The organism is Periweissella beninensis (assembly GCF_016908275.1).
In the GTDB taxonomy this organism is placed as follows: domain Bacteria; phylum Bacillota; class Bacilli; order Lactobacillales; family Lactobacillaceae; genus Periweissella; species Periweissella beninensis.
Window position 1 is genome coordinate 1 of record NZ_JAFBDN010000002.1, and the last position, 115,343, is coordinate 115,343.

The following is a 115,343-nucleotide window of genomic DNA, read 5'->3' on the forward strand; positions in this document are numbered from 1 at the left end:
AAGTATTATCGATTTTTAAATTTGGGTCTTTTAATGCGAGTGATATTTTGAGATAATTATCCATGGAGATTTCCTTTCTGCTTGGTGGTGGTGGGGTATCTCTTTTTTTACACTTTTTTTTAAAAAATGCAAGAAAAAAAGATACCGATTAACATGACGACGTCATGTCTATCAGTACCAAAAAGTGTAGAGCTAACAAAATCTTGTGCCAGCTACGCTAACAAAATTGGAACAGCTTAAAATAAAAAATTCCAGATGGAAATGAGATTCATTTTCATCTGGAATTTTTATTTAAGAGGTAGTTATGGCATAAACCTTTCTTATGAATCAGGTAAAGGCCTCATCTTTAGAGTAATTATTGCCTAAACAAGTTACACTGAGAATGTTTATCTCAAAATGCTATGCAATAATCTGTCTAAAAGTAAGTTTCCCGATTAATCACGCTAATTTTTCTTTATATTTAGAAGAATTTGGCAATCTGGACATAAGCCATAAATTTCCATTAAACTATGACTAATTTTATAACCAGTCTTTTGATGAGCATCATCCTCAACTGTGGTAAAAGAGTAATCAAAGACATCCTCAATTTTACCGCAGTTTGTACAAATAACATGATAATGTGGGTGAGCAAAGTAATCAAAGTGCTGTTTTTCATCTGGTGCTGCGATTTCAATCACTAAGTTATTTTTAACTAATAATTCTAATGTATTGTAAACAGTAGCTAAGCTAATTGTACTATCTTGTTGCTTAATATCGTTAAAAATAATTTCTGCAGTCGGATGGTTTCGTTTTAAAATTAAGTATTGGAGGATAAGTTTACGTTGTGGTGTAATACGAAGCCCAATTGTTCTCAAATAATCTAGGGCATCCTCAATTGTCGAATTTGTTACCGTCATTAAAACCTCCTAAAAGATAAATTGTTCCTTGCAGTTTGTTAAAAAAATGATACACTAAAAATAGGCTATTTAGAATAATTCTAAATAAGAGATTAAGGGTACTGTTGCTATTATAACTCAGGGAGGAAGAAAGGTGAAAGAAACAGTAGAAATAACTAAAAAAATGACGTTAGCTCAAAAAATAAATATTCTACGAGCTAGTGTAATGGGTGCAAATGATGGGATATTATCAGTTGCGGCAATTGTTATTGGTGTTGCTGGAGCAACTACGAATAATTTTGCGATATTTATTGCAGGAATTGCTGGTATGATAGCTGGTACGGTATCAATGGCAATGGGGGAATATGTTTCAGTTAATGCGCAAAAGGATGCACAAGAAGCAGCTATTGCTAATGAACAAAATGCATTAGAAAAAGATTACCAACAAGAATTTGATTATATTATTAAGCAGTTTAGTGAACAGGGTATTTCAGCAAACTTAGCTAATAAAGCGGCGAGTGAAATGTTAGCGGATAATCCATTAAAAGTACTAGTTAGAGAACGTTATGGATTTGAATTAGGTGAGTATACTAGCCCGTATGCCGCTGCAGTGTCATCGATGATTTCGTTTCCACTAGGATCAATTTTACCGTTATTAGCAATTACTTTGGTACCAGAGAATTTTAAGATTCGCGCGACGATAATAGCAGTAACAATTGCCTTGATTATTACTGGATACAGTGCTGCTAAATTAGGGGATGCTAGTATTAAAAAAGGTATTCTAAGAAATGTTATTTCAGGTTTATTAACAATGATAGTAACTTATTTTATTGGTACATTATTTGCAAGATAAGGAGCTGATTGAACGATGCAAGTTAAAAAGAAGAAAAATATGGAACAGGAACTAAATGCGATTCGAGCTGGGGTCCTCGGTTCAAATGATGGAATTTTAACCGTAGTTGGGGTGCTTTTTAGTGTTGCCGCAGCTACTAATAATCAATTTACAATTTTGATAGCTGGTTTAGCAGATTTATTTGCATGTGCTTTTTCAATGGCATCTGGAGAGTACGCGTCAGTGAGCTCACAAAGTGATACTGAGAAAGCTGCTGTTGAAAATGCACGACGTGATTTAAAAAATAACTATCAACAACAATTAGTATTAGTTCAAAACTATTATGTAGATAAAGGAGTTACACAACAGACAGCATTAGCAATAGCGCAAGAATTAATGGTAAAGAATCCGCTAAAAATTTTAGTAAATGTGAAATATGATATTGAGTTAGATGAATATATGAATCCTTGGGAGGCAGCTTTTGCTTCATTATTTTCAGCTGGTTTGGGTGGTATTTTTCCGTTATTAGCAATGACATTTTTACCTACTAATTTAAAGTTTGTGGGAACGATTATTGTGACCGCATTTGCAGTAGGGTTAACTGGTTATTTAAGTGCTAAATTAGGAAAAGGATTGGTCAAAAAAGCAATTATTAGAAATATTATTATTGGTTTGATTACAATTGCAATTCACTATGGTATTGGCCAATTATTTTAATATCAACCAACTGCTAAAACGTGAAGGTTGGCTTTATGCTTAATTCTCTGTATAATGAATATGTTCTAATTGTGATTAGAGAATATTTTTTAAGATTAATTTTGTAATCAAATTTATAAAAATTAGCTAAAGGTTAAGATTATTAGTCTTTTACCAGGGAGAAAATAATGGCAGAAGAAGTAAAAAAACAGCATAACAGGGCAAATATTGAAGGAGCTAGTTTGGAAGAGGTAAACGGGACTGTTGAAGTACCACAAAATGCTGGCTTTTGGCGTACCTTGTGGGCTTTTAGCGGACCAGGAGCCCTAGTGGCTGTTGGGTATATGGATCCGGGTAATTGGATTACCTCAATTGTTGGAGGTGCCCAGTATCGTTACCTACTACTTTCAGTTGTGGTGATTTCAGGTATTATTGCAATGATTATGCAATATATGGCCGCCAAACTAGGAATTGTTACGCGTATGGATTTGGCGCAGGCGATTAGAGATCATACCAATAAACCGATTGGTTTCGTTTTATGGATTATGACAGAATTAGCAATTATGGCAACAGATATTGCTGAAGTAATTGGTGGTGCTATTGCGTTGCAATTATTATTTGGCATTCCATTAACTGTAGGTGTGATGTTAACTATCCTTGATGTATTTTTGTTGTTATTACTTACAAAACTAGGTTTTAGAAAAATTGAAGCAATCGTTATTACATTAATTTTATCTATCTTAGGTATTTTTATGTATTTAGTAATTCTTTCAAAGCCAAGTTTTTCAGGAATTGTCAGTGGTTTAGTACCGCATGCTTCAATATTAAAGCATGATCAGTTAACATTGGCTTTAGGTATTATTGGTGCAACCGTTATGCCACATAATTTATATTTACATTCCTCAATTTCACAAACACGTGACATTAATCATGATGATCCTGTTGAAATAAAGAATGCATTAAAATTTACAACATGGGATTCTAATATCCAGTTGATTGGAGCAACATTTATTAATGCTTTATTGTTAATTTTAGGAGCTGCTCTCTTTTTTGGGTATGGCGATCAGCTACAAGCATTTGGTGATTTATATCGTGCACTTAGTGATAATAATATCGCTAAAGGTATTGCATCGCCAGTTTTATCAACATTATTTGCTGTTGCTTTATTGGCTTCAGGCCAAAATTCGACGATTACAGGCACATTAACTGGGCAAATTATTATGGAAGGATTTATTCATTTAAAGATTCCAATGTGGGCACGTCGATTGATTACACGGTTAATCGCAGTTGTGCCAGTAATGATTGCGGCGTTGGTTTGGGGGAGTACTGAGGGTGCTTTGGATCAATTATTAGTGTATTCACAAGTATTTTTATCGATTGCATTACCATTTACGATGATTCCATTAATTTGGTTTACGGATTCTGAAAAATTAATGGGGGAACACAAAAATCCTAAATGGATTAGTATTATTGCGTGGCTATCAGCTATATTTTTAACAGTATTAAATGTTCAGTTAGTTGTTAATATTGTAAAACAATTTATTGCACTATTTTAATAATTAAAAGAGGTAAAAATTAATGACATTTGCATACAAGTTACCAAAACATAAAAATATATTGGTGGGTGTTGATGATTCAGCTGATGCCCAATTAGCATTTTTAAATGCGGTTAGCCATGCATTAGAGGATGACTCTTTATTGCATATAGTGACAGTGTTAGAATCAGACTCATTAAATGTTTTTCAAGCACTTGATAAAACGATGTTGCAAGAAAAACGAGCTACGTTAGAAAAAAGACTACAAGATTATCAAAAACAAGCACAAGATGCTGGTGTGAAGGAAGTGCATATTGTATTAGCTCAAGGAGAACCCGGTGAAACAATTGTCAAAGATGTGATTCCAAAAGTTCAACCAGATATGGTTGTTGTCGGTGCGGCAGCTAAGACTGGCCTTGGTAAATTAATGGGTAGTCAAGCTGGGTATGTGGCAAAATATTCCCCAGTTACAGTATTAGTAGTACGATAGTTTTTAAATAAGTAACACTAAAAAAGCGGAAAAATTAGTAGTGATTGTCTAATTTTTCCGCTTTTTTAGTGTTAGCAAAATGAAGTTTAGCATAATTTGTTAGGTCAATGTTTTGCTGGAGTAAACGAGCAGCCACTTGATCTACGTTAGAACCAGCACCAATTGGTAACTTAATATTTACTTCTAAACTCAAGTCATGGAGTGTTTTCAACTCGATGTAGCGCGCAATTAGTGAAGCGGTTGCAACTGCAATATGAGCTTGTTCACCACGAACTATAAAGTGTACATTTTCGTTGATAATTAATTTCTGTTGCCTTAAGTAACGCCAATAAGTTTGTGGTCGCGTAAATTGATCGATTAAAATCAACTCAGGTTGAATTGGTTTGATTTTATCTAAAAGCTTAATTAGTGCAAAATTATGGCCTAAGGCTTTAATCGCATTAGCATTATAATTTTTGTTAAGTTCATTATATTTTTTTGGTAAAATATTAACCACATGGTATGGAATTTTTTCAATTATTTTGGGAACTAAGGTCATTATCTGATGATCAGTGAGCTTTTTTGAATCCATCACACCCATTTGGGTTAACCATTGAATATTTTGGGTCTCAACATACGCGGAAGCAACTGTTAAGGGACCAAAATAGGCCCCAGTACCTACTTCATCAGAACCAATAATAGACATTTGGGATAGGTTATTAGGTAAACGATTAGCTACAATTGCTTTTTTATTAGAAGAAGTGGTATTTAAATGATGTGAATCTTGAATTGTCATATCCCAACGCGTGGCCTCTATCAGTTCATTTTTTCCCTGAAACATAACCTTACCTGATTTTTTGTAAACAGTTACAATTACATCAAAAGATTTGCTACGTAATATGGCCCCAGCTGGGAGCGTCATATTGTTAGGATAAGTTGCTAATATTTGTTTTAATGTATCCATTGAGGGTGTTATAACAATTGCCATATATATCTACTTTCCTGAAAAATTTATTAAGGTAATTATGTAGTTCTTATTTTAACAAATAAATAGTATGGGTTACTAGTAAATGTTAGTTATAATGTAATATAGACAGAGCCAATAAATAGCTCTACGAGATTAAGAAGGGTGTCAATAGAATGACAGAAGAAAAAAGACGATATCGTGCTAAATTAGGTGATCGAGAATTTACCATTGTTGGTAAAAGTAGTGTTGCACATATGGAAGCAGTGGTAAAAATTTTAAATGAACAGTTAAATCAAATTGAAAAATTAGCACCTAAACTTTCAAAACAAGATCAAGCTTTATTATTGGCATTTAATGCAATTTCAGATCAATTAAAAAAGCAAGTTGAGTTAGATACGATGCTTGATGAAATGACTCGACCTAAGGATAATGAATAATAAGGAGTTTAAATGATATTAGAAACAATTTTGATATTAATATTAGTATGGGCTTTTATTAATGGTTATCGGCAAGGCTTATTAAATACGTTAGCACGTTTAATAGGATATGCTTTTTTAGCAGTGATTGCGATGTTATTAGCACATCCATTAGGCACAATTATTACGAATTTTATTACATCTACTAGTACGACATATCGGCCCAATGTACCTAGTGTACTATTGAATCGTGGTAGTCAATTTTTGGGTTCTGGCTTAGCATTTATCATAATTTATGCCATTGGTGGTTATGTTATTCACACGCTACTAGGTGGTTTAAAATTTATTAAGAAAATTCCTGTTGTAAGCACGTTTAATGCGATTTTGGGTGGGATGATAAACTTAGCATTTACGTATATAATTTTGTTTTTCATTTTACAGTTTCTTTCGGTATTAAATATTGAGTGGCTACATCAACAGTTTTTACAAGCACCGATAATTGAAACACTTTTAGATAAAACACCAATAATTTCAAATAAAATTTATCAATGGTGGTTAAAGCAAAGTTTTTAGTGGAACACTAAGGAGAAAAAATGAATAATAAGGTTTTAGAAACGCTTGAATACAGTAAAGTAAAACACATGTTGCAACCTTTTTTGACTTCAATTGCTGGTCAAAAGGAAATGGAGCGGTTACAACCAACTAGTGATAGGCATTTAATGGCCAAACAGTTAGCAGATACTAATGATGCGGTAGAAATTTATCGTGTGAAAGGTGGCATTATTCTACCACAATTGGTAGATATCACACCACATATGAAAAGATTGGAAATGCAAGCAGCATTGAGTGGCACTGAGTTAGCACAAGTTAGTAAGATTTTACAGGCAGCTGCAAGTATAGTTAATTTTTTTGAAGAATTAGCTGATAGTAAAGAATTACAGTTAGAACGATTACCAGAGCTGGTTGCTAAAATTGTAACAATGCCAAAATTAACGCAAAAAATAGCAATCGCTATCGAAACCGATGGACGTATTACGGATGAAGCATCATCGGAGCTAAAACAAATTAGGCAAAAGATTAGGCTAACTGAGCAAACAATTCGTGAGAAAATGCAAGCATATACACGGGGAAAGACAGCAGATTTTTTAACAGAAACACTTATTACAATGCGAAATGAACGTTACGTTATTCCCGTTAAGGCTGAATATCGGAATAAATTTGGTGGTGTAGTTCATGACCAATCACAAACAGGGCAGACGTTGTATATCGAGCCACAGGCTGTTGTTGATATGAATAACCGATTACGTCAAGCACAGGTAGCACAATTGCATGAAGAGCAACGTATTTTATTAGAGCTATCTAATTTATTACGGCCAGAAGCAGCAGCAATTTTAAACAATGCCAATATTTTAGGAAGATTAGATTTTATTAATGCAAAAGCAAGGCTAGCATATCAACTAAAAGCTAGCCGACCAGAGATTAGTGATAAAAATTATGTTAATTTGCGGCAAGCACGACATCCTTTGATTGATGCTAAAAAGGTGGTAGCAAATGATATCGTGATTGGTGAAGATTATCAAGCAATTATTATTACTGGACCTAACACAGGTGGTAAAACAATTACGATTAAAACATTAGCTTTAATTCAAATTATGGCACAATCTGGATTGTTTATTCCAGCTGATGAATATTCGGTTGTGGGGGTTTTTGATGAAATATATGCAGACATTGGTGATGAACAATCAATAGAACAGTCATTGTCAACATTTAGCTCACATATGGTTAATATTATTGATATTATTAAAAAAACGGATGAAAGCTCATTGGTAATCGTTGATGAATTGGGAGCAGGAACTGATCCACAAGAAGGAGCAGCACTAGCAGTTGCAATTTTAGATGCCATTGGTGCTAAGGGGAGTTATGTGGTAGCAACCACACACTATCCTGAATTAAAAGCATATGGCTTTAATCGTGCTAAAACAATTAATGCATCAATGGAGTTTGATGTTGATTCATTACAACCAACCTATCGTTTTATGATGGGAATCCCTGGCCAATCAAATGCGTTTGAAATTTCAAAAAGATTGGGAATGAGTACCGCCATTATTAATGAAGCTCAAGCTTTAACTAAGCAAGATTCACAAGACCTAAATGAAATGATTAAAGATTTGGTTTATCAACGAAAAATGGCAACTGATTACGCAGTAGATTTGAAGCAAAGATTGGCTAAGGTTACTCAAGAACAATCGCAACTAGAAGATAAGCTGGTTAAATTTGAAAAAACTAAAGAGCATACATTAGGTGAAGCTAAAAAAGAAGCTAATCATATTGTGGCGGAGACCCGAAAAAAAGCTGATAAAATTATTACTGATTTACGAAAAAAGCAAATAAATGCTGAACATCAAATAATTAAGGAGCATGAGTTAATAGATGCTAAGGGGGCAATTAATAGTTTAGAGCAAGATACTAGGATTAAAAAAAATCGAGTTTTAGCGCGAGAAAAACGTAAACATGAGTTTAAAGAAAATGATGATGTTTTGGTAAAGTCGTATGGACAACAAGGTGTTTTACTACGTAAACATGGGGATGATGCTTGGGAGGTTCAAATGGGGCTTTTGAAGATGGTTGTTGAAGTTAGTGATTTAGAGAAGCAAAATTTACCTAAAACTACTAAAAATAAAATAACATCAAGGCAACGAACGACAGTTAAAGCAAATTCACGACAAAGAATTAGTGCATCTCTTGATTTACGTGGAAAACGGTATGAAACAGCAATGGCAGAAGTTGATCGGTATATTGATAGTGCGGTACTTAGTAACTTGGGCACAATTGAAATAATTCACGGAAAAGGGACCGGTGCATTGCGGAAAGGGGTTCAAGAATTATTACGCTCACACCCGCGTGTAAAAACGTATAATTATGCTAATGCGAATGCTGGTGGTGATGGGGCAACCATTGTAACCTTAAAATAAGCCGATTAATCCTCGAATAAAGTAATACACCATTTACGATATTTGGTTAATGGTTGTCCTTTTAAAGAGGCTTGCGTAGTAATAATGTTTAAGCTAAACTGAGATTATCAATTAAACTAAGAGGTGAATAAAATGACTACTCTGACACAACTTACTGAAGATATGAAAACAGCTATGAAGGCTCGGGATAAAGCTACGCTCACAACAGTGCGGATGCTTAAATCAGCTATTCAAAATGAACAAATTAAAGTGGGCCATGATTTGGATGAAGCGGAAGAATTAACAGTTATTTCACGAGAAATGAAGCAAAGAAAAGATTCATTGGCTGAATTTAAAGCAGCAAATCGTGATGATTTAGTGCAACAACTTAGCGGTGAAATTGAAGTAGTAAGTAAATACATGCCTAAACAAATGAGTAATGAAGAAATCAAAGCAGTTGTGGCAACGACAATTAATGAAGTTGGGGCAACTGATAAAAGTGATTTTGGTAAAGTGATGGGAGCTTTGATGCCAAAGGTTAAAGGTAAAGCTGACGGTAAAGTAGTAAATGAAACTGTGAAGGCGCTCTTAGACTAAAAAAGTTAAGGAAGTATGCTTAGTTTGAAGTGGCCCCCAAAATATTGGCTGAAATTTTCACTAGTGTTCTGGGTTGTAAAAAATCGGTATTCAATCATTTATAGCCCAACTTTGTTTTAATTTTTGAAAAGTTATAATCATCAATCCAAACCGATATTTGTGAAACTAGCGTTTCATAATTATCGGTTTCTTTTTGATAGAAAGCTTCAGTTTTCATAAGAAGCCTTATTCGTTTTCATACAACTTAAAAATATTCATTTTAAATGAGTCATCAAATGTTTTATTAGTCGATATATATAGACAAAGGCTTTATAACGTTGAAATCATGAGCTAACTATTAATTTTAAACGCTTGATAATATAGTTTTTGTTAATTAATAATTTAAGGTATTTCATTAGCAGCTAGCAGACTTTTGTGGCTATCTATTAAAATATCAGTTAGAATATAGGCAACTAGATAATTATAGTAAGGAGAATAGTATTTGAAAACAGGACAAATTCGACAACTTTTAGCCGGCTTTTATGATGTTGTTACCGATGACGGAAAAATATATCGGACTCGTGCTAGAGGAAATTTCAGAAAAAAGGGAATATCACCGCTAGTTGGTGATATTGTTGATTTTCAAGATGATAATCAAGATGAAGGATATATTTTGGCAGTTCATAAACGGACTAATAGTTTAGTACGGCCACCAGTAGCTAATATTGATTTGGCGATTATGGTAACCGCGGCAGTTGAACCTGATTTTTCGGATAATTTATTGGATCGTCAGCTAGTTGCAGTGGAAGAAATGCGAATAAAACCGATTATATATTTTACTAAAACTGATTTACTTTCGGCCGAGCAGTTTTTAAAGTTAGAAGCAATTGCGAGTGGCTATCGAGCTATTGGTTATCCCACTTTTATCCCAAAAGAAGCTTTTTCGGTTGAGAGTTTGACTGCATTAAGTTCTGAGTTTACTGGTAATTTATCAGTTTTTATGGGACAAACTGGTGCGGGTAAAAGTACACTATTAAATCATATTCTACCAGAATTAGCGTTAGCGACTGGTGAAATTTCACAGGCACTTAATCGTGGTAAACATACAACACGAATGGTTGGACTACATGAGATTAATGGTGGGCTTGTAGCTGACACACCAGGTTTTTCATCATATGAGGTTTTTAATATGCCGGCGCAAGAGTTAACACAGTTTTTTCCAGAATTTTGGCAAGCCAGTGAGGCATGTCGTTTTAGAGGATGTGTGCATATTAATGAACCAGGTTGTGTGGTTAAAGCCAAAGTTGATAGCGGCGAATTTATGAAAACGCGGTATAATAATTATTGTGATTTCTATAATTTGATTATTAATCAGAAACCAGATTATCGGAAAATCAAAAAAGTAAAAAAATAAGGAGATTTACTAATGGCTATTAAAGTTGCCCCATCTGTCTTAGCGGCAGATTATATGAATTTACAAAAAGATGTGGAAATTGTATCTAATGCTGGTGCGGAATATTTACATATTGATGTTATGGATGGTCAATTTGTCCCAGATATTGCTTATGGTGCTGGTTGGGTAAAAGGTTTTAAAAAGATCACTGATATGGTTTTAGATGTTCATTTGATGGTTCAAAATCCAGAACGTTTTATTGAAGAATTTGCAAATGCAGGTTCTGATATTATAGGGGTACACTATGAGGCCACCCCACATATTCATCGTGCGTTACAAATGATTAAAAATGCCGGTGTGAAAGCCGAAGTGGTTATTAACCCAGGGACTGCCGTCGAATTAATTAAACCAGTCTTACATATGGTTGATCAAGTATTGGTTATGACAGTTAATCCTGGTTTTGGTGGTCAAAAATTTTTACCCGAAACAGTTGAGAAAATTAAGGAATTAGCTGAACTAAAATCAGAACTAGGTTTAGAGTTTGATATTGAAATTGATGGTGGGGTTAATAATGAAACAGTTAAAGCAGCTTATGAAGCTGGTGCTACTGTTGCTGTTGCAGGCTCATATTTATTTGATAAAGTTGATCCAGTTGCAAAGGTCAATGCATTAAAGGAAGCAACAAAATAGGATAAGATAAAATAGAAAGGAAAGAGGTACTTATTAAAAACAAAAATGATGTGATAATATGCCTCTTTTTGACTAATATATGAAATCTTTAAATATTTTACTAGGCGGTCCAATCGAATTATTACCAGATAAAATCTTTGAAAAACTACATGATAATCTTTGGTTAGGTGTTGACCGAGGTGCTTTAAGATTATTAAAACACGGAATTTATCCCCAAATTGCAGTGGGGGATTTTGACTCCGTTTCAACTATGGAGCACGCTGAAATTTTGACACAACTACGAGATATTCGGCAAGTTAAACCTGAAAAAGATGAAACTGATTTTGAATTAGCTTTAAAAATTGCACTAGCTAAATTTTCATTTGAGGAATTACATGTGTATGGGGCAACAGGTGGTCGTTTAGATCATTTTTTATCTAACATTTGGGTGTTAACACAAACTAAATTTACTTCTTTAATCGGTAAAATAAAATTTTATGACCGAGGAAATACATTAAGTTTTTATTTACCTGGGGAACACAGTATCCAAAAGGAAACTGATAAAAGATATCTAGGATTTATGAATTTGACACCGGTTAGTGGCTTAACATTAATTGATGAAAAGTATCACCTAAAAAATTGGCATTCTAATGTACCATTTTCATGGTCATCAAATGAGTTTGTGGGGACAACTAATCACTTTAAGTTTGAGACAGGAATTATTTTAGTGATTCAATCAAAAGATACTCAAAAAATATAGTAATGTAACTTAAATTACGATAGTAAAAGTTGATATTACTGATAGTTTTTATTAAATTACCTGTAAAGTTATTTTACTTTACACTTTTGTATTGCAATGTTGGCGTGGTTTTGGTAATATGTTTGAGTAATGAAATTTTAATTTCGAAAATCGATAGATAGACAGGAGGGTTATTCAAAATGGCAAAAGATGCAATTACTGGCAAGCACACTAGCTTTGGTAACCAACGTTCACACGCCCTTAACTCAAGTCGTCGTAGCTGGAAGCCAAACTTACAAAAGGTTAATGTCCGTATAAACGGAGCAGCACCTAAGAAGGTTTATCTTTCTGCACGTACACTAAAGGCGGGCTTGAAAAACGGTTCAATTGAACGTGTTTAAGCAAGTTACAATTTAGTCACCGATATGGTGGCTTTTTTGTTTTACAAATATCGATATATAGTATAGTGAGCTTATTAGTGGAAAATCGTAATTTATGGTAAAATTAAAAAGTCCACTAGAATTATATAAAAAATAAGTAAATATTAAGCAGCATAGTAATTAACTAAACGTGGAGGATTTCTAATGGCTGTAAAGATTAAATCGCAACATGGAACAATTGATATAACTAATGCCGTGATTGCAACTGTTGTTGGAGGATCAGCAACTGAACAATATGGTGTTGTGGGAATGGCTTCGAAAAAAGGTTTTCGAGATGGGTTGAACCAAATTTTAAAGCGTGAGGATTACACACGTGGTGTCGTAGTACGTCAAGAAGAAAATGGAATTTCTGTTGATGTCTATATTGTTGTTGGATACGGTACAAAAATTTCTGAAGTCTCAAAAAGTGTGCAATCTAAAGTTAAGTATAACTTGAATGCAATGTTAGGGATTGACGCAAATGAAGTGAATGTTATTGTACAAGGAGTGCGAGTATTAGCTGACTAATATTCGTTTACCCTCTAGGAGGATAAGAGTTTGGAAGTTGTAACGAAGATTACGAATGTTGAATTCGGGTCAATGGTTAATGCAGCCGCACATAAATTAACCGAAAATGCCGAAAAAATAAATAAATTAAATGTTTTTCCAGTACCAGATGGTGACACAGGAACAAACATGTCATTATCAATGAACAGTGGTGCTCAATATGAACGTGATTCGTTGGATACATCCATTGGTTCGTTAGCACAAGCAACAGCTAAGGGATTATTAATGGGAGCTCGTGGAAATTCAGGGGTCATTTTATCACAAATTTTTAGAGGCTTTGCGAAAAGTGTTGAGAATAAAGATACTTTATCAGCACGTGATTTAGCAGATGCCTTGATGGGTGGAGCTGAAACTGCTTATAAGGCGGTTATGAAGCCTACTGAAGGAACTATTTTAACAGTTATTAGAGAAGCCGCTAGTGCAGCTAATAAAAGTGCTAATAAGACCTATGATGTAATTGCAGTAATGGATAAAACGGTCATAGCTGCGCAAAAAGCGTTAGCATCGACGCCTGATTTATTGCCAGTTTTAAAAGAGGTCGGGGTGGTTGATTCAGGTGGACAAGGATTAGTTTTTGTCTTACAAGCTTTTTATGAAGCATTATCTGGAAAAATAGCTGAAAGTGATATGCATATTCCTGATAATGCTGAGCTTGAAGAAATGGTTCAAAACTTACATGCAGGAGCACAAGCACAACTAGATCCAACAGATATTCAATATGGCTATTGTACGGAAGTGATGGTTCAAATTGGTAAGGGTACTACGTTTTCAAAACAATTTAACTATGATGAATTTTATGATTATTTAGCAAAATTAGGTGATTCATTATTAGTAATTAATGATGATGAGATTGTTAAGGTACACGTTCATACTGAAAATCCTGGGGCAGTAATTAGTTGGGGCACTGAATATGGTTCATTAGTTAAAGTTAAAGTTGATAATATGCGTGATCAACAACAAGCTGTAATAGATGCTCAAAGAAGTGAAGATGCGCAAACCAATGATACAAAAGAAGTACCAGAAACTGCGGTTTTAGCAGTAACGGCAGGGGCTGGAATTGCTAAACTATATTTAGCATCAGGAGCAACGGCCATTATTGATGGTGGTCAAACAAATAATCCGTCAACGGCAGATATTGTTGCGGCAATAGAAAAAAGTGGTGCTAAAGAAGCAATAATATTACCAAACAACGGAAATATTTTTATGGCAGCTACTCAAGCTGCTGAAATTGCGCAAATTCCAGTTGCAGTTGTTCATACAAAGACAATTCAACAAGGAATTACTGCTCTGTTTGCCTTTAATCCAGATAATGATTTAACTACTAATGTAACAGCGATGGAAGAAAACAAATCATTGGTGGTTTCTGGCCAAGTAACCACAGCTGTTAGGGATACAACTATTGATGGTTTAGAAATTCACCAAGGGGATTACATTGGTATTATCGATGGTAAGCTAAAAATTGCAGCTGCTGACCTACAAGCTGCTAGTATTCAAGTATTGGAAAAAATGTTAAATGAAGATTCTGAAATTGTAACGATTTTATATGGAGAAACAGCTAATGAACTTGATGCACAAACATTAGCAGATGCTATTTCCGAAATTGATGCTGATTTAGAAATTGAAATTCATCAAGGTGGTCAGCCCGTATATCCATTTTTAATTTCAGTTGAGTAGGCTGTTTTATAGTTACTACATTGTAATGGACAAACTTGAATGAAGTTTAATATGAAAAGGGATTGTGATGTAATTTAACTTATATCATAATCCCTTTTGTCTAGCTAAGTCGTTATAAATTGGAAAGGAGCTACTATGGAAAATAGCGGATTAACAACTAATATTAATGAATTAGATGGTGTTGGGCCTAAACGGTTAAGCGCATTAAATAATTTAGGAATTTTTAATGTTGGTGATTTGTTAGAATACTTTCCCTTTAGATATGATGATATGCAAACTCGAATACCATCAACAACTAAAGATGGTGAGAAAGTGACATTTAGCGGCATTGTCTCATCTGAACCAGTGCTAACACGTTTTGGGTATAAGAAAACGCGCTTAAACTTTAATGTCTTAATTGGTCATGAAAATATTAAAGTAACTTTTTTTAATCAGCCATGGTTACAAAAAGAAATTAAACGTGAGGATCCAATTGCAGTATATGGTGTATATGATGCTAATCGTGCAAGTTTAGCTGGTATCAAAGTATTAACGACTCAAGTAGATGGTTTAAATGGTATCTATCCAACGTCTAAAGCGATTAAGGCAAAAACTATTCAGGACTTGATTGAGCAAGCCTTTGCGAAATATAGCGATCAAATTACAAATCTAATTCCAGCAATAATTCAAACAAAATATCGACTAGTCGATCGGCGAACAATGATTCATGATATGCATTTTCCACAATCGAGCATGGCAGTTAGTAAAGCCAAAAGAACAGCTGCGTTTGAAGAATTTTTTATTTTTCAAGTTAATTTACAATTAATTAAGTTAACAAAAACTAAAAAAAATGGACGTATAATTAACTATGATAATTTAGCAGTAAAAGATTTTATTGCTAAGCTACCATTTGAATTAACAACAGCACAAAAGAAAGTTGTTAATGAAATTGCGTATGATTTAAAGCGACCAATTCATATGAACCGGCTTTTACAAGGTGACGTTGGCTCTGGGAAAACAGTTGTAGCGGTAATTGAAGCATATGCTACAATCACCGCAAATATGCAAGTTGCAATTATGGCGCCAACAGAAATTTTAGCACAACAACACGCGAAAAGTTTTGGTAATTTTTTTGCTAAAAGTAATGATATTCGCGTTGAATTATTAACGAGTGCAACTAAAACAAAAGAACGACGTCAAATATTAGCAGATTTATTAACTGGTGAAATTGATGTCATTATAGGGACACATGCTTTAATTCAAAATGATATCGAATTCCATAATCTTGGTTTAGCTATTATTGATGAGCAACATCGTTTTGGGGTAAAGCAACGAGCAATATTACGGGAAAAGGGAATGAATCCTGATATCTTAGCAATGACAGCGACGCCAATTCCTAGAACATTAGCAATAACGGCATATGGGGAAATGGATGTATCATTAATTGATGAATTACCTGCTGGCCGGCAACCTATTAAAACTAAATGGTTAAAAAATGAAGATTTTGAGCAAGCCATTGAATTTATGCGGACGCAAATAAATAAGGGCGCACAAGCTTATATTGTGGCACCACTTATTGAAGAATCAGAAAACTTAGATGTACAAAACGCAACGGCAATTTATGAAAATTTAAACGCATACTTAGCGCCTAAAATTAAAGTTGGTTTATTACATGGGCGCATGAAAAATAGTGAAAAAGAGCATGTAATGGCAGAATTTAAGGCAAATATGTTTCAGGTCTTAGTAGCAACAACGGTAATTGAGGTGGGTGTTGATGTCCCAAATGCAACCGTTATGTTGATTTTAGATGCTGATCGTTTTGGGTTAGCACAATTGCATCAATTACGGGGAAGAGTTGGACGTGGTGCCAAGCAGTCTTACACTTTGTTATTAGCTGATCCCAAAAGCCAATATGGAAAGCAACGGATGGCTATCATGACAGAAACAACCAATGGGTTTGTGTTGGCTCAAAAGGATTTAGAATTGCGTGGGCAAGGCGATATTTTGGGTAATAAGCAATCGGGCATACCTGATTTTAGAATTGGTGATCCAATTGCAGATTTAAAAATGATGGAAATTGCCCAGCAAGAAGCTATTCAACTAATCGATACGCCTAATTGGGATAGTGTTAAAAGTAATCAAGCTTTGGTACAATATTTATCAGAACGAATGGCACGTTATCGAAATTTAGATTAATGATTGTGAGGAAAAATATGAAAATCGCAGTAGATGCTATGGGTGGTGATTATGCCCCACTTGAAATCGTTAAGGGTGTTGAACAAGCTCGTGATAAATTTAAAGATCTTGAATTTATTTTGTATGGGGTACAAGAAAAAATTAATGACATATTAAATAATTCAGAGCGAATTACCGTTATTCATACTGACGTGATGATTGAAATGGGTGAAGAACCCGTACGAGCAATTCGTCGCAAAAAGGATGCATCAATGGTGCTCGCCGCGACGGCAGTAAAAAATGGACAAGCAGATGCTTTTTTTTCAGCAGGCAATACTGGTGCAATTTTAGCAGCTGGGATTTTTATTATTGGTCGTATTAAAGGAATTGAAAGGCCAGGATTAGCTACGGTATTACCAACCGTTGAAGGCGAACATAGTAACTTTGTTATGATGGATATGGGAGCAAATGCTGAATCAAAAGCATCACACTTGTATCAATATGGTTTTTTAGGTGATTTTTACGCAGAAAAAGTTATGGGATATAAAACGCCTCGTGTTGGGTTGTTGAACTTAGGAACAGAGGAAGATAAAGGTGATGCTGTTCATAAAGAAGCTTGGCAGCTATTAAATGCAAGCAACAAACTTAATTTTATAGGAAATGTTGAGGCTCGAGAATTACTTAATGGTGCAGCTGATGTTGTAATTACAGATGGTTCAAATGGCAATACAGCATTAAAAGCGATTGAAGGAACTGCTTTAACCATGTTAAAATTAATTAAGACAAGTATCTTATCTGCTGGGATTAAAGGAAAACTAGGAGCACTATTATTAAAAGATTCGTTACGCGGAATGCGTGATCGATTGGATTATACTAAAGCTGGTGGGGCCGTTTTATTAGGTGTAAAAGCCCCTGTTGTTAAAACTCATGGCTCAGCGAAAGCCCAAGAAGTAGCAAATACATTTATGCAAATAAGAACGATGTTAGTGGCTGAGCTCATACCAGCAATTCAAGAATATATTGAGCAAAATAGTGATGAATTAAGAACATCAAATGATAATGAATAGGGGTTAGGAACCAAATGACAAAAGAAGATATTTATAATACAATTGCTAGTTCAATTACTGAACAGTTTAACCTAAAAGCAAGCGATATTAAACCAGAACTAAATTTTTTGAAAGACATTGATGCTGACTCAATCGATTTTGTAGAGTTGGTTCTAGATTTAGAAGATCACTTTGAAATTGAAATTCCAGATGAAGATGCTGAAAAGCTAGTCACGCTTCAAAATACAGTTGATTATATTGCTGAAAAAAAACAAGTTGACTAAAAATATCATTAAAAAAAGTATTGCTAAAAGTCGTGATTGATTCATTTGAATTGACCACGGCTTTTAGGTGTAGGCATCATTATTCAATAAAATAGGCAGAAGCCATATTTTTTAGGCCGTTATCATTTTTTAAATGGTATAATTTATATTATCTATGGAAACTATTGTCTAATTGAGAGTGGGCTAAAGTTAGTAAGATGATAAAAAAGGACGTTAGTAAGTAAGAGGTAAAATATTTGTTAAAAAAATTACAAAGAGAATTAAAGGAAAGATTTAAAATTGAATTTAGCCAACCAAAGCTGTTACTAGAAGCATTTACGCAAGGTAATTATTTAAATGAACATCCTACCTTTAAAGGACGTGATTATCAACGACTTGAGTTCTTAGGTGATTCGGTTATGCAACTAGCAACTGCTGATTATTTATATCGTCACTATCCAAATTGGGATGAAGGGCAGTTAACTGAACTGAGAATTACAATGGTACAAACTCGTTCGTTTGCTGCTTTAGCACGTGAACTAAAATTTAATGAATATATTTTGCTGGGTCATGGTGAAGAAATAAGTGGTGCACGTAATCGTGATTCATTACTTGAAGATGTATGGGAAGCATTCATAGGAGCATTGTATCTTGACCAAGGCCAAGCAAAAGTAGAGATCTTTTTAAGCCAACAAATGTTTGCCAAAATAGAGACTGGCTTTTATGATCAATTTGTAGATTATAAAACTAAGCTACAGGAATTATTGCAAAAAAAAGGTAGTGTAATAATTAAATATCAAAAGTTAAGTGAAACAATTAAGCAATCCGATAATAAACAAGTATTTAAAATAGCAGTTGAATATAACGAAAATGTTTTAGGAATTGGCGAGGGGACATCTATTAAAAATGCTGAAAAAGCAGCAGCACGAGTTGCATATCAAAAATTAACACAAAAGTAGGATAACTAATGAAGCTCAAATCTTTGGAAATCAGTGGATTTAAATCATTTGCTGATAAAACAAAAATTGAATTTAAGCCAGGAATGACAGGTATTGTCGGACCAAATGGTGTTGGTAAGTCTAATATTATTGAAGCGCTTCGTTGGGCGATGGGAGAACAGTCAGCAAAGGGGCTTCGTGGCGAAAAGATGCAAGATGTTATCTTTGGGGGAACAGATAAGCGAAATCCTCTCAATCGAGCTGAAGTTTCAGTCGTTTTTGATAATACTGATCATTACTTAAAAGCTAATTGGTCAGAAATTAAAATAACTCGTAAATTGTATCGTACGGGTGAATCACTTTATCAATTAAATGGTCAAGATGCTCGCTTACGCGATATTATTGATTTGTTTATGGATACAGGGTTGGGTAAAGAAAGTTTTTCAATTATTTCACAAGGTCGCGTAGAAGAAATTTTTAATTCTAAACCAAGTGACCGGCGTGCCATTGTTGAAGAAGTAGCTGGTGTTTACAAGTATAAACAAAATAAAGAACGTGCTGAAAAAGAACTCAAGCAAACTCAAGCAAATTTAGAACGTATTCAAGACATCTTCATGGAAGTTAGTCAACGAATTGAACCACTCGAACAACAAGCAACTATTGCTAAAGATTATTTGCAACAAAAAGAACAGTTTGAACAATTAGATAAGATTTACGTAGCAACTGATATTTTAAATGCCAAGCAAGAATTAAAAGACGTACAACAAACATTACAGCGGATAAATAGTGAAAGCACTGCTAAGCAAATTGAAATTGAAAAAGTAAAATTTGATTTAAAAAATCAAAAAGAAATTTTAGTACAAACTCAGAGAACTAAAGAGCAACAACAACAACAGTATTTTGAATATAGCCAGCAAATTGAAAGATTACATGGATTACAGAACGTTAATGCACAACGGGATGAAAACCAACATGAAACTCAACAGCAGTTACAAGAACAACTTAAAGAAGCAAAGGACCAATTGAAAAATAAGCGCATTATAATTGACGATAATCAAAATAAAATTAATGATTTAACAGATAGTATTGCTAATTTGACTAATGAAATTGCAACGTTAACAAGCCAAACACCGGCGACACGTATCACAATGTTAAACGAAAATTTATCCCAACGGCAAAGTGAATATGTTGAATTAATAAAACAACAGGCAACTTTATTGGCTAAAAAAGAAGAATTAAGTAAGGTAGCCAATTTTTCACAAACAGATACAAAAGATGCTTTCGATCAATTAGCAATCCTAGGACCCAAAATAATACTAAATAAAAAGCAGCTGGGAGAGCTATCATTAAAGATACAGGATGTTATCAATGAAAATACACAAATCGAAGCACAATTAGCTGTGTTAAAAAACAATATTAAGAATAATACCCAACAAGAATATGAGTTGAGAAATAGTTGGTATGATGGACTAGCTATAATGAAACAAGCACAAGTACGTTTAGAGGCACTAAAACAATTAGACGATGATTATAGTGACTTTTTTCAAGGTGTTAAAAATTTATTAAACAAGCGAGATAAATTTGCAAATTTAATTGGACCAGTTGCAGAGGTTATTAAAGTTGATTCAAAGTATAGTAAAGCAATTGAAACTAGTCTAGGGCCTACACTACAACATATCTTAGTAGAAGATGATGTTAGTGCAACCAAAATTGTTAAATATTTAACCCATAATCGTTTAGGAAGAGTAACCTTATTACCTTTAAATGTTATTCAAGGGCGGAGTTTGAGTGATAGTCAATTACAAAAATTGCAAACAACACCAGGATTTATTGCGGTTGCTAATCAACTTGTCGTGACCCAACAAGAATATCAAAAAGTTATTGATAATTTGTTAGGAACAACGCTAATTGCTACTGATATTGAAACAGCTTTAATAATTGCTCAGGTGATAAATTATCGGTCAAAAGTAGTTACATTGGACGGTCAAGTAATTAATTCGGGTGGAGCAATTACTGGTGGTAGACAACGGAATGAACAAACAGGGTTATTGGCCCAAAAAGCAGAAGTAGTAAGACTAGCAGATGCTTTAAAAACAATGAAATTTGAATCAGCTAAGCGTGAAGAAAAATTAAGTAGGTTAACAAGCCAAAATAAGGAACAGCAAATTGAGTTAGCAAAATTACAGAGCAATTTTGTTAAGCGACAAGCATATCAAAGCCAATTAGGTGCTAAAATTTCAACAAAAAAAGGGCTTCTTGAACAATTAAAATTGCAAGAGAGTGCATTAACTGAAAAAAGTGCAAGTCAAAGTGAAAATATTAAAGATTTAAAACTAATGCAATTCCAAATAAACGAAAAATTGACTAGTGTTAAAGAAAATATTATTAAAAATCAAGAAGCAGTAAATAACTTACAAACGCAATTACAGCAGTTACATGCAAATCGAGGCGCTCTTGAAGAACAGTTACAGAATAAGCGTGAAGCATTAGCAAGTGCGATGATGCAAAAAAAAGAGTTAACCAAGCAAACTGCTAATCTAAATGAGGAACAACAATTAGTAATAAATCAAATTAATAATTGGCAAGAAAAGCTAGTACTGTTAGCCAAAACAGTTGATGAGATTGCATTAACCAAAGTACAGGCTACTAAAAAGTTAGCATTAATTGTTGAAAAACAGGCAAGCACTAAAAGTGAAATTGTAAGATTAGATGCTATACTTAAGGAAGTTCGACATAGTATTGTCCAGCTTGAAAATAATTTAAGGCAGTTTGAAGCTACGTATCAAGATAAACGGGCTGCATTAATTGCTTTAAAAGGTAAGGATAAAACTTTAATTAATTTAATTAAAGAAAGAACAATGCGGTTAAGTGATGAATATCAACTGCAAGCATCTGATATTTACCTCAAGGATAATACATTAACACAATTAGAGTTACAGCAGAAGTTAAAACTTTTAAAGCTAGGCATTGATGAATTAGGTGAAGTCAATGTAAATGCAATTGGAGAGTATATACAAATCAAAGAGCGTTATGAATTTTTAAAACAACAGCAAGATGATTTATTAGTTGCTCGTAATAATTTGTTTACAACGATGCAAGAGATGGATAGTACCGTAAAAGAACGTTTTAAAATTACTTTCAAACAGATTGCTAATTCATTTGAACGAATTTTTGAACAAATGTTTGGTGGGGGTAAGGCGCAACTAAGGCTAACAGATGAACACGATTTATTAACTACAGGAATTGATATAATGGCACAGCCACCAGGTAAAAAATTTCAACAAATGTCACTTTTATCTGGTGGTGAACGCGCGTTAACAGCAATTACATTACTATTTGCAATCTTAGACGTACGACCAGTACCATTTGCCATTTTAGATGAAACTGAAGCTGCCCTTGATGATGCAAATGTTGCCCGTTTTGCACAATATTTGCATAACTTTCAAGCTAAGACTCAGTTTATTGTTATAACACATCGTAAAGGGACAATGATTAATGCGGATGTATTATATGGAATAACGATGCAGGAGTCGGGTATTTCAAAAATGGTATCAGTTGAATTAACTAATATAGAGTAGATATAAGTAGAGGTAATAAATAATGGGCTTATTTGATATTTTTCGGAAAAAGAAAGATACTAAGACAGAAGTAAATGTTGAAATTTTATACCCACAGGGTGAAACTGCACCTATTACAGACAATGAAACAGCTGAAATAGTAAAAAAAGCACCAAATAACATACAACAAACGAATGAATTAAAGGATCAGGTTGATTTAGTACCAAAAAATTCAGATGTAGAGGGACAAACAAAGAATGAATTAAAACCCGAAACAAAAGAAATATCAGTTACTGATGTTTCTGAGGACATAACAGAGACAGATCACTATGAAAAAGGTCTTGAAAAATCGCGACAATCGTTTGGCGAAAAATTAAATGCTTTTTTTGCTAAATTTAGAACAGTTGATGAAGATTTTTTTGAAGAATTGGAAGACACTTTAATTCAAGCTGATGTTGGCTACCAAGTTGCAATGCGAATTTCCGATGAATTAAGAAATGAAGCTAAGTTACAAAAGGCTAAAAATAAAAATGATTTAAAACGAGTAATTGTTGATAAATTAATTGAGATTTATCAAAGTAGTGGTAATGGTGAAGATAACACAATGCATTTTGCGCCAGAAGGGCCAACAATTATCTTATTTGTAGGGGTTAACGGTGTTGGTAAAACAACAACGATTGGTAAATTAGCTAATCTATATCATCAACAAGACAAAAAAGTTTTATTGGCTGCTGCTGATACATTCAGAGCTGGAGCAACAGAGCAACTTATAGAATGGGCTAATCGTGATCATGTTGATATTGTTACAGGAGCAGCCCGTGTTGACCCAGCTTCCGTTGTTTTTGATGCTGTTAAAAAAGCTAAAAATGAAAATTATGATATTTTGTTTGTCGATACAGCTGGTCGACTACAAAACAACGTGAACTTAATGCAAGAACTTGCTAAAATGAAGCGTATTATTACCAGAGAATTACCACAAGCACCACATGAAGTCCTGATTGTTCTTGATGCAACGACTGGCCAAAATGCTATTCAACAAGCTAAGTTATTTAAAGAATCAACGGATGTTACAGGAATCGTATTAACTAAATTAGATGGAACTGCTAAGGGTGGGATCGTCTTAGCAATTCGAGATGAGATGCATTTACCAGTAAAATGGGTTGGGCTTGGTGAGAAAGCGAGTGATTTACGTCCATTTATGCCAGAAGAATTTGTTAAGGGGCTGTATAAAGGCTTAATTGACTAATATTTGGAGTTAAAGCATGGAAATTGAAAAAAATAATCGAATTAATTCATTGTTTGAATTTTATCAACCATTATTAACTAAAAAACAATATGAATATATGGAATTATATTATGGTGACGATTATTCTTTAGGTGAAATTGCTGAAGAGTTTGCGGTTAGTCGGCAAGCTGTCTATGATAATCTAAAGCGTACTGAAAAATTATTAGAAATGTACGAGCAAAAAATTCATTTATTTAATGATTTTGAGAAGCGACAAAAATTAAATGAAAATTTATTAGCCTACATTAAGATAACGTATCCAGAAGATAAATACTTATTAGAGTTAGCTACGGTCATTAATAATGATGAGGAATAAAGTGAGGTAGAAGTTATGGCTTTTGAAGGTCTTACAGAACGATTACAAAATGCAATTGCCGGTTTACGGCGTAAAGGTAAGGTTACTGATGCTGATTTAAGAGAAACTATGCGTGAAATTCGGCTAGCCTTATTAGAAGCTGATGTTAATTTTGATGTTGTTAAAACATTTATTAAAACTGTGCGAGAACGCGCAACAGGTGCTAAAGTTTTAGAAGGACTAAATCCCGCACAACAAATCGTTAAAATTGTTGATGAAGAATTAACTAAAATGATGGGTGAAGAAGCAACGCCCTTAAATAAAAGTGCTAAAATTCCAACAGTTATTATGATGTCTGGTTTACAAGGGGCTGGTAAAACAACAACTGTTGGTAAATTAGCTTTAAAGTTAAAGAATGAAGAAAATGCTCGACCACTGTTAATCGCTGCTGATATCTATCGGCCTGCTGCTATTGATCAATTAGAAAAATTGGGCGATGATATGAAGATTCCCGTTTTCAGTTTAGGGACAGATGTCAACCCCCGTGAAATTGTTAAACAAGGGCTCGCTTTAGCACACGAACAGCATAATGATTATGTCTTTATTGATACAGCCGGTCGGCTACAGATTGATCAAGACTTAATGAATGAATTAGCTGATATTAAAGATATTGCGCAACCAGATGAAATATTGTTAGTTATTGATGCTATGACAGGACAAAATGCTGTGCAAACTGCTGAAGGATTTGATGAACGGCTAAATGTTACAGGGGTCGTCTTGACTAAGTTAGATGGGGATACCCGTGGTGGTGCGGCTTTATCAATTCGAGCAGTTACTGGTAAACCAATTAAGTTTGTTGGTCAAGGTGAAAAAATGAATGATTTGGATGTTTTTTATCCAGATCGTATGAGTTCACGAATTTTGGGCATGGGAGATATGTTGACCTTAATTGAAAAAGCCCAAAAGGATTTTGATGAGAAACAAGCTGAAGAACAAATCAAGAAAATGCGAGAAAATACATTTGATTTCAATGATTTTCTTGAACAATTACAACAAGTTCAAAATATGGGTCCCATTGAAGATATGTTAAAGATGATTCCAGGAATGGCTAATAATCCAGCTTTAAAGAATATTAATGTTAATCCAAAAGATATGGAACATATTAAAGCAATTGTTTATTCAATGACCCCCGCTGAACGACAAAACCCAGATTTATTAAATCCAAGTCGTCGTAGAAGATTAGCAAGTGGTGCAGGCCGCCCAATCGTAGAAGTTAATCGAATGATTAAGCAATTTAATGAAATGAAAAAAATGATGAACGGCTTAATGAATGGTAAAGTTTCACCACAAATGCAAGGAATGATGGATATGATGTCTGGTGGTAATATGCCTGGAATGCCAAATATGGGTAGCGGTTTAGGTGGTAAAATTAGTAGTGGATTAGGCAATTTAGCTATGAAACAAATGGCACGAAGATTAAAAAAAGCGAAAAAAAAGCGTAAATAATGCTAAATTTTTAAATTTAGGTCATTATTATTAACGGAATTACAAATAAATTAAATTTGCTATGTTAAGCAAGTAACTCATGATTTGAGCGACTTGCTTTTTTGCAATAGTATGCTAATTATGTTGAGACAGTTTTTGTTTTTTTCAAAATCAGGAAAAAAATAAAACTAAATTATAAAGAATATCGGCTATTATAGTGATTGTAATAAGTTGATGATAATCAACAATGTGGTAGTCTAGGATTAATTTATATAATGGCATTTAAATTTTTTAGTATTGTTGGGGGACACGCTAAGAGATTCAAATGAGGGGGAAATTATCTGGTTTAATTAATGTCTGAGAACATTAATTAAACCAGATAGTTTTTTCTAGTGATAAAAAATCTATAATAGCGTATGCTTTTATATGAATGGAACTTTTGGGGGATAATAACATGGATTTTTTAAATATTTTACCAGAACAGGATGGTTTAAAACTACAATTAATTGAGTATCTGTTAACGTTAGTTGGATCAGAAGTCCCTGTACAAACTGTGAAAGATAATTTGCAAATATCTGATTACAAATTTGAAGATACGTTATTTGGCTTAAATACTGATATTGAATTTTTAACTATGATGAATGGCTTTGAGATTCGTGATAATTGGCTCATTTTCGGACATGTTGTTAGTCGCGATTTATTACAGCAATTGAGAAATTACTATTTTGAAATGGCACCATTAGCTGCGCTGATTAGTGAAATTTTAGCGATAAATAAATTTCCTAAGCCAATTAAAATGGAACAAAATTATGGTTGGAGTCGTAGTTATTTTTTTAAGCAAAAAAATATTAAAAACAATCATTGATAAATATATTCAAGAGGTTGATGAAGTAACTATGCGCTATTTTTTATTTGATATATATAACTATTTTTGTTCTGAAATAGCATTTAATAATAATGTTGACCAACAATTACAACAAAAAGTGATTGCCTATTTTGACGATGAGCTTAAAACACCGAGTCAAAAGCAACAAATGGCATTATTAGCGGCTATCTTAGTTAAAAGAATCCAAATGGCTGAATTAAATTTCACTAATGGATTATTGTGGATGTCACCAAAAGAAACATTAACCGTCTATTTAATGGAGACTTTTAAAATTAGCAGAGAACGTGCTATTTTAGAAAGCCAATTTTTAAATCAATTTTTGTATACAAATGGGATTATTGTTAATAGACTGACAAAAAATGAGATTACTAATACTTGGAAATCAATTTATGAACAAATCATGATAATCACACAAAAAACGGTATTACCATATTTTAAACAAGAAATAATTAAATTAGATGCATTTGTGATTCAGGTCACACCAATCATTTTGGCCGAATTAATCTTGAAAAATAAAATTAAAAATTTAAGTTTTGAAAGAACCAAATATTTTAAAGAAATTTATCCGACTTTGTATCATGCGGCTAAAAAATTAATTGATGAATTAGGGGTAAAGTTACAAATAACTGATCCAGCACAAGCACAAAGATTATTATTTAAAATTATTAGTCAAGCACTATCGTTTGGATTTGACATGAAAAAACTAGATCGAATTGAGATTTGTATTGATTTTTCTGGTGGTTCCTATGTTAATCAATTTATGCAAACAACGATGAACAGTTATATTAATGTGAATGTTGAAGTATCAAATATTTTAACAAAGACTACTGATATTTATTTGGGTGATAAGTATATACCAAATTTAGGAGTTGAAGAAATAATATGGGTTAAGCCACCAGCTCCAGTAGATTGGGCAACTTTAGGAAAATTAATTGCGAAAATAAAACAGCAAAAATTTGAACTAGGAGGATTGATTGATGAGTAAAGAAATTCCTACTATGAAAAAAATGATTACATTAGTTATTTTGGCTAGTGCATTTGGAACGACAAATACAACTACTGTAAAATCTTTATAAATAATTCCTAAAATTCAAGCTAATGTTGTTAATAGTTATGATGAAACTACTATTAGCAGTGATGAATTTGAAAATAATTTTACCGCAAAAGGCAACGCAACTTTCCAAAGTAGTAATGAAGCTATTTTAACAAATGATATAGCTAGTCAAGTTGGTTATATAGTCTTTAATGATAAAATAAACATGAACTATGACTTTAAGTTTGCTGGACAAATATATTTGGGGAAAAGAGATGGTGCTGATGGTGTTAGTTTTATTTTACATCCGAATGATCAAAATATAATTAGTAAAGATGGTGATCAAATTGGAATTAGTGGTATCCCAAATGCAGTTGGATTTAAATTAGATATCTATTTTAATGGTGATGTTGATCCCGTAATATTTAAAAATAAATCATTCGGTGCATTTTTAACAACTGATGCCACTGGAGAGACTAGTAGCTCAATTAATGCACAACAAATTGATGATCCAGATGAAACATTTAAAGAAATTACAATTAAGTATAATGCTCAAAGTCAGCAGTTAACGATTAATTATGAGAATAAGACTTTTATTGAAAAAATAAGCATGTAATCGGCACGTACTCCAATGACTTTGGTATTAGCAGGTTCAACTGGTAGTCTGTCTAATTTACAAAAATTTAAATTAGAAGAATTTAGCTATAAATCCGCTAGTTCGGCTAGCTCGGAGAGTTCAAGTTCAGCTAGTTCAGATAACTTAAGTGTAAATGCTACTAACATCCGTAAAAAATCTTCAAAGCAGCAACGTCAAATAAACAATAGTTCTGTTACAGAGCCATCTAATAGCAGTACTATAAAAAAAGATAATAAAACAATTAAAATTGAAATTATTGATACTATAACCAATCAAGTAATTAGACAGCAACTTATATATGGGAATGTTGGCCAAAAGGTTGAGTATAATACTAATCAGTTGATGAAAGTTTTAAATAGGATGGGGTATGAAGAAGTTAGCTCAAATTGGGCTGGACAAACTAAAATAAGACACAATCAAAAATATCAAATAAGGGTAAAAAGAAGAGTAGTTAATAAATCATTAAAAGAAGAAACAAATAATAGGGAGAAAATAGTGGATCCATTTAAAATAACAGATAGCTCGGATAAAGTAATAACTGATCAAGTAAGTAATCAGTTTATTAAAAACACACGCCTTGTGAGCAATACACCCATGGTAGTGTTAGCACAAAAATTAAATACTGCAGGAGCTGGTGGCAATAATATTAGCGATTTAGAAAAAAATTTTTTCACTTTAGCTGAAACAACAAGTTTCGGGATTCGTTAAAGTAAAAATGATAAAACTATTTACATAGTGTAGAATTGCAAGCGTGTTTAAAGTATCATTAATTATATATTATATGGAGGATAGGATAGTACATGAGTTTTGTAATAAAACACCATACTTATCAGCCAGATATTATTCTTAGTAATGGTACTCTATTTTGGTTAATTATTAGTTTAGCAGCAATTACGTTAAGCTATCAACAAAAAAAATATGCTAATATAACTCGATTAATAATGTGGAGTTGTTTTTACTTTTATTTGTATTGGCTATTAAAATTGACTATTTTTCCAATCGCAATTTTCAAACAGAGTTTTGCTACTTTTGCAACAATTGGTTATGGACATATTATGTTTTATGAGCAGCAACCATTAAAGATGATGCAATACATGTTTGTAAATGAGAATGCAATGTATAATATTTTAGGAAATACTGTTATGCTCGCACCGTTAACATCCTTATTAGCATTACTTTATCAAAAATTTAGTCACTGGTTAACTATGTTGCTCGTTAGTATATTAGTTTCAGGAGTAATTGAGATGACGCAATTACTTTTGACATATTTTTATATGAATGCACGCACCTTTGATATTATGGATATCATTACTAATAGTACTGGTGGATTAGTAATTGGCTATGGGACATATCATTTATTAAAATGGATATTTCCTAAAATGGTAGATTATGGTCAAATTTGAAGAAAAATAGAAGTGTAAAGTAAAAAAGCTTTACACCAGTTTGATTTCTTGGTATATTATTAATTGTAGATAAATATTTGGAGGAAATTAATACTATGGCAGTTAAAATTCGCCTTAAACGTATGGGTTCAAAAAAACGCCCATTCTATCGTGTCGTTGTTGCAGATTCACGCTCACCACGTGATGGTCGTTTCATCGAAATAGTGGGTACTTATAACCCACTTGTAGAACCCGCAGAAGTTAAGTTGGAAGAAGAAAATATCTTGAATTGGTTAAGTAATGGTGCGCAACCATCTGATACAGTTAAGAATATTCTTTCAAAAGCTGGTATCATGGAAAAATTCCATAATGCTAAGTATAGCAAATAATTATTTTGCCATATTTCTAAAGTGAACTAGTTACTTAGTAATAAGTAGTGTCACAAAAAAAACAGGTTAACTCGGTTAACCTGTTTTTTTGTATTTTTGTACAGCGATAATAAGTACTATTAGTACATTTAAATGATCAAAACAATAGTGGTCAATTTATGGAGGCTAGTTCATAAGTGTAATTAATCCTTTTTATGTTTGTGATTTTTAAGTAATACTAGGTTAATATAGTTATAGTTGCTAAGAATTCAAAGCCGAGACCGACATCAGTTAGTAAAAATAATAAAATGAGAAATAGTCTGGTTTAAACAACTTAAGCTAAGTAGTTTAAACCAGACTATTTCTAGAATTGAAGATACTGCTATTTATTATTTTAAATTTTATTTAGTTAGTTTAAAAAAGTTCTTTGTAAGGATTGTAACTGCGCGTTGTAAGAAATGACGCTTTTTTTTGCATGATGGTTGCAATCTGGCTAGCCAATAAAGAACGATTAATGGGTTGATAATCTTTAGTAAGTTGATTGATCCAAGGAATATGACGAGTTAAGTGAATCAAATTAGCTAACCAAATACTGTAGCTACGTGATTTATCATAAATAATAGTTGGGTAAATAATAGTTGTTTTGGAAACTAATAACTTATCACGAATGTCCCTTTCAATAGTAAGTTTACTTTTAGCATAACCATACATAAACCAAGGTATTTTTTTAGCAGAAACAAAAATAAACTGCGGTTGCTGCATTTTTAAACTCGCTAAGTAATTAACTATAATTTGAGCAGGTCTAGTACTAGCAGTATAATAATTTTGCTTCTTAAGGGGATTGGGTAATAAGATTCCGATACAATCAATTACCCAATCTGCCTCACTAATGGCATCATGCCATTTAAAATCATTACTAATATCAGAAATAAACCACCTGATATTAGTATTCGATATATTATGTGTGTGTGCATAGCGTGAAATAATTATTATTTCGTTATTTTTGTCTTGAGCAAGATGTTGCGTTAGGCCTTGACCTACAAAACCAGATCCACCAAAAATCACAATTTTCATAAGTTTCTCCTTAATTTATCGATAAAAAAACATTATTTATAAATTAATAATCGATACATGTTAAAATATATAAACAATGGAGGTATTAAAATGAATACAAATAATAAAATAATAATCGCGTTAGGGTATTTTGCAGTATTTATTGCTCCGGTTATTTTACCACTAATTATCTGGTTAGTGACACATGATCAGTTAATAAAAAAGCATGCCTTGCGAGCAACAGTATGGCAAGCCTTTCCGTTTTTAGCAGGTATTTTATTTGTAATTGCACTTGGCATGTTTGGATTGATTAACAAAAATGGTTATCAGTTAAATATGGTAGCTATTATATTAGTAGGTGTCATTTGTTTAGCGTCGTTGATATTTTTCATGATGAATTTGGTTGCCGGTGTTAAAGCACTCCTTGATTAAATATAAAGTGGGGATGTTTAATGATTATAAGACCGTTAGAAAAGAGAGATTTAAAATTTATTTATAAGCAACAAAATGCACGTAATGTAATGGCTCTGTGGTTTCAAGAACCTTATACATCAATTGATGAACTTGAAATTTTATATGATAAGCATGTTTTAGATCAAACCGAAAGGCGCTTTGTAATAGATGTAGATAAGCAATTTGCTGGTGTTGTTGAATTAATGTATATTGATTATTTACATCGTAACACAGAAATACAAATTATTGTTGATTCAAAGTATCAGGGCCAAGGATTAGCTCAAATGGCCATGAATAAGGGATTAGAGTATGCCTTCAAGGTTTTAAATATGCACAAGGTTCATCTTTATGTGGATGTTGAAAATAAGGCTGCTATTCATATTTACAACAAGTTAGGTTTTATTAAAGAAGGATGCCTACGCCAACATTTCTTTGCGGAAGGTAAGTATCATGATAGCTATATAATGGGGCTATTACAAAGTGACTTTAGTGAATAAAAAAATTATTAATATTGTAGTCGTAAAATATGTAATTTGTAATTGTTATGTAAAGTTAAACTGTTATCCTAAAACTTAATCGGAACTAAGTTTTAGGAGAAAAACATGATAAATAAAAAAGAAATACTATTTTTAGGTGTTATTAGCACTACTTTAGGCACTGGAACATTTTTAACTAATATTAGTGCGGATAGTAATTACTATAATCAGGTACCAATATCTAATATTGTTGGTGCTAAAAAAATAATTAATGTCCATTCATCACCCAAATTTTCATCTGGTACGACTGTAAAAACGTATCAGATTGGTGAAAGTATTAAAATTGAAGGAATTAAAGGAAACCGCTTTATAGTTAATGGTGGGTACATAACTGCTAACAAAGACTATGTTGTAGCAGCAACAAGTAATATTAGTAATTATTTAACTGAAGTACCAAAATCAGGAAGCATAGGTCTCAAAAAAGTTTCTAATACATATATAAACACAGCATTCACCGAAAGAAAAACTAAGCTTAAAGTAGGTAGTATGCAAAAAATTTCTGGTGTACGTTGGTCAGATAATGGTACACCACGTTTATTAACAAGTGATAATACTTATATTACTGCGAATAAAGATTATGTTGTGGGAACCAACACAAAACTTGCTAACTATTATTATACTTTACCAAGTTCCAAGACTAAGTTTGTGGTGTTATCAAAAGTATATGACTATGTTGATACGGCTTTAGCATATAAAGTTTCTGCATATAACGTTAATAGCACACTTACCATCAAAGGAATTAGGTGGTCAGATGGTGGAACACCAAGACTTTTAACAACTGATAATTTATATGTAACTGCTAATAAGGCAAAAGTTAAAACTAAAAGTACGGTGACAGTGAGTTATAATTTAGCAGCAAATCCAATTAATAAATATATCAAAAATAATTATCTGTATAGGTATAGCGTAATTACCTCCGCCATTGACAGTAGCTTACCAAAGAATAGTTATCGTAACAAGCAACCAGAAGGTGTTGTTGTTCATGAAACTGCTAATCCAAGCTCGACAATCTATAATGAAATAACTTATATGGAAAATAATTATAAAGATGCATTTGTCCATACTTTTGTTGATGATGCACATATTATTAATATTGCGAATACTAATTATTTGAGTTGGGGCTCGGGGTATGCGGGTAATCAACGATTTGTTCAATTTGAACAAGTACGTGTTCATTCAAAAAAAGCTTTTGCTAAAGAGTTAAATAATGCCGCTTACTATACAGCATATATTTTAAAGAAATATGGACTAACCCCTAGTTTAGCAAGTAGTGATGGCAAGGGGACAGTTTGGTCACATCATAATGTGTCTTCTTATTTGGGTGGGTCTGATCATACGGATCCAGATACTTATTGGACTACAAATGCCAAAACATATTTTAATACTAATTATACGATGACAAGTTTTATCCAATTAGTGAATTACTATTATAGTAAATAATAGATATTTTTAACAACTTGAAAATAACCGGTAATTGACTGTAAATAATCTTCAATTACCGGTTATTTTTGGTATAACCAAGAACCAAATATATAATATTTAATATATTTATTCACAAAATTATGATGATTAATATTCTTAGTTTTTTTATTAAAATGTTAACATTTTACAGTATTATGTAATCTATAGACCAAAAATATTTGGATTTTAAAAATAATTAGAAATAAAATTAAAAAAATAATTATAAAATGTAAGCGTTTAAGTACGAATATTGTGAAAAATTTGGTATAATATAAGACGTAATAGGTTAAATATACTTTATTGCAAATAGAAAAGAGGTTATACCATGAGTGGTGCACAAATTTATAAGATTTTAAAAGCGATTTGTATTTATTTGATAGTATTATTTATTTCATACATCATGTCATTTACGTTAGCAAAAATATTTCCAACATTTCCAATACCAACGCCATTAATTGGCTTAGTATTATTGTATGTAGCGTTAGAAGTCAAGTTAGTTAAAGTAGAAGATATTGATGGATTATCATCATTACTAATTGGCTTAATTGGTTTATTATTTGTTCCTTCAGGAATTTCAATTATTACATCGTTAGATATTTTGAAGTCAGAAGGGGTTAAATTAATTTTAGTTATTATTTTGTCAACAATAATTATGTTGGTAAGTGTGGCATGGACAACGAAATATGTCTTTAAATACTTAACTAAAAAAGGTGATCAACTTAGTGTTGATAACGATATAGCAGTAAAGGAGTAGGATAATGGCATTATTATTACAAACGCCTTTTTGGGGCATTTTTCTATCGATTACGACATTTATGATTGGACAAATTTTATTTAAAAAATCAAATGGTTTCTTTTTATTTCAACCGCTATTTGTAGCAATGGTTTTAGGGGTAATTGTCTTAATTATTATAAGTAAGATTGCCAATATTACAATTGCGGAATCTTATGCAGATTATAAATTAGGTGGCGATATTATTTTTTGGTTCTTAAATATGGCAACTGTTGCTTTTGCGGTTCCCTTATATAAGCGACGTGATTTATTGCACAAATATTGGATTCAAATTTTCTTATCATTAATTATTGGGATGATAATTTCCCTTATTCTCATATTTATAATTAGTAAGCTTATTGGATTAACACATACATCGCTGGGTGCTATGTTGCCACAAGCCGCTACAACGGCGATTGCAATGCCAATTTCTGCCAATATTGTCGGTAGAACTAACGGTCTAACCGCATCGGCAATTACGGCAATGACGGTTATTCTAAATGCGGTTATCATTATGGCCCTAGGTGATAAATTAGTTAAGTTATTTAAATTAGAAAAAAACCCAATCGGTTTAGGATTAGGGTTCGGAACGGCAGGTCATACAATTGGTTCTGCTAAAGCGTTAGAGTATGGATCTGTTGAAGGAGCGATGGCAGCTATTTCAGTGGTTGTTGTTGGACTAGTTGTAGATATTGTTGTTCCAATTTTTGCAAAAATTATTGGTTTTTAAATATTAATTAAAGGTTAAAAGTAGGGATGACTATCGTTAAAAGCCCATCTAGTGAAATTACAAAATTCACTAGATGGGCTTTTTAATTTATAGGGTGATTGGCACAACCCTTTTTTATAGTGGCTTGTGCTTAAAGATAAGGCTCTTAAACACAGGCATTGTAGTTTTGTTAGCTACAAATATTTTAACTTTAAGGATTGTAGCATATATTATTATTAATAGATAAACTATCTTCAAAAAAACGTTACCGATGACGAACATACTGTAAATTTAATAGGCCTGTTAGTGAAATAATGAGGCCAACTTTAAATGCACTATCTGATTGTAAGCCATTTGTTATAAGATCAGAAATTGGAGAAATTAATAAAAATAATGCGCCAAAATCAATAATTACTAGGAGTATAATAATCCATCTATGTTGCATTTTTTAGCTCCTTTACAATATGGATAAATAGCTTTATTAATCCATAATATTAATACAGTTTATCATATTTTAGTCATAATGTTAAATATTTCCTTAAGATTAAAAATGATAACATGATTTGCTAATAAGTACGTTGATGCCTATAATAAAATAACAGGAGGAGAGATTATGTTAAATATTGTTATATTAACAGCTTTAATTGGGGGAACTATTTCAGGATTTGTTAAATTGGGTTGGGAAATATTATTGCCACCAAGATCGCCACAACGTAATGAAACCAATCCCCCACAAAAATTATTACAGCAAATTGGAATTTCAGAACAGGTAACACAGGCAACTATTAATTATTTAGGTAATAAAATTCCATATGTATCATTAATCATTCACTTTGGTTTTTCAATTGTATGGGCAGGTATTTATGCTTTATTGAGTTTAAACTTTCCAGAAGTTGCTTGGGGACAAGGCACCGTATTTGGTATTTTTGTTTGGATCTTATTCCATATTATTATTATGCCGGCTATGAAGACTATTCCTTCAATGATGCAACAACCGTGGCAAGAACATATATCTGAGTTTTTAGGACATATTGTATGGGCATTTACAATAAACATTGTCTATGTATATTTAACAGTTTTATAGGTTAAATTGAAGAGTAAGTGACCAAAATCGACGAATTTTGGTTACTTACTCTATTTTTTATCTGTTGTAATCAACAACAAAAATATGTTTCACAAATGATTTAATGAAAGATTGTAATTATTCAGAAATATTCGAAAAACTATGAAACATAAGTATCCTCATAATTGTTGCCGAGCCATAAGTGCTATATGAAACTCGCACATCTCTTTTTAATATTTACTAAATATGTTAGAATTAAAAGGCATGTTTTAGACAGGAATAATAAAGAAATAGTAAAAATTTTAAAGGGGCATTTATGATATGAATTTCTACAAAATAGGAACAATTGTCAACACTCATGGAATTAAAGGAGAAGTACGAGTAATTGCAACAACAGACTTTATTGATGAAAGATTTAAAAAAAATCAAAAAGTTTATCTTGATAATCAAGCTAAAACACCATTAGTTATAGCAACAGTTCGAAAACATAAACAATTTATATTAGTATCGTTTTTGGATATGGCAAATATAAACTTTGTTGAAAGATTTAAAGGATTGGACTTATTAGTTGATGAAGTTGCCTTAGCACCATTGGATGAAGGTGAATATTACTATAAAGATATTATTGGTGCAATTGTCATTGATCAAGCTGGTCAAACAATTGGAAGTGTAAAAGAAATATTTGAAACTGGAGCTAACGATGTTTGGGTAGTTCAGCGAGTTGGTAAGGACGATTTGTTATTACCAATGATTGATGACGTTATCAAATCGGTGGATATTAATAATAACAAAATAATAGTTGATATTTTAGAAGGGCTAGATGATTAATGAAAATTGATGTTTTAAGTATTTTTCCAGACATGTTTAAACCAATGACAGAGTCAATAATTGGTAAAGCAGTCCAAAAAGGATTAGTTGATTTTTCAGTTACTGATTTTCGTGATTTTACTAATAATAAACATAATAATGTTGATGATACACCTTTTGGTGGCGGAGCAGGAATGCTTTTGACACCACAACCAATTTTTGATGCCATGGCGGCTGTTGAGAAAAAAGCTGGTAATCGGGGACGGGTGATCTTACTAGATCCAGCTGGTCGAACTTTTAATCAAAAAGTTGCTGAGGAATTAAGCAAGGAAGAACACTTAACATTCATTGCTGGTCACTATGAAGGGTATGATGAACGGATACGTGAATTAGTAACTGATGAAATTTCATTGGGTGACTATGTCCTGACTGGTGGTGAATTAGGGGCAATGGTAATCATTGATGCAACCGTACGATTAATTCCAGATGTACTAGGAAATCACGAATCTGCATCAGGAGATTCATTTTCAACAGGTTTATTAGAATATCCCCAATATACACGCCCAGCTGATTTTAGGGGCCGTGAAGTACCACCGGTTTTAGTAAGTGGCAACCATGCTAAAATTGCGGAATGGCGGATAAAAGAATCTTTGCGGCGTACTTATTTGCGTCGACCAGATTTACTAAAAGATATAAAGTTAAATGAACAACAAGCCAAGTTACTAGCAGAAGTAAAAATTGAGGAAACTAATAACGATTTAATTTAATATAGCGAGTTACTTTATTTTTTGAAACTAAAGCTGTTAAAAAAGAAGTTGTGCCAGCACCTTATACAACAAAAAGACCACCCGGTGAATTTTCCAATTTCACTGGGTGGTCTTTGGTGATAATCAAAAGAAAAAAGTTTCGGTAGTCTGTCATAATTTTAATAAGGTTTGAAAGGTCCGAAAGCATGATTTATTAAGAGCTACTATAAAGTACTTTGCACATGGAAGTTTACACCTTACGATAAATTAGTAGTTCATTAATCAAAATAAGCATCATAAATAACTTGTACGGCTCGATTAGCATTTTCTTGTGTAACACCAAGCATGACAGAGATACGAGACGCTCCTTGATTAATCATTTGAATGCCAATATTTGCAGCAGCTAAGGGTGCCAGAATATGAGCTAAAACACCTGATTTATTTCGCATACCCTCGCCCACTATCATGATAATGGTATAATTATCTAAGAAATTTAAAATATCAGGTTTGATTGTTGTTTGAATATCATGTAGAAGTTGCTTGATTTGTTTAGGGGTTGTTTGACTTTTGTCAAAAATGATTGTTAAATCGTCGATTCCAGATGGCATATGTTCATAACTAATATTATATTTTAGAAGAATTTTTAAAATTTTTAAAGTAAAACCTACTTCTTTATTTAAAAGATAGCGATGCAAGTAAATAGCAGCAAATCTTTTTGAGCTAGCAACACCAGTAATTTCATTAGTCACTTTAAGCTGTGTAGGAGGGACGATTAAAGTGCCAGGATCAGTTGGTTGATTTGTATTTTTAACATTGATAGGAATATTTCCTTCAATAACGGGTATGATAGCTTCATCATTAAATACTTGAAAACCAGCATATGCTAATTCACGCATTTCTTTATAGCTCATTTGATTAATTGGCTGAGGATTCTTAATGATTTGTGGATTAGCAGCATAAATAGCACTAACATCAGTAAAATTTTCATACAGCTCAGCCTTTAAGCCACGAGCTAAGATTGATCCCGTAATGTCAGACCCACCTCTCGCAAATGTAGCAATATTGTGACTAGTAGTATAACCATAAAAACCAGGGACGATTAAATAATGACCTTGGAATGGGAAACGGGAAATATTTTGATAGGTGCTTGGATGAATTGATGCAGCACCTGGGGTGCCAGTTACGGTAATACCTAACGCCAATGGATCACCATAGATGGCTGGCAGATGTAAATGATTAAAAATAAGCGCAATTAGCATAGCATTAAGCTTTTCACCATGTGCTTTAAAGGCAGCCAAACGATATTCGTCATTAGGGTATTTTTTATATTTTAAATTGGCTATTTCATCAGCAATATGACTGAATTTATTAGCCGGTAAAGTGAAATAATTAGCTATTTCCCGGTATCGATTGATGATTTGATTTTCTAATTTAGTATTATCGATATTATTGGCGTATTTTATTAGTAAATCAGTGACTTTGATATCATCATTTGAGCGTTTACCTGGTGCAGACACAACTAGTACTTGGCGTGTTGGGTCTGCTTGCATAATATCAATTACTTTACTTAGTTGCTCACCATTGGCAAGTGAACTACCACCAAATTTAACAATTTTCATTATATTTCCTCCACCATTAATTGTTTCAATTGACTGAAATTTTAACCATAATGCATGAGAAAATACAAGATAAAATTAAAAAAAAGTTTTTTTATTAAAAAATAGTGATTAAGTGGTTGCTTTTTTTAATAAAATACTCTATTCTAATAACAACTTAATATTAAAAGAGGTTGCAACTAACAAGATTAAACTAATGGAGTTTTCACAAACAGTGATATTAGTTGAAAGGGGCGGTTGCCGAAAGAAAGTATAAAGAGTGAGTTATATTTTCTTGGGATACTAGTTAATAACTAGTAGACTGTCGTAGCAAAAATTGTCGGCTACGGGGCGCTTTCGACGATATGTTTTTGACTGTAGATAATTTTCTAACAGCAAACAAAATGTGGGCAAGTGCAACCATTTTGTTTGCTGTTTTTTGATTATTAGCAATATTTGGCATATTTATGAAATGACGCAGTGTGTTTAAAGAGAGGAATTGTGTCAATGGTAGTAGCAAATTTAAGAACGAGTAGAATTGAAATCTCTAAGCAAGCGCTTGCAAATAACATTGCAGTAACGATGCAAACAAGTCATGCTAAACATATGTTTTTGGCAGTTAAAGCGAATGGCTATGGGCATGGCCTACTGACAATGGCTCAAGCAGCAGTGGAATTGGGCGTTTATGGATTAGCAGTGGCTGTTGTTGATGAAGGATTAGCCTTAAGACAAGCTGGAATAACTATTCCCATTATGATTTTAGGTTATACCGAACCTCAGTATGCGGAAATTTTGGTGCAAAATAATTTAATCGTAAATGTTGTGTCACTTGATTGGTTAAACCAAGCACAGGGATTCTTAACTGGGGTTGCCCCATTGCAAGCATCTTTAGCAGTTGATAGTGGTATGAATCGATTAGGTATGCGTAATGAAACAGAAGTCTTGGAATCAATTGATTTTATGTCCAATCATCGCAATCTTTTTAATTGGGTTGGAATTATGACCCATTTTGCTACAGCTGATTCGAGCGATGTTGCGTACTTCAATAAGCAATTACATCGTTTCAATGTAATAATAAAGCAATTACCATACTTGCCGGAAATGATTCATGTCGCTAATTCTGGAGCAGCCATGTATCATGCAGATGAAGTACCAACTGATTATATTCGGGTAGGGACGGTTGTGTATGGTTGGGAACCTTCGGGAATGGAATTAGCTGATGGTAAAAATTTAAAACCAGCAATGAATATTAAATCAGCACTATCATATGTTAAACAACTTCCTAGTGGTGAAGGTATTAGTTATTCTCATATCTATGAAACAACTGAAAACGAATGGATTGGGACTGTTCCACTAGGATATGGTGATGGAATTGATCGTGAGTTAACAGGCTATAAAATACTCGTTGGTCATGAATGGTGCCCAATTATAGGTAAAATTGCGATGGATCAACTAATGGTTAAATTACCATATCAAATGCCAGTTGGCACTGAAGTAACTATATTAGGGAGTAATGGCAGTGAAAATATAGATATTTGGGACGTAGCTCATTATTGTCATTTGGAACCATGGGAATTTACAAATCGCTTGACGGAGCGTTTACCTAGGATATTAGTTGATTAGATTAAGGAGAAAAGCATGAATCGAGTGAGTGTAGACAGTGAAGATAATTTATTAATTGGTGGTTGTAAAGCAATAGATTTAGTTGAAAAATACCAAACACCCTTAATTACATATGATGTTGGTATGATAAGAAAAACAATTCGCAGTTTGAAACAAGTTTTTGATGAGGCCAGTCTCCCATATGCTATTAGTTATGCTTCAAAGGCTTTTGCAACAATTGCGATGTATCAGGTTATAAAAGAAGAACGTATTCACATTGATGTGGTTTCAGGTGGTGAGCTCTATACAGCTATGGAAGCTAATTTTCCAATGGAAGATGTTAGCTTTCATGGCAATAATAAATCATTAGAAGAATTAAAAATGGCATTAGATTTAAATGTTGGTGAAATTGTGGTTGATAATTTCAATGAGTTAGCAACGCTTACACAGTTAGCTAAAGAACGGCAGCAAAAAGTCAGTATTATCTTGAGATTAACCCCAGGAGTTAGTGCTCATACACATGCCTATATTCAAACAGGACAAAGCGATAGTAAATTTGGCTTTGATATTGATAGTGGTCAAGCGCTTGATGCTTTAAAAATTGCGTTAGCAAGTGAATTTTTAATTGTTGATGGGGTACATATCCATATAGGTTCCCAAATTTTTGAAGAAGCCGGTTTTGAATTAGCTATTAAAAAATTATTAAAAACATTAGCAAATTGGCGCACATTGCTTAATTTTACAGCAAAAATTATTAATTTAGGTGGTGGTTTTGGGATTAAATACACAGATAAAGATGATCCTAAAGATCCCGCTGAATTATTAAAAAGTTTATTAGACATTGTAAAAGTAACCTTAAATCAATACGATTTACCTAATGCTAGTATTTGGATTGAACCTGGACGTTCGATTGTCGGACCGGCGGGGTACACATTATATACGGTGGGAACACAAAAAAGAGTTGCTGGATTGAAACCTTATGTGACAGTTGATGGAGGTATGGGTGATAATATTCGACCGGCGTTATATCAAGCTGAATATACCGCTGTTAAAGCTAACAATGTCAATGCAGCAGTAGCTGAAGAAGTACGATTAGCAGGCAAATATTGTGAATCTGGTGATATATTAATTGAAAATCAACCAATGCCATTACTAAGGCAAGGCGATGTCGTTGCAGTCCTTGCGACTGGTGCTTATGGTTATTCAATGGCATCAAATTATAATCGTAATCCCCGTCCTGCGGTGGTTTTTGTTGAAAATCAAAGAGCTAAATTGGTAGTAAAACGGGAAACCTACGCGGATTTAATTAAGTTAGATTTACCATATAAAAATTAAAAATGAGGTAAAAATATGAATACAGAAATGAATGCTCAAGAGATTATTGATTTTATTAGTAATGCAAAAAAACAAACACCGGTTAAGGTTTATTTAAAAGGGCAACTAAGTACCTTAAAGTCAGTAGCTGGAATTCGTCTGTTTACTGAAAAAAATATGGGGGTTGCTTTTGGTGATTGGTCAATTATTAAGCAATTTCTAATAGATAATGCATCATCCATTACGGACTATGAACTAGAAAATATGACGCGTAATTCGGCTGTACCACTGTTAGATTTAAAACAAGTTGATGCGCGGATTGAACCCGGGGCAATTATTCGTGACAAAGTAGAAATTGGCGCCAATGCTGTTATTATGATGGGGGCAATAATTAATATTGGTGCAAAAATTGGTACAGGAACGATGATTGACATGGGAGCTGTGCTAGGTGGACGAGCAATTGTTGGTAATAATGCTCATATTGGTGCCAATGCAGTATTAGCCGGGGTTGTTGAACCACCTTCGGCAATGCCAGTTATTATAGAAGATGATGTTTTAATTGGTGCCAATGCCGTTGTAATTGAAGGTGTTAAGGTTGGAAAGGGAGCAATTGTGGCTGCGGGGGCGATTGTTATTGAGGATGTTGCACCATATACTGTCGTTGGTGGCATCCCCGCTCGTAAATTAAAAGATGTTGATGCAAAAACTGGTAGTAAGACACAAATAATGGCCAGTTTAAGGAAGTTATAGTTATGAAAGATATTACAGAAACTACTTTACTTAAAATTCGACAGGATCTTCACCAGATTCCAGAATTAGCTTTAAATGAGTTTCAAACAATTAAATATATTCGCCAGTTTGTGGCTCAATTGCCACAGGAATATCTTGTAACAAAAGATATTCCCAATTTACCAACTGGTTGGTTAGTAAAAGTAATCGGTAAAAATCCGACACAAACGTTAGGATATCGAACGGATCTTGATGGTTTAGCAGTTACGGAAAAAACTAATTTAGCTTTTAAATCAAAAAATATAGGTATTATGCATGCCTGTGGACATGATATGCATATGACGGTAGCGCTGGGAATCCTTGATCATTTTGCTAAACATCAACCTAATGATAACTTAATTTTTATTTTTCAACCAGCGGAAGAAAATTTTGCCGGTGGGATGCAATTATATGATAGTAATGTGTTAGTTGGTGATTGGAAAATTGATGCCATCTATGGCCTACATATTAATCCGAGCTTACCTGCCGGTACAATTGGTTGCCGGCAAGGAACATTATTTGCTGGGACAACAGAGATTCATTTAAAATTAGTTGGAAAAAGTGGTCACGCAGCATTTCCACAAGATGCCAATGATATGATAGTTGCACTTAGTCAGTGGGTTAATTTGCTACAAACAATTGTTGCTAGAAATGTCGATCCAATTATTGGTGGTGTTGTTACAATTGGAGCAATTGAAGCTGGTAGTGCAAATAATGTAATTGCAGGTGAAGCAAGCGCCCACGGAACAATCCGTGCCTTAAAACAAAGTACGATTTTAGCGATTCAAGATCGAGTTAAAACGATAACTGATGGTATTGCACAAGCATTTGATTGTCAAGCACAGTTAATTTTACAACAGGATGGTTATTTACCTGTTGAAAATAATGATAAGTTAACGACAGAATTTATAAAATACATGAAAGGACAAGCAAAAATTGATTTTGTTGAAACCAACCCGGCAATGACGGGCGAAGACTTTGGATATCTGTTATCAAAAATTCCTGGGGTTATGTTTTGGCTAGGAGTGGATAGTCCATACTCATTACACTCAGAGTATTTAGCACCTTCATCAAATGCGTTAAATACCGGAGTTAATGCAATAACTAAATTTTTAGAATATAAAATGGCATAATCATAGGAGAATATAAATGACAAATTTAAAAAATGCATCAATTATTACGGCAATTGTAACGCCATTTGATGACGAAGGATTAATTAACTATCAAGCGTTGGACAAGTTAATTAATCATCTCCTATTACATGGTAGTCAAGGATTTGTGGTAGGAGGCACAACCGGTGAAGCACCGACCTTAAGCGAAAGTGAAAAACTAGAGTTATATCGTAGATTTGCAGAAATTGTGGCAGGCCGAGTACCAGTGATTGCAGGGATTGGTAGTAATAATACTGCGACTACGATTGACTTTGGGGAAAAAGTTAGTTCAATTCCAGGTATTGATGGGGCCCTAGTTGTAGTTCCTTACTATAATAAGCCTAATCAAAAGGGGATGATTGCGCACTTTACGGCAGTTGCTGAACAAATTGAGTTACCAGTAATTATTTATAATATTCCAGGGCGAACAGGGACTACTATGACTAATCAAACAGTTTTAACATTAGCAACGCACCCAAATATAATGGGAGTCAAACAATGTACTACAATTGATGATTTAGCGTATTTAGTTGAGCATGCACCAAGTAATTTTGCGGTTTATACGGGTGAAGATGCTCAGGCCTTGGTAGCCAAAACGATCGGTGCTCGTGGGGTTATATCAGTTGCAAGCCACATTTATGGCGATGAAATCTATCAAATGTACCAAGCATTGGCAACTGGTAATATTACTAAAGCAGGGACATTGCAAAGATTTTTAACACCACGGATGAATGCTTTATTTATGTATCCATCCCCTGCACCAGTTAAGGCATTGTTAAATGAACAAGGGTTCGAAACAGGAAGTGTTCGTTTACCAATCTTACCGTTGAATACGGTTGAATTAGCTCAACTTCATCAAGTATTAGCAGGAGATAATTAGTATGATAAAAGTAATTGTGGCCGGGTTTGAAGGTAAAATGGGTAGGCAAGTTTTAGATTTAATTAATAAAAGTGACGATTTTGAATTAGTCGCAGGGTATGCACCACATGCACAAACAAATGCTTTATCGGTAAAGGTTTATAATGAACTAGCAGCAATTCCCAAAAAAGTTGCTGATGTTTGGATTGATTTTAGTTTACCAACAAGTGTTTATCAAAATAGTTTAACTGCTTTAGAAAAGGGTATTCGTCCAGTTATTGGAACGACTGGCTTACAACCTGAACAAATTAGTAGTTTACAAAAAATAGCTAATCAACAGAAACTTGGCGCATTACTTGTGCCAAACTTTAGTTTATCAGCTGTTCTCATGATCAAATTAGCAAAACAAGCTGTTCAATATTTTCCAGAAGTTGAAATAATTGAACTACATAATGCTCGGAAGGTCGATGCACCATCTGGAACAGCTAAGTACACGGCAACACAGTTAGCAGGAGATAAGGAAATTCCAATTCATTCAGTACGATTGCCAGGCTATATCGCTCATCAGGAAATTTTATTTGGTGGCATAGGTGAGGCACTGACAATAAGGCAAGATTCGTTTGATCGAAGTTCGTTTATGCCAGGTGTCGCACTAGCAATTCGCAAAATAATGCATATTAATCAATTTGTAACTGGGTTAGAAAATATTTTAGAATAAATATTTAGAGGAAAGATAATGCCAAAATTAAAAGCCAGTCTCTCAAAAAAGACTAATGAAAAACTCTTGGCGATTAGACCATCAGCCATAAGAGCTTTTGACGAACAAGTATCAAATATACCAGATATTTTAAAGTTAACGTTAGGAGAACCTGATTTTGATGTTCCGGAAATAATAAAAAATGCTGCTATCACGTCAATCAAGGAGAATGACTCACATTATGCAGCTTCGCGCGGAACCACTGCGCTAAGAAACGCAATTAAGGCTTTTTTACAACGTAAGTATCACTTAACATATGATGCATTAAACGAAATAATCGTAACGATTGGAGCGACAGAGGCATTGGCCGCAACAATTGCTACAACAATTAATCCTGGTGATGAAGTTTTGATACCAACACCGACGTTTCCCTTGTATGAAGCAATTGTTAAAACCTATGGAGGAATTCCAGTTTTAGTAAATACAGCAACTGATAATTTTATACTGACAGCTAATAGATTGGCACAGGAATTAGCTAAACATCCACAAATTAAATTGGTGGTGCTTAATTTTCCTAGTAATCCAACAGGGGTAACATACACTGAACCACAATTATCGGAGATTAGTAGTGTTCTTAAGGAAAAGGATGTTTTTGTTTTAACAGATGAAATTTATAGTGAATTAACATATGATCATAAACATACTTCAATTGCTAAATATCTACCAAATCAGACAATTTTAATTAATGGTGCTTCAAAAGCATTCGCAATGACTGGCTATCGCATTGGCTTAATAGCTGGCCCAGCTGAGTTAATTACAGAAATTACAAAGATGCATCAGTTTACTATCACGACACCAGTTAATAGTTCAATGGCTGCAGCTACGACTGCATTTTTAGCAGGCGATATTGATAGTGAAAAAATGAAACAATCTTACTTACAAAGACGTAATTATCTTATGGAAGCGCTAGATAATTTAGGGCTAAGTTATTTGCTACCCAAGGGTGCTTTTTACTTGTTTATTAAGATTCCTGCTAATTATCAAACAGACGATTTTAAATTTGCTCTGGATTTAGCTAAAAAAGGGCATGTTGCTTTAGTACCAGGCTCTGTTTTTGGTCCTGGTGGTGAGGGATTTGTTAGATTATCATATGCGGCGAGTCAAAAAAAATTAGAAGAAGCCATCAAACGTATTGAAAAATTTATATTAAATAATTAAAGGAGATTAGCAAATGCGAGAATACAATGTAGCAATTTTAGGTGCCACAGGTGCAGTCGGAACTAGAATGATTGAACAATTAGCTCAATCAAATATACCGGTTAAGAAGCTAAAACTATTAGCATCTAAAAAATCCGTTGGTCAAAAGCGATACTTTAATGGGACTGCTATTGTGATTGAAGAAGCCACACCGGCTAGTTTTGATAATATTGATTTAGTCTTTTCATCAGCTGGTGGGAGCGTTTCCAAAAAATTATTGCCAGAAGCTGTTAAACGAGGAGCAGTCTGTGTTGATAATACTAGTGCTTTTAGAATGGAGCCACGAGTACCACTAGTTGTACCAGAAGTTAATCCTGATGATTTGGCTTGGCATCATGGTATTATTGCTAATCCTAATTGTTCAACTATTCAAATGGTTGTCGCTTTAAACCCAATTAGACGAAAATTTGGCTTAAATAGAATTATTGTTTCAACATATCAAGCAGCAAGTGGAGCCGGGCAAAGTGCATTGAATGAATTAAACATGCAAGCAAAACAAATGTTAGCTAAGCAGACAGTTACGACAGAAATGTTGCCTGTTAAAGGAGAGAAGCGGCATTTTCCATTAGCATTTAATTTATTACCGCAAATTGATGTTTTTGAAGATGATGGGTATACGCATGAAGAGTGGAAAATGATTCATGAAACTAAGAAGATTATGGTTGGTGATATGAATGATACGACATTAAAGGTAACTGCTACATGTGTCCGGGTCCCAGTTGAAATTGGGCATGGCGAAACGGTGTATTTTGAAACTGGTAATGAAGAAATTAATGTTGAAGATATTCAAAAAGTAATTGCGAATGGGGATGGGTTAGAATTAATTGATGATCCGACAACACAAACCTATCCAACACCTTTATCAGCAGTAGGACATAGAGAAACATTTGTTGGGCGTGTCCGTGCTGACCAAGAAGAAAAAGGTGCATTTCATATGTGGGTTGTTGCAGATAATTTACTTAAAGGTGCCGCATGGAATGCAATTCAAATTGGCGAATGTTTAGTTGCCCGGGATCTAGTACGAGTTGTTAAGTGAAAAAATGATTAGTATTAAGTGTAAATAAATTAGTTGCGTCTAAGGATAATATGTTGTATTATTAATTCTGGCTGTTAGCCGATATATTAACGATATTGCGCTGCCTAGAGTAGGTAACAATTTCGAAAACAGGAGAAATATATTATGAAGCAAAACCAATTGCTAGAATTAGTTACAAAAGATCAATTACGTGCCGACCTTCCAGAATTTCGCGCTGGTGATAGTGTCCGTGTACATGCTCGTATCGTTGAAGGTACTCGTGAACGTGTGCAAATCTTTGAAGGTGTTGTTATCAAACGTAAGGGTACTGGAATTCAAGCAACTTACACTGTTCGTAAAATCTCAAACGGTGTGGGCGTTGAACGTACTTTCCCATTACATTCACCACGAGTTGATAAAATTGAAGTAATTCGTCACGGTCGTGTACGTCGTGCTAAGTTATACTACTTACGCGCATTACACGGTAAAGCTGCTCGTATTAAAGAAGCACGCCGTTAATAAAAAAAGCATCCTTTGGGATGCTTTTTTTATACTTAAAATTGGTTAGATGATAAGCAAGTTATTAGAAAAGATCGCTTAAGTTAGATACAATTAAGGTATCAATTAATTGGAGGCAGTTTATATGGCTAAAATAGCATCAATCGTGACAAATTACGTAGAAGACATTGAATTAAGTTCACCGAAAGTAGCTTTAGAACAAGCCGGACACACTGTTGATATTATCGAAAATACAGCTAATAAGATAATTAAAGGGAAAAATGGTACGGAATTTAAAGTTGATCAAGGAATTGATGATACTAAAATCGCGGACTATGATGCATTGTTAATTCCGGGTGGTTTTTCACCAGATCAGTTACGGGCCGACAAGCGGTATGTTGATTTAGTCAAAGATTTTATCAAAAGTGACAAACCGATATTTGCAATTTGTCACGGACCACAATTATTTATTCAAACTGGTTTAACTAGTGACTTAAAATTAACGGCTTATACGACAGTGCGACCTGATTTAGCATATGCAGGAGCCAAGGTTAGTGATGAACCGGTGGTTGTTGATGAAAAGTATAAAATTATTACTAGTCGAACACCGGATGATTTACCGGCTTTTAATACAACAATTATTGCAGAATTACAAACCAAATAGTAGTGGTACCGACACAGTAATATATTTTGGCTTTTTTTAATTAAAATTCTAGGTGCATTTTGAATAGAGTAATTAAAGATGTTAGCAAAATTGTTTATGGCTAGAAGTACTTCGTAATATATTATTAAGAGTAATATGTTAATTAATCAGTTATCCTAGCCAAAGGTTTGTTTATTATTTAACAAGTTATTCACTAAAATGTTAATAAAGGAAGTCCAAAATGGTAGATATTAAATATGAAATTACGAAACACATTGCTACATTATCAACAACAGAGCATGGTTGGACGGTTGAGCTAAACTTAGTATCATGGAATGAACATCTACCCAAATTAGATATTCGTTCATGGTCCCCAAGTCATGAACGAATGGGAAAAGGAGTTACATTAAGCGATGAGGAAGGGGATAAATTAGTAACAAGTTTACAAGCATATTTACAGAATTAAGTAAAAAAATGTTCATTCAGTTGGGTATAATTACGCTAATAGATAAGTACGCAAAAAGGGTCGAATTTGTAAAAATTCGACCCTTTTTGCGTACTAGCAACAAACTACTAAATTAGTTTGTTTATTGTTTTTGCTATGATGGTGCACATAAGGAGGATGAAAGATTTGAACTTCCGCATCAACTTAACTTGACCTACTTATAAATAATTATAAGCCCCTTAACCAAACTTGGGTAATCCTCCAAAAGCTAATTGATTAACTGAATAGATTAACTATACCGAAGGATGATTAAATGAAAATTAAACGATTTAGATATTTAATTAATTTGTGTTATTACTATTATCTAGATTGTTATCCTTAGTTTGATGCCAATTTTTATCAAAATGATGAATTTCCATGAGATCCATTAAGAACGCCACAATTGGGACACCAACTATTAATCCCCAAGTACCTAAAATATGTTCCATAATAATTAAAGTAGTAAATGTGACAAAAATGGGTAAATCGGCACGAGAAGACATTAATTTAGGATGTAATACATAGGCTTCAAAGGCATGAATAACGATAATTAAAATAATTAGTTCAAGCATTGTTTTAAGCCCCCCCATTGAAAGTGCGATTAAGGCTAATGGAATACTTGAAATAAGGACACCAGCGACGGGAATTAAACCAAAAATAAAAACCATTAATCCCAGAACAAACGCACTTGGCATTCCTAACACTGTTAGGCCAATCATCATTAGGATAGTATTGATAAAATCAATGACTAATTGTACTTCGATAATTTGACCAAGAATATAAATAAATTTGGTGCCTAACTCATAGATAATTTTAAAAAATTTAGGAAAATCAGATTGCTCAAATTGATGGCCAAAATTTTTTAATTTAGGTAAGGTTAATGTGAAAATTAAACTGAGAAAAAATGACAGTGCAACTTTCATAACTATATCACTAACAGTAGTAATAGCTGTTAACCCATTGAGTACAATTTTTTGCCAGTTAGTTGAAATTTTATCCCACATATTAAGTTTATCAACGTAGTGACCAAGATATTGATCAACTTGGGGGTATTCCTTTAGGCCAGTGACAATTGCATCGTAGAGATGTTGCCCCTCATTAGTAAATACCGGGATAACGAAACGAAAAATCATTACTACTCCAAATATAACAAGAATATAAAAAAATATTACCGAGAGTAAGTATGGTATTTTTGTAAAACGTTTAATTACCCGCGAACCGTGCACTCCAAAATAAGAAAAAATTGTAATTAAGAGAATCGTTGTTAAAAAGCTACGGACTAAGTATAAAATCACCATTAAAAAGATTAGGGTAAGATACACTTGAGTTTGGGACTTACTAAAAAAGCGTTTAAGGCTATTAAACATTACAAATCTCCTCATTAACATTGAATTTATAATTTTCATTCTAAGCGACCATGATAATAGTGTCAATTGAGCTTTTAGTAAATGATGATTTAATAATAATAAATTAGCGGTTAATCGTGATTAATTAATAATTAAATTTATGGGTTAAGTGGACATGGGTTGGTATCTTTACTTATTTAATGTACAATAATTTAAGAAATAAACTAGGAGATAGCTAATGTATCAAATTGATGAACGACAAAAGTATAATAATGTTAAGTTTTCCCAAAAAAAGCGTGACGAAGACAGTCGCGAAATGGCCAAAAGGACAATGAAAAAATTCATTAGAGATTATGCAAATAAAGAAGAAATGCTTGCATTAATTGAAATGTTTAATAACCGTAACGATGTTGAGGAGATTAAAATAAAATAAGCGCATGAAAAATTCTAAGAAAAAGTTACTTAAAAATTTCAAAGATCAACAAAAACCACAAGTAGAAGATGCAGTGACCAAATTATTTAAGGGCTCTAGCGACTATGTTCAAAAATATGCAACACGGGAACAAATGGTAGCCTTTGTTGAATTATTTAATACCGTTCAAGAAGATAAAATAGACCTTGTTAAGGACTAAATTAATAATTTTAGGAGAGAATTAGTGGGGAAAGAAAAATTAACACCAAAGGAAATTTTTGATGAAATTGCACCAAACTATGATCAAATGAACAATGTCATTAGCTTAAGAACGCATTGGCAATGGCGCAAAAAAGTTGCTCAACATGAAGCCATTAAATTAAATAGTTATGTTTTAGACTTATGTTGTGGCACTGCTGATTGGACGATTATGCATGGCAAGGCAGTAGGGAGTAAAGGCCATGTAATAGGGCTTGATTTTAGTCAAAATATGTTAGATGTTGCTCAAAAAAAAGTGACTGCAAGTGGGTTAGATAATATTACGTTAGTTCAAGGGGATGCCTTACATACCCCATATGAAGATAATACTTTTGATTATGTAACAATTGGTTTTGGGTTACGTAATTTACCAGATAAACTAGGTGGTTTACGTGAAATGTATCGTATTTTAAAACCAGGCGGAAAAGTAATTATTTTAGAAACATCCCAACCAGATAATAAGTTAGTAGTCCCATTTTGGCGGTTTTATTTTGGTAAAATTATGCCTTTATTTGGTAAAGTATTAACAAAGCAAAAATCAGAGTATAATTATTTACAAGAAACAACAAAAAAGTTTATGAGTTATCAAGAATTAGCAGATAGTATGGAAGCAGTTGGCTTTAAGAATGTTAATTGGCAAAGATTTAATTTAGGCGCAGCTGCTGCGCACTATGGTCAAAAATAGATGACTAAGCGTAGTTTAAACACAATTTTTGAAGGGTTCGGGATAAATAAAAGTCCTGACCTTTTTTTAATATCAGATATGTAATGATACTAACTGTAATGAATTAATTGAACCGATAAATTGACTTTTTTTATATTATTCAGCGAGATATTAATTACTTTTTTTAATGCTTTTTAGGAATATCGTTTAAACTTGTTAAAAAAATTTACTTATTGGAATTGAGTTTAAACTGCGGCCGTATAAGTTTTAGTGGTTTTTACTTAAAGTAAGCAACAAAAAAATATAGTTAATACCGTTGACAATTAATAACGTGTATTATATCCTTTGGGTATCGAATAATTTGATATTCGAAATAAATTTGGAGGTCGAGCTTTTGCCAGTTTTAAATGCGCAAGAAATTATGGAACTTATTCCAAATCGTTATCCAATCTTATATATGGACTACGTTGATGAAATGGTTCCTGGTAAATCAATTGTGGCAACAAAGAATGTCACAATTAATGAGCAGTTTTTTCAAGGTCATTTTCCCGGGAACCCGGTTATGCCAGGCGTGTTAATTATCGAATCGTTAGCACAAGCAGCATCGATTTTAATTTTATCGTCGCCTGATTTTCAAGGTAAAACGGCTTATCTAGGTGGTATTACAAATGCTAAATTTAGAAAAATGGTTCGACCTGGTGATGTCTTAAAATTACACGTTGAATTTATAAAACAGCGTGCTAATATGGGCGTGGTTGCCACAAAGGCGATTGTTGATGGAAAAGTGGCAACAAGTGCAGAGTTGATGTTTATTGTGGCACCACAAACTAACTAGACAAGGTGTATTTCACAAAAAAGGTAAATTAATGGACAATCAAATTAAGACACTTAATACAAAATTAGTACAGATTTTTAATGATGTCAGATCAATTGAAGAAAAGGAATTGAAATTTGAATTATCTAGTAATTTGAATTTACGTGATATACATGCGATTGACGCAATTTCGTTGGGCCGTAATAAGACGGTTTCACAGGTTGCACAATTAATGCAATTGACTCCTAGTTCAATGACAAGTGTTATTGACAAATTAGTAAAAAATGAATATGTAATAAGGTTACAAAGTACAAGTGACCGTCGTTTAGTTAAATTAGCGTTAACTGTTAAAGGTGCAGAAATTTACACGGCTCATAAAAACTTTCACTTAAAAATGTGTGAATTTTTACTAAGGGGTCTTTCAGATATTGAAGTTGAAATTATTTTACAAGCAGTCGACAATTTGAATGATTTTTTAGAAAAATTACATATGAGTAATAAGGTTGAATGATAAATGATTAGAATGGTAATAAAAGAAACTGCGCATTATATTCCTAAAAGAGTTGTTAATAATGACGATTTAACAATGTATATGGATACGAGTGATGAGTGGATAAAAACACGAACAGGTATTGAGAATAGACATATTGTTACTAGTGAAAATACAAGTGATTTAGCAATTAAAGTAGCACAGACTTTATTAATCAAAAGTAACGTGTCTGCTGAACAAATTAGTTTTATCATTGTAGCAACAATGTCACCTGATTACACAACACCTAGTGTGGCAGCACAGGTCCAAGGTGCATTGCAGGCTAGTAATGCGTTTGCTTTTGACGTTAATGCTGCTTGCTCGGGCTTTACTTATGCGCTGAGTATCGCTAATCGAATGTTAAGTAAACCCAGTCAATATGGCATCGTAGTGGGCGCAGAAGTATTATCAAAATTAGTAGATTGGCAAGATCGAACGACAGCAGTTTTATTTGGTGATGGAGCTGGTGGTGTTTTAATTCAAGGCCAGGCTGAAGGAAACCAACAGGTATTGGCTGAAGATTTAGTTACACTTGGCGAAAAAAGTAATTCTTTAAAAGCTGGGTATCGCTTGAATGAAAACATATTTAGTGATAAAAATGATACCCAAACAGGTTACTTTGAGATGGTAGGGCGCGATATTTATGCGTTTGCAACAAGAGAAGTACCAAAATCAATTAAACGCGCTTTAGCAAGAGCAAATTTAACAGTAAATGATATTGATAAATTTGTTATTCATCAAGCTAATGGCCGCATTATTGAGAAATTAGCTAAAGAGTTAGGATTAGCAAAGACGTTATTCCCAACAAATGTGGCAAAGTATGGTAATACTTCAGCAGCGTCAATACCAATTTTATTAGATGAGTTAGTTCAAGCCAACGAAATTACTATTGGTGATACGATTGTAATGGTTGGATTTGGTGGCGGCTTAACAGTTGGCACAATGATTATAAAATATTAAATACAAAACAGAAAAAAAGAGGAATTTATATTATGACTGAAGCACAAATTTTTGAAAAAGTACAAGCAATTTTGGCAGACCAATTTGATTTAGAAGTAACTGAAATTAAATTAACAACTGATTTACGTAATGATATTGAATCTGATTCTTTAGATATCTTTGAATTAATGAACCAAGTTGAAGATGAATTTGATATCAAATTAGAGGTTGAAGATGGCATTAATACTGTTCAAGAATTAGTTAATATCATTAACCAAAGATTGGCAGCTAAATAAAAAGCTAGTTTTAGAGGAAACGAGGGTAAAAAGTTAATGGAGTTACATCCGTTTTATCAAGAACTAGGGTTGATGTATCCAATATTTCAAGGTGGTATGGCTTGGGCGGCTGATGGGAAATTAGCTGCGGCGGTTTCTAAAGCTGGTGGTCTTGGTATTATTGGTTCAGGTCATTTTACTGGTGAGCAAACACGGGAACAAATAAAAATTGCTAAAAAAATAACGAACAAACCATTTGGTGTGAATGTAATGTTACTTAATCGCCATGTTGAGGATGTTTTGGATGTGATTATTGAAGAAGGTGTTGCGGTAGTTACTACTGGTGCCGGTAATCCTGCACAGTATGTTGAACGCTTACATAAAGCGCATATTAAGGTAATTCCAGTAGTTCCTTCAGTTGGATTAGCTAAAATGATGGAACGGATAGGTGTTGATGCGGTAATTGCAGAGGGACTCGAATCCGGTGGACATATAGGTAAGTTGACGACATTAGCACTAGTACCACAAGTAGTTGATGCCTTAAAGATTCCAGTAATTGCAGCTGGTGGAATTGCTGATGGTCGCGGCGTGGCGGCAGCGTTAATGTTAGGGGCAATTGGTGTGCAAATGGGAACTCGTTTTTTAACAGTTAAAGAGTCAGGTATTCATCAAAATTATAAAAATGCGGTATTAAAAGCGAAAGATGTTGATACTCTAGTTACCGGTGCCTATCTTGGTCATGCCGCACGAGTCTTGAAAAATCGAATGGCTAAAAACTTCATTAAACTTGAAAAAGCTGAGTCAGTTAAAGCGCAACCAGATATGGAAACATTAGAAAAGATTGGTAACGGTGCGCTACGCCGAGCAGTACTAGAGGGTGATCCTGAACACGGTTCATTTATGGCTGGAGAAATTGCGGGTTTAGTTAATGACGAATTAACTGCTAGTGAAGTGTTGGAACAAATCTGGACACAGACAACATCGTTGATTGTGCAATAATTATAGGAGTTTTAAATGCAAACAGGAGTCTTATTTGGTGGCCAAGGTGGCCAAAATATAAATATGGTGCAGCATTTGTATCAAACATTATCTGAGTATCGACAAGTTATTGACCAAGCAAGTCAAATCTTGGGTTATGATATGCAACTTAAAATGATCGATGAGCAAGCACTACAGACTACTAAATATACGCAGCCAATTGTTGTTGCTCATAGTTATGGTTTATATAAATCGGCACAAAAATTTATACCAACCCCCATGATGGGATTAGGGCTAAGTTTGGGTGAATATACCGCGCTAATTGCTGCTGAAAGTATTGATTTTGAAACCGGCTTAAAAATAGTTGCCAAGCGTGGAAAATTAATGCAAGAAGCCGTTGCAACTACTAAAGGAGCAATGGCTGCGCTTATTGCTGATGACTTGCGACCTATTAATCATAAATTACGGGAACTACAAGCACAGGGTTTAAGCATTTATCCAGCTAACTATAATAGTTCACAACAATTAGTAATTGGTGGGGTCCCTAGTGATTTAGAACAAGCTATTTTAATTTTAGAAGAACTTAAGCTTTGTCGGGTCGTTAAATTAAATGTTGCAGGTGCTTTCCATACACCATTATTAGTAAGTGCACAAACTGAGTTTAATAACTATCTTAAGAAAGTAGTATTTAAAGAACCAAAGTTTACAGTGTATAGTAATACGACACAACAACCTTTTAAAGCCAATACACTTACTGACACTCTGGTTAAACAGTTAATTAGTCCCACCTTTTTTGCTCAAGCATTAGAAGATAGTGTTAATACGCAAGATATTAATCAATTAATTGAATTTGGACCAGATAGTACTTTAACGAAATTTGCGAGAAAAACAGTAGCTAAAGATATTAAACGTTACAGTATTTTTAATCAAAGTTCATTTGCTAAAGTTCAAGGAGAATTTACTAATGGAAATTAAAGATAAAGTTGTGCTAGTAACAGGATCTACTCGGGGAATAGGTCTGGAAATTGCGAAACAGTTTAGTCAGTTGGATGCGCAAGTTATTTTACATGGACGGAATACCCCAAGTAGCGAAGTTATGCAGATCTTCAATAATTTTAAATATCAGCCAATATTTTTCTCTGGTGATATAACAAGTGAAGTAAGTGTTGCTGAACTATTAAAGGCTATTAATGATCAAGTTGGTGATATTGATATTTTAGTAAATAACGCAGGAATAACGGCAGATAGTTTAGTGATGGGAATGAAGCCTGCTAAATTTGCTGAATTAATTGCAACAAACTTAAATGGAACATTTAATATTACTCAACCTATTTTTAAGCGGATGCTGAAGCGACGTCAAGGCCTAATTATTAATCTTAGTAGTGTGGTTGGTATTACTGGAAATATTGGTCAAGCTAATTACGCAGCAAGTAAAGCGGGTATTATTGGTTTAACTAAATCATTAGCTAAAGAAGGTGCTATGCGTGGAGTACGTGTTAATGCCATTGCTCCAGGAATGATTGATACAGCTATGACGGCAGTTTTGAGTGAGAAAGTTCGCGCAGATATTTTAGAACGGATTCCACTGAAACGATTAGGGCAACCAAGTGAGGTAGCTCAAACAGCTATCTTTTTGGCACAAAATGACTACATAACAAATCAAACAATTGTTGTTGATGGTGGAATGATTGAATAGAGGTAAGAAAATGAAACGAGTAGTAATTACAGGACTTGGAGCTGTTACACCTTTAGGAAACAGTGCTAAAGAATTTGCTGATGGAATTTTTGCTAGTAAATTAGGATTTGGTCCGATTACAAAATTTAACGATAATACAACTGATGTTAACTTTGTTGGTGAAGTTAAAAATTTTGATCCTAGTCAGTATGTTGGTAAAAAAGAAGCTAAGCGCATGGATTTATTTTCACAATATGCAGTGCATGCAGCAACTGAAGCCTATAATCAAAGTGGGTTGAACGAAAATAATATTGATAGTACCCGCTTAGGCGTAATTCTTGGTTCAGGAATTGGTGGTCTGACAACTATTCAAGAACAAGTTACTAAAATGAATGATAAAGGGATGCAAAGAGTATCACCAATGTTTGTACCACAGTCAATTGTTAATATGGCTGCCGGAAATGTTGCATTACGTTTTAAAGCACAAAATATTTCAACGGTTGTGGTAACTGCTTGTGCGAGCGCAACTAATGCCTTAGGTGATGCATTTAATCGAATCCGACTAGGACATGCTGATGCGATGATTACTGGTGGGGCGGAAGCTTCAATTAATAATATTGGTATTGCTGGTTTTGATGCGTTAAGTACTTTATCACGTGCTGATAAGGTTGAGGAAGCATCTATTCCATTTGATGCTGAGCGTCATGGTTTTGTAATGGGTGAGGGAGCTGGTATTCTAGTTTTAGAGGAACTTGAACATGCTAAAAAGCGTGGTGCTAAAATTTTAGGTGAAATGATTGGTTTTGGCGCTACAACTGATGCTTATCATATGACATCACCTGAACCAAATGGTCAAGGAGCTAAAAGAGCAATTTTAGAAGCTTTACGTGATGCCGCAATTGAACCAAAACAAGTTGATTACATTAATGCACATGGAACGGCAACTGGTGCTAATGACAGTGCTGAAGCCAAAGCTATTGAGACAATTTTTGGTACAGAGCATGTATTAACTAGTTCAACCAAGTCAATGACTGGACATTTATTGGGCGCAGCTGGAGGTATTGAAGCGGTAATTACGACAATGACGTTAATGGGTCATCAATTACCAGTTAATGTTGGATTAAAAAATATAGATCCTGAAGTAAAAATTCCGCTTGTTACAGAAGAAAATAAGCAACGCACAGCACAAATTGCAATGTCTAATTCGTTTGGTTTTGGGGGACATAACGCAGTTGTAATATTTAAACGGTGGAATAATTAATGGAATTACAAGATTTAAAAGATTTAATTAAAAATTTTGAAGATGGTAGTATTCGTGATTTAATAATCGACGATGGTGACTTTCATTTAAAATTAAGTAAAAATGAAAGTGCTGAATTAAGTAATGAGCATGTAGCTAAGGAAATTTCTTTTACTAATACTAATGTAGCAAGTATGGAGCAGCCCCCATTAGAAGCAAGTACGGATGATGAGCAAGCAACGTTGATTAAAGCCCCATTGGTTGGTAGTGTTTACTTACAAGCAAATGAAGGAGCTCGCCCATATGTTGAGGTAGGAGATAACGTCAAAAAAGGGCAAACGGTGGCTATCATTGAAGCAATGAAAATGTTAACTGAAATAAAAAGCCCCGTGGCCGGCAAATTAACAGAAATTTTAGTTAGTAATGAAGAAATTGTTGAATTTGATACACCACTCTTCAAGATTATAACAGCTTAAATTATGGATGGGTTGATCGGAAACGGACAACCTATTTTTATTAAACCGGAGGAAATTTAAAATGGCAGAAGTTTTATTAGATACAGTAGCAATTCAAAAGATATTACCACACCGTTATCCAATGCTAATGATTGATCAAGTGATTGGCTTAGAACCTGGTAAAAGTGCAACCGCACTTAAAAATGTTTCAATTAATGAAGAAATTTTTAAAGGTCACTTTCCTGGTGATCCCGTTTTACCTGGTGCGCTAGTAATTGAAGCATTAGCACAAACAGGTGCCGTTGCTTTATTAAGTTTACCTGAATTTGAAGGTAAAACAGTCTATTTTGGTGGTATTAAATCAGCTAAATTTCGTAAAATGACACAGCCAGGAACACAACTACGATTAGAAGTCACAATGGAAAAAATTCGTGGTAATATTGGTTCAGGAAAAGGAATTGCATACATCGGTGATAAAAAAGCAGTTGATGCACAATTAACCTTTATGATTGGATAACTGAAAGGTATTTATAATATGTTTAAAAAAGTTTTAATTGCAAATCGTGGGGATATTGCAACCCGCATGGTTCGTGTGCTAAGAGAAATGCATATTGCATCAGTAGCGGTATATTCAACGGTAGATCATGATAGTTTACATGTACAACTAGCTGATGAAGCAATCTGCATCGGTGGTCCACGACCAGCCGATTCGTATTTAAACATGCAAAATATTTTGAGTGCGGCAGTAATTACGGGGGCGGAGGCCATTTATCCGGGGTACGGTTTTTTATCAGAAAATGCATTATTTGCGCAAATGGTTGCAGATTTAAATTTAACATTTATTGGCCCTAAACCTAAAACTATCAATTTGATGGGGAATAAAGCTAATGCTCGAGAATATATGCGAAAAAATGGAATTCCTGTTATTCCAGGATCGATTGGATTTTTACATGATGCTAATGAAGCATTAAGCGTAGCTAATGAAGTTGGCTATCCTGTACTATTAAAAGCAGCAGCTGGTGGTGGTGGCAAGGGAATGCGTCTGATTAATGCTGCTTCTGATTTGAATGAAAAATTTTTAGAGGCACAAACTGAAGCACAAAAATCTTTTGGCAATAAAGCCATGTATCTTGAAAAAGTTTTAACTGATGTTGAGCATATTGAAGTCCAAATTTTACGGGATAATTTTGGTAATGCGGTGTATTTACCAGAAAGAAATTGTTCTTTGCAACGAAGTAATCAAAAGGTATTAGAAGAAAGTCCAGCAGTCGGAATTTCAGTAAAACAGCGCACTTATTTAGGCGAGCTAGCAGTGAAAGCAGCCGATGCACTTGATTATTGTGGAACAGGGACTATTGAATTTTTAATGGATCACGATCAAAATTTCTATTTCATGGAAATGAATACTCGAATTCAAGTAGAGCATCCGGTAACAGAAATGGTCACTAACTTGGACTTATTAGCATTACAAATTAAAATAGCAGCAAATGAACAATTAATGCTAACGCAGAATGATATTAAAATAAACGGTCATGCCATTGAAGTTCGATTGAATGCAGAAGAACCTGAATACAATTTCAAACCAAGTGCTGGTAAAATTGATTATTTATATCTGCCAGTTGGGGGGAATGGTGTCAGAATTGATACAGATTTGTATCAGGGAGCTAAAGTACAACCCTTTTATGACTCAATGATTGGAAAAGTCATTGCGCATGGTCGTAATCGACAAGAAGCGTTAGAACGATTGCAAAGATTAAGTGATGAACTAATTATTCAAGGTATCAAAACTAACATTAAGTTTCACCAAGCATTATTAGCAGATCAGCACGTACAAAATGGCATTTTTAATACGAAATATTTAGAACAACATTTCATGCCAACTTGGAAACGGGAGGTTAATGATGAAAATCTTTAATAAAGAGCATACGTTACCGCAACGTGATAGTAAAAGTATTAATGAACAAATTCCTGATGGTATGTGGATCGCTTGTCCAATTTGTCATCAATCAATTTATCGTAACGAATTAGGTACATTAAAGGTTTGTCCTGAATGTAAATATGGTTTTCGGTTAAAAGCGCGTAATCGCTTAGCATTATTAACAACTAATTTTACAGAAATTAATAAAGATATAATGGTTGAAAAAACTGATTTTCCGGGCTATGCAGATAAATTACAACGCGCCAAAACAACCACTCAGCTTAATGAATCAGTTTTGACAGGTATTGCCATAATTGATGAACAAAAAGTGGCATTAGGAATCATGGATTCATATTTTATCATGGGTTCATTAGGTGCTAAAACTGGTGCTAAAATTGCTAAATTATTTGATATAGCTACTGAGCAACATTTACCAGTAATTTTATTTACGGCTTCAGGTGGTGCCCGCATGCAAGAGGGAATTAATTCTTTAATGCAGATGGCTAAAGTATCAGCCGCTATTGCACGTCACAGTGAAGCAGGGCTGTTGTATATTAGTGTATTGACGGATCCAACAACTGGTGGTGTCATGGCTAGTTTTGCGATGCAAGCGGATATTATTGTGGCAGAACCGCATGCTTTAATTGGATTTGCTGGTCGGCGGGTAATAGAACAAACTTTACATGAAAAATTACCAGCAGATTTTCAACGTGCTGAATTATTGCAAACATCTGGATTTTTAGATGCAATTATCCAAAGACCAGAATTACCAACAAAATTAGCACTGTTAGTAAGACTAAATGAGGTAAAATGACGTGAAGATTTTTAAAAAAGAATTATCACCTGAACAAATTGTTAAACTAGCACGTGTTGATCGATTCACCGCGCAACAATTAATTGATGGAATTGTTGATGATTTTTTTGAATTACATGGTGATCGACAAAATAATGATGACTGTGCCATTATTGGTGGGTTAGGATACCTAGCTGGCAGACCAGTTACAGTTATTGCAATTGATAAAGGAATTACATTTCAAGAAAAAGTGCAAAAACATAATGGGTCACCATTACCTAGCGGTTATCGAAAAGCCCAACGCTTAATGCAACAAGCAGCAAAATTTAACCGACCAATTATTACGCTGATTAATACACCCGGTGCTTATCCAGGGAAAGAAGCTGAAGAATTAGGGCAAGGACAAGCGATTGCTGAAAGTATTTTACAAAGTATGAGTTTAACAGTACCAATAATTGCAATTATTTATGGTGAAGGTGGATCAGGTGGCGCATTGGCACTTGCAACTGCTGACCAGGTTTGGATGTTTGAACACTCAACATATTCGGTATTGTCACCAGAAGGATTTGCAGCAATTTTATGGAAAGATGCTAGCCGTAGTGATGAAGCAGCCCAATTGCTGGGATTAACACCAGCTGAGTTATTAAATAAGGGAATTATTGAGAAAATCGTCCCCGAGCATAAAAAAGTAGAACGGTTATTTGAATGGTTAAAACAAGCCCTTGTAACGGAATTAGCACAATTAATGGAACAATCATCGCAAGAGTTAGTTGAGAACCGACGCGAACGTTTCTGTAAATTTTAGAAAAATTAAATTTTTTTCATTTAAGTCTTCTTTTTTAATAGAAAATCTACTATGATTGAGAGATAAAGAATTGAGGAGGATTATCAGATATGCCACAAGTAGAAGTTGAAAGTTTTCAATTAGATCATACTGCTGTTAAAGCACCTTATGTACGTAAAATAACGATTGAAGAAGGACCATTAGGTGATAAGATCACTAATTTTGATTTACGTTTAGTACAACCGAACGAAGAAGCAATTGGAATGGCTGGATTACATACAATTGAGCATTTATTAGCAGGTCTTTTACGCACCAGATTAACAGGAGTAATTGATTGTTCACCATTTGGTTGTCAAACTGGTTTTCATTTAATTACTTGGGGTGAACAGGATAATACCGAGATTGCAAAAGCATTGAAGGGAGCATTGACTGAAATAGCTCAAGCCGTTACTTGGGAGGATGTTCCTGGGACAACAATTGAAAGTTGTGGTAATTATAAAAACCATAGTTTGTTTAGTGCTAAAGAATGGGCTAAGTTGATTTTGTCACGTGGTATTTCAACTGATCCTTTTGAACGTAAAGTGATTTAAGTAAGAAAATTCCACACATAAAAAGGCAGGACTAATTCAAATAAATTGGTCATGCCTTTTTATGTAATAATTAAAAATACTAATTAAGCAAGATTACTAATGGCTAGGTCGGTTTTTGCTTCAACTTGAACATTAATGGTGATAATGTGTTTACGCTTATTAATCACAAAATTTGCTTCAGCAACTTTTTCTAACATTTGTTCTAGTTGTTGGGCTAAAAAGCCTGCTTCAAGATTAAAATCAGGTGTCTTACTTGCCAAAAATCGGTTATCAACAAAAGAACCAGCTAAATTCCATGATAATTGATGATTAGTTTGTTTAGTTAGAGTTAATTCACCAAAACCGGCATTTAAAAAGAAAATAATAATATCATCCATATTAGATAGAGAATATTGACGAGCTAAATTTTTACCGGCCCAATATAAAATACTTGCGGTATCCTCTTGTAAAATATCAGGTATTAAACTATCGCGTAAAACAGATAATGCAAAGGGACTAGGTTGACTTGGACTAGCCACTAGTTGTTTATAAATATCATTATTCATGTACTATATCTCCAATGTCTAATATAATTATTCTATCAAATTTTTAAGAAACTTTGTTATAAATAATTAATCATTTAACTATTTAAATAAATATTTAAAGGTAGTTGGAGAAAATTTCAGAGGGTAGTTAAATAATTGTAACTTATTTTCAAGTTTTAAGACAAAATTTGATAACATTTCATGCTTTACGTATAATATAAATAATAAGAAAGTAAGTTAGGCAGGGATATAAAATGGTAAATCAAGCGATAGGATTTATTGATTCAGGAATTGGAGGCATAACAGTAGTACGTGAAGCATTGCGCCAATTACCGAATGAAACTGTATATTATGTTGGTGATACTGCTCGAATGCCATATGGTCCACGTCCAGTTGATGAAGTTATTGAATATACATGGCAGATGGTCAAGTTTTTATTAACTAAAAATATCAAAATGTTAGTAATTGCTTGCAATACAGCAACCGCAGCGGCACTCCCTAGTTTACAGAAAAAATTGGCTATTCCGGTGATTGGCGTAATCGCACCAGGTGTTAGAGGGGCATTAAAAGCAACAGTGAATAAACATATTGGGATAATTGCTACTGAGGGAACGGTTAAGTCAAATGCTTATGTGAATCGCTTAAAGGCTAAAAATCCAAATATTGTAACTAGTCAACTTGCTTGTCCCGAATTTGTGAAAATTGTGGAAGCAAATCAATATGCAACAGTAACTACACAAGAAGTAGTGACTAAAAAACTGGCATTTTTCAATGATAAAAATATCGATACCTTAGTATTAGGATGTACACATTTCCCATTATTAGCGGATGTAATTAAGAATGCTATGGGTTCACAGGTTAGTCTGGTTAATTCTGGAGCCGTTGCAGTTGAAAATGTTTCTGCAATGTTGGATGAATTACAGTTAAATAATAGTGGTAAAAAAAGCTTACCAGACGAGTATTTTACTACTGGGGATGCTAATTCATTTAAACAAATGGCAGGGCATTGGTTAAATAATCAAAACTTAGACGTGTCGCATTTGGAAATAACAAAAAAAGGACTTGTTTTGTAAATAAAAAAGGGAGGTATATTATGCAAGCAGCTAAAATTATTATTGCGACTAATAATGTTGGTAAATTAAATGAGTTTAAGGCAATTTTAGAACCTAAAGGGATTGCAGTTATTGGCTTAACCGATTTAACTACCAAAATTGAGATAGTAGAAAATGGTAACTCATTCGCTGAAAATGCATTAATTAAAGCTCAAACAATCGCTAAGACGACATTAGATGTACCAGTTATTGCTGATGATTCTGGGTTAATGGTAGCCGCACTACACAATGAACCAGGAATTTATTCGGCAAGGTATGCTAGTGATCATAATGATCAAGCAAATATTGATAAAGTTTTAGCTAAATTAGGTGATTTACCAATTAGTGATCGTAAAGCCAAATTTCATACAACTATTGCAGCTGTTAAACCAAATGGTAAGCAATTAGTTGTTTCTGGTGAGGTACAAGGTTATATTACGAAGCAACAACTAGGTAAAAATGGCTTTGGGTATGATCCCATCTTTTATTCACCAGAACTTGAAAAAACTTTTGCACAAGCAACAGCTAATGAGAAAAATAGAATTAGTCATCGTAGTCGAGCTATTGAAAAATTAATGCTTGCCTTTGATCAATGGTGGAATGAGGATTAATTAATGCAATATTTATTTATTAGTGATGCCCATGGAGATATAAAAATTTTAAAAAAAATTTTTAAGGCGTTTAATGTTCGAAGTACGCAAATATTTTATAACGGTGATTCGGAATTGGCCGCAAATGATCCGGTATTTTTAAATGTTTTAACTGTTAAAGGGAATATGGATTTTGATTCACAGTATGCAAAGAAAAATATTTATGTAGGGACTGAGGTTACCATTTTTCAAACACATGGACATTTATATGATGTAAACTGGACGCTAGCTGAATTAATTAAAACTGCTAAAAAAAATAATGCCCAAATTGTAACATTTGGACATACGCATCAATTAGGGGTGGAAAAAATTGAAGATCTATTGATCATTAATCCTGGATCAATAAGTCAACCGCGAGGAACTTATGCTAAATATGGTGGGACATTTGCGTTATTAACGGTAACTCCAGAAAGTTATATAGTTGAATATTTTGATCGAGATTTAACGTTGCTTAATGAGTTAACAACTAAATTTTCACGCTAAAAAACTCAAGTCATGCTAAGCGGTTAAGAACATGACTTGAGTTTTTATATGGGTTAAAAATAAATGAGGTAACTAATTTATGACATTAACATTTTATACAGGGGTAGCAAGTAGTGACCATCAAGCTGCTTTATTAAAAAACATAAAAGAGCTAGCTACTGACATACCAGAAACGAATTTTTTTTATATTGTGCCAAATCATATTAAGTTTGAAACAGAAATAAATGTTTTAGCAGCCTATCATGATTTAACATCTACAAAGCAGAAAATAATTGCTGAAAATAAATTACAAGTATTTTCGTTATCACGGTTAGTATGGTACTTCATGGCAAATACTAAAATATATAAACGGCAACGCTTAGGAACAGCCGGATTTTATATGTTAGTAAAAAAAGTTCTAAGAGAGAAAAAAAATGAATTAACTATTTTTCAACGATTAGTGCAAAAACCAGGGTTTATTGAACAATTGGCACAACAAATTAGCGAATTACGGTTATCAGAAATTACAGCAATTAATTTAAATGAAATATTACCATCAATTAAACATAAAAATGAATTAAAAGCAAAATTACATGATTTATTATTGCTAGTTGATGGCTTGCAAAGTGCTTTGGCTGATAAGTTACTTACTAATACAGATATTTTAAATGCATTTAAATATTGGCTAAAAGATGCGGAAATTAGTAATTATAAATTTTATTTTGCTAATTTTACATCATTTACGATTCAGGAACGACAAATTATTGAAGAACTAATTAGTAAAGATATTGATATCACGATAGGATTAACAACCGATGAATTGCCGATGATTGCTAATGATATTTTTTTAAGACCCAAAAAGTTAAAAAAAGAATTAACTGACTTTGCTAAAATAAATGGTGTTAAAGTTATAACCAAAAGTGTCACTAAAGAACGTAATATCAAACAAGGTTTAGTATTTTTAGAAAAATATTGGATAAAAAACCAACGAACAACACAGAAGCAACAGCCGACCGATAGTGAAAAAAAAGTAGCACAAGCAAGTATAACAATGTATCAAGCCGTTAATAAACAAACTGAATTAGAACAGGTTGCACGAATTATACGTCAAAAGGTGGCCGCAAGTAAGGGTAAATTACGTTATCGCGATTTTTTAGTCTTAACTCGAGATTTAACTCAGTATCAAACAATGCTGCAACCAATTTTTAATAAGTATAAAGTGCCTATTTTTACTGATTTAGATTATCAAATGCTGCATCATCCATTAGTGGAGTTTATTAAAGCATTATTTGAGCTTAATAATGGCTATCGTTATCAACCATTAATGCGGTTATTAAAAACAGAATTATTAGTACCTAAAACATTTGAGGTTACTACTTTTCGGGATGTTTTAGATAATATGGAAAATTATATTTTAGCTAATAATCCACAAATACAGGATTGGGAAGGGGCAGATTGGCAATTAATTAAAACGAGTGGACAAGATGATGATTGGCAAATTGATGAGGCTAATTTTTTATTAACGCAGCAAGTTAATGAGTTACGAAAATTTATTGTGATGGCATTAAAGACATTTAGAAATAAACTTAAGTTAGCCACAACATTTACAATGGCTGTGAATGTTCTATACCAATGGTTGTTAGATTTTGGAATTGATCAGGTATTAATTAATTGGCGAAATGAACTATTAGACAATGGTGAATTAGTTAAAGCAAAGTACCCAGAAGAAGTTTGGCAAATGCTAATGATGACGTTAGATGAGTGTGTTGAGCTTTTAGGTGCAGAAAAATTTGAAAAAAATGATTTTTTAGATAATTTGTTAGCTGGTTTTAGTGGCGCAAAATTTTCAGGTATTCCTGCGGCAATCGATAATGTACAAGTTTCTGAAACTGGAATTGTACAACTTGATCGCTATAAAATTGTAATTATGTTAGGGGGGACTAGAAATAACTTACCAGCACAGCTTCAAAATCATGCTTTATTAAATGATAATGATCGGCAAACGATTGCGGAAGTTTTTGAAGACTTAGAATTACCGTATTTTTTACGGGATACCAGTCGACAACAAATGGCTATTGAACCCTTATTAGCATATTTAAGTTGGCTACATGCAAATGATGAATTAATTTTGACATATCCTCTGAGTGATAGTGATGATAAATTACAAAAAATGTCACCTTACTATGCACAAATTCAAAAATTATTTGACTTAAATGTTAAACGTTGGCGAGGATATCCGTCACTATATAATCAAGAATCGTTAGCCATTAATCAATATATTGGTACACCGGATACGCTACTCAATCATTTAGCAATTTTACAACGTGAGAGTATCAATGAACAAGTAGCATTACCTAAAATTTGGCAAGAAAGTTGGCAATTTTTATTAACTCAAAATGTAAAGGCGCAACAAATTAAAGCAGCTTTAAATTATGAAAATAAAATTGTGCAATTGCAGCCAATATACGTTGAAAAGTTATTTGGTAATCAATTAAATACATCAATTTCGCAATTAGAAACCTATAATTTAAATCCTTATGAGTATTATTTGCGTTATGGGTTAAAGCTACAAGAAAGAATTGTTTTTGAACTAAAACCCGCTGATACTGGTCAGTTTTTTCATGCAGTTTTAGATCAATTATTAAAAAAAGTGATTAAAGAAGATATTAATCCTAGCAAGTTAAGTAATCAAGCCGTACATCAGTTAGTAGAGCAAGTTACTAATGAAATATTAGAAGAGCCTGTATTTAAAATATTAAAAAGTTCACCACGTTTAGCATATATTACGCAACAATTAGTATTAACACTTAATAATACTTTTCAAAACGTGGTTAATGCTAACCGTGTTGATAATACACAGCCAATTGCTACTGAGGTTCAATTTGGACGTGTTAATAGTATGGATGGATGGCAACCATTAATTTTACCGTTAGATGAAAAACATGTGTTAAATGTTCGTGGTAAAATTGATCGAATTGATACACAAATTGTTAATGATGAATTATTCGCCGCGGTAATTGATTATAAATCAGGTGCAAAAAAGTTTAGTTATGTGGATGCATATTATGGTGTAGCATTACAGTTATTAACATATTTATCAGTTGTTAGGTTGAATACGAAGCATTTTAAAAAAAGTCCCAAAATAGGTGGAGCATTCTTTGCACATATCGCAAATCCGAAAATTCGGTTAAAAGATTTACCTAATCGTTATGTATTAGGAGATGTCTTGGCAGCAGATCAAATAGGGTTAATCGCGGATTATCGCTCAAACTTATTTAAATATAGTGGTATCTTAGTTGACAATAAGGATTATCTTTTGAGTTTAGATGATGAAGTAAACGAACGGGGCCAAGCACGCTTTTATAATTATAAAATTAAAAAAAATGGTGATATTAGCAAAGTTGGGGATGTAATAAGTTATGAAAATTTAGAATTACTATTAAAACACAATTTATCAATTATACAAAAAACTGGGCAACAAATTATGAATGGTGATTTTAAATTACGTCCAATTCGACATAGTAATCAAGATACAGCGTTACAATATTCACCATATAAAGCGATTATGAAATTTGATGCAATGTTAGGCGATAACTATAAAGATTTACCACCATTAAGGCCAGAAGAAGTAGTTAATAAAATTATGGCAGAAATTAATGAAAATAGTGATGAAGGAGCGAAATAAATAGTGCCAATATTTACAAAAAGTCAAACGCAAGCTATTTTAGCAAAAGATCATAATATTTTAGTATCAGCTTCAGCAGGTTCAGGTAAAACGACAGTTCTTGTTGAGCGAGTTATTCAAAAAATAATTGCAGATAAAAATCCGATGCGTATTGATGAACTATTAATTGTAACCTTTACAGAAGCCGCTGCGAAAGAAATGCGTGAACGAATTGAAAAAGCGTTACAAAAAGCCTTACTTACAGCTACGGATAGACAACGTATTGCTTTCTTACAGCAACAATTATTGATTTTACCAACGGCCAATATTTCAACATTACATGCATATGCCCTGAAATTAATTGAAAATTATTATCATGTTATTGACTTAGATCCCCAATTTAGATTATTAGCAGATACTGCTGAGGTTGAATTACTACAATCAGATATTCTAGATGATTTATTTGATCAGTTATATCAAACTGATGATCAGTTTAAGCAGTTGGTAGGCTTATTTGCGAATGATCGAAATGATGATGGGATGAAAAATGCAATTTTACGCTTATATAATTTTGCAAATGCACGGCCTAATTTTGATGAATGGTTAGCGAAATTAAGTAGTGAATATGTAGTGACTGATATATTTACCGAATCAAAATTTTTTAAACAAGATTTAGCACCATTGTTACTAGAAAAATTTACTGAGCTAAGTGATATGTTGGCGAATACTATCAAAAGTTTATCAAACTATGATGATGACAAAAATGTAAAAAAAAGATTGAAGCAAATACAAGCAGAGTATGCGCAAGTAAAAATTATTGAAAATAGTATTTTGACTGCTTCATGGGATAATTTACGTAATTTGATTAATCAATTAAGTTTTGAACGGATTAAAGGATCAGCAGTTAAAATGGAAGATCCTGATTTGCGCCGTGCTTTTGATGAAGCTAAAGATATTCGTGCGGAAGTTAAAGACACGATAAATGAACTTAAAGATAATTACTTTTTACTAAATGAAGTTAATTTGCAAGCAATTATGACAAAAATGGCAGATCAAGTGGATCATTTGGTTATGATAACAAGTCAATTTGCTACTAAATTTACTACAATTAAAAGGCAAAAACAGTTGCTAGACTTTAGTGATTTAGAGCATTTAGCGTTAGCAATTGTGAAAGTACCAACCATTGCTGCTACTATTCAAAGTCAATATCGTGAAATAATGGTTGATGAATACCAAGACATTAATCCGTTACAAGAAACTTTACTAACAAGCTTAAGTAATGGCCATAATATGTTTATGGTTGGTGATGTTAAGCAATCAATTTATGGCTTTAGATTGGCAGATCCCAGTTTATTTACCAAAAAATTTAAATCATACGGTAAAAATGATCATAAGGCCAATGAACTTATTGTTCTTGCTGAAAATTTTCGCTCTACTAATAATGTGATTGACTTTATTAATTTGATATTTAGTCAATTAATGGATGAAAAAGTTGGCGATATTGAATATCGTGGGCCAGCAAAATTAATTGCCGGAGCAAAGGATTATCCCAATGAAACGACACAAACAGTTGAATTATTAGTATATACGGATGATCAAGTAGATGAACTAAATTTAGAAGAGACCGAAGCACAAGAGGCACAACCAAATAAGATACACGGACAGCTTGCCTTAATTGCCAAAAAAATTAAGGCGTTAAAAGCTAATCAGAAAATCTATGATCGAGATCAAGGTGTCTTTCGTGAAATTCAATGGTCAGATATTGTCATTTTAGAACCAACACGTAATATAAATATGGTTTTATTAGATGTTTTTAAGACTGCTAATATTCCAGTTGTTGTTAATGATACTGATAATTATTTTCAAACAACGGAAGTAAGTACCATGCTAAGTTTATTTGAAATTTTGGATAATCCATATCAAGACATTCCCTTGGTTGCAGTTTTAAAATCACCAATTGTGGGCTTTGATGAAAATGATTTAGCCTTGATTAGACTAGCAAATCGACAAGAAAATTATTATCGGGCCATTAAAACATTTATTGAACGCTATTTAGATCAAACGTGGATTATTATTGATGAACAACGCGAAAAAATTGTTTATCGAAAATTAGTAAATTTATTAGCCCAGTTAGATAAGTGGCGTAAAATTGCAAAACAAAATCGACTAGTAGAATTGATTTGGGCAATTTATGAAGACACGGACTATTTAGAATATGTTGGTGCACTGCCAGCAGGTGAACAACGACGAGCAAATTTACATGCCTTGTATCAAAGAGCACAAAGTTACGAAAATAGTAGTTACATTGGCCTGTTTAGTTTTATTAAGTACATCGAACAACTACAAAAAAAAGATAAAGATTTAGGTGCAGCTGCGGCAAGCATTACAGAAAATGCGGTTCAAGTTATGACAATACATGGATCTAAGGGTTTAGAGTATCCAATTGTATTTTTAGCTGATGCCACTCATAAATTTAATGAATTAGATTTAAGAAATACATTATTAATGAATGATACTGGTATCGCAATGCCATATTTTGATATAACTAGTAGGTTATTAATTGAATTACCTCAACAGGCATTTTTTAGGCGACAAGCTCGTATAAAAAATTGGGCGGAACAATTACGTGTATTATATGTTGCATTAACACGGGCTAAGCAACAATTATATATTGTTGGTAGTTATAATTCTAAAAAAATGGCGGTTGCGCGTTGGCAAAAAGCCTTAGTAGAAAATACCGTAATTTTAAGAACAAATAGGCGTCTAGCAACTAATAATTTTATGGATTGGCTAGGTCAAAGTATAATTCGTGATCAAAAGCTATATGATGAATTAATTGAAGAACCGGTTGATGTATTAAGCTTAGAAGTTGTTAATTTCTTTAAAACTAGCAATATTGATTTTTCTGTATCATTTTATGATCAAACGGATGTTATTGTGAATCAACAGGAAAATTTACAGAAAAAAGCAATGCCAATTAAGGCAAGTTCAAATGAACAATATCAGATAGAGTTTAATTCGTTAAAAGCCATTCTTAATTATGAATATGAATATCCTAGTGCAGTAAAAACGACAGCCTATCAAAGTGTTAGTGAAGTTAAACGCTTATTTGAGGATCCTGATGATCAGGGGTTCGATAAATTAGTAATCGATCAAAGTGGGAAAGGACATGCTAATCGCTATGTTACCGAAACATTAGCCCAGCCACGTTTTATTGAAAAGCAGATAAATAATAGCAATTCACAAGCACAAATAATTGGTACTGCAACTCATTTGGTGTTACAGAATTTAGATTTAACACAAGTTATTAATGATGATCATATTCAAGCAACGATTACCAAATTAGTTAATGATGAATTAATTGAACCAATAATCGCTCAAAAAATTAAGCAAACTAATATTTTAGCCTTTTTCATGAGTGAATTTGGGCAAAAAATCCAGGCTAATCATGATCGGCTAAAAAGAGAACAGCCTTTTAGTATGTTAATGTTTGCGCATGACCTATATGAAGATTATCATGGGCAAGATGAACGTGTATTAATTCATGGCATTATGGACGGTTATTTTTTTGATGAAAAGAACGAGATAACATTGTTTGATTATAAGACAGATTTTGTTAAAGATGGTCATATACAAACATTAAGTGATAAATATCAAGGACAGTTAAAATTGTATGCTACAGCTTTACAAAAAATTGAGAAAAAGCCAATTAAACATGTGATTTTAGTTTCGCTAGCTTTAAATGAAACGATTGAATTACACATAGATTAAAAATACTGATAAAGTATTAGTATATTGTGAAATTAGTATTTTATTGCTAGCTAATTTGTGAAATTAATGGTATAAATATAAGTGAATAGGCGAACAATATTCGTCGTGTCTTTGATAATAATTGGAGGAAGTTAAAATGACTTTACAACGGCAAAAAGTAGTTTTAGTTGGTGATGGAGCAGTTGGTTCATCATATGCATTTGCAATGGCTCAACAAGGTTTAGCAGAGGAATTTGTAATTGTTGATGTGTTTAAAGAACGTACTGAAGGGGATGCGATGGACTTAGAAGATGCCCAAGCATTCACTGCACCAAAGAATATCTACAGTGGTGATTACAACGATGCTGGCGATGCAGATTTAGTAGTTATCACAGCTGGAGCACCACAAAAACCAGGTGAAACTCGTTTAGAATTAGTTGATAAAAATATGAAAATTATGAAATCAATAATTGATCCTTTAATGGCATCAGGATTTGATGGAATTATTTTAGTTGCTGCTAATCCAGTTGATGTGTTAACATATGCAGCACAAAAATTTTCTGGTTTGCCAACATCACGTGTATTTGGTTCAGGAACATCATTAGATACAGCTCGGCTACGTGCTGCTTTAGGTAAGAAGTTCAATGTTGATCCACGTTCAGTTGATGCTTATATTTTGGGTGAACATGGTGACTCTGAATTTGCGAATTTTGATGAGGCAACAATTGGCGGCCGTCCTGTAAAAGTATTTGCGGAAGAAGCTGGTATTACTGATGCAGACTTAGATCAAATTTTATATGAAACTGCACATAAAGCATATGAGATTATCAATCGTAAAGGTGCAACTTTTTATGGTATTGCAACGGCTTTAATGCGAATTAGTAAAGCCATTTTACGTAATGAAAATGCTGTATTACCAGTTGGTGCATACATGCAAGGTGAATATGGGTTGAATGACATTTATATCGGTACGCCTGCTGTTATTAATAACCAAGGAGTAGCTAGTGTTATTGAAACACCACTTTCAGAAAAAGAACTTAAGCAAATGAGTGATTCAGCAACCACTTTGAAAAAAGTGGCTGAAGATGCTTTTGCAAAATTTTAATTAATTTTGCTTGATACAGTTAAGTAAGTTTCTTTAGCTAAAAGAGTGTCATTAATAATGTACGCGTTGAAGGGTTGAGCATCACGACCTCTTAAATGAAAATGAGTATTTGCACGGACCCCCTTGAATTGGAGTAAATCCAATCAAGGGGGTTTTATAATGTATTTTTGTCAAAAAAGCATTATTCAAAGGATGAGTCGTAAGACCCCATGTTTAGACAATGTGGTAATTGAGTGCTGTATAATTTTAAAAAATTAGAGGTACATTGAGAGTAATACCAAATGTTAACTGAATTAAAGATCGATAGTCCTGCTTTTATAAAGTACTAAAATAATAGGTGATTTAAAGAAAAAATTGGAGGGTATGAGTCTGGTTTAGTTCCAAACTCATGCCCTCCAATAATTGGTTAAAGCATCCCTCCAATTTATGGAGGAGCTAGTATAGCGATTTATTGATAATGGTAATTTTTTAAAAAAGCCATTTTATGAACGTTAGTAAGTTACTTTAAGTAAAACGAATTGCGCTATTTAGTTCGTTTCAACTGCTAAAATTTTGATATTCATTGAGGCCCCATTAGGTAATGGCACTTCAACTTCATCATTAACATGATGACCATTAAGTGCTTTGGCTATAGGTGATTCATTTGAAATTTTACCATTCAAAGGATCTGCTTCAACAGCACCGACGATGGCATATGTTTCAGGTTCTTCATCAGGAAGCTCTTTGAAAGTAACATTTTTACCAATTGAAACTTCATCACTAGCAATTGCATCACTATCAATAATAACCGCATATTGTAACATGTTTTGAAGTGTTTTAATACGTCCTTCGACGAATGCTTGCTCATCCTTAGCAGATTGATATTCTGAATTTTCTGATAGATCCCCGAATGAGCGCGCAATTTGAATACGTTTTGTAATTTCACCACGTTTTACAGTGATCATGTTGTTTAATTCAGCTTCAAGCTTTTCTTTTCCTTCTTGCGTCATTGGAAATTGTTTTTCTTCAGCCATTGTTTCACGTCCTTTTTATTAAAATATAGCATGATAAATGTATCATGCTATAAGGGATGATACAAGTGAAAATGCAATTTTTAAATGAAACTTTGTGCTATACTAATAAACGAGAGAAAGCAAAATAGTTCAAGAAAGCAGGATAGACGAATGCAATTAACTATTACTGATCAAGCTAGTAAGTGGTTCCAAACTGAAATGGGTGTAACCGTTGGTGCAGGAATTCGATTTTATGGTAAAACTTATGGTAAAACCAATGTTCATAAAGGTTTTTCAGTGGCTTTAATGCGCGATGATGTGCCAAAAGAGCCGATTATTATGGTCGAAAAGGATGGTATTCGCTATTATGTAAATGAACGAGATGAATGGCTTTTTAGTGATTATCATTTGACAGTAACAGTTAATGATAGCGAAGTAGGCCCAGAATATAATTTTAGTTAATTAAATTAATGTTGATATATATATTTTTTTGTGACATTTATTGGTAAAATGAATAGTGTCAAAATAATTATGATGTAGTAATTATGTAATTAAGTCAGATTTAGGAGAATTTAAGATGACATTTGAAGAATATATCGCTTTACAAGCAGAAAATAATCCAAATTTTAAGAATGAACTTAAGCGTGTTGAAGCAAAGCATAAAATATATCAGCGTGCCATTGAACAACCTCGTGCGCGTAAGCGATTATTAATTAAATTACTAGATAAAGAACTCGTTAAAGAAAATCAATAGATTAAAATAATAAATGATTATATTTGAAGGGATAATTTAACAATGGTATTTGCAGCTGCAGAAAATCGTTATGAAAAACTACCTTATCGTCGTGTCGCAGACACAGGAATGATACTTCCAAGTTTATCTTTTGGTTTATGGCGTAACTTGGGTGATCAAAAGCCATTAAGTAATTCAAGAGAAGTAATTTTAAACGCATTTGATAATGGAATCTTTTCATTTGATAATGCTTCAAATTATGGTCCATCGAATGGAACTGCTGAGGAAACGTTTGGTGCAGTTTATGCCAAAGATTTAAAACCATATCGAAATGAGCTTGTCATTACGACAAAAGCTGGGTTTCATATGTGGCCTGGTCCATTTGGTGAATTTTCATCAAAGAAAACATTGGTCCAAGCGTTGGATCTTTCATTACAGCGGATGAATTTGGATTATGTTGATATTTTTTATGCACATCGTTGGGATCCAAATACTAATTTGCGAGAAACTGCAGAGGCCATGGATTTATTAGTTCGCCAGGGAAAAGCTTTGTACGTGGGTGTGTCAAATTATACCACTGAGCAATTTAATGCGATTGCAGAAATTTTTGCTGAATTAAAAACACCTTTTATTGGTAATCAAGTTTCTTATAATATGTTAAACCGCGAAGCTGAAACGACAGGATTAGTTCAAGCGGTTGGAGAACAGAAGGCAGGATTGGTTGCCTATGGCCCATTAGCTGAGGGGCTATTAACTGATCGGTATTTAGATGGTATACCAAGTGATTTACCTCTTCATTGGTCTAACAAAGTTATGTTGGAAAATGGAAATGATGTAGTCATAGCTAAATTAAATAAATTAAATGATCTTGCTAAGCAACGAGGACAAAAATTGTCACAAATGGCTTTAGCTTGGCTTTTACGTGATTCAAGGGTTGCTTCAGTTGTTATTGGTGCATCACGAACAGAACATTTACTAGATAATTTGAAATTTAGCGATAATATGGAGTTATCAGTTGAAGAGTTAAAAATAATTGATGATATTTTAGCTTAAATTAAGGTAACACACGTATTGTTGCTAAAACATGAAATAGGTAGCAATAGGTGTACATTTTAAGTACCAAGAATGTGGTGAAAAAACAAGGCTGGAGCAAAATTATTTTTTGCTCCAGCCTTGTTTAGCATTGATACTATAGCTAGATTATTAATGACGAATACACGCCTATTTTATTTTTATGGCATACTTGTGAGATTAGTGTAAAATTATAGAATATCGGTAAAGAAGAAGGGGTTATTTAGTGGCTTTAGATAAACAAGAATTATTTGATAAGTTATTGCAGCATTTGCAGTTGAATAATACATCAATTGCAAATGCTTTTGCTAATGCAAAAGTTGAAAAAGTGATTGTACATGAAATATCAAAAACATGGGAATTTAACTTTCAATTGGAAAAATTTGTTGAGTATGATAAATTAATTCAATTTATTACTCAACTGCAGCAAACATTTCAAGAAATTGCAACGGTTGATTATAATTTTACGTTCATCGATGACGAAAAAATAAGTCTAGAACAAGTTCAAAAATATTGGCAGTTTATTTTAACTAGGATTACCAAAAATGGCTTAAATCAAGTATTACAGCAACAAAAGCCAACTGTATTTGATAACACTTTGAATTTTAATGCGCCAAATGAAATTACCAGACAACATTTGGTTAAAAATATCGTGCCACAAATTATGTTGGAATATCAAAAACTGGGTTTTGCACCGTTTAAAATTAGTGTACAAGTAGATCGAACAATTGAAGATGCAATGCAGCAAAGGTTACAAACGGAGCAAAAAGAAAAAGAACGTATTTTGGTGCAACAGGCACAACAAAAAATGCAAAACGAAAAAAAAGTAAATGGGAGTATTTTGTCGTTAGGACGTAAAATTGCAGCTGACAGCCCCATTACACAAATGATTGACATTAATCAAGAAGAACGATCAATTGTAGTTGAAGGATATATCTTTGATAAAGAAGTTCGAATTTTAAGATCCGAACGACAACTTTTAACATTAAAAATAACGGACTATTCTAGTTCATATATTGCGAAGAAGTTTTCACGGGATGATAATGATGAAAGCTTTTTTGAAAATATTCAAGCAGGAATGTGGGTTAAAATCAGAGGTTCTATTCAAGAAGATACATTTCAACATGATTTAGTTTTGAATATTTATGATATTCAAGTAACGGAGCATGCTAGTCGTCAAGACAAGGCAGATGAAAGCAATAAGCGGATCGAATTTCATACACATTCTAATATGTCAACCATGGATGCAACTAATAGTATTAGTGATTATGTAAAAACAGCAAGCCAGTGGGGGCATACTGCAATTGCAATTACTGATACAACTGGCGTACAAGCATTTCCAGAAGCATATGCTGCTAGTCAAAAATATAATGTTAAAATGATATACGGTGTTGAGGCTAATCTAGTTAATGATGGTAATGAAATTGGTATTAATGAAAAACATATATCGTTACATGATAATGATACTGAGTATGTCATTTTTGATGTCGAAACCACTGGCTTATCGGCAATTTATGATAAAGTGATTGAGCTATCAGCTGTGAAAGTTGTGAAAGGTAATGTTGTAGCAGAATTTGAGCAATTTATTGATCCGGGATTTCATTTATCAGAAACTACTACGAAACTAACATCCATAACTGATTCAATGGTCCAAGGTTCAAAAACAGAAGCTGAAGTGTTTCGTGAATTTCGTCAGTTTTATGGTGATGCAATTTTAGTCGGGCATAATGTGACTTTTGACTTAGGATTTATGAATACTGGCTATAGAAGACATAACATGGCTAAAATTGATAATCCTGTCATTGATACGTTAACATTAGCACGGTTTTTATATCCTGATTTGCGTAGTTATCGCCTGAACACATTGGCTAAAAAGTTTGGTGTCGTTTTAGAGCACCATCATCGAGCTATATTTGATTCTGAAACAACAGGTAAACTAAATGATATTTTCTTAAAGGATGCTAAAGATCGTTTCAAGATTGAATTTCATGATGATCTTAATAAGTATATGAACGAAGGAGAAGCATGGAAACATGCGCGACCTAACCATGTGACCATCTTAGCCCAAAATCAAACTGGTTTAAAAAATATATTTAAACTGATTTCAGAGGCTAATATTAATTACTTTTATCGAGTTCCCCGCACGCCACGTTCAGTTTTAGAACATTATCGTGAGGGGCTACTTATTGGTAGTGCTGATAGTACAAGTGATATATTTGAAGCGATTATGCAAAAAGGCTACGCGGAAGCTAAGGCCAAAGCAAAATTTTATGATTATTTAGAGGTACAACCAAAAGCTGCTTATCAAAGTTTAATTGATAGTGAACTGATTGCAAATGAAAGTAAATTAGAAGAAATTATTCAAAATATTATCCAAATTGGTGACGAATTAAAAATACCGGTTATTGCAACTGGTGATGTGCATTATTTAAACCCCGAAGATGCAATTTATCGTAAAGTTTTGGTTAAGTCACAAGGGGGGGCCAATCCATTAAATCGAACTAACCTACCTGATTTACATTTTAAAACAACTGATGAATTGTTAGCAGAGTTTTCGTTTTTAGGTGCTGAATTAGCACAAAAAATTGTAGTTGACAATCCAAAAAAATTAGCAACAACGATTCAAGAGGTGAAACCGTTAAAAGAAAAACTTTATACGCCAAATATGGAGGGTGCTGAAGCGGAAATCGAACGACGGACATATGAAACAGCCCGTCAACTGTATGGTCAAACATTACCAGATGTTGTTACTAAACGAATTGAAAAGGAATTAAAATCAATTATAGGTAATGGTTTTTCAGTAATTTATTTAATTTCACAACGTTTAGTTGCTAAATCAAATAAAGATGGTTATTTGGTTGGATCACGAGGATCGGTAGGTTCATCTGTTGTTGCCACATTTATTGGTATCACTGAGGTTAATCCATTACCGCCACATTATCGATGCCCAAAATGTCAGTATAGTGAATTTTTTACGAAGGGAGAATATGAATCTGGCTATGATTTACCAGATAAAATATGTCCTAATTGTGAAGCGCCGTTGGTTGGGGATGGGCAAAATATTCCATTCGAAACTTTCCTTGGATTTAAGGGAAATAAAGTTCCTGATATTGACCTAAATTTTTCAGGTGATTATCAACCAATTGCACATAATTATACAAAAGTTATGTTTGGTGAAAATAATGTTTTTCGAGCTGGAACAATTGGCACGGTAGCTGATAAAACAGCATATGGATATGTAAAGGCTTATGAACGGGAAGCAGAAATAGAGTTACGTTCAGCCGAAGAAGAACGTCTAGCCAAGGGGGCAACGGGGGTTAAGAGGACTACTGGACAACACCCAGCAGGAATTTTAGTTGTACCTGATTATATGGATATTTATGACTTTACGCCAATTCAATATCCTGCTGATGACGTTACGGCTACTTGGAAAACAACTCATTTTGATTTTCACTCAATTCATGATAACATCCTAAAAATTGATATTTTAGGCCATGATGACCCAACGATGATTCGGACGCTACAGGATTTATCAGGGATTGATCCACAAACCATTCCAACTGATGACCCTGGTGTTATGAGTTTGTTTTCTAGCCCGGAAGTATTAGGGGTGACATCAGATGCGATTTATTCTAAAACTGGTACATTGGGTATTCCAGAATTTGGAACGCGTTTTGTGCGCGGAATGTTGGAGCAAACACATCCTAAAAACTATTCAGAATTACTACAAATTTCAGGTCTATCACATGGTACTGATGTATGGTTAGGGAATGCTGATGAATTAATTAAAGATGGAACAGCCACGATTGCCAATGTAATTGGAACGCGGGATAAAATTATGACTGACTTAATTAATTATGGTATGGAATCCGAATCTGCTTTTCAAATTATGGAAAAAGTACGTAAAGGAAAAGGAATTTCACCTGAATATCAAGAAGAAATGCACGCAGTTGGGGTACCTCAGTGGTATATTGATTCCTGTTTGAAAATAAAATATATGTTTCCGCGAGCCCATGCTGCGGCATATGTCTTAATGGCATTGCGTGTTGCTTATTTTAAAGTATATTTTCCAATGCTTTACTATAGTGCATATTTTTCAGTTCGAGCGGATAATTTTGATGTCGTAGCAATGGCGAATGGTAAGGATAGCGTTAAAGCTGCAATTAATGAATTGAATAAACAAGGCGATAATACTGCTAAAGATAAAGAATTGATGACCGTATTGGAGTTAGCTAATGAAGCGTTAGAGCGAGGAATCATTTTTAAAATGGTTGATATTGAAAAATCGGATGCAACGACTTGGTTAATCGAAGATAATACGTTATTGGCACCGTTTAATGTTTTACCGGGATTAGGTGATAATGTTGCCAAACAAATTATTGCGGCACGGGCGGAACAGGCATTTATTTCCAAGGAAGATTTAAAACGCCGTGGTAAGGTGTCAAATACCTTAATTGAATTTATGACACAACAACATGCACTTGATGATCTACCTGATGAAAATCAATTATCATTATTTGATTTTTAAGTAATAAGACATTATTACCACTCTTTCATAAATCTATTGTAAAATAAGTTTATTAAGGGGGTGTGTTATGAAAACAACTAAATATAAATGGAAAAGTAAGTCATTTAAGGTTCAGTGTTATTTTGACAGACAGCAAGCACTACAAAATATTGTTAGATATGCCTTGATAATCAAAAAAAAACTAAGTACCACTGAAAAAAATTTAGTGATATTAGGGTTTAACCCTACAGGGACTGGCTTTGATAACAAACAAAATTTAACACGCACAACAGACAATGTTACTAAGCGTTTATTAATTAGTGAAATAGGTCATCCTGAGTATAGCAAATTAATTTTTGTTAATTTAACACCTATTCGGGGGGGAACAAGTAATGAGTTAGCAGCATATATAAATCAAGCAATTGACGAAAATTGGCAAAAATTAGGCGAAATTTTCAATCAGAATTTGCGCCAAATTAATAAAATAATGCCTGATAGCTATGATTTATTGTTAGCTACAGGTGAGTTGAAACATGGCCTAGGATTAGCTTTATACCAAAAAACTTTGGCGCAACTTTTAGAAAATTGTGATGAATTAAAAGTTTGTTGTAGTAGTGATGGTAGCTGGATTAATAGTAAATTTGATAATAAAGGTACCCAAAAAAGTGGCTCATTTGCACGTAACCCAATTAACTTAGGGTATCGCTTTCCAATAGTGTCCATTGAAAAAAAGGGCGTTACGGGATTTAATGATAATTTCAAAAGGGTATGAATTATTAAAAATAAAAAGGCGGTCTCCAACAACTTATTTAAATTGTTGGAGACCGCCTTTTTATGATAGTTATTTTTGGGATTTTATTTTTTGATAATACCGTAACAGAACGTAGTAAAGACCAATCATAAATATTGTAGTTATCGTTATGATAGTGCCAATAATTAAGTAGGGCGGTGTATATACTAATTTAAGCGTATGTTTACCTGGTGAGGTTTTAATGGCTAAAAACATATTAGCAATAGTAACCGTTTTAGCCTTTTTATTATCGACATACGCATGCCACCCTTTACTTTGAGGAATGCTTGTCATTATTAAGCTTTTTTGCGCAGTAGTAGTAATTTTACCACTAATTGTACGTTGGTTAAACTTAGTGATTTTTAAAGTATTTTGTTGCAAAGTAGCAGTTTCTTGTGCAAGTCTAGTATTATTTAACTTGTATAGTGAGACATTTTGAAGCCAGAGGGTCGCTTTTTTCAGAGTTATTTTTAGTTGTTGTTGTTGATTTTTGGCATTGGCAGCAACGTTAATAACAATGGTATGTCTAAATGAATCATTTGTATGAATTGTTTGTCCATTTAAGGTGATTGTTGCATTATCAGGCACCAGGGAGCTACCTAGTGTTAAATAATAAGAATCGTTAGTTTTAGGTGTAAAGTACAGTGTCAAACTAGTTGTTCCTAAAACTTTTTTGCGTGTGATATATGCACCCGTAATGGTTGTTGGAACCGTTGTGTTTGTTCCGGTAACGTGATCAAAGTTTTGGACTGTAAACAACTTTTTAGTATTATTAGAAAGTTTATTCCACAGTAATTCTTGGTTACGAATGGGATTGTTTAATTGGAATTTTAGGTTGGTTGCTGCTTGACTAGCGGCAAATCCTAACCCAATTACATTGTTATTTTGGTACGTTGAAACATCCAATGTTTGTTTTAAAGCTTGCATCTTTCTTAAATCAGGGCGTTGTGAAATTAACATATTAGCAGGAGCACCGGCAATAGTTGAGAAATGATTTTTGGCATCAAGATAATATTTAAAATTCAAAAGATTATCAGTTAGTAATGTTCCATTAGCATAGACCGCATAATTATCGCCATCGGGATTACCGATATAACCCATAAAGTCACTCGTTTTTTTTGCAAATGATGAACTAAATGCACTACCACCAAAATAATCTTGCATAAATGCATCACCTTTGGTTCGTTCATAAGTTTGGCCAATTCGATAAAAGGTATTATTAGTTTTTGGTAGGGTAGTTAATGCTGAAGTTGTAGCAGCAACATTGGTTTGATATTCTGACTTAGTTAGATAACTAAAGTTATTTAGGGTCCAAGCAACATTAGTGGCTGTTTCAGTAATTACCAGTAATAAAACAAGCCAGCTCCAATATTTAAAACGTGGGGCAATAATTAAACAACAAGTTATTAGATAAAAAGCACTACCAATAAGAACTTGTGGCCAAGTCATAAAATTAGTCTTAGTCAGCGTAAAAGCAACAATGATAAAAACGACAATGAAAGTAGTTAACATAGTAATAATTTGTTTTTTTTGTTGTATCGTCTCAGGTTTAAAAGTATAGGCACCTAACCATAATAACCAAAATGACCAAATAAAACTGAATCGATAAGGATACCATACTGGGAATTGAAAGCCATGCCAAAATAAGTCAAGTGGTGCCAAAAACATTGAGGCAAATAAAAACAAAGTAATTAACAATGTAAGGACTTTAGTTATCACTTTAGGACGCTTATCTGTGAAAAAGAGCATAGCGGTGATTAGTCCCAAACTACCTATGAAAATATTAGGTTGACCACTAGGCATTTGTTCGAAATTAAAACTACCGACAAAAAATTTACTAAAAAATAGTAATGGATTGTACTCAAGCCAATTACCTATTTTTTCAGTCATGTATTGTCCTTTACCTTGAGTTAGGGCATAAGCGGTTGGTAAGAGAGTGATTGCCGCTAATAATGTACTAATTAGGGAACTACTAATAAATAAACCACTCTGCTTTAATATGTCTTTTAGACTACCGGTTTCCCATGTTAAACGCCATATTGTATATATAACTAAAAAAATAGTGACCATATATGCCATATAATAGTTAATGATAAATAAGGCAGTTAGACTTATAATATATGGCCATACTCGCTTCATATTAAATAAATACTCTAAGCCAAGAATAATGAGCGGTAATAAGATGGCAGCATCTAACCATAATAAATTTAACTCATAAGAAATCATCCATCCCATTAGCGCATATATAACACCAAAAGAAGTTAAGAGCCAGCCATGTTGCCATTTTAGCTTTTTTAAACTATAGGCCATACTAAGACCTGTTAAACCATATTTAAGAAGTGTTAGTATTAGGATACCTATAGGAAGATTAGTTGGTTTGAAAAATAGGAGAATTAAATTAAGTGGGCTCATTAGATAATAAGTCCATAAGCCAAACATATCACCACCTAAGGCGTTACTAAATGAATAGAAGAATGTGGAGGTGTGATGTAATAGGGTATTACGATATAACGCGAACATATCGACATATTGTTGCCCTAAATCAACAGTTAAAATAGAAGAATTACCAAATGGCATCATGCCACGAATACCAAAATATGTTCCCATAATAATGATTGGTAATAAAAAAGATAACCATAATGGTAATGAATTTTTATTAAAAAATTTATGCATAATTAAGTGTGCCTATCATTTCTCTAAGTTTTAAATTTAACATAACTTTACCACAAAAAATTAAAACTAAATATAACACCGTCACAGTTTTATATCGGTGTGTTACAATGAATATCATTGAGTGTTTACCTAAATAAGCGCTAACATAATTAAAGATAAAAATATTAATTTTTAAATAATTTACATAAATTAGTTAAATTAGTAAATGGTAGGGAGTTTCCATGGAAAATCGTTTTACTCGCAAAACACGTAAAAAGAAAGCATATCGTTCAGATTTACCTTTTCGTTTAAACTTAATTGTCATTATTGTTTTTTTGCTATTTATGGCATTAATCGCGCAACTGTACTACCTACAGATAAAAAAGGGATCTTACTTTGTAGCGGACGTTAATCGGACCGATACTTTAGTTGAAACATCAAATGTTCAACGGGGGATGATTTATGATTCAACAGGACGTGTTTTGGTAGGGAATAAAGCAAGTAAAGCTATTTCTTATACTAAGGGGGTTAATGTATTAAGTAGTGAAATGTATCAAACTGCTAATCGTTTAGCTAAGTATTTAACGGTTAGCACCTCTCAATTATCAACAAGAACAGTTGCTGATTATATATTAGAAGATGATAAGCGGGTAGCTAAAGTACAAGCTAATATTAGTAACTATAGTTCCTTGAGTGATGATGGTAAATATAAAGCAGAACTTGCCGAAATTACTAATAATTTAAAAAAATATAAATTAACTAAACGTCAAAAAAACGCAGCCATGATTTACCAAAGAATGACCGGTGCATATCAATTATCTACGACATATATTAAAGAGAGTGGGGTTACTAATAAAGAAATTGCTGAAATTGGAGAGCATTTAAATGAGATGTCAGGGGTTAAAATTAGTACTGCATGGACGCGTAATTACCCACAGGGTAAATCTGTTCAAGGTATTATTGGGACCGTTTCTTCTGAAAAAGTCGGGTTACCTGATAGTCAAGTAAATACGCTATTAGCAAAAGGGTATTCACGAAATGATTCAGTTGGCCAAAGCTATATCGAAGAGCAATATGAATCAGCTCTAAAAGGTACCAAGGCTCAGACACAGTATGAAATGAGTTCAAATAATAAAATTGTTAAAGCCGTAGAGCAATATAGTGGTCGTAAGGGTGATAATTTAGTTCTTACAATCAATGCTAAATTTCAAGCCGCTATGGAAAAAGCATTACGCGCCCATATTTCTGGTGGTTTAACCTCTGGTGCCTATGCAGTTGCGATAAATCCATATACTGGTGGTATTTATGGGATTGCTGGGATTGATCGTAATGCCAAAACTGGTAAGATTACTAGCAATGCACTGGGAGCTTTAAATCAATCGATAGTGATGGGATCTGTTGTTAAGCCCGCAATGGTGGCTGGTGGCCTTAAACGAGGTGTTATTACGCCGACTAATAATGTTATTAGTGATCGTCCTATTAAAATTGCCGGAACAAATACGATGAGTTCTGACTGGAATAAGAGTAGCGTGATTCCTATTACAGCTCAGACTGCGTTAGCAGTGTCTTCAAACTCATATATGATGCAGTTAGCTCTTAAAGAAGGGGGTACTAGCTATACACCAGGAATGGGATTGAGTTCTTTAAATTCAAATGTATTTTCAATTATGCGAAATAACTTTAATCAATTTGGATTGGGTGTTAAGACCGGGATTGATTTACCTGGTGAATCATCAGGTATTGAAGGGGCCTCTGGGCGAGCTAACCTAGGGAAAGCATTAATGGAAGCCTATGGTCAATATGATGCGTATACAGTTTTACAGTTAGCTCAATATGTATCAGCAATTGTAAATGGTGGGTATCGATTAAAGCCACATGTTGTTCAGGCTATCCAGTCATCCGATGCAAATGGAAAATTAAGTAATATTCAAAGTACGGTCAAGACACAAGTGTTAAATAGTGTTGGCTGGACAGCAGCACAACGTAAAGTGATAACAGAGGGAATGCATCAAGTGGTCGCTGGCTCTAATGCTCGACGAACTGGTCAAAAACTAGCAGAAATTACACCGACACCATCTGCTAAGACTGGGACAGCCGAAACGTACACGAATGGTAAGTCAACTTTAACATTAAGTTTGATAACGTATATTCCAGGTTCAAAAATAGCAATTGCGTTGGCAATGCCTAGTGGACCACAGTCAAACTTTGGTTCAAATAAAAATTTAGATATGGCAATTGATATCTATAAAGCTTATTTTAAGTATATTCAACCCAAGGCTAGTGTTAAGAGCACACTGAAAACAACATCATTAGGAAATTAAAAACCTTAAATTTTTACTAGCATTTATGTTAATTTTCTGGTAATATAGTCTGAGTTGAGGGCGCGTGCGCTATAGCCAGCCCGATGAATTACAGACAAAAAAATATTGGAGGGCTTTTAAAATGCGCGTACATATTACATTAGAATGTACAGAATGCGGCGAACGCAATTACTTATCAACTAAGAATCGTCGGAACAACCCCGATCGAATTGAAGTTAATAAGTATTGCCCACGTGACCGTAAAGTGACTTTACACCGTGAAACTAAGTAATTTTGATTAGATTAAATAACACTAAGCTAGTAAATTAGCCTAGTGTTATTTTTTTAGTAGAATTTTGAAGTAATTGGCTTTTTAAACTTAGAGGACCGTGCTATAATTAATGTTACAAAATTTTTATGAAAAGAGGTCTACCATTTTGGAACCTGGTCCGTCTAATTATTTAGCAAATGTGACGATAATTATTGTTATTTTGTTATTGGCTGTTTTATTTACTTTAACTGAGTATTCATTGGTGCGAGTACGAATTAGTGCGCTTAGAGCATTGAAGGAAGAACGCCCACGCTCGAGTAAGTTGATTGATTCAGCTATTCATATGGCCGAAAATTTAACTGAATATTTATCAACAGCACAGGTTGGAATCACCTTAACTAGTTTGATTTTAGGTTGGATTGGTGAAGAAACAATTGCCGATGCAATTATTGCTAGTAACTTACTGCCAGCCGACGTTGCTAAGGGGATATCGTCGATTGTTGCAATTTTACTATTTACAGTAATTCACGCAGTATTTACTGATTTAGTACCAAAAAATATTGCGATTGCGGATCCGTTGAAAATGATGTTATTTATTGTCCGGCCAATTCGCTTTTTTCATATTGTTCTTTACCCATTAATTTTCTTGTTAGACCGCACGGCTAACATTTTTACGCATTTATTGGGATATCCAACAGCAACAGATGAAGATATTTATTCTCAAAATGAAATTTTATCTTTATCTAAAAATGCTGCTAAAGCTGGAACATTGGATCAAGAAGATTTGACATTTATGGAACGCGCTTTTGATATGAATGATAAGGTGGCGGTTGATATTATGATTGATCGAACATCAATGTGTGTTGTTGATGTTGATACTACTATCAAAGAAGCTTTAGATCTTTATTTACAAGAAAGATATTCACGTTTTCCGGTTATCGCTGACGGTGATAAAGATAAAGTGATTGGTTATATTTATACATATGATTTAATTCGTCAAGGGAGAATCGATGATAGTGTACCAGTGGTACGTGTTATGCGGGATATTCCTGCTGTACCTGAAAATATGGATGTTCATGATGTCCTCAAATTAATGGTCGCAAAACGTGCCCCAATAACGATTGTTGTTGATGAATATGGTGGAACGTCTGGATTAATTACTGATAAAGATATTTATGAAGAACTATTTGGCTCTGTTCGTGACGAAATTGATGATGTTTCAGATGATTATGTCGAAAAGTTGGGTAATGGTAAATATAAAGTTAGTGGTAAAATAACGCTATATGATTTTGAACGGTATTTTGGCGTGACTGTTAAAGAACTTGAAGAAGATGAAGCTGTAACATTGACAGGATATGTCTTAAATCAAGAACCAGAGTTTAGAACTGGTGATATTATGCAAGTTGCACAATTCGAATTAAAAGCGTTAGATTATGATAATGCATACATTAATGAATTTGCAGTAAAAGTTTTACCTGTTGTGAAAACTGATGAGGATTGAATGTAGTTTACAAGATTAAAAATATTTTTTAAGTGGTAGTCAACTTTTTGAAAGTTGACTACCACTTTTTGTACAATTTTTGACAAAATTAATAAAAAAATGATAGCTTTTTGAAAACGCTTACTTTAAAATTAGAGATAGTCAATACCAGAAAAATACAGGAGTATACATTATGACAAAAGTTTTAGCGCTAAATGCTGGTTCCTCATCATTAAAAATGCAATTAATGGAAATGCCCGCGGAGAAACTATTATGTAAAGGACAGGTTGAACGAATTGGCTTTAACGATGCCATTGTTACAGTTAAATCCGCCGATAAAAAAATTAAAAAAATTATGGCTATTAAAGATCACACAAAAGCCATTGACATTCTGTTAAAAGCTTTGGTTGAACTAGCAGTAATTACTGATTATGCTGAAATCAAAGGGGCTGGCCATCGAATTGTTCAAGGTGGGACTTACTTCAATAAATCAGTAGTTATTGATGCTAATGTACTTAAAAAAATTGAGTCATTAGGAGAATTGGCACCACTACATAATCCAGTTGCAGTAATTGTTATTAAAGCCCTTAATGCTATATTACCTGATATTATTTCTGTAGGAGTATTCGATACGGCTTTTCATCAGTCTTTAGCTGAAGTGGCATATCTGTATAGTATTCCCTTAGAATTATCGCAAAAATATGCAATTAGGAAATATGGGGCTCATGGTACATCTCATGATTATGTTAGTCATCGAGCGGCGGAGATGTTGGACAAACAATATGAGGATTTAAAAATTATTACATTACATTTAGGTGCTGGTGCGTCAATGACAGCGATTAAAAATGGTAAATCATTTGATACATCAATGGGCTTTACACCGATTGCTGGATTAACTATGGGAACACGAGCAGGCGATATTGATATTTCGATCATTACTTATTTAGCGGAAAAACTAAAAATCTCAGAGAAGGAAGTTTTTGAAATATTGAATAAAAAATCAGGTTTACTTGGTTTATCAGGAATTTCTTCAGATTCTCGTGAGATTGAAGATGCGATGGCTACAGATGATCGTGCAAAATTAGCTATGGATATTTTTGTGGATCGCATTATTGGCTATATTGGTTCATACTATGCAAAAATGGGTGGCGTTGATGTTTTGGTATTTACAGCAGGAATTGGTGAAAATTCAGCAATTGTAAGGCAAATGATTATTGACCGATTAAGTTTTTTAGGAATAAAATTAGCACCTGAATTAAATCAAGTTCGAGGTGTTGAGCAAGTTATTTCAACTGACGATTCAACAGCAACCGTTTTATTGATACCTACTAATGAAGAATTGATGATTGCTCGAGATACATTTAAAATTATTTAAAAAAATAACCAAAAATATGAATACTATAAAAATAGTACGTATTTTTGGTTATTTTTAATTATTGCTTAAGTTTATTTGAGTTAAAATACGAACTATAATATTGATTTTTTTGAAATAATGCGGTATTCTATTAAAGGTTTATTTTTATAAATGGAGGATTTTTAAACATATGGCAGGAATAGTAGTGGTCGGTAGTCAATGGGGTGATGAAGGGAAGGGTAAAATAACTAACTTTTTAGCTCAAGATGCAGATGTTATTGTGCGTTATCAAGGCGGTGATAATGCTGGACATACTATTGTATTTAATAATCAAAAATTTGAACTACGTTCGGTGCCTTCAGGGATTTTTGACATTAATAAATTAGCAGTAATTGGTAATGGGACAGTTTTAAATCCGAAATCGTTACTTGAAGAATTAGCATATTTACGATCTCGTGGGGTAGAAACTACTAATTTAAAAATTTCTGATCGGGCACAAGTGCTTTTCTCTTACCATAAGTTATTTGATATCTTACAAGAAACAGCAAAAAAAGAAAATAAAATTGGTACTACTGGTAATGGTATTGGTCCAGCGTATGCCGATAAAATGGCACGAACAGGAATTAGAATGTGTGATTTATTAGACTATGAAGTCTTGGAGCAAAGAATTAAAACTGTTGTTGCTAATAAAAATGAATTATTAACTAAAATTTATAATCATGCGCCTTTGGACGCGGATGCGTTACTTGAAGAATATTATGCCTACGGTCAACAATTAGCGCCATATGTAACTGATACTGCATATCTTGTTGATGAAGCTTTTAAAGCAAATAAACGTGTATTATTTGAAGGTGCTCAAGGTGTTATGTTAGACATTGATCACGGCACTTATCCATATGTAACTTCATCTAATCCCATTGCAGGTGGTGTAACAACTGGCGTTGGAATTGGACCAAATAAGGTAACCGAAGTTGTGGGGGTAGCCAAAGCATATACTTCGCGAGTAGGTGAGGGGCCTTTCCCAACTGAATTAGTTAATGAAATTGGGGATCATATTCGTGAAGTAGGACATGAATATGGTGTTGTTACCCATCGACCACGAAGAATAGGTTGGTTTGATTCTGTGGTTATGCGGCATTCAGCGCGTGTAGCAGGAATTACTAAGTTAGCAGTTAATTGTATTGATGTGTTAACTGGGATTGAAGTTTTAAAAATTGCAACTGCTTATGAATTGGATGGCAAAGAGATTAAGTACTATCCAGCAAGTTTTAAAGACTTAGAGCGAGTTACTCCAATTTATGAAGAATTACCTGGTTGGAATGAAGATATTACTAATATCAAACGGCGCGAAGATTTACCAATCAATGCACAAAATTATTTAAAAAGAATTGAAGCGTTAATCGGTGTTGAAATTGCAACATTTTCAGTTGGGCCAGATCGACAACAAACAAATGTTTTACAAGATGTTTGGACAGGAGAACAGTTATGATTAAACGGTATGCACGCTCTAAAATGACTCAAATTTGGTCGCTAGAGAACCAATATGCTAGTTGGCTTGAGGTTGAAATTGCAGTTGTGGCTGCTTGGAATAAGCAAGGGCATGTGCCAGATGCAGACTATCAACTTATAGCGAATAATGCTAACTTCAACGTAGCACGCATTGCAGAGATTGAAGCGACCACACGGCATGACATGGTTGCGTTTACACGGAACGTTTCTGAAAGCTTGGGTGCTGAAAAAAAATGGATTCATTATGGATTAACTAGTACTGATGTTGTAGATACTGCGCAAGGGTTACGTCTAAAACAAGCAAATAAAATTATCCTAGCAGACTTAGAAAAATACCGAGACGTTATTGGGGAAATGGCAGTTACTTATAAAAATACAGTAATGATGGGAAGAACACACGGTGTTCACGCTGAACCAACGACATTTGGTTTAAAAATTGCACGTTTTTATGCTGAAGCATTACGTAATATTGAACGCTTTAAGCGAACAGCTAAGGCCGTTGAAACAGGTAAATTGTCAGGCGCAGTGGGAACATTTGCCAATGTTCCCATGGAGGTTGAAGAATTTGTTATGAATAAGTTAGGATTAAACTTGCAACCAATTGGTTCTCAAATTTTACCGCGTGACTTACATGCTGATTATATTAATTCTTTGGGCCTAATTGCAACTAGCCTAGAAAATTTTGCAACTGAGATTAGAAGTTTACAACGTTCTGAAATTCATGAAGTTGAAGAAAATTTTGGTAAAGGACAAAAAGGATCATCAGCAATGCCCCATAAACGAAATCCAATTGGTTCTGAAAATATTACTGGATTGGCGCGGGTAGTTAGAGGACATATGCAAACAGCAATGGAAGATATTACTCTTTGGCATGAACGAGATATTTCACACTCAGGAGCAGAACGAATTATTTTACCTGATACAACGATACTAGTTGATTATATGTTACATCGATTTACAAATATTCTGGAAAACTTAGCTGTTTTTCCAGAAACAATGCAACGCAATATGCAACGAACATATGGCTTGATTTATAGTCAGCGGCTTTTACTTAAGTTAATTGATGCAGGTTTAAGTCGTGAACTCGCTTATGACACAGTACAACCATTAACTGCAAAATCATGGGATGAACAAATTCAATTTAGACCATTAGTTGAAAAAAATAAAATTATTCAGCAATATTTAACATCTGCTGATATCGCTGATGCTTTTGATTATAGTTATCATTTAAAAAATGTTGATGCAATTTTTGCGCGTTTGGGGTTGGTTGCCAAATAGTAAAGATAGGGAATTAATTTAATGACAATAAAAATGAATCATGTAGTGCTTACGGAAAGTGAAATTAAAAGTTTAGTTAAGCGTTTAGCAGATGAGATTCGACGCGATTATGTAAATCGGCAACCTATTATGGTGCCAATTATGAAAGGTGCTATTGTTTTTACTGCTGATTTATTGCGTGAGCTAAGCGATATGAAATTTGATTTTGATTATGTTGATGTATCAAGTTATGCACATGGTGCATCAACTGGGGATTTGCAAGTTGAAGTTAATGTAAAAAAAGATATTACTGGACGTGATGTAATCTTAATTGACGAAATTATTGATACCGGATTAACACTCGATTTTTTACAAGCAGAGTTTAAAAAATATGGTGCAAAAACTGTTGCATCGGTAGTGGCGGTTGATAAAAAGGCTGGGCGAAAAGTTGATATTGAAGCGAATTATGTTGGTGCAATCGTACCTAATGAATATTTATTGGGATATGGTATGGATTTAGATGGGAATTACCGTTTTTTACCACAAATTATTGCTATTAAAAATTAATTTTTGATGGTATGTAACTACGTGTTTTAAGAGGAATTTTAATAAATTAATAAAATAACTGAATTGAAGTGCCCCCTGATATTGGATTAAACCCAATATCAGGGGGCACTTCAATTCAGTTATTCAGTAATAAAACATATTATGTTTTTGATAAGATGATTATGATAATCAAAAGCTGTAATTCTTGTTTAATAATTCCAAAGAGTTATTATTTTTGATATTCATTAGCACCCAGTTTAGGTTATAATTAGGTGAAAAATTAAGGAGTAATAAATAATGGCATTTGAAAAACAAGCACAGTTAGTAGGAGATACACGGATATTTGCAGTGCATCCTAAAGTTAAAAAATATGCTTTAATGGATACAGGATTTTTGCAACAAAAGAATGGTTCATTTCAACTACTTCGACAACTTGAACCAGATAAGTCTTTTGAGGAATCATTTAAGCTAAAAATTGTTTTTGCGAAAGATTTATCAGGATTTAAACTTAAAACAGTTAATAGTTTAGGCAATACAGTGGTCAATGTATTTAAGCATGACCGCCAAATAAAAATGGTTGAACAACTTGATTATTATTTAAATGAATTAGTAAATCGTGAAATTTTACTTGAAATTAATTAAAAAAATTAAAAAGAGTTACTTTTATAATAGTTAAAAAATGTTATGATATAAGGTATGAATATATTGTACGTTGGTGGGGATAGAGATACTTTGGTTGGTGTAAAAAGTACAAAATTAACGTAACAATGCTCTCAGACAATGTGCGTATTGCACCGTTACTCAGCGTTAATGAGAATTAAGCGGTTACGATGGAAAGTCGTTGCAAGCAGAGTGGTACCACGTGTAGCGCGTCTCTGTGTGCAAGGACTTTTTTTATATATTTTTATTTATAAGAAAGCGAGTAAATTGATGAAAGAATTAACTTCAGCCGAAATTAGGTCAATGTTTTTAAAGTTTTTTGAATCAAAGGGGCATAGCATTGAACCCTCACAATCATTGATTCCTCATGATGATCCAACTTTACTTTGGATTAATTCTGGTGTTGCAACTTTAAAAAAATATTTTGATGGTTCAGTTGTCCCACAAAATAAACGGATTACAAATGCACAAAAATCAATCAGAACTAATGATATTGAAAATGTAGGTCATACAGCCCGCCATCATACACTATTTGAAATGATGGGTAATTTTTCAATTGGCGATTATTTTAAAGAAAATGCGATTCCTTGGGCATGGGAACTTTTGACGGCAAAAGAATGGTTTGCTATGGATCCGGAAAAACTTTACGTGACAGTTTATCCAAAGGATACTGACGCAAAGGATATTTGGCTTAAGACTGGGGTGCCATTAGATCATATTTTTGAAGTAGAAGATAATTTTTGGGATATAGGACAAGGGCCTTCAGGTCCAGATACAGAAATTTTTTACGATCGTGGTGTTGAATTTGATAATTTAGCAGCTGATGATCCTGAAAATTATCCAGGCGGTGAGAATGAGCGTTATTTAGAAATTTGGAATATTGTATTTTCACAATTTAATCATACACCAGAAGACACTTATGAAGAATTACCTCATAAAAACATTGATACGGGAATGGGCTTGGAACGAGTTGTTTCAGTGTTTCAAAATGCTAAAACTAATTTTGAAACAGATCTATTTTTGCCAATTATTCATACTGCGGAAAAACTAGGATCAGGTGTTAAATATGGCGATAGTGCAGTGACAGACGTTTCATTTAAAGTTATTGCAGATCATGCCCGTGCAGTTACTTTTGCTATTTCTGATGGTGCATTACCTTCAAATGAAGGACGAGGCTATGTTATTCGGCGCTTACTACGACGTGCCGTGTTACATGGTCGTAAATTAGGAATCAATGGTGAGTTTTTAACTAAATTGGTACCGGTTGTTGGTAAAATCATGGCGTCATATTATCCAGAGGTTTTAGAAAATAGTGACTACATTATTAGTGTTGTGGCAGCGGAAGAAAAACGATTTAACGAAACACTTACTGATGGATTAAAGATGTTAAATGAAGTTATTTCTGATACGAAGGCTAAGAATGCTAAAGAAATTAGCGGATTAGTGGCTTTTAAGCTTTATGATACTTATGGATTTCCGTATGAGTTAACAGAAGAATATGCGCAAGATGAAGCATTAACTGTTGATCGCACTGGCTTTGATGTTGAAATGAACGAACAACGTAATCGGGCCCGAGCAGCCCGTAGTGATAATAAATCAATGGGTGTCCAAAGTAAATTACTTACAGATTTACATACACCTTCAAAATACGTTGGTTGGACTGAGTTAAATGTTAATAAGGCTAAATTACTAAATATTATCGAAAATGGCGAACTAGTAAAAAAAGCAACAACTGGCAAAGTTGTGCAAGTTATTTTTGATCAAACACCATTTTATGCGGAAATGGGTGGACAAATTGCTGATCGAGGAACGATTGAAAATGATAATGAAATATTTGGTGAAGTTGTTGATGTTCAACATGCACCAAATGGGCAAAACTTACATACCGTTAAGGTATTAAAAGAATTATCAATTGATACAGATTATCAATTAAGGGTGGATCAAACATTTCATGCGCAAGTATCTAAAAACCATACAGCAACGCATATGTTAGATCAGGCTTTGCGTAATATATTAGGTAAACATACTAGTCAAGCAGGTTCTTTGGTTACACCGGAATATTTAAGATATGATTTTTCTTTCAATGGTGCTGTACCACAAAAGAAATTAGATGAGATTGAAGCATTAATCAACGAAAAAATTAATGCAAGCTTACCAATTGAATGGATTGAAACTGACATTGAATCTGCACAAAAATTAGGTGCAGTTGCGGTCTTTACTGAAAAATATGGAGAAACTGTTCGAGTTGTTTCAATTGGTGACTTTAATGCTGAGTTTGATGGAGGAACACATGCCAAAAATACAAGTGAATTAGGTTTGTTTAAAATTGTAAGTGAATCTGGTATCGGGGCTGGTATACGTCGAATTGAAGCAGTAACAGGAAATGCAGCGTTTAAGCTTATGAAACAACATGAGAGAATGCTAGTGCAAGTTGCACAATTAACGAAAGCGCCTCAATTAACGGATACTGTAAGTAAAGTCCAAATGCTGCAAGAGCAACTTAAAGAACTTGAACGGCAAAATACGAGCTTAGCTACCAAACTAGCTAGTCAAGCCGCTAATGCCATTTTTGATGATGTAAAAACAATTAATGAGCATACTTTAATTGCTGCTAAGATAGACGTAACTGGCATGGATCAATTACGTGCAATTGCTGACGACTGGAAATCTAAGGAAGCATCTGATGTATTGGTTTTAATGGCGCAAACTGGTGCAGAAAAAGTTAATTTAATTGTAGCAATGAGTAAGACTGCAGTTGATAAGAATCTGAAAGCTGGTGATTTGGTAAAAGCGATTGCTCCTATTATTGGTGGCAATGGTGGCGGTCGCCCTGATTTAGCACAAGCAGGTGGTAAAAACCCATCTGGGATTAATGAGGCCTTAATAGCAGCTGCTGACTGGTTAGCACGGTAGTTTTACAAAACTGTAAATATTTGATTTAATTTTAGGGTTTAAGCTATACTTTATTGCTATTTACGTATACAATTACTAGTATTAAAATATATGTCTGGAGGTAGCCAATATGAGTTCATTAGATGAAACAACATTGTTTAATTTTGGAAATGCGCAACCTAAAGATGTGCATGAAACATTAGAAACAGTATATGCGGCACTAGAAAGCAAAGGGTACGATCCAATTAATCAAATTGTTGGTTATTTAATTTCTGGTGATCCGGCTTACATCCCTCGTTTAAACGATGCCCGTAATTTAATAAGAAAGCATGAGCGTGATGAAATTATAGAAGAGCTTGTGAAGAGTTATTTAAAAAAATGACACGATTATTAGGTTTAGATGTGGGTTCGAAAACAGTTGGAGTGGCAGTTAGTGATATAATGGGATGGACTGCGCAAGCTGTTGAAATTATCCAGATTAATGAAGAAGAAAAAGAATTTGGTATTGATCGTATGAAGGAGCTAGTTACACAGTATCAGCCAACTGGGTTTGTGTTAGGATTACCTAAAAATATGAATAATACACTTGGGCCACGTGCACAAGCAGCGCAGGACTATGGCGATTTGTTAGTTAAAACATTTGACTTACCAATTGATTTTATTGACGAACGATTAACGACTGTTGAAGCGGAACGGATGTTAGTTGAAGAAGCGGATACATCACGTAAGAAACGGAAAAAAGTAATCGATAAACTGGCAGCTAGCCTAATTTTACAAAATTATTTGGATGCCGGCGGAAAATTAACGAAAGCATGAGGAAATAACATGGCAGAAGAACCAAAAGAACAATTAATCACATTAGTTGATGAACAAGGAAATGAACAACTTTTTAATGTGTTGTTTACTTTTGATTCAGATGATTATAAAAAATCATATATCTTACTTTATCCTGAAGGAACTGAAGAAGATGAAGAAGTTGATATTCAGGCATTTTCGTTTAATCCTAATGAAGATGGCGAAGCTACTGAAGGTGAATTAGAACCAATTGAAGATGATGAAGAGTGGGCTATGGTGGAAGAAGTTTTAAATACTTTTTTAGCCGACGATAATAATTTTGAGGCTTAATTAGCGTTCATTCGTAATTTTTAATGGTTAAACTTAAGAAAGCTAGGCAAAGTAATTGCGCTAGCTTTCTTTTTATTTTTAGGAGGATAATAATGAACGTTTATGCAATTACAATTGTTAATCAGACCTTTATTGATGAAACGTCAGAACCATTTTTTGATGTAATAACTTTTTTAGCTAAGTTAACAAATACGCAAAGTCAAGATGTGCACTTCTTAAAAGAATTGGCAACTAGGACACAAATTACCCCAGCATACTCAATTGGTAATGAGCGTGTTATTGAAAAAGTGATGAAGGTCATTGATATATACGAATTAGTTGATCAAATTAGCTTTGGTGATGACGAGTATCCAGAGGTTAATAGCCGCCAAATCGTACCACCAAAAGCCATAAAGTTAGACGAGTTTTTATCAACTTATTTTGGCGATTTTGTTCTTGAAGATGAATGATACGAACGTTAGTTTGAAAAAAATTAGTTTTTAAAGTATACTTACCTTAAACATAGGACGAATTTTATGGTAAAAATGATTAAGAGGTGGCTTAATGGCGCGTGAAAGTAAGCAAGTTGATGTTTTACGAGTGATTTATGAAAAACAAACCAATCAAGGATATCCACCAACTGTGCGTGAAATTGGTGAAGCTGTCGGCTTATCTTCGACTTCAACAGTTCATGGGCATCTAGATCGATTGCAGAAAAAAGGGTATCTTAAAAAGGATCCAACTAAACCACGAGCAATTGAAATTACTGATGAAGGACTAACGCTTTTAGGGATTTCTAATAATCAGGGGAAAATTCCGGTTATCGGTGTTGTGACTGCTGGGACACCAATTCTTGCTGTTGAAAACCAAGCTGATGATTATTTTCCATTACCTGATAATTTAATACCTTATGATGGTGACCTATTTATGCTGAATGTTCATGGGACATCGATGATTAATATTGGCATTTTAGATGGTGATCAAGTAATTGTTAAAAAGCAAGACTACGCTGAAAATGGTGAAATTGTAGTTGCGATGACTAATGATGATGAGGCAACTGTTAAGCGTTTCTTTAAAGAAAACAACTATTTTAGATTACAACCAGAAAATGATGATATGGCCCCAATTATTTTAGAAACAGTTACTATTTTAGGTAAAGTTGTTGGGTTATATCGAAGCGAAGTATATTAATTACTACTTGAATAAAGTGGAGGATATGATTGATGGAACCAGAAAAATTAAGAAAACGGATAAATGAATTAGCTGCTAAGAAGAAAAAAGAAGGTTTGTCTGAAACAGAGGAAGTGGAACGTGCCGCGTTAAGAGCAGAATTTTTAGCTAATTTCCGCCAAGCTTTTCGATCACAAGTTGAAATGATGCAAGTTTTTGATAAGGCTGGAAAAGAAGTTACCCCAGAAAAAGTACGAGAAATTCAAAGAAAGAAGGGGCTTCGTGACGATTAACTCTTTTTTTATTATGAATAATAAAGTACACTGAAAGATGAAGTTTTTTATTTAGGAGAATAGTACATGGTATCAACTGGAATTATGGTATTAGCAGTGATTATTGCACTCGTTATTGGTGTTGTGGGTGGTTTTTTTATGGCTCGCAAATATATGGAAACATATTTGAAAAAAAATCCACCTATTTCTGAAGAAATGATTCGTTCCATGATGATTTCGATGGGGCAAACACCTTCACAAAAACGTTTAAACCAAGTTATGGCATCAATGCGTAATCGGAAAGATTAGTGGAATAAAATGCTAGTTAATAGCATTAAACAAAGAAAATGAATGACGAAATTTTAATAAATTTCGCCATTTTTTTATTAGAAACTAAACTTACGATCGACAGATTGTAGCTTTTGGTTAAATAGCGCTACCATAAAAGCACCACAAAAAAGAAGAAATGATAACACGTTCTCTTTGTAGTGCCCGCATACTATTTTAAATATATGCTATAATAAAATTTAATTTTTTGGTTTGGGATCAATATAGATATAATTAGGATCGAGTTCGTGATCTAGTGCATCAAAGGATGTTTGTAATTTGTTAGTAAATTCTTCGATGTTTTCCTCAGTTAGTTTTTCACCACGATTAACATAAATAGGTTCACCAAAATTAAGACTAACATTATTTCTTTTGAATAAGTTACGAAATTTAACTGGGCCTTGATATACGATAGGGACCACTGGTTTACCTGATAGTTTAGCAATCATCATAACTCCTGATTTTAATTCGCTACTGTGTCTTGAACCTGAAGGAAACATAATTAGACCCAAACCGTGTTTCAGATTTTTGGTGGGTGTTTTAATCACTGAAGGTCCAGGATTACTACGATCAACTGGAAAAGCATTTGCATGGACTAAGATCCAACGTAAGATGGGATTTTTAAATAATTCGATTTTAGCCATAAAGCTAAATTTTAATGGAGCTGCTGCTAAAGCAAAATAAATAGGATCCCACCAGGTTCGATGTGGACCAGCTAAAATGAAGCTACCAGATGGTAGTTTTTGGTAATTTTTAACCATTGGCTTACCATTGATTAAATAAAGAATCCAACGAGCTACGACTCGAATGAATGAATAAAACATATAAAAGTACTCCTTATATTTGATTCCATATACTGTGTTAAGTATGCAAAATTTATTAAATTAAAGCAAGTAGGTAACGTATGACAGATATCCAATTATTACCAGATGAACGAATTGATCAATTATATAGTCAGACAGTGAAAATCATCCAAAGTTCTAGTGTCTTTGCGTTTTCTCTAGATGCGGTATTATTGGCTATGTTTGCAAAAGCTAGTAAAAGTACAAAAAGCTTAACGGTTGATTTGTGTGCAGGCAATGGAGCTGTGGGCCTTTTTTTTGCGCATAAAACAAATGGTCAGATAGTTGAAGTTGAGATTCAACCACGCTTAGCAGATATGGCGAAACGCTCAATCAGTTTAAATCATCTTGAAAGTAAAATGCAAGTTTTAAATATTGATTTAGCTGATTCATTAAAATACTTGCACCATGATAGTATCGATACCGTTCTATGTAATCCACCTTATTTTACGGATTTGCCTAAATCTGTTAAGAATCCGAATCAATTCTTAGCAATTGCACGACATGAAATTAAAACTAATTTAGAAATGATATGTAAGGTTACTAGTCAATTATTGAAAACTAACGGTAAAATTTACATGGTGCATCGACCAGACCGGTTGCTTGATATTATTACAACTATGCAAAAATTCAACTTGGCTCCTAAACAAATTCAATTTGTACATTCAAAAAAAAATAAAGAGGCTAATATCGTTTTGATTGAAGCTATCAAAAATGGCCAACAAACTGGCCTACGAATTATAAAGCCGTTGATAGTTTATGAAGATGATGGCCAATACACAAGCGAAGTTCATGAGGCACTTTATGGAAAAACTAAATAAATCATATTATATGTATGTGTTATTGACAGCTGATAATACTTTATATACTGGTTTTACAGATGATGTAGCCAAGAGATTTAAAGCACATCAAGAATTTAGGGGAGCTAAATTTACTAAAATTAAGCGCAAACACCCCTTAAAGTTAATCTATAGTGAACAATTTGCAACGAAAGAAGCTGCTTTATCAGCTGAATGGCATTTTAAACACCAAACACGGCAACAAAAGGTCGCCTATTTAGCAAGTAAAGAAGTTTATATCTAAAACAAAAATTAAGTCTTGTATAGAACTTTAAATTTTGATAAAATAATTATCGGTTGTTAAATGCCAATTCACACCTAAGCCAATACTGACTAGGTTGCGAGCGATCGTCTAGCAGTAAATGCGGGTTAGGGAGGAATAAACACTTTTTTGGAGGAAATAACTCATGTCAGTTATCTCAATGAAACAATTACTTGAAGCTGGTGTCCACTTTGGTCACCAAACACGCCGTTGGAACCCAAAGATGAAAGAATTTATCTTTACTGAACGTAACGGTATTTACATTATTGATTTACAAAAGACTGTTAAGCTAGTTGACCAAGCGTATAATTATGTACGCGATGCAGCACGTGATGGTGCTGTCGTTCTTTTTGTAGGAACTAAGAAGCAAGCGCAAGATGCGATTGCTGAAGAAGCAACTCGTGCAGGTCAATATTTTGTCAACCACCGTTGGTTGGGTGGTACTTTAACTAACTGGAAGACAATCCAATTAAGAATTGACCGTTTAAAAGAATTAAAAGCTATGGCTGAAGATGGTACTTTTGATCGTCTTCCTAAGAAAGAAGTCGCTTTACTTATTAAGCAAACTGCTAAATTAGAAAAATTCTTGGGTGGTATTGCTGATATGCCTAAGATTCCTGATTTATTGTTTGTAGTTGATCCTCGTAAGGAACAACTTGCAGTTCAAGAAGCTCACAAACTTAACATTCCAATCGTGGCAATGGTTGATACTAATGCTGATCCAGATGATATTGATGTTAAGATTCCATCAAATGATGATGCTATTCGTGCGGTTCGTTTAATAACTGCTAAGATGGCTGATGCTATCATTGAAGGTAATCAAGGTGAAGACCAAGTTGATGAAAGTTCATTTGGTGCTGATGATTCAGTCGAATCAATTGAAGAAATTGCCGCTGTAGTAGAAGGCGACAACCAAGCTAAGTAATATTTAGTAGCTAATTAGGCTGCCACATTAGTTGCCGGTTAATTTTGGCCGAACCAATCGTGGTGGCTTTTTTTGAGAAAAAATAGTGTGTGTTGATAAATTTAAACTGCTATTTTTTAAAATTTAAGGTACAATATATAAAGATAAATAAAACTTAAGGAGATTTAACTACTCATGGCTATTACTGCTGCTCAAGTTAAAGAATTACGTGAAAAAACTGGTGTTGGTATGATGGATGCTAAGAAAGCCTTAGTTGAAGTTGATGGTGACATGCAAAAAGCAATCGATGTATTGCGTGAAAAGGGAATGGCAAAGGCTGCTAAAAAGGGCGATCGCATTGCTGCTGAAGGAATGACTTATGTTACTGTTAAGGATAACTTTGCCGCAATCGTTGAATTAAATTCAGAAACTGATTTTGTTGCTGGTAACAAAGAATTTAATGATTTACTACATGCTGTTGCGAATGCAATTGTTGAATTCCGGCCAGCCAATGTTGAAGCTGCTTTAGCTTTACAAGTTTCAGAAAATGAAACGCTTAATGAAATGATTATTCATACAACTCAAATTACTGGTGAAAAAATTACTCTTCGTCGTTTTGCAATCGTTGAAAAGAACGATACTCAAAACTTTGGTGCATATTCACACATGGGTGGCCGAATTTCATCACTTGTTTTAATTGATGGGGCTGATGCTGAAACTGCTAAGGATGTTGCGATGCACGTTGCTGCTATTAACCCACAATTTGTTTCACGTGAAGAAGTTCCAGCTGAAGTTGTTGCTCATGAAAAAGAAGTTCAAATGAATGCTGAAGATATGGCTGGTAAGCCAGACAATATTAAAGAAAAAATTGTTGAAGGTCGTTTGAACAAGTTCCTTTCAGAAATTTCATTAGCTGATCAAGCTTTTGTTAAAGATGGTGACCAAACTGTTGCCAAGTTTGTTGCTTCTAAGAATGGAGTGCTTAAATCATTCGTCCGCTACGAAGTTGGTGAAGGTATTGAAAAGAAAAATACTGACTTCGTTGCTGAGGTTATGGGTCAAATTAACTAATTTTTGGTATTGCCAAGAGGCGCGCAGTGGCGCACCTCTTTTTTTTAAAAAATATAAAATATTCAAGTCGATACACCAAAGGAGCATTAAAAATAAATGGCAGATATTAAATACAAGCGGGTTTTAATGAAATTAAGTGGTGAAGCACTCGCTGGTGATCAAGGTCGAGGTATTAACCCTATTTTTGTTAAGCAAGTAGCTGAAGAAATTAAAGAAGTGCATGATTTAGGTGTAGAAATAGCAATTGTAGTTGGTGGTGGCAATATGTGGCGTGGTGAAGCCGGTGCTGAACTTGGAATGGAACGTTCACAAGCTGATTATATTGGTATGTTAGGGACAGTTATGAATGCTTTAGCATTACAAGATAGTTTGGAAAACGTTGGGGTACCAACTCGGGTACAAACATCAATTGAAATGCGCCAAATTGCTGAACCGTATATTCGCCGTAAGGCTGTTCGCCACTTGGAAAAAAATCGAATAGTGATATTTGCTGCGGGAACAGGTTCTCCATATTTTTCAACAGATACAACTGCTGCATTGCGAGCTGCCGAAATAAATGCAGATGCGATATTGATGGCGAAAAATGGTGTTGATGGTGTATATTCAGCTGATCCTAAAACAAATCCAGATGCTGAAAAGTTTGAGACATTAACACATTTGGATATTTTAAATAAAGGCTTACAAGTAATGGATTCGACTGCTAGTTCGTTATCAATGGATACTGATATGCCATTAATTGTGTTTAATTTTAATGAAACAGGCAATATTAAACGAGTTGTTGAAGGAGAAAACATCGGAACTACGGTTAAAGGAGAGTAAAAAATGGTAAATGCTATTATTAATGATGCAAAAGAACGGATGGAAAAAGCAGGTGAAGCACTTCAACGTGAGTTACAAAATATTCGTGCAGGGCGTGCTAATGTTAGTATTTTAAATCGAGTTGAAGCAGATTACTATGGTGTTATGACACCGATCAACCAAATGGCTGCAATTCAAATTCCTGAAGCACGAGTACTTTTAATTACACCATATGATAAAAGTTCGCTTGATGCAATTGAACATGCTATCTATGCTTCGGATTTGGGTTTAACACCATCAAATGATGGCTCAGCCATCCGTTTAGTAATTCCACAGTTAACTGAAGAACGTCGTAAAGAATTAGCCAAAGAAGTTAAAGGTCAAGCAGAAAATGCAAAGGTTGCAGTTAGAAATATTCGTCGGGATGCTATGGATACATTAAAGAAGCAACAAAAAGCTAGTGATATCACTGAAGATGAATTACGGCATTTAGAGGAACAGGTACAAAAGGCAACTGATGTAGCAACTAAAAATGTTGATGCAATTGCTAAGGTAAAGGAAGAAGAGTTATTAACAATTTAATTTTTCTGATAATTAATAACTAAAATTTCTAAAATGTAAAGATGAGATTAATAACAAGAGAATTTTTTTGTTGAGTCTTTATCTTTACATTTTTAATTTACAATCGTAAACTAAATTAAAAAGTTCAGTGGAGGATGATATGAATAACTTAATGGCTGAAAGTGAATGGAGTTTGATGCGAGTACTTTGGACAATTAGTAGTGCAACAAGTAAGCAATTAACTAATATCATGTTTCAAAAAAAAGAATGGAGTTCGTCCACTACTAAAACAATTTTAAAACGTTTACAAGATAAAGGTTTAGTCACACATAATGGTGAGAACCGCAATCGCATTTATACACCATGTGTTGAGGAAAAAGTAATGATGGCTAGTAATTTAAGTAATTTATTGCATGATATGTGTTCGATGAAGGTTGGTGATAGTTTAGTTACTGCACTTACTAAGTGTGAATTAAGTCAAACAGATATTAAAAATTTGATTAATCTACTACAAGAAAAAGCAATTAAGGCCCCTAAAACGATTGCTTGTGATTGCTTACCGGAACATTGTCATATGAATTGTGATTAATTTAAAAATGAAAGAGAGTTTAAATGGCTAAGAACAAATTATCTAAAGCCGAGTTAAAAGCATTAATTAATGATTTGAGCGGACATGATGTTACTAAAGCGAACCTGCAGCATGAGAAGAATTTTGAGCATGAAGAGCTATCAAATTTTAAATTCATTGATTATAAAGAAAAATTAGCATTTAAAAATACTAATGCTGAGAATCACGAATCGCAAATAATAAAAATTAGTTTTAAATTGAAGGTGGCTATGTTATGTAGTTTACCAATTATTTTGTTAATACCCCAGGTTAAGCAATACTTACCAATTAATATGTTGCCTAATCAATATCAACAGATAGCATTAATGTTTTTTAGCACAATTTTAATTGTATACTGTGGATCAATTTTTTTTAAAAAAGCATTTCTTGAAATCAAAAATAGCCAACCAAGTACAATGTTATTACTTAGCTTAAGCTTAGTAATTCTATTTGGCTATAATCTTTTTGTAAGTTACTATGCAATTATAGGTGATACTTATCAAATTGCTTTATTTTGGCAGTTAGCCTTGATCATTGTCATTAGCTTATATAACGTGTTACTTAAAGTAAAACACAAAAAACAATTAGATTCTTACCGTAATAAACAAGTTATATTACCAGAAAAGATGTTTAAAAAGACGCCACAACAAACTTTAATTGAGATAGATAGTCACGCAGCTAGAATTGGTGATGTAATTGAAATAGAGCCTCATCAAATAGTCCCCATTGATGGAGTTATTATTAGTGGAGAAACAATCGTTGATGAAAGTAATATTACTAATAATAATTTACAAGTAATTAAGAAAAGCAATCATACACTATTGGCTGGCACCGTCAACGGTATTGGTAAGGTTGAAATTCAAGTTATACGTCCACAAAATATGAGCTATTATTATCAATTACAATATGAATTATTGAAAACACAAAAAACTATAAAACCATTGCCACCGTTTTGGTGTAAAGGTTTATTTTACTGGCAAATTCTAATCAGTGTTATTTCATTTATCATGAGCAAATTCAACACTAGTGTTGAACAATCTTTAAGTGTAATGACTACGGTTTTATTACTAGGATTACCTAATATAATTTATGAGCTTAAACAGGTAACTAATTATAAAGTTTTAAAGAATTTATTTGAGCAAGGAATTATGATCTTTAACAGTGATGTTTTTAAACTTTTAGAAGATATTGATTATGCATTAATTGATAAAACAGGGACGTTAACTGAAGGAACATTTAAAATTCGTTCACTTAGAGCCGTTAGCGATGATTATAGTGACAATGATATTTTAGCAATAATGGCAACACTTGAAGTTCATTCAAAGCATCCATTGGCCAAATCAATTTTAAGGCGAGCTAAAGAAACCAACGTTAATTTAATGCACGCAACAGAACTAGTAGGATTACCGGGGATTGGTATTGCAGGGGTAATTAATAATGAACGGTTCGCAATCGTGGCTGTTGATTATTTGAAGGAACATGCATTAGCGTTTGATCAAAATTATTTTGATAAATTAACTGCCGCAGGGAATTCAGTTAGTTATTTAATAACAAATGAAAAAGTAATTGGGATTGTTGCACAAGGTGATGTGATAAAACCAACCGCCACAAAATTGGTCAATGGTTTAAAACAATTATCCATCATTCCTATCATGTTAACAGGGGATAATAATACTATGGCACAAATTGTGGCTAAAACATTGGGAATTAAACAGTTTAATGCGCAATTAAAGCCACAAGACAAGCTTAAATTTGTCGAAACAGTTCAAAAAAAAGGTCGAGTGCTAATAATTGGAGACGGTCAAAATGACCAAGTCGCATTTAATCAAGCTGATATGCGAGTCATAATGGGCCTTGACTATCAAATGGATAATATAAAGGCTGATGTAGCACTATTAAACTCCGAAGCCACCGATATTTTGAAACTATTTAAAATGGGACGCTGGGCTAAGCATCGATCTACATTGGCAACTATGCTAGGAATTACATATCATCTATTGATTGTTATAATGATTTTTGGATTGAGTTTTATAATAATTCCAAGTCCAATAATGGGTGTAATAATTTCAATAATGATTACGTATTTATTAACTTATAATATGAAAAAGTTAACTGTAGAGACAAGTAAAAAAAATTAAAAAATATCAAAAAAAAGCTTGCAAAAGCGCTTTCATTAATGCAATATAGAATTATTGAGTTCTTCATATTTAGAAGAAAACATTTGAGAGAGAAGGGAATTTTTTTAGCATGGCGAAAGACAAACTTATTGGAGTTGACCTTGGTGGTACAACTATTAAATTTGCAATCTTAACAGATAATGGTGAGATTCAACAAAAATGGAGTCTTAAAACTAATATTTTAGATAATGGTTCACATATTGTACCAGATATTATTGAATCAATTAATCATCATTTAGATTTATATAAATTAGACAAAGAACGCATTATTGGAATTGGAATGGGAACACCAGGAACTGTTGATATTGAGGCTGGTACTGTTTCAGGAGCCTTTAATCTAAGTTGGGGTACTGATGTTAAGCAAAATGTTAAAGCAGATATTGAAGCAGCCACAGGGTTAACATTAGTCATTGATAATGATGCTAATGTTGCTGGGCTAGGTGAACAGTGGCGTGGTGCCGGTGATAATGCGGCAGATGTGGCCTTTATTACTCTTGGAACCGGTGTTGGTGGTGGCCTAATTGCTAACAGTGAGCTGATTCACGGTGTCGGTGCTGGTGGAGAGGTTGGTCACATGATTGTTGAGCCAAATGGTTATTTATGTACTTGTGGTAATCATGGCTGTTTAGAACAATATGCATCAGCTACCGGAGTTGTACATTTAGCACATGACTTTGCTGAAGCATACGCAGGTGATTCAAAATTAAAGGCTTTAGCTGACAATGGTGAAGAGGTTACTTCAAAAATTGTGTTTGATTTAGCTAAAGAGGGTGATTACTTAGCTAATGAAGTCGTTAATAAGGTTGCTTACTACTTAGGCTTTGCTTCTGCAAATATTTCCAATATTTTAAATCCCGCATCAGTAGTTATTGGTGGCGGTGTTTCGGCAGCTGGTGAATTTTTGCGTTCACGTGTTGAAAAACATTTTGCTAAATTTGCTTTTCCAACGGTTAGAACTACAACTAAAATCAAGTTAGCTAAACTTGGCAATGATGCAGGTGTAATTGGTGCTGCATCATTAGCACGTAAATAAAAATATAAAGGAACAATGACACTTGTGATTTGTTCCTTTTTGATTATAAAATAGTTTTTAGAAAATGAGGAATATAATAATGACATTGAATATTATTGCAATTATAATTTTGCTTGCATGGGGTGGATATATTTTGTACTGGTATTTAGCAGGGAGAAATGCTGCTAAATATGTAAAACAAGAAGAATATGTTGGCCTTATGCATACCAGTCAAATTATTGATTTAAGGGAAAAGGATGAATACCGACGCAGTCATATTATGGGGGCTCGTAATATTCCTTTTTCAATTTTTAAACAAAGTTATAATGGAATTCGTAAAGATAAATCAGTATTGTTGTATGATACAACAACCCGTATGTCAACGCGTGCTGCGATTACTTTGAAAAAGGCAGGATATCAGGATATTGTGATTTTAAAGGGTGGATTTACTGGATGGACCGGTAAAAAAGCAAATAAAAATGGATAATTGTGCTATGCAAAAAGCGGTTGGGGTCAGTGCACCCCAGCCTTTTTTATTTTGTTAAGGCCAGGATTAGAGATATGTTGTCTTTTTAATTAAACGTGTATAATAATTGATAATTAAGAAATCATAGAATGAGGAAGGGTGGGCTTAATGACTAATAATATTAAGATGGCAGATGGAACAACTATCACATATGATTTTTATCCAAAACGTGGAGCAAAAATAATTTTGTTACTTCATGGCAATGGTGGATCACGCCATTATTTTGAGCAACAGTTACAAATATATCGTACAAATTTACAAGTGTTAGTACCAGATAGTCGGGGGCATGGGGGCTCAACAAATACGCAATCTAAGCTGACATTTATGCAAATTGTCAATGACATTCATACACTACTATTAACCTTAAAAATCGAAAAAGTAATTATCGTCGGTTTTAGTGATGGTGCAAATTTAGCGATGCTTTTTACGAAGCATTTTCCGAATATGGTTGAAAAATTAGTATTGAATGCAGGCAATATTAATTTACAAGGTGTACGACTTAGTGGCTTGCTTGTTGATTATGTAGCTTACTTTATGTTAAAAATCTTTAGCTTACTATTTACTAGTTTAAGAAGAGTTGCACAACAAAAGCAATTATTGGTACAATCACCAAAGATGTCTTGGGAGGATTTAGCACAAATTTCAGTACCAACCCTAGTTGTAGCTGGTTCATTGGATATTATCAAAAAACAACATACTAAACAAATTGCTGCGAATATTCCAGATAGTAATTTAAGAATTGTTCCGGGTGTTGGACATACATTTGGCGCTAAATTTCCAATCAGATTTGCAATTATGGTTATGGATTTTATACAGGAGTAGATAGGGATTTTATGCAAAAGATGAAGGTGTTATTACAAAGATATGCTAAAGTATTTGAGGGAATATTTTTAATTGCAGTTTCAATTGCCATTTTAGTTGAAGTTATTTCAATTAGTAAGACAATATCACCAGCCATCTTAGTAGATAAGTTTGGTGATGTTTCGTTTATCAAGTTAGTGGCTGTAGTAATGATTGGGCTAATTGGCGTTTCGCCCATGCTTGGTTATGATATGTTATTAAATAAAACACTTAACAATAAGTTAAACTTGAGATATTTATTTGAAACAAGTTGGGTTATTAATACAATTAATAATTTGGCCGGCTTTGGTGGTTTTGTAAGTGTCGGATTACGAACAGAGTTTTATGGTAAAAAAAATAATAATAAATTATTCGCAAAAACTTTAACACGTCTATTCATGTTTATTATGTCAGGCTTATCAATTTATAGTGCTATCGCACTATTATTAGTTATTTGCGGTTATGCTAATCATTATGTTCAACAATACTGGATTTGGTTGGTAGGCGGTAGTTTATACATTCCAGTAGTATGGTTGACATCTAGCCTTAAAAAAAATGTTATTACAAAGAGTTTTAAGTTAAAAATAACAGGAATTTCAGTTCTTGAATGGACTGGTGTGGTGTTAACTTTTTTTACTGCCGGTTGGGCCTTAGGAATTCCAATTAATATTGTTCAAATGTTACCAATTTTAATTGCTGCGACCATCATTGGAATTGCATCATTAATTCCCGGATCAATTGGTAGTTTTGATGTGATTATGATTTTAGGATTGAGTGACTTAGGCTTGCCACGAGAAACAGCAATTGCGTGGTTATTACTGTATCGCATTGCGTATTATATTATTCCTTTTATTATTGGCCTAGTATTACTAATTCATAATTTTGGAGCTACTTTTAGCGAACGTTATAATGATGTACCAAAGCAGATGATAATGACTATTGGCCATGGTATTGTTACGGTATTACTATACTTCTCAGGCGTTATGATGATTGTATATGCAACCATACCGAATGCCTTTGAACGATGGCATTGGTTGAGTGCAGTAAATCCATGGTCGGCTAATTTAATTTACGAATTTCCAAATATTTTGTTGGGTTTTATGTTATTGATGGTAGCTCGTGGGATAGCATCAAAGGTTAAACGTGCTTTGATACCAACTGTGATTGTTCTATTAGTAACTATGGTTTATATGTTTGTACGAGAAGCAGCATATGTATCTGTTACCTTTACTATGGTCCTTTTAATTTTAGTATTATTAGTTCGTAAGCGATTATTTCGGCAACAATTTATATATTCTTGGGAAGCTCGTACTGTTGATAGTTTTATTTGGGCATTGCTAGTTGTTTTGTATATTTTTTTGGGCGTGTACAGTTTACCAGGGATAAAACATCATCATTCGCATATTCGCCATCATATTGAATTTATTTTATTTCCAAATGCCAAAATTTGGTTAAGCGGTTTGTTAGCCATTTTAATTGTGACAAGTTTTGTCTTCATATTAGAACGTTATTTGGAAGGTCATCGAATTATAGTGGGTGTTGATTATTTAAGTGGAAAAACCAGATTAGCTAATCTTCTTAACCAGTTTAAGGGAAATGCAACTAGTCAATTAGCCTATCTAGGAGATAAGAGATTGTTTTTTTATCAAAATAATAATGGTGAAGACACAGTTGTAATTCAATTTAGACGATTAAATAGTAAATTATTAGTAATGGGTGATCCATTTGGTAACGCCCCTGATTTTCCAGCAGCAATGCAAGCATTTATCCACGATTCTGATCATTTAGGCTATACGCCAGTATTTTATGAAGTATCGCAAGAAATTGCAATGCTAGCACATGAATATGGTTACAATTTTATTAAAATGGGCGAGGAAGCCCACGTTGATTTACCATCGTTTAGCTTGCAAGGCGGCAAACGACGGACACAAAGAACGATTGTTAATCGCTTCAAACGTGATAACTATCACTTTGAAATTATTAAACCACCATATTCGGAAGAATTCTTGGATCAATTGAATAAAATTTCTGATCAATGGTTACAAGGACGGCGAGAAAAGGGTTTCTCACTAGGTTTTTTCAAGCGCGATTATTTACAAAAAGCACCAATTGCAGTTATAGTTGATGAAAATAATAAGATATGTGCTTTTGCTTCTATCATGTCAAGTGATGACCATTGTGAAATATCAGTCGACTTAATGCGTTTTGGTTATGATGCACCAGGTAGTACGATGGATTACATGTTTATTAACTTATTTGAAAAAATGCAAGTTCAAGGGTATAAAACATTTAACTTAGGAATGGCTCCATTAGCTAATGTTGGGCAATATTACCAAAGTTTTTCAGAGGAACGAATTGCTAATTTAGTTTACCAGTTTGGTTCTAATTTTTACTCATTTCAAGGATTGCGCAATTTTAAAAGTAAATATGCGGATAGTTGGGAACCGCGCTATACTTCATATTCAAAATATAATTCAATTTTATATGTTATGATAGCTTTATTGATTGTTGATAATCAACCAATTGATGAAATTGAGATTCCAGTGAAATTTGAATAAATATTTGCTAAGGGGTTGTAGTATACCCCTTTTTTTGTATCTTCATCTGATAATAAATTAGCCGATTTACTGCGATTTTAAATATGTTTGATTAATTAATTGGCAATTAGAGTGCTAGTTTATTATGCTATACTTAGTTGTACATATTATGGCGGAGGACACTTATGACAAAGGTATATTTTGTAAGACATGGCAAAACTGAGTGGAACTTGGAAGGACGATACCAAGGTGCTAATGGGGATTCAAATTTATTGCCAGAAAGCTACAGTCAAATTAGTCAATTAGGCCAATATTTAAAAACAAGTAAAATAAAATTTAACCATGTTTATGCTAGCCCGATTAAACGAGCTCGGCAAACAGCTTTAGGACTATGGCCATATTTAAATGGAAATCCTAATTTATCACTTAGAAGTGGTTTAAAAGAATTTGCATTGGGGAGTTGGGAAGGCCAATCTTTTGAATGGGTTAAGGATAAATATCCGATATTATATGAAGGATTTCGGTATAATCCACAATTATGGGATGGTTCAAAAATTGGTGCTGAATCTTTTGAAAGTGTTATGCAACGCTTTGGTGATACGGTTAAACTAGCAGTCAATAATCATGATAATGATGCTAATCTATTATTTATTTCACATGGAGCAGCAATTACAGCAGGTATTGGTTCACTTTTAGGAACCCCATTAGCAGATATTCGTGCACGAGGGGGCATTAGTAATACATCATTGACTGTTTTAGAAACCACTGATAATCAAATTTTTACAGAAATAGTTAGAAATCAAACAAATTATTTAACTGCTGAACAAACGGCTAATGATACAATTTAAATTAGTTAGGAATTAAATATGAAAAAGCAAAGAGAAATTTTAGAAAAAAAAATCAAACAAGAGATACATATATTAATTGGAGCGATTGATAAAAATCCACGTGATTGGCGTAACTATAATGATTTAGCTATTTTATTGACTAAGATGGGAAATTATCCGGAAGCGGAAGAATTACTTATGAAATCTTTTGGTCAAGTTGAGAAAAATGATAACAATGGCCATGAAAATTTACAATATACTTTAGGTACTGTCTACTATTCAGCAGGTGAATATCAAAAGGCATGGGGGATTTTTAATCAGTTAACAGATGCAGATTTGAAAGGTGAAGCTTTAATTATGCTAGCCCAAACAATGCAACAAATGGGAGATTTTCAACATGGGTTGGTATATGCAATAACTGCTCTAGAGATAAACCCAAATGATGTTGCGTTGAATAATTTGATAGCTGATATGTTACTTGCACTTGGTGATTTTAAGCAAGCCCAAACTTATTATCAAAAAGTGCTAAATTTAGACGCTAAAAACAGCATTGCCCTTTTTGGGAGTGGATTGGTCGCGTTAGTTTTAGGCCAAGATTCACAAGACTATTTTAAAACGCTTAAGCAATCTGATATAGAGTATTTTACTAAAAATAAACAACGGGTAGATGATCTAATCAAGATGATTAATCAAAAGAGTTAGGAGGAGACATTCAGGTGCAAGAGCAACAATCCATGACGACAGAATTTTATTTTGTTGGTAAAATGCATTCAATTTTTTTTGAAGCTCAGGATAGCTTTTATAAAGTAGGAGCCTTTTCAGTTGAAGAAAATAATTTTGAATGGCACGAACCAGAAATTGTCGTAACTGGAAGTTTTGGTGATCTTCAAGAAGGAATGACTTATCGAATTATTGGCCATTTAGTAAAACATGCACGTTATGGACAACAATTTCAAGTTACTAGTTATCAAAATCAAGGTACTAGTACTGAAAATGGCCTAATTAATTATTTATCGAGCCCACTTTTTCAAGGTATTGGCAAAAAAACTGCTCAAAAAATTGTTGAATTATTAGGGGTAGAGGCAATTTCTTTAATTTTAGCTGATCCGAGTGTCTTAACGCCACTTAAATTAAAAAAAGATAAATT

The 115,343-nt window shown here is 33.6% G+C and carries 116 protein-coding genes, 2 pseudogenes and 1 riboswitch (1 of these 119 running past the window's edge); of the genes and pseudogenes, 106 read left to right on the plus strand and 12 right to left on the minus strand.

Annotated features, from left to right (window positions below):
* Window positions 1-443: 443 nt before the first annotated feature.
* The gene (locus JOC59_RS00765) at window positions 444-896 is read right to left on the minus strand and encodes a Fur family transcriptional regulator (RefSeq protein WP_205142892.1); all 453 of its coding nucleotides are present in this window, start codon (window positions 894-896) and stop codon (window positions 444-446) included.
* Window positions 897-1,059: 163 nt separating this feature from the next.
* Here JOC59_RS00765 and JOC59_RS00770 point away from each other — a divergent pair, with 163 nt between their 5' ends.
* The 4 genes from JOC59_RS00770 to JOC59_RS00785 all read left to right on the plus strand — a co-directional run bounded on the left by JOC59_RS00770 (window position 1,060) and on the right by JOC59_RS00785 (window position 4,428).
* The gene (locus JOC59_RS00770; RefSeq protein WP_205143040.1) at window positions 1,060-1,728 is read left to right on the plus strand and encodes a VIT1/CCC1 transporter family protein; all 669 of its coding nucleotides are present in this window, start codon (window positions 1,060-1,062) and stop codon (window positions 1,726-1,728) included.
* 15 nt (window positions 1,729-1,743) lie between these two features.
* Window positions 1,744-2,424 carry a VIT1/CCC1 transporter family protein gene (locus tag JOC59_RS00775; protein ID WP_205142893.1) on the plus strand — a complete coding sequence of 227 codons (681 nt, stop codon included), beginning with the start codon at window positions 1,744-1,746 and terminating at the stop codon, window positions 2,422-2,424.
* Between the two features lie 167 nt (window positions 2,425-2,591).
* Window positions 2,592-3,959 carry an Nramp family divalent metal transporter gene (locus JOC59_RS00780; RefSeq protein ID WP_205142894.1) on the plus strand — a complete coding sequence of 456 codons (1,368 nt, stop codon included), beginning with the start codon at window positions 2,592-2,594 and terminating at the stop codon, window positions 3,957-3,959.
* A 22-nt stretch (window positions 3,960-3,981) separates the two neighbouring features.
* A complete protein-coding gene (locus JOC59_RS00785; RefSeq protein WP_205142895.1) occupies window positions 3,982-4,428 on the plus strand; it encodes a universal stress protein in 447 nt (148 codons plus the stop codon).
* A 34-nt stretch (window positions 4,429-4,462) separates the two neighbouring features.
* Here JOC59_RS00785 and rnhC read toward each other — a convergent pair whose 3' ends face one another.
* Window positions 4,463-5,395: a ribonuclease HIII gene (rnhC, locus tag JOC59_RS00790; RefSeq protein WP_205142896.1), complete on the minus strand. Its 933-nt coding sequence runs from the start codon at window positions 5,393-5,395 to the stop codon at window positions 4,463-4,465.
* A 152-nt stretch (window positions 5,396-5,547) separates the two neighbouring features.
* Here rnhC and JOC59_RS00795 point away from each other — a divergent pair, with 152 nt between their 5' ends.
* The 4 genes from JOC59_RS00795 to JOC59_RS00810 all read left to right on the plus strand — a co-directional run bounded on the left by JOC59_RS00795 (window position 5,548) and on the right by JOC59_RS00810 (window position 9,338).
* On the plus strand, window positions 5,548-5,811 hold the full coding sequence (locus JOC59_RS00795) for a cell division protein ZapA (protein WP_205142897.1): 264 nt from the start codon (window positions 5,548-5,550) through the stop codon (window positions 5,809-5,811).
* A 12-nt stretch (window positions 5,812-5,823) separates the two neighbouring features.
* Complete coding sequence (locus tag JOC59_RS00800) at window positions 5,824-6,363, plus strand: CvpA family protein (protein WP_205142898.1); 540 nt, start codon at window positions 5,824-5,826, stop codon at window positions 6,361-6,363.
* A 20-nt stretch (window positions 6,364-6,383) separates the two neighbouring features.
* Window positions 6,384-8,762 (plus strand): endonuclease MutS2, encoded by a 2,379-nt coding sequence (locus JOC59_RS00805; RefSeq protein WP_205142899.1) that lies wholly within the window; start codon window positions 6,384-6,386, stop codon window positions 8,760-8,762.
* Between the two features lie 132 nt (window positions 8,763-8,894).
* On the plus strand, window positions 8,895-9,338 hold the full coding sequence (locus JOC59_RS00810) for a GatB/YqeY domain-containing protein (protein WP_205142900.1): 444 nt from the start codon (window positions 8,895-8,897) through the stop codon (window positions 9,336-9,338).
* Window positions 9,339-9,343: 5 nt separating this feature from the next.
* On the opposite strand, the pseudogene JOC59_RS00815 reads toward JOC59_RS00810, so the two are convergent.
* A pseudogene (locus JOC59_RS00815) lies at window positions 9,344-9,558 on the minus strand (hypothetical protein); the annotation flags it as partial.
* Between the two features lie 261 nt (window positions 9,559-9,819).
* Here JOC59_RS00815 and rsgA point away from each other — a divergent pair.
* From rsgA to rpsP, 20 genes are all read left to right on the plus strand, one after another.
* Entirely contained in the window at window positions 9,820-10,731 is a 912-nt protein-coding gene (gene rsgA, locus JOC59_RS00820; RefSeq protein ID WP_205142901.1) for a ribosome small subunit-dependent GTPase A, read from the plus strand.
* Window positions 10,732-10,743: 12 nt separating this feature from the next.
* Entirely contained in the window at window positions 10,744-11,400 is a 657-nt protein-coding gene (gene rpe / locus JOC59_RS00825; protein ID WP_205142902.1) for a ribulose-phosphate 3-epimerase, read from the plus strand.
* Between the two features lie 79 nt (window positions 11,401-11,479).
* Window positions 11,480-12,139 (plus strand): thiamine diphosphokinase, encoded by a 660-nt coding sequence (locus tag JOC59_RS00830; protein WP_205142903.1) that lies wholly within the window; start codon window positions 11,480-11,482, stop codon window positions 12,137-12,139.
* A gap of 179 nt (window positions 12,140-12,318) precedes the next feature.
* Complete coding sequence (gene rpmB, locus JOC59_RS00835; RefSeq protein WP_205142904.1) at window positions 12,319-12,519, plus strand: 50S ribosomal protein L28; 201 nt, start codon at window positions 12,319-12,321, stop codon at window positions 12,517-12,519.
* 183 nt (window positions 12,520-12,702) lie between these two features.
* Complete coding sequence (locus tag JOC59_RS00840) at window positions 12,703-13,065, plus strand: Asp23/Gls24 family envelope stress response protein (protein ID WP_205142905.1); 363 nt, start codon at window positions 12,703-12,705, stop codon at window positions 13,063-13,065.
* 30 nt (window positions 13,066-13,095) lie between these two features.
* Entirely contained in the window at window positions 13,096-14,778 is a 1,683-nt protein-coding gene (locus JOC59_RS00845; protein ID WP_205142906.1) for a DAK2 domain-containing protein, read from the plus strand.
* 135 nt (window positions 14,779-14,913) lie between these two features.
* Window positions 14,914-16,953, plus strand: a complete 2,040-nt coding sequence (recG, locus tag JOC59_RS00850) for an ATP-dependent DNA helicase RecG (RefSeq protein WP_205142907.1) — start codon at window positions 14,914-14,916, stop codon at window positions 16,951-16,953.
* A gap of 17 nt (window positions 16,954-16,970) precedes the next feature.
* Window positions 16,971-17,999 (plus strand): phosphate acyltransferase PlsX, encoded by a 1,029-nt coding sequence (gene plsX, locus JOC59_RS00855; protein ID WP_205142908.1) that lies wholly within the window; start codon window positions 16,971-16,973, stop codon window positions 17,997-17,999.
* A gap of 14 nt (window positions 18,000-18,013) precedes the next feature.
* The gene (gene acpP, locus JOC59_RS00860) at window positions 18,014-18,262 is read left to right on the plus strand and encodes an acyl carrier protein (protein ID WP_205142909.1); all 249 of its coding nucleotides are present in this window, start codon (window positions 18,014-18,016) and stop codon (window positions 18,260-18,262) included.
* Window positions 18,263-18,498: 236 nt separating this feature from the next.
* Window positions 18,499-19,200 (plus strand): ribonuclease III, encoded by a 702-nt coding sequence (rnc, locus tag JOC59_RS00865; protein ID WP_205142910.1) that lies wholly within the window; start codon window positions 18,499-18,501, stop codon window positions 19,198-19,200.
* 8 nt (window positions 19,201-19,208) lie between these two features.
* Window positions 19,209-22,757, plus strand: a complete 3,549-nt coding sequence (gene smc / locus JOC59_RS00870; protein ID WP_205142911.1) for a chromosome segregation protein SMC — start codon at window positions 19,209-19,211, stop codon at window positions 22,755-22,757.
* Window positions 22,758-22,779: 22 nt separating this feature from the next.
* Window positions 22,780-23,982: a signal recognition particle-docking protein FtsY gene (gene ftsY / locus JOC59_RS00875; RefSeq protein WP_205142912.1), complete on the plus strand. Its 1,203-nt coding sequence runs from the start codon at window positions 22,780-22,782 to the stop codon at window positions 23,980-23,982.
* A gap of 16 nt (window positions 23,983-23,998) precedes the next feature.
* Window positions 23,999-24,337 carry a putative DNA-binding protein gene (locus JOC59_RS00880; protein WP_205142913.1) on the plus strand — a complete coding sequence of 113 codons (339 nt, stop codon included), beginning with the start codon at window positions 23,999-24,001 and terminating at the stop codon, window positions 24,335-24,337.
* Window positions 24,338-24,352: 15 nt separating this feature from the next.
* A complete protein-coding gene (gene ffh / locus JOC59_RS00885) occupies window positions 24,353-25,822 on the plus strand; it encodes a signal recognition particle protein (RefSeq protein WP_205142914.1) in 1,470 nt (489 codons plus the stop codon).
* 433 nt (window positions 25,823-26,255) lie between these two features.
* Window positions 26,256-26,666 carry a hypothetical protein gene (locus tag JOC59_RS00890; protein ID WP_205142915.1) on the plus strand — a complete coding sequence of 137 codons (411 nt, stop codon included), beginning with the start codon at window positions 26,256-26,258 and terminating at the stop codon, window positions 26,664-26,666.
* Window positions 26,611-27,672: a hypothetical protein gene (locus JOC59_RS00895; RefSeq protein WP_205142916.1), complete on the plus strand. Its 1,062-nt coding sequence runs from the start codon at window positions 26,611-26,613 to the stop codon at window positions 27,670-27,672. Before JOC59_RS00890 ends, JOC59_RS00895 begins: the two co-directional genes overlap by 56 nt.
* 142 nt (window positions 27,673-27,814) lie before the next feature.
* Entirely contained in the window at window positions 27,815-28,336 is a 522-nt protein-coding gene (locus tag JOC59_RS00900; protein WP_250966287.1) for a lectin-like domain-containing protein, read from the plus strand.
* Between the two features lie 15 nt (window positions 28,337-28,351).
* Window positions 28,352-29,065: a mucin-binding protein gene (locus JOC59_RS00905; RefSeq protein ID WP_205142917.1), complete on the plus strand. Its 714-nt coding sequence runs from the start codon at window positions 28,352-28,354 to the stop codon at window positions 29,063-29,065.
* A gap of 92 nt (window positions 29,066-29,157) precedes the next feature.
* Window positions 29,158-29,760, plus strand: coding sequence for a VanZ family protein (locus tag JOC59_RS00910; protein WP_205142918.1), 603 nt, complete (start codon window positions 29,158-29,160; stop codon window positions 29,758-29,760).
* A 95-nt stretch (window positions 29,761-29,855) separates the two neighbouring features.
* Window positions 29,856-30,128, plus strand: coding sequence for a 30S ribosomal protein S16 (gene rpsP, locus JOC59_RS00915; RefSeq protein WP_205142919.1), 273 nt, complete (start codon window positions 29,856-29,858; stop codon window positions 30,126-30,128).
* Window positions 30,129-30,521: 393 nt separating this feature from the next.
* Here rpsP and JOC59_RS00920 read toward each other — a convergent pair whose 3' ends face one another.
* Window positions 30,522-31,181: an NAD-dependent epimerase/dehydratase family protein gene (locus JOC59_RS00920; RefSeq protein WP_205142920.1), complete on the minus strand. Its 660-nt coding sequence runs from the start codon at window positions 31,179-31,181 to the stop codon at window positions 30,522-30,524.
* Window positions 31,182-31,271: 90 nt separating this feature from the next.
* Here JOC59_RS00920 and JOC59_RS00925 point away from each other — a divergent pair, with 90 nt between their 5' ends.
* From JOC59_RS00925 to lrgB, 5 genes are all read left to right on the plus strand, one after another.
* Complete coding sequence (locus JOC59_RS00925) at window positions 31,272-31,592, plus strand: magnetosome magnetite crystal formation protein family (protein WP_205142921.1); 321 nt, start codon at window positions 31,272-31,274, stop codon at window positions 31,590-31,592.
* Window positions 31,593-31,612: 20 nt separating this feature from the next.
* A complete protein-coding gene (locus JOC59_RS00930) occupies window positions 31,613-32,110 on the plus strand; it encodes a GNAT family N-acetyltransferase (protein WP_205142922.1) in 498 nt (165 codons plus the stop codon).
* Between the two features lie 105 nt (window positions 32,111-32,215).
* Window positions 32,216-33,589 carry a DUF5776 domain-containing protein gene (locus tag JOC59_RS09525; protein ID WP_239516971.1) on the plus strand — a complete coding sequence of 458 codons (1,374 nt, stop codon included), beginning with the start codon at window positions 32,216-32,218 and terminating at the stop codon, window positions 33,587-33,589.
* A 346-nt stretch (window positions 33,590-33,935) separates the two neighbouring features.
* Window positions 33,936-34,364 (plus strand): CidA/LrgA family protein, encoded by a 429-nt coding sequence (locus JOC59_RS00940; RefSeq protein WP_205142923.1) that lies wholly within the window; start codon window positions 33,936-33,938, stop codon window positions 34,362-34,364.
* Between the two features lie 4 nt (window positions 34,365-34,368).
* Entirely contained in the window at window positions 34,369-35,112 is a 744-nt protein-coding gene (gene lrgB, locus JOC59_RS00945) for an antiholin-like protein LrgB (protein ID WP_205142924.1), read from the plus strand.
* Window positions 35,113-35,356: 244 nt separating this feature from the next.
* Here the strand turns inward: lrgB and JOC59_RS00950 are convergent, their stop codons facing one another.
* On the minus strand, window positions 35,357-35,536 hold the full coding sequence (locus tag JOC59_RS00950; RefSeq protein WP_205142925.1) for a hypothetical protein: 180 nt from the start codon (window positions 35,534-35,536) through the stop codon (window positions 35,357-35,359).
* A gap of 168 nt (window positions 35,537-35,704) precedes the next feature.
* On the opposite strand from JOC59_RS00950, the gene JOC59_RS00955 reads away from it, so the two are divergent.
* From JOC59_RS00955 to trmD, 3 genes are all read left to right on the plus strand, one after another.
* Complete coding sequence (locus tag JOC59_RS00955; RefSeq protein WP_205142926.1) at window positions 35,705-36,175, plus strand: DUF1440 domain-containing protein; 471 nt, start codon at window positions 35,705-35,707, stop codon at window positions 36,173-36,175.
* Between the two features lie 300 nt (window positions 36,176-36,475).
* Window positions 36,476-36,982, plus strand: coding sequence for a ribosome maturation factor RimM (gene rimM, locus JOC59_RS00960; RefSeq protein ID WP_205142927.1), 507 nt, complete (start codon window positions 36,476-36,478; stop codon window positions 36,980-36,982).
* Entirely contained in the window at window positions 36,982-37,728 is a 747-nt protein-coding gene (gene trmD / locus JOC59_RS00965) for a tRNA (guanosine(37)-N1)-methyltransferase TrmD (protein ID WP_205142928.1), read from the plus strand. The genes rimM and trmD overlap by 1 nt, the downstream gene beginning before the upstream one ends.
* A gap of 257 nt (window positions 37,729-37,985) precedes the next feature.
* Here the strand turns inward: trmD and JOC59_RS00970 are convergent, their stop codons facing one another.
* A complete protein-coding gene (locus tag JOC59_RS00970; RefSeq protein ID WP_205142929.1) occupies window positions 37,986-39,326 on the minus strand; it encodes an aspartate kinase in 1,341 nt (446 codons plus the stop codon).
* A gap of 156 nt (window positions 39,327-39,482) precedes the next feature.
* Window positions 39,483-39,667, plus strand: a riboswitch (Lysine riboswitch).
* Window positions 39,668-39,809: 142 nt separating this feature from the next.
* On the opposite strand from JOC59_RS00970, the gene alr reads away from it, so the two are divergent.
* The 11 genes from alr to JOC59_RS01025 all read left to right on the plus strand — a co-directional run bounded on the left by alr (window position 39,810) and on the right by JOC59_RS01025 (window position 49,572).
* On the plus strand, window positions 39,810-40,925 hold the full coding sequence (gene alr, locus JOC59_RS00975; protein ID WP_205142930.1) for an alanine racemase: 1,116 nt from the start codon (window positions 39,810-39,812) through the stop codon (window positions 40,923-40,925).
* Window positions 40,926-40,940: 15 nt separating this feature from the next.
* Complete coding sequence (gene lysA / locus JOC59_RS00980) at window positions 40,941-42,239, plus strand: diaminopimelate decarboxylase (RefSeq protein ID WP_205142931.1); 1,299 nt, start codon at window positions 40,941-40,943, stop codon at window positions 42,237-42,239.
* Window positions 42,240-42,254: 15 nt separating this feature from the next.
* Window positions 42,255-42,968 carry a 2,3,4,5-tetrahydropyridine-2,6-dicarboxylate N-acetyltransferase gene (dapD, locus tag JOC59_RS00985; protein WP_239516972.1) on the plus strand — a complete coding sequence of 238 codons (714 nt, stop codon included), beginning with the start codon at window positions 42,255-42,257 and terminating at the stop codon, window positions 42,966-42,968.
* A 2-nt stretch (window positions 42,969-42,970) separates the two neighbouring features.
* A complete protein-coding gene (locus tag JOC59_RS00990) occupies window positions 42,971-44,119 on the plus strand; it encodes an N-acetyldiaminopimelate deacetylase (protein ID WP_205142932.1) in 1,149 nt (382 codons plus the stop codon).
* Window positions 44,120-44,135: 16 nt separating this feature from the next.
* A complete protein-coding gene (dapA, locus tag JOC59_RS00995; RefSeq protein WP_205142933.1) occupies window positions 44,136-45,017 on the plus strand; it encodes a 4-hydroxy-tetrahydrodipicolinate synthase in 882 nt (293 codons plus the stop codon).
* A 1-nt stretch (window position 45,018) separates the two neighbouring features.
* Window positions 45,019-45,714 (plus strand): 4-hydroxy-tetrahydrodipicolinate reductase, encoded by a 696-nt coding sequence (dapB, locus tag JOC59_RS01000; protein ID WP_205142934.1) that lies wholly within the window; start codon window positions 45,019-45,021, stop codon window positions 45,712-45,714.
* An 18-nt stretch (window positions 45,715-45,732) separates the two neighbouring features.
* On the plus strand, window positions 45,733-46,911 hold the full coding sequence (locus JOC59_RS01005) for an aminotransferase class I/II-fold pyridoxal phosphate-dependent enzyme (RefSeq protein ID WP_205142935.1): 1,179 nt from the start codon (window positions 45,733-45,735) through the stop codon (window positions 46,909-46,911).
* A 13-nt stretch (window positions 46,912-46,924) separates the two neighbouring features.
* Complete coding sequence (locus JOC59_RS01010) at window positions 46,925-47,986, plus strand: aspartate-semialdehyde dehydrogenase (protein WP_205142936.1); 1,062 nt, start codon at window positions 46,925-46,927, stop codon at window positions 47,984-47,986.
* A 144-nt stretch (window positions 47,987-48,130) separates the two neighbouring features.
* A complete protein-coding gene (gene rplS, locus JOC59_RS01015; protein WP_205142937.1) occupies window positions 48,131-48,484 on the plus strand; it encodes a 50S ribosomal protein L19 in 354 nt (117 codons plus the stop codon).
* A 124-nt stretch (window positions 48,485-48,608) separates the two neighbouring features.
* Entirely contained in the window at window positions 48,609-49,127 is a 519-nt protein-coding gene (locus JOC59_RS01020) for a type 1 glutamine amidotransferase domain-containing protein (RefSeq protein ID WP_205142938.1), read from the plus strand.
* Window positions 49,128-49,347: 220 nt separating this feature from the next.
* On the plus strand, window positions 49,348-49,572 hold the full coding sequence (locus JOC59_RS01025; RefSeq protein ID WP_205142939.1) for a YdbC family protein: 225 nt from the start codon (window positions 49,348-49,350) through the stop codon (window positions 49,570-49,572).
* Window positions 49,573-49,722: 150 nt separating this feature from the next.
* Here the strand turns inward: JOC59_RS01025 and JOC59_RS01030 are convergent.
* Together JOC59_RS01030 and JOC59_RS01035 are read right to left on the minus strand one after the other, a co-directional pair.
* A pseudogene (locus tag JOC59_RS01030) lies at window positions 49,723-49,814 on the minus strand.
* A 78-nt stretch (window positions 49,815-49,892) separates the two neighbouring features.
* Entirely contained in the window at window positions 49,893-50,996 is a 1,104-nt protein-coding gene (locus JOC59_RS01035; protein WP_338090185.1) for an AI-2E family transporter, read from the minus strand.
* Between the two features lie 178 nt (window positions 50,997-51,174).
* On the opposite strand from JOC59_RS01035, the gene JOC59_RS01040 reads away from it, so the two are divergent.
* From JOC59_RS01040 to JOC59_RS01120, 17 genes are all read left to right on the plus strand, one after another.
* Window positions 51,175-51,369, plus strand: coding sequence for a hypothetical protein (locus tag JOC59_RS01040; protein ID WP_205142941.1), 195 nt, complete (start codon window positions 51,175-51,177; stop codon window positions 51,367-51,369).
* Between the two features lie 4 nt (window positions 51,370-51,373).
* On the plus strand, window positions 51,374-51,568 hold the full coding sequence (locus tag JOC59_RS01045; RefSeq protein ID WP_205142942.1) for a hypothetical protein: 195 nt from the start codon (window positions 51,374-51,376) through the stop codon (window positions 51,566-51,568).
* A gap of 24 nt (window positions 51,569-51,592) precedes the next feature.
* A complete protein-coding gene (locus JOC59_RS01050) occupies window positions 51,593-52,291 on the plus strand; it encodes a demethylmenaquinone methyltransferase (RefSeq protein WP_250966284.1) in 699 nt (232 codons plus the stop codon).
* 373 nt (window positions 52,292-52,664) lie between these two features.
* Window positions 52,665-53,105: a 3-hydroxyacyl-ACP dehydratase FabZ gene (gene fabZ / locus JOC59_RS01055; RefSeq protein ID WP_205142943.1), complete on the plus strand. Its 441-nt coding sequence runs from the start codon at window positions 52,665-52,667 to the stop codon at window positions 53,103-53,105.
* Between the two features lie 31 nt (window positions 53,106-53,136).
* Entirely contained in the window at window positions 53,137-53,595 is a 459-nt protein-coding gene (locus JOC59_RS01060; RefSeq protein WP_205142944.1) for a MarR family winged helix-turn-helix transcriptional regulator, read from the plus strand.
* Between the two features lie 3 nt (window positions 53,596-53,598).
* Window positions 53,599-54,573, plus strand: a complete 975-nt coding sequence (locus tag JOC59_RS01065) for a beta-ketoacyl-ACP synthase III (RefSeq protein ID WP_205142945.1) — start codon at window positions 53,599-53,601, stop codon at window positions 54,571-54,573.
* A 32-nt stretch (window positions 54,574-54,605) separates the two neighbouring features.
* Window positions 54,606-54,848 carry an acyl carrier protein gene (locus tag JOC59_RS01070; RefSeq protein WP_205142946.1) on the plus strand — a complete coding sequence of 81 codons (243 nt, stop codon included), beginning with the start codon at window positions 54,606-54,608 and terminating at the stop codon, window positions 54,846-54,848.
* A 36-nt stretch (window positions 54,849-54,884) separates the two neighbouring features.
* Window positions 54,885-55,826 (plus strand): nitronate monooxygenase, encoded by a 942-nt coding sequence (locus JOC59_RS01075; protein WP_205142947.1) that lies wholly within the window; start codon window positions 54,885-54,887, stop codon window positions 55,824-55,826.
* A 15-nt stretch (window positions 55,827-55,841) separates the two neighbouring features.
* On the plus strand, window positions 55,842-56,780 hold the full coding sequence (locus tag JOC59_RS01080) for an ACP S-malonyltransferase (RefSeq protein WP_205142948.1): 939 nt from the start codon (window positions 55,842-55,844) through the stop codon (window positions 56,778-56,780).
* Window positions 56,770-57,501: a 3-oxoacyl-ACP reductase family protein gene (locus tag JOC59_RS01085; RefSeq protein ID WP_205142949.1), complete on the plus strand. Its 732-nt coding sequence runs from the start codon at window positions 56,770-56,772 to the stop codon at window positions 57,499-57,501. The genes JOC59_RS01080 and JOC59_RS01085 overlap by 11 nt, the downstream gene beginning before the upstream one ends.
* 10 nt (window positions 57,502-57,511) lie before the next feature.
* Window positions 57,512-58,741, plus strand: a complete 1,230-nt coding sequence (gene fabF / locus JOC59_RS01090) for a beta-ketoacyl-ACP synthase II (protein WP_205142950.1) — start codon at window positions 57,512-57,514, stop codon at window positions 58,739-58,741.
* Window positions 58,741-59,196 (plus strand): acetyl-CoA carboxylase biotin carboxyl carrier protein, encoded by a 456-nt coding sequence (gene accB / locus JOC59_RS01095; RefSeq protein WP_205142951.1) that lies wholly within the window; start codon window positions 58,741-58,743, stop codon window positions 59,194-59,196. The genes fabF and accB overlap by 1 nt, the downstream gene beginning before the upstream one ends.
* A gap of 61 nt (window positions 59,197-59,257) precedes the next feature.
* Entirely contained in the window at window positions 59,258-59,692 is a 435-nt protein-coding gene (fabZ, locus tag JOC59_RS01100) for a 3-hydroxyacyl-ACP dehydratase FabZ (protein WP_205142952.1), read from the plus strand.
* An 18-nt stretch (window positions 59,693-59,710) separates the two neighbouring features.
* Complete coding sequence (locus JOC59_RS01105; RefSeq protein ID WP_205142953.1) at window positions 59,711-61,090, plus strand: acetyl-CoA carboxylase biotin carboxylase subunit; 1,380 nt, start codon at window positions 59,711-59,713, stop codon at window positions 61,088-61,090.
* A complete protein-coding gene (locus JOC59_RS01110) occupies window positions 61,077-61,907 on the plus strand; it encodes an acetyl-CoA carboxylase carboxyltransferase subunit beta (RefSeq protein ID WP_205142954.1) in 831 nt (276 codons plus the stop codon). The genes JOC59_RS01105 and JOC59_RS01110 overlap by 14 nt, the downstream gene beginning before the upstream one ends.
* A 1-nt stretch (window position 61,908) precedes the next feature.
* Window positions 61,909-62,691 (plus strand): carboxyltransferase subunit alpha, encoded by a 783-nt coding sequence (accA, locus tag JOC59_RS01115; protein WP_205142955.1) that lies wholly within the window; start codon window positions 61,909-61,911, stop codon window positions 62,689-62,691.
* 89 nt (window positions 62,692-62,780) lie between these two features.
* A complete protein-coding gene (locus tag JOC59_RS01120) occupies window positions 62,781-63,260 on the plus strand; it encodes an S-ribosylhomocysteine lyase (protein WP_205142956.1) in 480 nt (159 codons plus the stop codon).
* Between the two features lie 83 nt (window positions 63,261-63,343).
* Here the strand turns inward: JOC59_RS01120 and JOC59_RS01125 are convergent, their stop codons facing one another.
* On the minus strand, window positions 63,344-63,805 hold the full coding sequence (locus tag JOC59_RS01125; protein ID WP_205142957.1) for a YslB family protein: 462 nt from the start codon (window positions 63,803-63,805) through the stop codon (window positions 63,344-63,346).
* A gap of 233 nt (window positions 63,806-64,038) precedes the next feature.
* On the opposite strand from JOC59_RS01125, the gene racE reads away from it, so the two are divergent.
* From racE to JOC59_RS01155, 6 genes are all read left to right on the plus strand, one after another.
* On the plus strand, window positions 64,039-64,857 hold the full coding sequence (gene racE / locus JOC59_RS01130) for a glutamate racemase (protein WP_205142958.1): 819 nt from the start codon (window positions 64,039-64,041) through the stop codon (window positions 64,855-64,857).
* A 20-nt stretch (window positions 64,858-64,877) separates the two neighbouring features.
* A complete protein-coding gene (locus JOC59_RS01135) occupies window positions 64,878-65,486 on the plus strand; it encodes an XTP/dITP diphosphatase (protein ID WP_205142959.1) in 609 nt (202 codons plus the stop codon).
* A gap of 3 nt (window positions 65,487-65,489) precedes the next feature.
* Window positions 65,490-66,008, plus strand: a complete 519-nt coding sequence (locus tag JOC59_RS01140) for a YfcE family phosphodiesterase (protein ID WP_205142960.1) — start codon at window positions 65,490-65,492, stop codon at window positions 66,006-66,008.
* Between the two features lie 79 nt (window positions 66,009-66,087).
* Entirely contained in the window at window positions 66,088-69,672 is a 3,585-nt protein-coding gene (locus JOC59_RS01145) for a PD-(D/E)XK nuclease family protein (RefSeq protein WP_205142961.1), read from the plus strand.
* 3 nt (window positions 69,673-69,675) lie between these two features.
* The gene (addA, locus tag JOC59_RS01150; RefSeq protein WP_205142962.1) at window positions 69,676-73,422 is read left to right on the plus strand and encodes a helicase-exonuclease AddAB subunit AddA; all 3,747 of its coding nucleotides are present in this window, start codon (window positions 69,676-69,678) and stop codon (window positions 73,420-73,422) included.
* A 136-nt stretch (window positions 73,423-73,558) separates the two neighbouring features.
* Window positions 73,559-74,506, plus strand: a complete 948-nt coding sequence (locus JOC59_RS01155) for an L-lactate dehydrogenase (protein ID WP_205142963.1) — start codon at window positions 73,559-73,561, stop codon at window positions 74,504-74,506.
* 527 nt (window positions 74,507-75,033) lie between these two features.
* Here JOC59_RS01155 and greA read toward each other — a convergent pair.
* Window positions 75,034-75,519, minus strand: coding sequence for a transcription elongation factor GreA (gene greA, locus JOC59_RS01160; protein ID WP_205142964.1), 486 nt, complete (start codon window positions 75,517-75,519; stop codon window positions 75,034-75,036).
* 150 nt (window positions 75,520-75,669) lie between these two features.
* Between greA and JOC59_RS01165 the strand changes: the two genes are divergently transcribed.
* From JOC59_RS01165 to JOC59_RS01185, 5 genes are all read left to right on the plus strand, one after another.
* A complete protein-coding gene (locus JOC59_RS01165) occupies window positions 75,670-75,960 on the plus strand; it encodes a HesB/YadR/YfhF family protein (protein WP_205142965.1) in 291 nt (96 codons plus the stop codon).
* Between the two features lie 115 nt (window positions 75,961-76,075).
* Complete coding sequence (locus JOC59_RS01170) at window positions 76,076-76,252, plus strand: hypothetical protein (RefSeq protein WP_205142966.1); 177 nt, start codon at window positions 76,076-76,078, stop codon at window positions 76,250-76,252.
* Window positions 76,253-76,294: 42 nt separating this feature from the next.
* Window positions 76,295-77,284 (plus strand): aldo/keto reductase, encoded by a 990-nt coding sequence (locus tag JOC59_RS01175; protein ID WP_205142967.1) that lies wholly within the window; start codon window positions 76,295-76,297, stop codon window positions 77,282-77,284.
* A 244-nt stretch (window positions 77,285-77,528) separates the two neighbouring features.
* Window positions 77,529-81,830, plus strand: a complete 4,302-nt coding sequence (locus JOC59_RS01180) for a PolC-type DNA polymerase III (protein ID WP_205142968.1) — start codon at window positions 77,529-77,531, stop codon at window positions 81,828-81,830.
* 67 nt (window positions 81,831-81,897) lie between these two features.
* Window positions 81,898-82,581 carry a DUF1643 domain-containing protein gene (locus tag JOC59_RS01185; RefSeq protein WP_205142969.1) on the plus strand — a complete coding sequence of 228 codons (684 nt, stop codon included), beginning with the start codon at window positions 81,898-81,900 and terminating at the stop codon, window positions 82,579-82,581.
* Window positions 82,582-82,650: 69 nt separating this feature from the next.
* Here JOC59_RS01185 and JOC59_RS01190 read toward each other — a convergent pair whose 3' ends face one another.
* Entirely contained in the window at window positions 82,651-85,272 is a 2,622-nt protein-coding gene (locus tag JOC59_RS01190; RefSeq protein ID WP_205142970.1) for a YfhO family protein, read from the minus strand.
* Window positions 85,273-85,493: 221 nt separating this feature from the next.
* On the opposite strand from JOC59_RS01190, the gene JOC59_RS01195 reads away from it, so the two are divergent.
* The 16 genes from JOC59_RS01195 (at window position 85,494) to JOC59_RS01270 (ending at window position 100,375) form a co-directional block, all read left to right on the plus strand.
* Complete coding sequence (locus JOC59_RS01195; protein WP_205142971.1) at window positions 85,494-87,572, plus strand: peptidoglycan D,D-transpeptidase FtsI family protein; 2,079 nt, start codon at window positions 85,494-85,496, stop codon at window positions 87,570-87,572.
* Window positions 87,573-87,693: 121 nt separating this feature from the next.
* Window positions 87,694-87,843 carry a 50S ribosomal protein L33 gene (gene rpmG / locus JOC59_RS01200; RefSeq protein WP_133362431.1) on the plus strand — a complete coding sequence of 50 codons (150 nt, stop codon included), beginning with the start codon at window positions 87,694-87,696 and terminating at the stop codon, window positions 87,841-87,843.
* 145 nt (window positions 87,844-87,988) lie between these two features.
* Window positions 87,989-89,323, plus strand: a complete 1,335-nt coding sequence (locus JOC59_RS01205) for a hemolysin family protein (RefSeq protein WP_205142972.1) — start codon at window positions 87,989-87,991, stop codon at window positions 89,321-89,323.
* Window positions 89,324-89,495: 172 nt separating this feature from the next.
* Window positions 89,496-90,677 (plus strand): acetate/propionate family kinase, encoded by a 1,182-nt coding sequence (locus JOC59_RS01210; protein ID WP_205142973.1) that lies wholly within the window; start codon window positions 89,496-89,498, stop codon window positions 90,675-90,677.
* Between the two features lie 169 nt (window positions 90,678-90,846).
* Window positions 90,847-92,145, plus strand: a complete 1,299-nt coding sequence (locus JOC59_RS01215) for an adenylosuccinate synthase (RefSeq protein WP_205142974.1) — start codon at window positions 90,847-90,849, stop codon at window positions 92,143-92,145.
* Window positions 92,142-93,443 carry an adenylosuccinate lyase gene (gene purB / locus JOC59_RS01220; protein ID WP_205142975.1) on the plus strand — a complete coding sequence of 434 codons (1,302 nt, stop codon included), beginning with the start codon at window positions 92,142-92,144 and terminating at the stop codon, window positions 93,441-93,443. Before JOC59_RS01215 ends, purB begins: the two co-directional genes overlap by 4 nt.
* A gap of 21 nt (window positions 93,444-93,464) precedes the next feature.
* A complete protein-coding gene (locus JOC59_RS01225) occupies window positions 93,465-93,989 on the plus strand; it encodes a phosphoribosyltransferase (protein ID WP_205142976.1) in 525 nt (174 codons plus the stop codon).
* A 276-nt stretch (window positions 93,990-94,265) separates the two neighbouring features.
* Window positions 94,266-94,610: a cysteine desulfurase gene (locus tag JOC59_RS01230; protein ID WP_205142977.1), complete on the plus strand. Its 345-nt coding sequence runs from the start codon at window positions 94,266-94,268 to the stop codon at window positions 94,608-94,610.
* 288 nt (window positions 94,611-94,898) lie between these two features.
* Complete coding sequence (gene alaS / locus JOC59_RS01235) at window positions 94,899-97,541, plus strand: alanine--tRNA ligase (protein ID WP_205142978.1); 2,643 nt, start codon at window positions 94,899-94,901, stop codon at window positions 97,539-97,541.
* 109 nt (window positions 97,542-97,650) lie between these two features.
* The gene (locus JOC59_RS01240; RefSeq protein ID WP_205142979.1) at window positions 97,651-97,902 is read left to right on the plus strand and encodes an IreB family regulatory phosphoprotein; all 252 of its coding nucleotides are present in this window, start codon (window positions 97,651-97,653) and stop codon (window positions 97,900-97,902) included.
* Window positions 97,899-98,336 (plus strand): Holliday junction resolvase RuvX, encoded by a 438-nt coding sequence (gene ruvX / locus JOC59_RS01245; protein ID WP_205142980.1) that lies wholly within the window; start codon window positions 97,899-97,901, stop codon window positions 98,334-98,336. The genes JOC59_RS01240 and ruvX overlap by 4 nt, the downstream gene beginning before the upstream one ends.
* A gap of 9 nt (window positions 98,337-98,345) precedes the next feature.
* The gene (locus JOC59_RS01250; RefSeq protein WP_205142981.1) at window positions 98,346-98,645 is read left to right on the plus strand and encodes a DUF1292 domain-containing protein; all 300 of its coding nucleotides are present in this window, start codon (window positions 98,346-98,348) and stop codon (window positions 98,643-98,645) included.
* Between the two features lie 92 nt (window positions 98,646-98,737).
* The gene (locus tag JOC59_RS01255) at window positions 98,738-99,094 is read left to right on the plus strand and encodes a hypothetical protein (protein ID WP_205142982.1); all 357 of its coding nucleotides are present in this window, start codon (window positions 98,738-98,740) and stop codon (window positions 99,092-99,094) included.
* A 94-nt stretch (window positions 99,095-99,188) separates the two neighbouring features.
* The gene (lexA, locus tag JOC59_RS01260; RefSeq protein WP_205142983.1) at window positions 99,189-99,815 is read left to right on the plus strand and encodes a transcriptional repressor LexA; all 627 of its coding nucleotides are present in this window, start codon (window positions 99,189-99,191) and stop codon (window positions 99,813-99,815) included.
* 32 nt (window positions 99,816-99,847) lie between these two features.
* On the plus strand, window positions 99,848-100,087 hold the full coding sequence (locus tag JOC59_RS01265) for a DUF896 domain-containing protein (protein ID WP_205142984.1): 240 nt from the start codon (window positions 99,848-99,850) through the stop codon (window positions 100,085-100,087).
* Window positions 100,088-100,153: 66 nt separating this feature from the next.
* Window positions 100,154-100,375 carry a YneF family protein gene (locus JOC59_RS01270; RefSeq protein ID WP_205142985.1) on the plus strand — a complete coding sequence of 74 codons (222 nt, stop codon included), beginning with the start codon at window positions 100,154-100,156 and terminating at the stop codon, window positions 100,373-100,375.
* 218 nt (window positions 100,376-100,593) lie between these two features.
* On the opposite strand, the gene JOC59_RS01275 is transcribed toward JOC59_RS01270, so the two are convergent.
* Window positions 100,594-101,217, minus strand: a complete 624-nt coding sequence (locus JOC59_RS01275) for a lysophospholipid acyltransferase family protein (RefSeq protein ID WP_205142986.1) — start codon at window positions 101,215-101,217, stop codon at window positions 100,594-100,596.
* 80 nt (window positions 101,218-101,297) lie between these two features.
* Between JOC59_RS01275 and JOC59_RS01280 the strand changes: the two genes are divergently transcribed.
* The 15 genes from JOC59_RS01280 to recD2 form a co-directional block, all read left to right on the plus strand.
* Window positions 101,298-102,056, plus strand: coding sequence for a tRNA1(Val) (adenine(37)-N6)-methyltransferase (locus JOC59_RS01280; protein ID WP_205142987.1), 759 nt, complete (start codon window positions 101,298-101,300; stop codon window positions 102,054-102,056).
* The gene (locus tag JOC59_RS01285) at window positions 102,040-102,318 is read left to right on the plus strand and encodes a GIY-YIG nuclease family protein (protein ID WP_205142988.1); all 279 of its coding nucleotides are present in this window, start codon (window positions 102,040-102,042) and stop codon (window positions 102,316-102,318) included. The genes JOC59_RS01280 and JOC59_RS01285 overlap by 17 nt, the downstream gene beginning before the upstream one ends.
* 163 nt (window positions 102,319-102,481) lie before the next feature.
* Complete coding sequence (gene rpsB / locus JOC59_RS01290) at window positions 102,482-103,261, plus strand: 30S ribosomal protein S2 (RefSeq protein ID WP_205142989.1); 780 nt, start codon at window positions 102,482-102,484, stop codon at window positions 103,259-103,261.
* A gap of 174 nt (window positions 103,262-103,435) precedes the next feature.
* Entirely contained in the window at window positions 103,436-104,311 is an 876-nt protein-coding gene (gene tsf, locus JOC59_RS01295) for a translation elongation factor Ts (RefSeq protein ID WP_205142990.1), read from the plus strand.
* Window positions 104,312-104,407: 96 nt separating this feature from the next.
* Window positions 104,408-105,130, plus strand: coding sequence for a UMP kinase (pyrH, locus tag JOC59_RS01300; RefSeq protein WP_205142991.1), 723 nt, complete (start codon window positions 104,408-104,410; stop codon window positions 105,128-105,130).
* A gap of 3 nt (window positions 105,131-105,133) precedes the next feature.
* Window positions 105,134-105,691: a ribosome recycling factor gene (gene frr / locus JOC59_RS01305; protein ID WP_205142992.1), complete on the plus strand. Its 558-nt coding sequence runs from the start codon at window positions 105,134-105,136 to the stop codon at window positions 105,689-105,691.
* A gap of 139 nt (window positions 105,692-105,830) precedes the next feature.
* Window positions 105,831-106,259, plus strand: a complete 429-nt coding sequence (locus JOC59_RS01310; protein ID WP_205142993.1) for a BlaI/MecI/CopY family transcriptional regulator — start codon at window positions 105,831-105,833, stop codon at window positions 106,257-106,259.
* A gap of 23 nt (window positions 106,260-106,282) precedes the next feature.
* Window positions 106,283-108,415, plus strand: a complete 2,133-nt coding sequence (locus JOC59_RS01315; RefSeq protein WP_205142994.1) for an HAD-IC family P-type ATPase — start codon at window positions 106,283-106,285, stop codon at window positions 108,413-108,415.
* Between the two features lie 109 nt (window positions 108,416-108,524).
* On the plus strand, window positions 108,525-109,487 hold the full coding sequence (locus JOC59_RS01320) for an ROK family glucokinase (protein ID WP_205142995.1): 963 nt from the start codon (window positions 108,525-108,527) through the stop codon (window positions 109,485-109,487).
* Between the two features lie 79 nt (window positions 109,488-109,566).
* Window positions 109,567-109,953, plus strand: coding sequence for a rhodanese-like domain-containing protein (locus JOC59_RS01325; protein ID WP_205142996.1), 387 nt, complete (start codon window positions 109,567-109,569; stop codon window positions 109,951-109,953).
* A 147-nt stretch (window positions 109,954-110,100) separates the two neighbouring features.
* Window positions 110,101-110,814: an alpha/beta fold hydrolase gene (locus JOC59_RS01330; RefSeq protein WP_205142997.1), complete on the plus strand. Its 714-nt coding sequence runs from the start codon at window positions 110,101-110,103 to the stop codon at window positions 110,812-110,814.
* Window positions 110,815-110,825: 11 nt separating this feature from the next.
* Window positions 110,826-113,390 (plus strand): bifunctional lysylphosphatidylglycerol flippase/synthetase MprF, encoded by a 2,565-nt coding sequence (gene mprF / locus JOC59_RS01335; protein ID WP_205142998.1) that lies wholly within the window; start codon window positions 110,826-110,828, stop codon window positions 113,388-113,390.
* A gap of 164 nt (window positions 113,391-113,554) precedes the next feature.
* Window positions 113,555-114,217 (plus strand): histidine phosphatase family protein, encoded by a 663-nt coding sequence (locus JOC59_RS01340; protein ID WP_205142999.1) that lies wholly within the window; start codon window positions 113,555-113,557, stop codon window positions 114,215-114,217.
* A gap of 18 nt (window positions 114,218-114,235) precedes the next feature.
* The gene (locus JOC59_RS01345; protein ID WP_205143000.1) at window positions 114,236-114,898 is read left to right on the plus strand and encodes a tetratricopeptide repeat protein; all 663 of its coding nucleotides are present in this window, start codon (window positions 114,236-114,238) and stop codon (window positions 114,896-114,898) included.
* Between the two features lie 14 nt (window positions 114,899-114,912).
* Window positions 114,913-115,343, plus strand: the start of a protein-coding gene (gene recD2 / locus JOC59_RS01350; protein ID WP_250966285.1) for an SF1B family DNA helicase RecD2. It continues 2,092 nt past the right edge of the window; 431 of the gene's 2,523 nt are visible here — the first part of the coding sequence; its start codon is at window positions 114,913-114,915; its stop codon lies beyond the right edge, outside the window.

Coding starts and splice junctions, on each gene's coding strand:
- JOC59_RS01120 (WP_205142956.1), top strand. CDS start 62,781: ATGCCACAAGTAGAAGTTGAAAGTTTTCAATTAGATCATACTGCTGTT.
- JOC59_RS00910 (WP_205142918.1), top strand. CDS start 29,158: ATGAGTTTTGTAATAAAACACCATACTTATCAGCCAGATATTATTCTT.
- lrgB (WP_205142924.1), top strand. CDS start 34,369: ATGGCATTATTATTACAAACGCCTTTTTGGGGCATTTTTCTATCGATT.
- dapD (WP_239516972.1), top strand. CDS start 42,255: ATGAATACAGAAATGAATGCTCAAGAGATTATTGATTTTATTAGTAAT.
- JOC59_RS00920 (WP_205142920.1), bottom strand. CDS start 31,181: ATGAAAATTGTGATTTTTGGTGGATCTGGTTTTGTAGGTCAAGGCCTA.
- JOC59_RS01070 (WP_205142946.1), top strand. CDS start 54,606: ATGACTGAAGCACAAATTTTTGAAAAAGTACAAGCAATTTTGGCAGAC.
- lysA (WP_205142931.1), top strand. CDS start 40,941: ATGAATCGAGTGAGTGTAGACAGTGAAGATAATTTATTAATTGGTGGT.
- acpP (WP_205142909.1), top strand. CDS start 18,014: ATGACAAAAGAAGATATTTATAATACAATTGCTAGTTCAATTACTGAA.
- JOC59_RS00880 (WP_205142913.1), top strand. CDS start 23,999: ATGGAAATTGAAAAAAATAATCGAATTAATTCATTGTTTGAATTTTAT.
- JOC59_RS01230 (WP_205142977.1), top strand. CDS start 94,266: ATGGCATTTGAAAAACAAGCACAGTTAGTAGGAGATACACGGATATTT.
- fabZ (WP_205142952.1), top strand. CDS start 59,258: ATGGCAGAAGTTTTATTAGATACAGTAGCAATTCAAAAGATATTACCA.
- JOC59_RS00940 (WP_205142923.1), top strand. CDS start 33,936: ATGAGTGGTGCACAAATTTATAAGATTTTAAAAGCGATTTGTATTTAT.
- JOC59_RS01005 (WP_205142935.1), top strand. CDS start 45,733: ATGCCAAAATTAAAAGCCAGTCTCTCAAAAAAGACTAATGAAAAACTC.
- accB (WP_205142951.1), top strand. CDS start 58,741: ATGGAATTACAAGATTTAAAAGATTTAATTAAAAATTTTGAAGATGGT.
- rnhC (WP_205142896.1), bottom strand. CDS start 5,395: ATGGCAATTGTTATAACACCCTCAATGGATACATTAAAACAAATATTA.
- JOC59_RS00810 (WP_205142900.1), top strand. CDS start 8,895: ATGACTACTCTGACACAACTTACTGAAGATATGAAAACAGCTATGAAG.
- JOC59_RS01075 (WP_205142947.1), top strand. CDS start 54,885: ATGGAGTTACATCCGTTTTATCAAGAACTAGGGTTGATGTATCCAATA.
- JOC59_RS01105 (WP_205142953.1), top strand. CDS start 59,711: ATGTTTAAAAAAGTTTTAATTGCAAATCGTGGGGATATTGCAACCCGC.
- JOC59_RS01035 (WP_338090185.1), bottom strand. CDS start 50,996: ATGAAAATTATAAATTCAATGTTAATGAGGAGATTTGTAATGTTTAAT.
- JOC59_RS01270 (WP_205142985.1), top strand. CDS start 100,154: ATGGTATCAACTGGAATTATGGTATTAGCAGTGATTATTGCACTCGTT.
- JOC59_RS09525 (WP_239516971.1), top strand. CDS start 32,216: ATGATAAATAAAAAAGAAATACTATTTTTAGGTGTTATTAGCACTACT.
- mprF (WP_205142998.1), top strand. CDS start 110,826: ATGCAAAAGATGAAGGTGTTATTACAAAGATATGCTAAAGTATTTGAG.
- dapB (WP_205142934.1), top strand. CDS start 45,019: ATGATAAAAGTAATTGTGGCCGGGTTTGAAGGTAAAATGGGTAGGCAA.
- dapA (WP_205142933.1), top strand. CDS start 44,136: ATGACAAATTTAAAAAATGCATCAATTATTACGGCAATTGTAACGCCA.
- JOC59_RS01210 (WP_205142973.1), top strand. CDS start 89,496: ATGACAAAAGTTTTAGCGCTAAATGCTGGTTCCTCATCATTAAAAATG.
- racE (WP_205142958.1), top strand. CDS start 64,039: ATGGTAAATCAAGCGATAGGATTTATTGATTCAGGAATTGGAGGCATA.
- JOC59_RS00895 (WP_205142916.1), top strand. CDS start 26,611: ATGGTTGGAGTCGTAGTTATTTTTTTAAGCAAAAAAATATTAAAAACA.
- JOC59_RS01345 (WP_205143000.1), top strand. CDS start 114,236: ATGAAAAAGCAAAGAGAAATTTTAGAAAAAAAAATCAAACAAGAGATA.
- ftsY (WP_205142912.1), top strand. CDS start 22,780: ATGGGCTTATTTGATATTTTTCGGAAAAAGAAAGATACTAAGACAGAA.
- rpe (WP_205142902.1), top strand. CDS start 10,744: ATGGCTATTAAAGTTGCCCCATCTGTCTTAGCGGCAGATTATATGAAT.
- rpmB (WP_205142904.1), top strand. CDS start 12,319: ATGGCAAAAGATGCAATTACTGGCAAGCACACTAGCTTTGGTAACCAA.
- JOC59_RS01225 (WP_205142976.1), top strand. CDS start 93,465: ATGACAATAAAAATGAATCATGTAGTGCTTACGGAAAGTGAAATTAAA.
- JOC59_RS01165 (WP_205142965.1), top strand. CDS start 75,670: ATGCAATTAACTATTACTGATCAAGCTAGTAAGTGGTTCCAAACTGAA.
- JOC59_RS00990 (WP_205142932.1), top strand. CDS start 42,971: ATGAAAGATATTACAGAAACTACTTTACTTAAAATTCGACAGGATCTT.
- JOC59_RS00970 (WP_205142929.1), bottom strand. CDS start 39,326: ATGAAAATTGTTAAATTTGGTGGTAGTTCACTTGCCAATGGTGAGCAA.
- JOC59_RS01065 (WP_205142945.1), top strand. CDS start 53,599: ATGATTAGAATGGTAATAAAAGAAACTGCGCATTATATTCCTAAAAGA.
- JOC59_RS01190 (WP_205142970.1), bottom strand. CDS start 85,272: ATGCATAAATTTTTTAATAAAAATTCATTACCATTATGGTTATCTTTT.
- JOC59_RS01255 (WP_205142982.1), top strand. CDS start 98,738: ATGAACGTTTATGCAATTACAATTGTTAATCAGACCTTTATTGATGAA.
- plsX (WP_205142908.1), top strand. CDS start 16,971: ATGAAAATCGCAGTAGATGCTATGGGTGGTGATTATGCCCCACTTGAA.
- JOC59_RS00795 (WP_205142897.1), top strand. CDS start 5,548: ATGACAGAAGAAAAAAGACGATATCGTGCTAAATTAGGTGATCGAGAA.
- JOC59_RS00775 (WP_205142893.1), top strand. CDS start 1,744: ATGCAAGTTAAAAAGAAGAAAAATATGGAACAGGAACTAAATGCGATT.
- JOC59_RS00770 (WP_205143040.1), top strand. CDS start 1,060: ATGACGTTAGCTCAAAAAATAAATATTCTACGAGCTAGTGTAATGGGT.
- JOC59_RS00930 (WP_205142922.1), top strand. CDS start 31,613: ATGATTATAAGACCGTTAGAAAAGAGAGATTTAAAATTTATTTATAAG.
- JOC59_RS01320 (WP_205142995.1), top strand. CDS start 108,525: ATGGCGAAAGACAAACTTATTGGAGTTGACCTTGGTGGTACAACTATT.
- JOC59_RS01145 (WP_205142961.1), top strand. CDS start 66,088: ATGACATTAACATTTTATACAGGGGTAGCAAGTAGTGACCATCAAGCT.
- JOC59_RS00840 (WP_205142905.1), top strand. CDS start 12,703: ATGGCTGTAAAGATTAAATCGCAACATGGAACAATTGATATAACTAAT.
- JOC59_RS01080 (WP_205142948.1), top strand. CDS start 55,842: ATGCAAACAGGAGTCTTATTTGGTGGCCAAGGTGGCCAAAATATAAAT.
- JOC59_RS00925 (WP_205142921.1), top strand. CDS start 31,272: ATGAATACAAATAATAAAATAATAATCGCGTTAGGGTATTTTGCAGTA.
- rplS (WP_205142937.1), top strand. CDS start 48,131: ATGAAGCAAAACCAATTGCTAGAATTAGTTACAAAAGATCAATTACGT.
- ruvX (WP_205142980.1), top strand. CDS start 97,899: ATGACACGATTATTAGGTTTAGATGTGGGTTCGAAAACAGTTGGAGTG.
- JOC59_RS01010 (WP_205142936.1), top strand. CDS start 46,925: ATGCGAGAATACAATGTAGCAATTTTAGGTGCCACAGGTGCAGTCGGA.
- greA (WP_205142964.1), bottom strand. CDS start 75,519: ATGGCTGAAGAAAAACAATTTCCAATGACGCAAGAAGGAAAAGAAAAG.
- JOC59_RS01135 (WP_205142959.1), top strand. CDS start 64,878: ATGCAAGCAGCTAAAATTATTATTGCGACTAATAATGTTGGTAAATTA.
- JOC59_RS01040 (WP_205142941.1), top strand. CDS start 51,175: ATGTATCAAATTGATGAACGACAAAAGTATAATAATGTTAAGTTTTCC.
- JOC59_RS01315 (WP_205142994.1), top strand. CDS start 106,283: ATGGCTAAGAACAAATTATCTAAAGCCGAGTTAAAAGCATTAATTAAT.
- JOC59_RS01285 (WP_205142988.1), top strand. CDS start 102,040: ATGGAAAAACTAAATAAATCATATTATATGTATGTGTTATTGACAGCT.
- JOC59_RS01265 (WP_205142984.1), top strand. CDS start 99,848: ATGGAACCAGAAAAATTAAGAAAACGGATAAATGAATTAGCTGCTAAG.
- pyrH (WP_205142991.1), top strand. CDS start 104,408: ATGGCAGATATTAAATACAAGCGGGTTTTAATGAAATTAAGTGGTGAA.
- JOC59_RS00890 (WP_205142915.1), top strand. CDS start 26,256: ATGGATTTTTTAAATATTTTACCAGAACAGGATGGTTTAAAACTACAA.
- JOC59_RS01330 (WP_205142997.1), top strand. CDS start 110,101: ATGACTAATAATATTAAGATGGCAGATGGAACAACTATCACATATGAT.
- JOC59_RS00905 (WP_205142917.1), top strand. CDS start 28,352: ATGACTTTGGTATTAGCAGGTTCAACTGGTAGTCTGTCTAATTTACAA.
- rpsB (WP_205142989.1), top strand. CDS start 102,482: ATGTCAGTTATCTCAATGAAACAATTACTTGAAGCTGGTGTCCACTTT.
- JOC59_RS01185 (WP_205142969.1), top strand. CDS start 81,898: ATGAAAACAACTAAATATAAATGGAAAAGTAAGTCATTTAAGGTTCAG.
- JOC59_RS00830 (WP_205142903.1), top strand. CDS start 11,480: ATGAAATCTTTAAATATTTTACTAGGCGGTCCAATCGAATTATTACCA.
- JOC59_RS01340 (WP_205142999.1), top strand. CDS start 113,555: ATGACAAAGGTATATTTTGTAAGACATGGCAAAACTGAGTGGAACTTG.
- JOC59_RS00800 (WP_205142898.1), top strand. CDS start 5,824: ATGATATTAGAAACAATTTTGATATTAATATTAGTATGGGCTTTTATT.
- rimM (WP_205142927.1), top strand. CDS start 36,476: ATGAATTTCTACAAAATAGGAACAATTGTCAACACTCATGGAATTAAA.
- fabF (WP_205142950.1), top strand. CDS start 57,512: ATGAAACGAGTAGTAATTACAGGACTTGGAGCTGTTACACCTTTAGGA.
- rpsP (WP_205142919.1), top strand. CDS start 29,856: ATGGCAGTTAAAATTCGCCTTAAACGTATGGGTTCAAAAAAACGCCCA.
- JOC59_RS01025 (WP_205142939.1), top strand. CDS start 49,348: ATGGTAGATATTAAATATGAAATTACGAAACACATTGCTACATTATCA.
- tsf (WP_205142990.1), top strand. CDS start 103,436: ATGGCTATTACTGCTGCTCAAGTTAAAGAATTACGTGAAAAAACTGGT.
- JOC59_RS01170 (WP_205142966.1), top strand. CDS start 76,076: ATGACATTTGAAGAATATATCGCTTTACAAGCAGAAAATAATCCAAAT.
- lexA (WP_205142983.1), top strand. CDS start 99,189: ATGGCGCGTGAAAGTAAGCAAGTTGATGTTTTACGAGTGATTTATGAA.
- JOC59_RS01045 (WP_205142942.1), top strand. CDS start 51,374: ATGAAAAATTCTAAGAAAAAGTTACTTAAAAATTTCAAAGATCAACAA.
- JOC59_RS01250 (WP_205142981.1), top strand. CDS start 98,346: ATGGCAGAAGAACCAAAAGAACAATTAATCACATTAGTTGATGAACAA.
- recG (WP_205142907.1), top strand. CDS start 14,914: ATGGAAAATAGCGGATTAACAACTAATATTAATGAATTAGATGGTGTT.
- JOC59_RS01280 (WP_205142987.1), top strand. CDS start 101,298: ATGACAGATATCCAATTATTACCAGATGAACGAATTGATCAATTATAT.
- JOC59_RS01240 (WP_205142979.1), top strand. CDS start 97,651: ATGAGTTCATTAGATGAAACAACATTGTTTAATTTTGGAAATGCGCAA.
- frr (WP_205142992.1), top strand. CDS start 105,134: ATGGTAAATGCTATTATTAATGATGCAAAAGAACGGATGGAAAAAGCA.
- JOC59_RS00780 (WP_205142894.1), top strand. CDS start 2,592: ATGGCAGAAGAAGTAAAAAAACAGCATAACAGGGCAAATATTGAAGGA.
- JOC59_RS00805 (WP_205142899.1), top strand. CDS start 6,384: ATGAATAATAAGGTTTTAGAAACGCTTGAATACAGTAAAGTAAAACAC.
- JOC59_RS01175 (WP_205142967.1), top strand. CDS start 76,295: ATGGTATTTGCAGCTGCAGAAAATCGTTATGAAAAACTACCTTATCGT.
- purB (WP_205142975.1), top strand. CDS start 92,142: ATGATTAAACGGTATGCACGCTCTAAAATGACTCAAATTTGGTCGCTA.
- JOC59_RS01110 (WP_205142954.1), top strand. CDS start 61,077: ATGAAAATCTTTAATAAAGAGCATACGTTACCGCAACGTGATAGTAAA.
- JOC59_RS01060 (WP_205142944.1), top strand. CDS start 53,137: ATGGACAATCAAATTAAGACACTTAATACAAAATTAGTACAGATTTTT.
- smc (WP_205142911.1), top strand. CDS start 19,209: ATGAAGCTCAAATCTTTGGAAATCAGTGGATTTAAATCATTTGCTGAT.
- JOC59_RS01125 (WP_205142957.1), bottom strand. CDS start 63,805: ATGAATAATGATATTTATAAACAACTAGTGGCTAGTCCAAGTCAACCT.
- JOC59_RS00950 (WP_205142925.1), bottom strand. CDS start 35,536: ATGCAACATAGATGGATTATTATACTCCTAGTAATTATTGATTTTGGC.
- JOC59_RS01155 (WP_205142963.1), top strand. CDS start 73,559: ATGACTTTACAACGGCAAAAAGTAGTTTTAGTTGGTGATGGAGCAGTT.
- JOC59_RS01310 (WP_205142993.1), top strand. CDS start 105,831: ATGAATAACTTAATGGCTGAAAGTGAATGGAGTTTGATGCGAGTACTT.
- ffh (WP_205142914.1), top strand. CDS start 24,353: ATGGCTTTTGAAGGTCTTACAGAACGATTACAAAATGCAATTGCCGGT.
- JOC59_RS00785 (WP_205142895.1), top strand. CDS start 3,982: ATGACATTTGCATACAAGTTACCAAAACATAAAAATATATTGGTGGGT.
- trmD (WP_205142928.1), top strand. CDS start 36,982: ATGAAAATTGATGTTTTAAGTATTTTTCCAGACATGTTTAAACCAATG.
- JOC59_RS01215 (WP_205142974.1), top strand. CDS start 90,847: ATGGCAGGAATAGTAGTGGTCGGTAGTCAATGGGGTGATGAAGGGAAG.
- JOC59_RS01020 (WP_205142938.1), top strand. CDS start 48,609: ATGGCTAAAATAGCATCAATCGTGACAAATTACGTAGAAGACATTGAA.
- alaS (WP_205142978.1), top strand. CDS start 94,899: ATGAAAGAATTAACTTCAGCCGAAATTAGGTCAATGTTTTTAAAGTTT.
- JOC59_RS00955 (WP_205142926.1), top strand. CDS start 35,705: ATGTTAAATATTGTTATATTAACAGCTTTAATTGGGGGAACTATTTCA.
- JOC59_RS01325 (WP_205142996.1), top strand. CDS start 109,567: ATGACATTGAATATTATTGCAATTATAATTTTGCTTGCATGGGGTGGA.
- JOC59_RS01195 (WP_205142971.1), top strand. CDS start 85,494: ATGGAAAATCGTTTTACTCGCAAAACACGTAAAAAGAAAGCATATCGT.
- JOC59_RS00765 (WP_205142892.1), bottom strand. CDS start 896: ATGACGGTAACAAATTCGACAATTGAGGATGCCCTAGATTATTTGAGA.
- alr (WP_205142930.1), top strand. CDS start 39,810: ATGGTAGTAGCAAATTTAAGAACGAGTAGAATTGAAATCTCTAAGCAA.
- JOC59_RS01140 (WP_205142960.1), top strand. CDS start 65,490: ATGCAATATTTATTTATTAGTGATGCCCATGGAGATATAAAAATTTTA.
- JOC59_RS01275 (WP_205142986.1), bottom strand. CDS start 101,217: ATGTTTTATTCATTCATTCGAGTCGTAGCTCGTTGGATTCTTTATTTA.
- JOC59_RS01085 (WP_205142949.1), top strand. CDS start 56,770: ATGGAAATTAAAGATAAAGTTGTGCTAGTAACAGGATCTACTCGGGGA.
- rpmG (WP_133362431.1), top strand. CDS start 87,694: ATGCGCGTACATATTACATTAGAATGTACAGAATGCGGCGAACGCAAT.